Genomic DNA, 113,657 nt, shown 5'->3' on the forward strand with positions numbered 1-113,657 from the left:
GGTCCGTGGCCGCGAAAGGCGCACCGCGTTGCATCAGGCATACCGCGTCACGGCATTCGCGGCCGGTGACCGCTCCTACAGTGGGGGCGCGATCGAGTGTAGGAGCGGTCCGTGGCCGCGAAGGGGGTGCTGCTGTGCATCAGGCATACCGCATAACGGCTTTCGCGGCCGGTGACCGCTCCTACGGGTTGCGCAGGGGCGGTCGGTGCGCGATTAGCCTACGCGGTCCAGGCGGGTGTCGAGGTTTTCGCCGTCGCCCTTGTAGTCGTCATGCTTGACGTCGTCGAAGCCTTCTTCCGGCAGATGACCTTCCTCGGCGTAGAACTCGTACTCGCCGTCGCGATACTCGAAGATGCTTTTATCGTCGGGCGCGTCGCGCTGGCCGTAGTTGTACATGTAGGTGTCGAGGAATTCGAAGCGCTTGTCGCCGTCTTCGGTCAGCAAGCCCTGCTCGGACAGGTCGGCAAACAACCCTTGCAGGTCATCGCGGTGGTCATCCATGCGGTTGTTGTGCTTGATGTCTTCGACGATCAGGAACGGCGTCAGCGCCAGGGTAAGGGCAGCACCGGCCCACAACAGTGGCCCGGTCAACGCCCTGGCCACGTTGGAACCCACCAGCGCGGCCATCTGCGCACCCCCGCCGGCTACGTTGAAGGCCCCGGCGGCCACGGTGATCGCGCCCTGTGCGACGACCGTCTGGTCGTTGCTGTTGAGCCCGCTCTTGATCTTCAGGCCGCCCAGCACCAGATCGGCCACACCGGTGAAGGTATTGGCGCCGGCGTCCATGATCCGCAGGAATGCCGAAACCGCGCGGGTGCTGGGCGTGCTGCCATTGAGCCCGGGATTCTTGGCGAAGCCGTCGCGGAAGCCCTCGGTCAAGGTCTTCATGTTGTCTTCGGAAAGGTTGAGCTTTTCCGCCAGCTCCTTCTTGTCGTCGATCGGCGCTGCATCGACGGCTGCATTGAAGTCCTCGAACAGCTTCTTCAGATCGCCTTCCACCACACTGAACGGCCGCCCGCCACCCTGAGGCTGGTCCTTACCGAAGATCTGCGGCAGCGACTTGTCCAGGCCTAGCATCTGGTTGACCTGAGTGCCACGCACGCTGTCGACGATATTGGAACCCAGATTGACGAAGTGCTGGCCGGCGCCGAGCACACTGACCATGTCCTTGGCGATGGCTAGCCGCTCTTCCGGGGTATCGGCCAGGCTGCCGCCCTTGCCGACCAGCTGATAGATACCCGAGGCCAGCGAGATCAGTCCGCCGGCCGATCCCAGCACGCCGTTGCCGTTGAGCTCGCTCAGGGTGCGCAGCATGCTGCCATGGGCGCCTTCGCCGAGGGTCTTGTAGACGTCCTTGCCCATGACCTTCTCGATATCGGTCTGGGTCACCGTGCCGTTCTGGCTGAACGTGGCACCCAGTTCCTTCAAGGCACTGGCGAAGGTTTTGGCGGTTTGCTTGTTGCCGAGAAATTCCTGGACGAAACGTTCGGTTTCCACGGTACGTCGAGGGATGTCCACGCCGCCTTTCTTCAAGGCCGTCAGCAGCGTCTTGATCGTATCCTGGGTGGCCAGCGCCGTGTTCTGGTCGTTGATTCCCGACGGATCGGCCAGCAGCTTGTCCAGGTCCATGGTGGTCGCGTCGATCATCATGTGCTGGGAAAACTGGGCGGCCTTTTCTGGATCGAAGGCGGCCAGGGCGGCGTAGGTCTTGCTGATGTCGGCTTCGGCCAGGCCTTCCTTGCCGCTGTTCTTCAGGTCGGCGATGTAGCGCGAGTAGTCTTCGGAGAACGCCATGCTTTCAAGCTTTTCACGCACCGCGGTCTTGTCCGGCAGGGCGTCGAGGGACTTGGCCTGCTGCGCCTGGAAATCCTTCTGCACGCTTTCGGCGCCGAACAGTTCGGCCGTGCGTTCGTCGACCTTGACTCGGTCGATGATCGACGACAGATCGTCGCCGCTGACCTTGGCGGTACTCTGGCCCATGGACATGTCCAGCACCACCATGTCCAGCCCGCCGTCACTGGCGGCCTGCGCGCGCAACGCCGTGTAGAGTTTGGCGCGGTCGTCATCCTTGCCGATGCTGCCGTCCTCCACGCCGGTTTTCCATTGCGCGATCAGGTTCTGCCAGGTCTGCTCACTGACGGTGAGCTTGCGGTTCGCATCGTTGGGGTCGACCGTGCCGGTCTCCAGATTGCCCACATCCAGTTCGCTCATGGCCGGCAGGTCGGCTTCCTTGCGCGCATCGTCTATCTTGCCGTCGTCGTTGCGGCGGCCTTCATCCACGGCCACGAAGCGTTCATACAGCTGCGGATTGCTCTCCTTGGAAACGATGACCTTGCGACTGCCGCCGTCGGCATCGAACACCTCGGCGCGAACCAGGCCCGGACCGACCTCGTCCTTGACCCCGATGGTCGCGCCGTCGATGTCGGCGTCGGTGAACGGGTTGTCCTTGACCTGCTGGTAACCTTCGTCTTCGCTGGTCTTGATACCGTCCAGGGTCTTGCCCATGTCGTCCAGGGTATCGAACGCCTCTGGAGTCAACTCGCGGGTAACCACCACCACGCTGTCGTCATTCTTGTACACCATCAGCACGTCCGGGTTGCTGGGGTCACGTTCGATGGTGCGTACCTGATCCAGGCTCGGCGCCTCTTCAGTGCGCAGCACGCTGGCGTCGTGCAGTTTTTCCTGCAGCTCGATCATCTCCCGGGTTGCGGGGTTCTCGATGGGCAGGGGCTTGGGCTGCTGCTGGGCGATGCTCTTGGCGATCGCGATCAAGGCATCGAAGGTCAGCTCGGGACTGGTTTGCGGTGCGACCGGATCGGTCGACGTGGCAGGCTGAAGGGTATCGGTCATCGGCTTGCTTCCTTGTGAGGTGAATGAGCGCGGCGCGACAGCGAGACAGCCGCCGAATGTCCACCGTACAGCCCGAGTGTTTAACTTTTGGGTCACCGCCTAGATCAACCGTGCACCGACCAGGATGTCGGCCACTTCCTGGAACGTGGCATCCGGTACCGCGTCGCCGGCCGCGCGCACGGCAATGCGACGCGCCAGCAGCGCGTTCACGGCATGGGCGATGCCCAGCGCGCGTGCCTGTTCCAGCATCGCCGCCGATTCCTGCCCATCGGCCCTGCTGACGATCACCGGCACCGGTGTCTCGCCGCGGATGTAGCGCAGGCCCACCGCCCATTGGCCCGCTTCGCCGATCACCAGCGTGGCGTTGTGCAGCCCGCGCTTGGTGGCCAGCGCATGCATCTGCTTGCGCTGGCGCTGGCGTGCCTGGCGGATCAGTGGGTCGCCGTCGCTGTCCTTGGTCTCGCGCTTGCGGTCGCTCTTGGTCATGCGCATCTCCCGGCCGAACAGCCACCGTTGCATGAGCACGTCCAGCCCGCCCACCAACAAAAAGGCGATGATCAGGGTGGCCAGCAGCGGCTGGAACATCTGCAAAAACGAGGCCCGTACGCATTCGGCGCCGCAGCCGGAGGACTGCATCAGGCTCTGCATGCCGGCGCGATATACCAGGACGAAGGCGACGGTCAACGCGCCGAGCTTGAACAGCCCCTTGAGCAACTCGATGAGGCTGCGCAGCGAAAAAATGCGCTTGAACCCCGCGACCGGGCTGATGCGCTCGAACTCGGGCTTGATCGGGTCGGCGCTGAACACCGGGCCGCCCATGGTCACCAGGTTGCTCAGCACCACGGTCACCACCGTCACCGCCAGCAGCGGCAGGGTGACGCTCAGCAGCAGGTCCACCGCAGTGCTCTGCACCCGTGGCCAGAGGCTGGCGAACGGTTCGCTCCAGACCTGGGCAACCAGCTCGACGAAGGCCATGCAACGTTGCTGCAGGCCTTCGGCGACGCTGATCAGGTACAGGCTGCAGGTCAGGATGACCATGGCGGTAACCATGTCCTGGCTCTTTGGCAGTTGGCCTTTGTTGCGCGCATCGCGCAGCTTCTTCTGCGAGGCGGGCAGTGACTTCTCTTCGCTGGGTTGCTCGCTCACGGCGCACCTGTCTGCAGGCCGGCCTGCACCGTCGACTCGACCACGTCGAACCAGCCGCGCATCGCGCCCAGCTGGCTGAGCATGTAGGGAATCATGAAGCTGACATAGACGACCATCAGGAACGAAAACAGCAGGTTCTTCACCGACAGTGACAGGTCGAACACGTGCAACTGCGGCGCCATACGGGCCAGGTAGGCCAGCAGCAGGTCGGCGGTGAGAATGGCGATCACCACCGGGGCGATCATCAGCACGCCGGTCTGCATGACCTTGTCCAGCACGCCCACGATCTCCATGACACTGTTCTCGCCCAGTGCCGGCGCCGCCGCCAGTGCCGGCCACAACTGGTAGCTGCGGTACAGCCCGTCGAGCATCAGGGTGAACCCGCCGGACATGAAGAACAGCGTGATCAAAGTGATGCTCAGCAGGGTCGAGGTGACGCTCGATTCGCCCGAGCTCAGCGGATCGAGCAGCTGCGCCATGGTCGAGCCACGTTGCAGGTCGATCAGCTCGCCAGCGACTTCGGCGGCCCAGAACGGGATACCGAAGATCAACCCGATGACCACGCCGATCACCATTTCCTTGATCAGCAGCGCCATCAACATCAGGGTCGACGGTGCCTGCTCGCCTGCCAGGGCGATGAAGATGTCCGGGGCGATCGGAATCGACACCACCACCGCGACCGCGCTGCGGATCATGCCGGTCAGGCCCAGCCGATTGAACGCCGGGGTGATGATGATCATGCCCAGGGCGCGGGCCACGGCCATGCCGAAGGCGCTGAGCAGGGGGTAGGCGAGGTCGAAGAAACCTGTCAGTTGCTCACCGAGCATGGGCCACCGTCAACGTGTCCACGCGGGAAAGTTGTCGAGCATCTGCCCGGCCAGGTTGACCACCTGGCTCGCCAGCAGTGGACCGAGCACCAGCAGCACCAGCATGACCGCGACCAGCTTGATCGCCTGCGGCAGGGTCTGGTCCTGGATCTGGGTCAGCGCCTGCACCAGGCCAACGCCGAAGCCGACCACGATGGCCACCAGCAAGGCTGGCGCCGACAGCAGCAATACGGTCATCAGCGCGTCTTTCATCACTGTCAGGAAGATGTCCTGGCCCATGACTGCTACCTCGCGAGGGGGGGGTGGTCGACGTTCATGCGCCGTAGCTCATGATCAGTCCGTGCATAAGGCGCGACCAACCGCTGACGGCCACGAACAGAAAGATCTTCAACGGGATCGAGATCAGCGTCGGCGATACCATCATCATGCCCATCGCCATGAGGATGTTGGAGACGATCAGGTCGATCACCAGGAACGGGATGTAGAGCAGAAAGCCGATCTCGAAGGCACGGGTCAGCTCGGAGCTGACGAACGCCGGGATCAATACCACCAGATCGTCTTCGCGAAGATCGGCGCGGGCTTCCTCCGACCAGATGCTCTCGGTCGCCTGCAGAAAGAACGCGCGCTCATCCGGATTGGCGTAGCGCGACAGGTGCGCCTGCAACGGTGCGCGCAGCACGTCGCCGGCTTCGCGAATGCCGTCCACGCTCTGCAGGCTGATGGGCTGGGCTTCGAGGCGGTGGAGCATTTCCCCCACCAGCGGCGTGGTGATGTAGACGGTGAGAATCAGCGCGATGCCGTACAGCACCAGGTTGGGCGGCGTCTGCTGCACGCCCAAAGCGTTGCGGATGAGAAACAGCACCACGGAGATCTTCAGGAAGCCGGTCATGGTGACCACCACCAACGGCACCAGGCCGATGGTGGAGACCACGATGATGATTTCGATCAGGTTGGGTTGCAGCTCATTCATGGGCTGCACGGCTCGTCAAGCGCACCCCCAGGCCTTCGCCCAGGGTGACCAGTTCGCCTTGGCCGAAGGCTTTGCCATTGGCATGCAGCATGACCTGCTGACCCTCTCGGTCCGGCAGGGGCAACACGCTGCCGCAGACCAGTGCGCCAAGGGTCTGCACCGTCACCTCGAGGTGCCCGACTTCGCAGACCAGGGTGACGGGCAAATGCGCTGCAAGGTGATCGGGGGATTGCGCCATGGTGGATTCTCCTGAGGAAGGCGAAAGGAACGGAAAGGAAGCCGGCGACGGTGAATCGTCCAGGCGCAGGCCGCCGAGGATGAGCGTGGCAAACGCGTGCAGGCGCTCGGCGATACTTACCAGCACGCCTTCGCAAGGTCGATCGAGCATGACCACATCGCCCGGCGCCAGGCTGTGCAGTTCGTCCAGGGACAGCCGCTGCCAGCCGCAGGCGACCGACACCCGCAGGGGTAGCCAGCCAGGGTGCTCCGGCACGCGTGGTACCTGGGTATCGAGCAGGGCCAACAGACGTTGAGCGGCGCCCAGGTCGAGCGCCAGACCCAAGGTGGCGTGCCACGCTCCTTGGCTGACGGCCAATCCCAGGCGCACCGGCAACGTATTCTCCGCGGTCGGTTCAGGAACGCACTGCAGGGGCTGGGTGGTCAGTTTTTCCAAGGCTTCGACGAGGTCGAGCAGCAGGTACTCGAGCAGCAGGCAACGCTGTTCCGGGGAGGCCTGTTGCAGGCTGGTGCTCGTTTCGGTGCCAAACGCACTGTCCAGCAAGCCCATGGGCAGGTACAGAACGCCCGCGTCCTGGCCGAGGCTGAAGGCGACGTCGAGGCGGTCGTCGAGCGCCTCGGGCCAGGCGCGCACGGCCAGTTGGCAGGCGTGACCGCCCAGCGCGAACTCGATGACGGCGCGCGGGTGCAACCATTGATTGATCAGTTCCCAGGCAGTGGCATCGACCCGGGGGAAATGCGCAAGCACCTGTTGTGGCAACACCGGCGCTGGCGACGCCTGCGCGGGGCGGATCGGGCGGACGTCACCCATGGGGCACGCGGCCGGGCCGATCTTCTGCTTCCGCTTCGGCGTGCCCCTGCGCGCGCAGGCGGACCTGGCGGACTTCCTGTGCCAGCAGTTGGGCCATGGCCTCACACTGTCGCTGGTGCTGTTGACGCTGCTGCCGCAGGGTTTCCAGGTGAGCGTGCGCCTGGGTCCGTTGCTCGCTGAGGGCTTGCAGCTGCTGTGCGAACTGCCGATCCAGGTGAACCCGCTCGGATGCCTGCTGCTGGTAGCGCTGGACCTGCCAATGATCGACGACTTCACCCAGCAGCGCCGCGCCGTTGCGTGCGTCGCGGCGGGCCAAGGCTTCGCTGTGCAGGCAGTGCGCCTGGGTCAGGGTTTCTATCCGCTGCTCCAACTCGTCGCGGCTGCGCGCCTGGCGGGCGGCAGCCATCCGTGCCTTGCGTTCGCGCAACTCGCGCAGTCGCAGCAGCGCCTGCAGGCGCTCGGCGCCGGTCACTCGAGCAACTCGAGCAGCGCACGCACGGTTTGTTCATAGTCGCTGCAACTGTCGGCCTGCTGGCACAGGAATCGCTCGATAGCCCCCTGCCGCGCGATGGCCGCATCGGTCTGCGGATCGCTGCCAGCGCTGTACTCGCCCACCTGCAACAACAGCTGGACATCGGCGTACAGCGCCATGGACTGACGAATCTGCGCCGCGCTCTGGCGTTGCAGCGGCCGCACCACGGCGTCCATCAGGCGGCTGCGACTGCGCAGTATGTCGATGGCCGGGAAGTGGTTCTTCTGCGCCAGGGCGGCGCTGAGCACGATGTGCCCGTCCAGGATCGAGGTGACTTCTTCGGCCACCGGATCCTGGCTGCCGTCGCCTTCGGTAAGGACCGTGTACAGGCCGGTGATGCTGCCGCGCGCGGCCGGTCCCGCGCGCTCCAGCAGGCGCGGCAGGGCGGCGAACAACGAAGGTGGAAAGCCACGCCGGGTCGGCGGTTCGCCCGCTGCCAGGCCGACCTCGCGCTGCGCGCGGGCGAAGCGCGTGATGCTGTCCATCAACAGCAGCACATGCAGGCCCTGGTCGCGAAAGTATTCGGCGATGCTGGTTGCCACGTGGGCCGCCTGGACCCGCTCCATGGCTGGACGGTCGGAGGTAGCGACCACGGCGACGGTGCGTGCGCGGGCCTGCGCGCCGAGCTGGACGTCGAGCAATTCGCGTACTTCACGTCCACGTTCGCCGATCAATCCCAGCACGATGACGTCGGCGGCGGTGCCGCGCACGATGCTGGTCAGCAGCGACGACTTGCCCACCCCCGGCTCGCCGAATATGCCCACCCGCTGGCCACGGGCGACAGTCAGCAGGCCGTCTATGGCGCGGATGCCCAGGGCCAGCGGCTGCTCGATCAGGCTGCGCGAGAACGCCGCCGGCGGCTCGCCATGCACCGGGTAGTGACGTGCCGGCCCCGGCGCCCGAGGCGGCGCCGGGCCGTCGAGAAAGTGGCCCAGCGGGTCGATGACCCGTCCCAGCAGATGCTCACCCACGCTGACCTTCAGGGGCGCGCCGGTGGGAATCACCTCGCAGCGGGTGGACATGCCTTGCAGCTCGCCGATCGGCGTGAGCAAGGCTTCGTCGCCTTCGAAACCGATGACCTGGGCCGCGACCAGACGCTGGTCGAGGGGATCGCGCAGGTAACACAGCTCACCGATGCGGGCCATTGGCAGGCTGGCGTAGACCATGATTCCGCGAATCCGCCGCACCTTGCCGCGCATCGGTCTTGGTATGGCAGTCGTGGCCCGCGCGAGCAATTCTGGCAGCACGTTGTCGAGTACCGCGCTCACCGGGCAGATCCGCTGCTGGCAGGGGCGGCTGGCAGACCCAGGGCGAAGCGCAGGCCGCGCAACTGCTCGTCGACGTCCAGGTCGACCAGCGCGGCCGGGCTCGACAGCGTGGCCTGCCGCGGCCCCAGGCTGGCATCGCCCTGAACCTGAATCTGCACCTGCACCACGCCGAGCAGCCCGTCCAGCAAACTCGTGACCGGCGCCAATTGAGCCGGCGGCACGCGCAGGGTCAGTTGCTGCTGGTCGCGGAAGTCGTGCAGGGCGCGCTGGCACAACTGCGCGATCAGGGGCGCGGCGTCGAGGTCGTCGAGTACCTGGCGAACCAATGTCAGGCTCAGCTCGGCCAGCTGCACCTGCACCGAGGCCAGATAGCGCTCCACGCCTGCAGCGGTCTCGACCAGCTGTCGACCCGCCGCCGCCTGGCCCTCGGCAAGTCCTTCGGCGCGGGCGGCAGTGCGCAGGTCCTGGGCCTGCCGCTCGGCCAGCTCGAGCAGGTGTCGGGCCTGCTCGCGGGCGTTCTGCAAATACCGTTGGCCGTCGATCCAGTGCGCAGCTTCGTCGGCGCGCACGATGCGCCTGCCAGGGGTTGGCAATGGGCTGGCTTCACTCATGCATGGCCCCCTGGGTCGGCGGATCGCTGCGCACTACCCGCCGCACGATCATTGGCCCGTACTGTTCGATGCGCGGAGTAATCGGCGTGGCGGCGGCCGGGTCATCGATTTTCAATCGGTACCAGGCGGCCAGTGCGCGAGGTTGTTCGGCCAGCCAGGCGTTGACGCAGGCCTGGCCATCTCGTTCGACCACAGCGTCCAGTTCCTCGAGAGAAGCCGGCAGCTCGTGGCTGGCCAGCGGGCAAGCCAAGGCATGTTCGGCCAGGGCCAATTCGAACAGCGCATCACCGAAGTGCTCGCGCAGCGCACGTACTGCCGGTGCGCGAATTTCCCGAACCAGCGCCTCGGCCCAGAACACCACCCCGCAGCGACGCGCCAGTTGCCTGAGTTGCGCGCTGTCCAGGGTGGCCACCGGGACATCCTCGGCCGCCGGGGCGTGCAGCGCCTCGAGGGGTTGCAAGGCAAAGCGTCGCTCCAGCATGCGCGTCAGCCGCTCGCGCAGGCGTGGTTGGGCCAGCATCGCGTCCAGGGTGGCGGCGGGCAGGTCGAGGTTGTCGAAGCAGGCCTGCAGACGTGCCCGGTGCACGTTGTGCAGGGGGCGGGCGGTAAAGGTTTGCCAGCGGCGTTCATGCTCGGCTGCGGCGATCGTGCGTTCCGCTGCGTTCATGTGGCGTCCACCAAGGCGTAGCTGCGCGGCTGACGTGCTTGCCACAGCACATAACCCAGCACCCCAGCCAGCGCCACGATGGCCAGCAACATCACGCCGAACAGGGTTGCAGCGCGGGTCTGGCTGCTGTCCAGCACCCAGATACCCATGACCGAGGAAAACGCGGGTGCCTGGCGTGCGCGCTCGCGGGCGGCGGCCTGCACGGGAATGACCGAGACGCCGTCGTAGCCCAACCCGGAAATGCCATTGGCGACCAACGTCTTGATCTGCGGTATCAGTGCATTGATGTCCAGCCCGGCTTCGTAGCGTACGAACACCGAGGCCGAAGAGGGGGTGATGTTGCGCTTGAGCAGGTCGTTGTCCGGCAGCACCACGTGGACTCGGGCCGAGACCACGCCGTCGACCTGCGATACGGTGTGCGCCAGTTCCTCGCTCAACGCGTAGATCAGCTGGGCGCGTTCCTGGGTAGGCGACGAAACCAGACCGTTGCTCTTGAACACCTCGCCCATGCTGGCGAAGGTCTGCTCCGGCAGGCCGGCCTGTTCCAGGATCGCCATGGCTTCGGCAAAGCGCTCCTGCGCCACGTTGACGGTCAAGCGCCCGTCCTTCTGCACCACGCGGTCGGCGGGGATGCCTTCGTGCAACAGCGCAGCGACCATGGTGTTGGCCTCGCGCTCGCTGAGATTGGTGTACAGCTGGGTCTTGCAGCCCTGCATCAGGCAGGCGAGCAGGACGATGGCCAGCAGGCGGCGTGTCGTGCGCTGCAGTATCGGGAGAGGCATAAGGTTCATCATTGACCCTTGAGCAAAGTGTTGGCGGCGCCGGACACCTGGGTGGCACCGCGCACCACCATCTGCGTCTCGATGGAGTGATCGAACATCAGGCTCAACGATTCCACGACTTTTTGCAGTTGCGGGTCGGCAGCGGCCTGCGCCGGGGTCGGGTGACCGGCCGCCGCAGGGTCGCTCTGTCTGGCGCCGAGGTCGGCGGCGCGCTCGGCGAAGCGCTGTGTGCGATTAAAGAAGCCGTCGAGGTTGTCCAGAACACCGGCCCCCAACTGCGCGGGGCTGGTGCCGGTGGGTGCGACGGCGGGTTGCCGGGCCATGTGCTCGAAAAGGTTCTGCGATACCTGGCCGGTGCCCACTGCATCGGCGATGGGTGGCTGTGCCGGTACGGCGGTGGCGGCAATGGGCAGCATGGTCAGGCTCCTGTTCGACGATGGGAAGGTTCAGCGCGACGCAATCACTCGTCGGACATCGCTTCATTCAGCATTTCGTTGGCCTTGGGCATGATGATCATCTGGCCGGCCACGGTGACCGCGCCGCTGACCAACTGATCGGTGAACTCGGCGTCGCTCAGTTCCGTGGAGCTGTCCAGCGCGGCGTTGAATTGCGCTTCGCCGTCCGTGCCGGCAGAGGGATCGAGGTTCGGATCGATAGCGTTTGTAGCCATGGTCGTTCTCCTTGCATGTGAGCCCGAAGGCGGGGTGAACTCAGTTGAGGCCCGAGACCACCTGGGTCTCGGCGCCGCCACGAAAGATCCGCACACTGCCGGCCGCAGGTTGGGTAGCGGCCGTGCGGCGCAGGGGCGGTCGCAGGGCGGCGAGTTGCCCGTCGATCAGGCTCAGGTAGCCTGGCGAGCCGGCCGCGCGCACCGTGCGCGCGTTGGCATCGACGCTCAGCCGGGCGCGCGGGCCTCCGGCAAGCAGCGGGGCCAGCGCGTCCTGAACCGCAGCGGCCGATAGCGTGCCGGTGTCGAAGGTGCGCGCCGCAGTGTCGTTGGCGCTGTCGACGAACAGCGTGCTGCCATCGAAGTACCAGCCAAGCCCGTTGGCGGTGCTCAACGCGGCGAGAAAATCGGCGGCGCTGTCGCCACGCACCTTGCCGCGAACCTTGCCCTTGACGGCGTCGGCGATGACCACCGCGATACCGAGGTTGCTGCCCATCTCCTGCAGCACGCCCCGTACATCCTGGTCGATGATGAGGTACGGATAGGGTTGCGCAGCCCAGGCCGGCGCAGCATCGGTTGTGGCCCAGGCGCTGGGCCCGGCCAGCATGCCCAGGATCACCAATACGCTGAGCAGCCCCGGCGTGCCGGGCGAGCGCTGGCTGGATCTGGCAATGATGTCTGGGCCGTGCTGGCTCATGCGCTGTGCGTTCCTGCCGATTGATTGAACGGGCCGAGTGTAGCCGCGCGCACTTTGCGTTTTTGTGACGGTCGGCAAACGCGCCACGCACTGCAAGCCTTGCACCCCATGCAAGTGCGTGTTGTCACCGGACTGTCATCTGGGTAGGGTTCACTCAGCCCTTTGTCAGCATTCAGGGGGAGGGGTGTAGTGGGTTTTTCAAGACCTGGAAAGTCTCTGCCGATCACGGTACTGGCGGCGGCCTGCGTGCTGTTGGGCGGCTGCGCCACGCAGGCACCGCCCAGCGATGACGGCGCGCGATTGATGCAACTGGCGGCCGAGGTCGATCGTCGCGGCGATCCTTCTTCGGCAGTGGCGCTCTATGAGCGTGCCGCCGTACTGTCCCAGGAGGCGCCCGAGGTCATGTTGCAGTTGGGTGAAGCGCGTTTGGCCAGCGGCGATCCTCAAGGCGCGGCGCGGGCTTTTCGTGGCGTGCTGGTCAACCAGAGCAAGGAGCCGCGGGCGCTGCTGGGCCTGGGCACCGCGTTGCTGCAGAGCGGCGAAGTCAGTCGCGCCAGTGACACCCTGGCGCAGGCAGCACCGCTGATCGGCACGGCCACTGCCTACAATCGCCTGGGTACTGCCGCGATGCTCGCGGGCCGGCAGGCGCAGGGCATCGCCGCGCTGCGCCAGGCCCATGAGCTGGACCCGCAGAACCTGGATATCAGTACCAACCTGGCCTTGGCTCATGCGCTTGGCAGTCAGCCGAACGAGGCCGTCGAGCGCATGGCACAGGTGGTCCGCTCGCCACTGGCACGTCCCAGTCACCTGCGTCAGCAACTGCTGGTGCTGACTTTGGCCGGCCAGGAGCAGCGCATTGCTGCCGAACTGCCCGACCTGAGCGAAAGCGAGCGGATGGCGTTGATCGGCAAGGCACGGGCCATCAAGGTGCTGCAGGATCCGGCCGACCGCGCTCGCGCCCTCGGCATTCTCGCGCGCCAGGCGCGCTGAATCTCAGGGCGCCGGCGCGGCCAGACGTTCACGCTCCAACTCGCGCCTGCGCTCCAGATCAGCCGTTTCCCCAAGCAGGTACTGTTGCGCAGCGCGACCCACGGGCGCCGCCAGGGTCGGTCCCATGGCTTGCCCCTGGTGCAGGTCGCGGATGTCTTGCACCATGCGCTGCAGGTTCACGGCATTGGCACAGCCCAGCGGCAAGCGCGCGCGGCCTGCGATGTTATCGGCACCCGTGCACGCTGCCGGCACGGTGCGCGCAGCGCCCGTCGACGGATCGTCGCGCAGCTGCAAGTAATCCACGGAGTCGTCCGCGGTGTCCAGTTCGGTGGCGCACCCGCCAAGCATCAGCAGGGACGCGACACAGGCCAATGTTCTGCAGCAGGCCATCCATCGACGATGAGTCCACGCAGGTTTACGCCCCACAGGTTCAGTCCACATAGAAGCCGAACTCCGTGTGGGCGGTGAGCGCAACGTTGCCTCCCGCCAGCCGCCAGGCCGGGTTGTCGCTGGCAGGGTCAAGCGGTATGGCCAGGCTGCGATCGGCCACCGGCTCGACGATGTAGGGGGTGATCAGGATGACCAGTTCGGTTTCACTGCGCTGGAAGCGTTTGGACCTGAACAGATTGCCCAGCACCGGCACGTCGCCCAGCAGCGGCAGCTTGTCGATGTCCTGCGAACTGCTGCGCTGGAACAGCCCGGCAATGGCGAAGGTCTGCCCGCTGCCGACTTCGACCCGAGTGTCGGCCCGGCGGACCTGGAAGCTGGGGACGCTGAACCCGCTGATCTGTACCTGGCTGGTGGTCGACAGGCTGCTGACTTCCGGCCGGACCTGCAGGCCGATGCGTTTGTTGGGCAGCAAGGTCGGGGTGAACTCCAAGGAAACGCCGAACGACTTGTAGTCGATGCCGATCAACTGGTTGCCGACCGGGACGGGCACGGGAATCTCACCACCGGCCAGGAAGCTGGCGGTCTGCCCGCTCAGCGCGGTGATGTTCGGTTCCGCGAGGATTTCCAGGAAGCCGTTGCTCTGCAAGGCGTCGAGCAGTACATCGACGCTGGCGCTGCTGGAGTTGAACCCGGCCGACAACAGGTTGGTAGCGCCGGCCACTGCCGAACTGGCCAGCGGGCCGCCAGTGATCAGGCCGAAGGAAAACGAGCCGCTGTTGATCAGGGCATTCCAGTTGACCCCGTAGCGCAGCAACTGCTCGCGGGAGACCTCGGCAAAGCGCACACGGATATTGACCTGGGGCGAGCCGTTATAGGTCGCGGCGTTGATCGGCGGCACGCCCGCCGCTGCGCTGCTGACCAGCAAGGCGTTGAGTTCGATGGCGCTGTCGATGTCGGCCACCGCACCGTCGGCCAGCAAGCGCTTGCCCTGGCTGCGCACCTGCACCTGATTGTCCGGGTTGTGCTGCTGCAGCGCTGTGCCGATCGGCGGGCGGACGCTCACGCCCACGCTACCCTGTGAGGCTTGCTGGGCGTCCAGGGCAATCAGGTTGGTCTGGCCGTCCGTCTTGCCGAACACATAGGCTACGCCGGGCGAAACGATGCGAATGTCGGCTATTGCGTTGTCGGCGATGAATACCGATTCCACGGGCGCGGCAAAGCGCAGGATGCGGCCTTCACCCACGCTCAATTGCACCGTTTCACTGGGCGCCGGATCGAAGTTCATCCCCTGTGCCGGCCCGGCCAGCGCAAGCGCCAGCCATGCGCCGGCGCACGGCACTCGGCGCAGCAGACCACGCAGCCGGCGGGTGGGCATCGACAGCTGGTTCATGCCAGGACTCCTGCATCGGGAGCAGCAAGCGCAGCCGCAGGGCTGCCGGGCAGGGCGATGGAGCGCAATGTATGCAAGGTGAATTCTCGGGTCAGGTCTTGATAGGACAGCACGGGGATTTCCAGGTCGTGGCGCACCAGCCACTGGCGCAGATAGCGGCGCAGATCGGCCGACACCATCAACACCACTTGAAAGTCGTCGTCCGTGCGGTTGAACGCTTGACGCAATTGCTCCAGCAGCGCCTGGCCGAGCGCTTCCGGCAGGCCGACGCTGCGGCTTGCTTCGGTGCGCCGCAGCGCCTGGCGAATCGCGTCCTCGGCAGGTCGGGCGAGGACGAAGGCGGCGATGACCCGGTGCTCGTCGGCGTAGCGATGACAGATCTGACGTGCCAGCGCGCCGCGGGCGTGTTCGCTCAGTACATGCAGTTCGAGATCGCGCGGGCCCCATTCCACCAAGGCCTCGAGCAGGCCACGCAGGTTGCGCAAGGCGATACCCTCGTCGAGCAGGCGGCGCAGGATGTCCGCCAGACGCTGGAGCGAAGTGTGCCGCAGGGCTTCGCGCACCAGCTCCGGATAGTCGGCTTCGATGCGGTCGAGCAGGCGGCGGGTTTCCTGGATGCCCATGAAGTCCGCAGCGTAGCGCGTCAACACGGTCTGCAGGTGCGCCCCCAGCGCCTGTTCCAGCCCATGAAAGCCGATGCCGGCCTGTTCCAGCGCCTCGCGGTGAACCTGGTCGACCCACAGCGTGTCACTGCGACCCACCAAGGCCATGGCGGACTGCGGCTCCACGTCGAGCAACTGCACGTGCAGCGGATCGTCGCGCACCCACAGGTGGGCGGCAGGCAACGGACCGGCGCTGATCGGAATGCCTTCGAGCAGGACCGCGAACTGATCGGCGGCCATACCGGGATCGATCCGCGTTCCCACCTCGGGCAGCTCGATGCCCAGTTGCTGCATCACCGCCTGGCGCGCGTCCTCGGCATGCTCGCGCAGTTCGTCCGCAGTAAGGTGCAGGGCCAGGGTCTGGCCGACCCGCAGCATGATGCGCCGCTCGGGCTCCACCGGCTCCGGCAAGCGCTCCACCGAAGCGGTTGCACCGGCTGCACCTGACTGATCGATTGCCGTGGCGGGCACGCTCTGGGTCAGGGCATAGCGCGCCTGGCGCCGGTGCAAGGCCCAAGCGGCGGCACCCAGAATCGCCGAGATGAACACGAAGACCAACGCAGGGAAACCGGGAATGAACGCCACTGCCAGCAGGATAACGGCGGTCAGGGTCAACGCGCGTTGGTTAGAGCCCAGCTGGCCGATGATCTCGCTGCCCAGGTCCTGGTCGTCATCGCTGGCAACGCGGGTCACCACGATGCCGGCGGCGACCGCGATCAGCAGTGCCGGGATCTGCGCGATCAAACCATCGCCGACGGTCAACAGCGAATAGGTATGGCTGGCTTCGCTGAACGAAAGCCCGCGTTTGGCCATGCCGATGGCCATGCCGCCGAGCAGATTGACGAACAGGATCACCAGGCTGGCGATTGCGTCACCCTTGACGAACTTCATGGCCCCGTCCATGGCCCCGTACAGCTGACTCTCGCGCTCCAGCAGGGAGCGCCGCTGCTTGGCCTGCGCCGGCTCTATATCGCCGTTGCGCAGATCATTGTCGATGCTCATCTGCTTGCCGGGCATGGCGTCCAGGGTGAAGCGTGCGGCCACCTCGGCGACCCGCTCGGCGCCCTTGGTGATCACCAGAAACTGGGCCACGGTAATGATCAGGAACACCACCAGGCCGATCACCACCTCTCCGGCAATCACGAACTCGCCAAAGGCCGCGACGATCTCGCCGGCGTCGCCCTGCAACAGGATCAAGCGCGTTGTGGTGATCGACAGCGACAGGCGCAACAGGGTGCTGAGCAAGATGATCGGCGGCAAGGCGGAAAAATCCACCGAACGCGAAACGTAGAACGCCACTACCAGCACCAGCAGGCTGAAGGCGATGTTCACCGCAATCAGCGCGTCGACCATGATCGTCGGCAACGGAATGATCATCATCACCACGGCCAGCATCATGAAGGCGGCAATGACCACGTCACTGCGCTGCGATGCCAACAGCGCCAGGCGGTTGAGTGGGGCGAGGTTCATGGGTTCGAAGTCCTTGGCGGGGCAGGCCCCAGCAGGTGACGGGAAAAACACTCGCGTGCGCCGGCATGATCGCCGCTGACCCAAAGGGCGCGGCTGCGCAGCAGCGCATGGCACGGGTGCTCGCCTTCCAGGCCGATCAGGTAGTCGAGCGCATTGAGCGCCCGGCGTCCGTCACCCGATTGAGTGAACAAGGCGATCAGGCTGCGCAGGATATGGATGTCGTCCGGGCAGATGCGATAGGCCATCAACAGGTAGGTCAGGCCACGTCGCTCCTGGCCGCTGCGTGCATACGACTGCCCGCGGCTGTGCAGCCACTGGGCGCAGTCACGCGGCGACGGCGCCGCTGGGATCATGTCCATCTCGCCTGGCAGTTCGCGGTCAGCCGTCATGGTCAGCGCCGGCTTCCAGGTGAGCCTCGGTGTCGCGCTGCAGTTGCATCTCTTCGTGCAGCAACGCCAGCGCCACCGCTTCGGTTTCCGCATCAGCGCCCAAGTGCGGCACGATGACATCGATCAGGTGCTGGAGAATCTGCGCGGTGCGGTGCGGGCTGAATATCGTCGGGTCCTGAACCTGAACCTGAGTCAGCTGCTCGAGCCGTCCGCGCAGCGACTTGCCGATATCGGCACGCCGGTTGCGAATGGCTTTCTCGAAGGCCTCGCGGGTAGCCGTCGCGGCACTGGCGGCGGCTGGTTGCACCGGCTCGCTGCGCAGGCTGCCGGCCGTGGGCTCGGGCCCTTTGCGCGCCTCGACTTTCATGCCGCTGGCTCCCGCCTGGCCCGCAGATTCATAGGGTCAACTCGAATTCCTTGCCCTGGCGGGCAAGAATCAGCCGATCGTGTTCGATACGCTGCAGAACCCAGCCATCGGCCAGCGCCGCACCGGGGTAGAGGCGTTCGCCGCGCTCGCCTAGCACATAGGGTTGCGGGCCCAGCCAGACCGCCTGGAAATGCACCCGCGGCGGCACCAGCGGCGGTGCTGGCAGCACGTCGTTGCGCAGCACCGGCGCATTGCCCCAGGTCCGGTCATACCAACTCTGTACCTCGATCCAGCGGGTGCGCTGATCACTGTCGACCAGGCCACTGACCCGCAGCGTGTTGCCCTGGGTGTCGATGGATAACGGTTGCAGGCCGGCTTGATCCAGACGCTCGCGCAGCGCAGCCAGTGCCTGAGGCTGTGCGCTGGCGATTGCAGGCCGGGCTTCGGCAGTCGGCGCAGCGCCGTCGATGGCCAGCGCTGGGGCTGCTTCGGTCCATGGCCGCCACAGGTAGCCGACAACGATCAGCAGGCACGCCATGGCGAGCAGCGCCCAGCGAGCGGTTGCTGCCGAGCGCGGTGGTTCGCTGCCGGGTGGATGCGAGAGGCGCAGGGCGGTGTGGCCAACGCTCAGTTGCACCGGCAGGCTGCAGCGGTAGCCGTGGCCCTGGGCAACGCGCACCTCGCCCACCATGACATCGCCGCCGGTGGCCTCGATCGCCAGGAAGCGCCGGTGTACGTGCACGGTGAGATGGGTTGCATGGATCTGGGGGTCGCGCAGGACGATGTCGCAGTCTTCATGGGCGCCGATGCGACAGACACTGCTTTCGAGCGCAACGACCGCACCGGCATGGGGGCCGCTCAGCACGTTGAGCTCGGGAAGAAGGGGGTGGGCAGTCAGTGGCAGGGAGCGGTGTGCAGCAATCACAGGCATTCATCACTCGGCGTCGACAAGAACGGGCGGGTGGCGCAGCACGCCACCCGCCAGCGAATCAGTTCTGCGGACGCTGCTTGGCGGCGTCGAGCTCGGACTTCTTCTCGGTGGTGATCTCAGTCACCTTGGCCGATTTCTCGATGGCCGAGTCGAAGGCAGCGGTCATTTTCTCGATCGCTGCGTCGGCGCTGCTGGTGCTTGCTGCTGGGGTAGTGGTGCTCATGGTGTCTCTCCTTGTTGAGGGGATTAATGTCTGATTCGCTGCTACTGCACAGATGCAGACGGCATGTCACCACAGCCACCTTGAGGTGAGTCCCGGTGGCTGCAGGGGTACCCTACAGGCAAGGCGGTTAAGGAATTGTGTCAGCGGCGAAATGCGCAGCGCTCAGTTGTAGCCGCCATACGGTGGTTGTCGGATAATGACGCGCAGCCCCGCCAGCTTGGTCGGGGGATCGCCACTGAGGATTGTCTGATGGTAAAAGCGCGCCCGCGTCCGGCGGTAAATGGAGTCGCTTCGGCCGATCGGGTGCTCACGGTGCTTTCCGCGTTCGCCATCGGCGACACGGCGCTGAGTCTGGTCGAGTTGGTGAACCGTACCGGGCTGATCAAAAGCACCATCATGCGGCTGATGGTTTCGCTGGAAGACCATGGCTACATCACCCGCATGGCCGACGGACGCTATCAGCTCGCCAGCGAAGTCATGCGGCTGAACGCGGTGTATCAAGAGGCGCTGGACCTGGAGCGCCACGTGATGCCCCGGCTGCACCTGTTGGCTGAACAAACCGGCGAGACCGCCTCGTTCTACGTGCGCCACGGCGCCTACCGAATGTGCCAGTTCCGGGTGAACTCGGCGCATCGGCTCAGGCTCAACCTGCAGCCCGGCGACATGCGCCCGATGGACGAAGCGGCGGGGGCACAGGCATTGCGCGTGCCGGTCCAGATCGGCACGTCGCTGGACAAACCCTATTTCTCCAAGGGCGCTACCGACCCACACGCCGCGTCGATTGCCTTGCCGGTGTATGGCGCGCAGCGCGAGCTGATGGGCGCGCTGGTGATCTCCGGACCTGCTAGCCGCCTGACCGAAGAAGCGGCTGAAAGCCACTGGGCGCTGCTGTTCGACACCGCGCGCGACCTCATGCGCAGCCTGGGTTTCAAGCCGGCGGACGAGCAGGCAGCCAGCGCTGAGCCAACCGCCGCCCAATAGCGTTCCCCGCAAGGCCGCCCTTCATCGGCAGCGCCCGACGACGATCAATGGCCCAGCAGGTGGCGGTTGACCACGCAGCGTGGGTCCAGCTGCGCACCGTTCCAGACGGCCAGAATCTGCTGCAGCGCCACCAGGCCCACCCGGTCGCGTGCTTCGCTGGTGTTGGCGCCGACGTGGGGCGTGGCGACCAGCGTCGGCAGGTCCCATAGCGCGCTGTCCGCAGGCGGCGGCTCGGGGCTGAACGTGTCCAGCCCGGCACCGGCGATCCGCCCTTGTTTCAATGCCTCCACCAACGCCTGGGTATCCACCAGCTCGCCGCGCGCGGTGTTGATCAGCACGCTGCCTGGGCGCATGCGCGCCAGTTGCGCCGCACCGATCAGGTGGTGGTTGCTGTCGGTAAGCGGGCAATGAAGGCTGATCACATCGCTGTCGGCCAACAGCTGGTCGAGGTTTTCTTCGCGCTCGACATGGGTCCGCTGCGGCAGCTCGCGCAGGTAGGGGTCGTAGACCTTGACGCGCATCCGTAGCGGCGCCACCAGGTCCATCAGGATGCTGCCGATAGCGCCCAGGCCGATCAGCCCCAGGGTTTTGCCGAACAATTCGATGCCGTTGGCCGATGACTTGTCCCAATGGCCGGCGCGCAGGCGTGCGTCCAGCCGGGCGGTCTGCCGCGCGACGCTGAACATCAGGGCAAATGCATGTTCGGCCACCGACTGCGCGTTGGCCCCTGCGGCAATGGTGACGGGAATGCCTCGCTCGGCAGCCGCCTGGATGTCGATGGTGTTATAGCCCACGCCGTGCTTGGCGATGATTTTAAGCGAGTGCGCAGCGTCGATCATTGCCCGAGTCAGTTGGCCCTGGCGGACGATGATTGCGTCGGGTTGTTCGCTCGCGATGGTCGCCAGCAGCTCGGTCTCGGGCAGATAGGGCGTGGTGGCGATGATCCTGAGGCCCTCGGCGGCGGCCAGGCGCATGGCCTCAGGGGCAAGTTCGGGACCGGTCAGCAAGACGGTGCGGGGCATCGTGAATACCTTGTTTTTATGTGTGAGTGGTTCCAGCCGGGACGCGGTGTGCGACCTGGTCTCGACGGGCACTCGAATCTATCATAATGAAACGACGTTGCGATAATTCTGAAAATAAAGTCTTGCTCCTCCGCAGGATAGATTGAATTGGGTGTTGATTTGGCATTTATGAAATGCAATTCTAAAAAACGCCACCTATCCATGACATCGAATAACACCAAGCAGAGGTATGTCACATGAGCATCGGTTTTCAGGTTGTGCAACGTTCACGCCGCGTGAGCCCGCAATGGGTCGAGCGCTTCCGTGAGCTTCCCGTGGCCAACGTCAGTGATTCGATGAATCGCATGACCGCCGCTGGCGCCCGCCTGCGGCCCATGCACCGTCAAGGCGTGCTGGCCGGACCGGCGCTGACGGTCAAGGCGCGGCCTGGCGATAACCTGATGCTGCACTACGCACTGGACATCGCCGAGCCGGGCGACGTGATCGTGGTCGACGCCGGTGGCGACCTGACCAATGCGCTGATCGGCGAAATGATGGTCGCCTACGCCATCAAGCGCGGCGTGGCGGGGATCGTCATCAATGGCGCCATTCGTGATGCCGCCAACATCGCCTCAGGCGACTTTCCACTATTCGCCGCCGGAGTGTCCCACCGCGGGCCGTACAAGGATGGCCCCGGTGAGGTCAACGTTCCGATCGCCATCGACGGCATGGTGGTGGAGCCCGGCGATCTGGTGATCGGCGATGAGGACGGCTTGCTGTGTGTGCCCTTCGAGCATGTCGAGCAGGTGTACGCGCGGGCGGCTGCCAAGTACGCCGCCGAGCACAAGCAGATGGAGCAGATCGCGCAGGGCAGCAATGACCGCACGTGGGTGATCGCGGCGCTCAAGGCCAAGGGTTGCGTGCTGCCGGGTCAGGCATGATGCATGCGTTCACCTGCGTGAAGCACTGGCTGTCCGCCAGTCATTAATCGCTTTTAAAATGGCGTTCTATTCTGCTAGATTCGAAACCCTGCCTACGTGCATCATCCGAAAAAGCTGACAGATACGCCCCGAACACGCTTGTTGCCTCACATAAAAACAACTGAGGAACACTTCATGAATCACTGCAAATCCGTTTTGTCCGCAACGCTCGTGGGTTTGGCCCTGAGCTCGTTCAGTGCTCACGCGGCCTGGCCGGAAGACCGTCCAATCGAATTTCTCGTGGCCTATGCGCCCGGTGGCAGCACCGACGTGATGGCGCGCACCATGCAGCCGTACCTGGAAAAACGTCTCGGGGCGAAAGTCGTCATCGTCAATCGGCCCGGTGCCGCTGGCGAAATCGCCTACACCGCATTGAGCAAGGCACGGCCCGATGGCTACACCTTCGCGTTCATCAACACCCCCGGTTTTCTCAGCACCCGAGTGCAGCGCAAGGTGGGCTATGCGGCCGACTCCATTCGCCCGGTGGCACGTATCGTCGACGACCCCACCGTGCTCGCCGTGCCCAACGATTCGCCCTACAAAACCCTCAACGATTTCATCCAGGCTGCCAAGGCTGCACCCGGCAAGCTGTCGGTAGGTACCTCCGGCGTGGGCACCGACGATCACCTGATGATGGTGCAACTGGACCAGCTCGCAGGCATCGAGCTGACCCACGTTCCCTTCGGTGGCGCATCGGAGTCCAGCACCGCCTTGATGGGCGGACACATCAGCGCGGCCGGCCAGAACATCAGCGAGCTGAGCGATGACACCAAGTACCGCGTGCTGGCGCAGTTTTCCGCCGAACGCATGCCCCAGGAACCCGACCTGCCCACGGCCAGGGAGCAGGGCGTCGACCTGGTGATGACCTCGGAACGCGGCATTGCCGCGCCTGCCAAAGTCCCGGTGGAGATCGCCGCGCGCATGTCCGTGGCCGTCAAGGAGGTGCTTGAGGATCCGGCCTTTCTCAAGCAGGCCAAGGACTTGTCGTTGCCGATCGCCTACCTGTCCGGTGAGGACTGGGCGGCCCAGATGCCTGCGCAGACGGAGCGTTTCCAGCAGCTCTGGAGCGCGTCGCCATGGGTGAAATGAGCTTGACCGCACGGGGCAACCGCCCCGATCTGCTGGCCAGCGCGATCTTCATCGGCCTCGGCGGGCTGGTGCTGTGGTCCACGCGCGACCTGCCGGCCGGCAGCGCTGCCATGATGGGGCCCGGGTTCATGCCGCTGATGATCGGCTCGCTGATCATCATCCTCGGCTTGGTCGTGGGGCTCATGGGATTGTTCAAACAGGTGGAGTCGATCGACCCGGTCAAGCTGCGACCGCTGTTGATCCTGCTGGCAGCGGTGGGCGGGTTCGCCCTGGCCGCCGAGCTGGCCGGGTTCGTCATCGCCGCGGCAGGGTTGATCATCTTCGGCAGCATGGCCGACAAAGCGTGGCGGGTCCGCGAGGTGCTCATCTCCAGTACCGTGCTGACCCTGTTCGGGCTGCTCGTATTCATCTACGGACTCGACGTCCAAATGCCGGTGGGGCCCTTCTGATGGACATGTTCGACGCGCTGTACCTAGGCTTTTCCGAAGCGTTGAGCCCGACCAACCTGGCGTTCTGCCTGATCGGTGCGCTGCTCGGTACCTTGATCGGCGTCCTGCCGGGCATCGGCCCGACGGCGACCGTGGCGATCCTGCTGCCGATCACCTACTTCCTGCCGCCGCTGGCCGCGCTGATCATGCTGGCAGGGATTTTCTACGGCGCTCAATACGGGGGATCGACCACAGCCATTCTGGTCAACTTGCCGGGTGAAGCCTCGGCGGTCGTCACGGCGCTGGACGGCCATGCCATGGCCAAGCAGGGAAGGGCTGGCGCGGCACTGGCCACCGCAGCGCTGGCGTCGTTCTTCGCCGGGACCGTGGCGACCGTGGCCCTGGCCGTTGCAGGGCCGCTGCTGTCGAAGTTCGCGCTGTCGTTCGGCCCTGCCGAATATGTAGCGTTGACCGTGTTCGGGTTATTGGCTGCGACCATCCTGGCCAGCGGCTCGGTGATCAAGGCCGTCGGCATGGTCTGCATCGGCCTGCTGCTGGGCATGATCGGCATCGACGTGAGCAGCGGTTCGACCCGGCTGACGTTCGGCAGCACCGACCTGTACGACGGTATCGATTTCGTGGTTATCGCGGTCGGCCTGTTCGGCATCGCCGAGATCGCAGTCAACCTGGAGTCCGGCGAGGCCAAGACCTCACTGGCCGGCAAGATCACGCGCCTGTGGCCCACCCGTGAGGATTTCCGCCGGGCCTGGCCGGCCACGTTGCGGGGCACGGCGCTGGGGACGTTTCTCGGTGTACTGCCGGGCGGCGGTGCAACGTTGAGCGCCTTCAGTGCCTATTCCCTGGAAAAGAAGATGTCGAAGACCCCGGAGAAGTTCGGCACAGGCCTGGTCGAAGGGGTGGCTGCACCGGAAGCCGCCAACAACGCCGGCGCGCAGTCTTCGTTCATTCCGCTGCTGACCCTGGGCATTCCGTCCAACTCGATCATGGCAATGATGCTCGGGGCCATGATGATCCACGGCATTACCCCCGGCCCGTCGGTCATCACCAACCAACCGGCACTGTTCTGGGGGCTGATCGCCAGCATGTGGATCGGCAACGTCATGCTGTTGGTCATCAACCTGCCATTGATCGGCCTTTGGGTGCGTTTGCTGCGGGTACCGTACCGTCTGTTGTTTCCGGCCATCCTGCTGTTCTGCTGCGTCGGCGTGTACAGCGTGAACAACCGAGGTTTCGACGTGGCCCTGGTGATCATCTTCGGCCTGCTGGGATATCTGTTTCGCAAGGCCAAGTGCGAGCCCGGGCCGCTGTTGCTCGGCTTCGTACTGGGGCCGCTGCTGGAGACCAACCTGCGCCGCGCGCTGTTGATCTCTCAGGGTGACCCCGTCGTGTTGATCGAGCGCCCCATCAGTGCCGTGCTCTTCGCCGCGTCCGCCATTCTGCTGGTGATGATGGTGCTGCCAGCGTTTCGCAAGAAGCGCGAAGAGGCCTTTCAGGACGAAGAGGTCTGAAGGGCTGAGTGGCCGCCGAGCGTCGATCGAGCGCGCTTCAGCCGTTGAGATGGCGGCAGATGTGCTCGACGACGCAGGCCTCGACAGCGCCTTCGCTGGTGTCCTGGGCGAAAGCTGCATAACTGGCGCAGACGTCACCCAGGCAGCCTCGGTACACCGCGACGACGCTGCCGGGCCCGCAGCCGGTATGCCCTGCCAACACCACACCGCCTTCCACCGGACCGCGCATCAGCCCCAATGCATAGCCCGGTGCCCTCCAGGGTCTGCCGGCAATCGGGCCGCCCAGGGTGTGCGTTTCCTGCATCGCCTGCAGCAAGTCGCCAGGCAGCAGGTGTTCGCTGAACAGACGGTCAAGCAGCAGTACGGCCTGTGACAGCGGGCCGATCAGCAAGCCGTGATACACCCAACCTGGGTCGTACGTGGCGAGGCCGGTGCAGGCTTGCTGCAGATCGGCGCGATCGATGGCGAAACGCACGTTGGCGATGCCCAATGGCAACAGCACGCGCGCGTGCAGTGCATCGGCCAGCGGCAGGTCGGTGGTGCGTTCGATCAGCCTGGCCACCAGCAGGTAGCCGACGTTGGAATAACGCCAGCCCGCGCCAGGGCTGTAGCGAAGCCGATCGGCCTGCAAGCGCTGCAGCATCTCTTGCGCCGACCAGGCCGGCTCACGGTTGGCGACGGCGGTATGGTATTCGGCCAGCTCGGCATAGTCCGCCAATCCCGCCTCATGCCGCAGCAGGTGGCGCAACGTGTAGTCGTGGCCCGTCAACGGCTCGTCCAGGTCCAGCCTCCCGTCACGGACCAGGGTCAGTGCGGTGGCGGCAAGCACCGTTTTGGTGAAGCTCCACCACGGCAGCATCGGCTCGGGGTGCTCTGCCAGCAGCAAGGGCTGGCCGTTGAGGACTGCGGAAATCAGCATGCTGGGCTCTTGGGCGAATGAGTGGGCGGATGCACGCTTCGCGACTGGCGCATTGTGTTCGCCCGTCCCATGGTAGACCAGACCCGAGCGCACTGTGCCTGAACTGTCTGGTCATCTGCGAGCATGTCGTGGAAATCGTGTGGAGTTTTCGAGCGACTTAGCTTTGCGGCGGCAGCTTCGCTATCACCTTGATCTCGAAATCGAATCCATACAACCAGGTAACGCCCACGCAGGTGATGTTGGGGAAGGGGGCTTGTCCCCAGTATTCGGGCACCACTTCCCAGATGGTCTCGAACCTGGACTGCGGATCGACGATGAACACCGTGACGTCCACCACGTCATCGAATGTGCAGTCGGCTGCCAGCAGCACGGCGTTGAGATTTTTGAATGCCAGGCGCACCTGGTCCCGCAAGTCGGGCTCGGCCGAGCCATCCTCGCGGCTGCCGACCTGGCCAGACACGAACAGCAGGCCATTGCTGCGAACGGCGGGGGAGTAGCGGTTGCGCTCGTAGAGCGCCTGGCGACCGGCTGGGAAAACGACGTCACGCTGAGTCATGGGATTGCCTCCTGGAGCGGGTCGGGTGACCCGTCATCTATGGTGCAGCCACAGTAGAGGCTTGCCAGGGCTGCATAAACGAGCAAGTCTGGCCAGAACTGTTTGGATTTCCCAAACAATGGCCAGTCAGAATGAGGTGCTGATGGACCGTTTCGATGCCATGCAGGCCTTCGCGCGGGTGGTGGAGACGGGCAGCTTCACCCGGGCGGCGCAGACCTTGCACATGAGCAAGACCACGGTGACCCAACTGGTGCAGCAGCTCGAAGCGCGCCTGCGGGTGAAGCTGCTGAACCGCACCACGCGCAGGGTCAACGTCACCGCCGACGGTGCCGTCTACTACGAGCGGGCGATACGCCTGCTGGCCGATCTGGACGATGCCGAAACCGGCCTTTCCAGCGCCGCGATCGCGCCGCGCGGCAGGCTGCGGGTAGACGTACCGAGCCCGTTCGCCAGCCATGTGCTGATGCCGGCCATGCCCGACTTTCATCGGCGCTATCCGGATATCCAGATCGACATGGGCGTCAGCGACCGCATGGTCGATATCATCGGCGAGAACGTCGACTGCGTCGTGCGCGGCGGTGAGCTCACCGATCAATCGCTGATGGCGCGTCGCCTGGGTGATCTGCAACTGGGGGTCTATGCCTCACCTGGTTATTTGCACCGGCTCGGCACGCCGCAACATCCCAGCGAACTCGACGCCACGCAGCACCGTGTGATCGGTTTCCTCTGGGCGCGCACGGGCAGGGCGCTGGCCTACACCCTGCACCGTGCCGCCGAGAGCATCACGGTGCGCGGCCAGCCGGTGCTTTCGGTCGACGACGGCAATGCCTACCTGGCTGCCGGTCTGGCCGGAATGGGGGTGTTGTGGCTACCGGGGTACATGGCCAGGGCGCCACTGGCCCGCGGCGAGCTCGTTCCGCTGTTCCAGGACTGGCAGCTCGATACCATGCCGATGTACATCGCCTATCCGCCCAACCGACACATCAGTTTGAAGTTGCGGGTGTTCATCGATTGGGTGGTGGAGTTGTTGCCATTCGAGGGGCCTGCACAGGGGCGCTGACCTGGCGCGCTCAGCCGATGATCACCGTACCCAACGCGATCACCGTACACGCCAGCACCTTGCGCACGGTCAGGCTTTCACCGAGGAAAAAATAACCGATCAACGCGGCAAACAGCACGCTGGTTTCACGCAGTGCCGAGACCATGCCCATGGGAGCATCGGTCATGGCATAAATGACGATACCGTAGGCCAGCAGCGAGACCAGCCCGCCGGCTGCAGCAGTCGCCATTCCAGGCCGCCAGGCGAACAGGCTGCGCGCGCCACGACGTGCGATGTACACCGCTGGCATCAGCACACCCCACAGTGCACACATCCAGACGGTATAGGCCATGGGCGCGCCAGACAGGCGCGCGCCGATGCCATCGGTGACGCTGTAGGCCGCGATGAAGGCGCCTGTGCCCAAGGCGTAGGGCAGGCTAGGCACAGCGAGTTTGCCCTTGCTGAACGCCAGTAGGATGATCCCGCCCGAGACCAGAAAAATGCCCAACAGGGCACTGGCCTGGATCTGTTCCCCGGCGAACAGGGCTGCGCCAAGGGTGATCAGAATCGGCGACGAGCCGCGTGCTACCGGATAGGTCTGGCCAAGATCGCCCGCCCGGTAGCTGCGCACCAGGAACAGGTTGTAGCCAACGTGCAGCACACCCGACAGCACCGCATACGGCCAACTCGCCTGGGCTGGCGCGACCATGAACAAAGCCAGGGTGATGCAGGTGACCGCCACGGCCAGGCACATGACGGTCATGGACCACAGGCGGTCTTGGCCGCCGCGCAACAGCGCGTTCCAGCCGGCATGCAGCAGGGCGGCAAACAATACGAGGGAGATGATGGAGATAGGCATGCGCCATGTTAGGCCGCCCATCAGTGGATGTAACAGAGAAGTCTGCTCATTGCGTCATGAGCAAAACCTCATGGGACATCACGATCGTAGGCCAGTTGTGCTTGCGTTGACTGTTCGCTCAACCACTTCCGGAATGAAACTACGTGGGGTTGGGTTTCGATACCTTTCGGGCAGACGAAGTAGTACGCCACTGGCGAGGGGAATGGCACCTCGAAGAGCCTGACGAGGCTGCCATCGGCGATCTGTGACTCGACGTGGCCGCTGCGAACCAGAGCAATGCCTTGTCCCAGCAGGGCAGCGTCAACGGTCATGTTGGTGTCGGCGAACCGGACATTTTCCTTGAGCGTGGAAATGCTCAGGCCGACGTGCTGGAACCACACTTCCCACCGTGGTACCAGATCGTTTCCGTCACGGGTCAGCAGCGGGTAGCGCAGCAGCTCGCCAGGGTGCTGCGGCAGCCCGAAGCGCGCGAGCAAGGCAGGGCTGGCGACGGGGAAGATATGTTCACGGAACAGAAACTCGGAATAAAGGCCGGGGTAGTTACCGGTGCCCAGGCGGATCGCAACGTCAGGGTCGGTGCCGGAGAACTTGATTGCCGTATCGGTGGTGTCCAGCGTCACCAATATGTCCGGGTGCTGCTGGGCCAGACTCGGCAATCGCGGCAGCAGCCACTTCAGTGCGTAAGAGTAGGTGGTACTGACCTTGAGCCGAACTCTTCCCTTATGCTCCCTCAGTTCGGCGAGCATCGCCTCCAGGTCCGCGAAAAAACCACGGACGATGGGCGCCAGAGCCGCTCCGGCGGGTGTCAGGGTGAGCGACTTGCCCCGTTCGAACAGCTTCAACCCCCACAGATCCTCCAAGTGCCTGAGCTGATGGCTGACGGCGCTTTGGGTTACATGCAGTTCTTCGGAGGCCGAGGTGAAGGTGGCATGCCGCGTTGCCACTTCGAAGGCGCGCAGGCTGGCGGTTGGTGGCAGGTCTTTCATGGCAGGCTCATGGCTGATGAACAAGCGGGCAATATGAGTGAATACTCATGATAGGTGTCTGGCGGACGCGCATCAATCCACAGTCAGAGACTGTTGGACAGGGATGCCGCGAGCGAAACCGTTGGTAACAGACAGTACGACGGGCCGTCCTCAAGCCTGGTTACAGCCTTTGTTGGCATCGTCTGCGTATCGGGCATCATCACGCAATTTGGTCGCGGTTCACCAAGAAGATGGACCCGCAGTTGGACAAAGAGCGTAACCTGCCTCTGATTCCCGTCTCGTTGCCCACGGGGTGGGCCGAGATACAGAGCGTGAAACCTGACCCGAGATCGCCACCATGCCGCCAAGACGCTTCGACGCTCACGACATGGACTTCGATCTGGGCCCAGACGATGCCGCCAACTGGTCCGAGGTGATGCTCGAACACCACGGGCTCTACTGCCGGCTCGACGAAGCCCGCTCGAAAGGTTCGACATCGAGAAGTTGGACCTTGGGCCACATCGGTCTGACCCAGGCCGACCTGGCGTGCGTCGTGCTGGCGCCGGTGGGCGAGGAGCGCTCCTCGTGGCAGGGCGATTGGCTGTACTTGAAGCTGATGACGCAAGGGCATGTCGACATCGAGGAAGCCGGGCAGCAGCACCGATTCGATGCCGGGAGCATGTTTTTCATCGATCCCGAACGGTCTTTTCAAGAGTCTTTCACTGAACGCGCCCAGATGACGGTGCTGCGTATTCCCAAGAGCAATCTGCGCGAACGCGGGCTCAGGCATTCCCTGCCCAGGCCGGTGATTACCGATTCGAGCTCGGCCGACACGCGCGCCGCCCGCGCCCTCATTCACTGCATCGCACAGCAACAAGTAGCGCCCAGTCCTGTGATTCGCGATCTGATGGGTCGACAACTGCTGGAGTTGATCGACGCGTTATTGGGTGCTCCGGGGGACAAGGCTACTTCGCGCAGTGCGGAAGTCGTACTGCTGCGGGCCCGCCGCTACATCCACACAAGCCTGGCGCACACCGGGCTGGACACTTCGGCGATCGCCGCCGCCGCGCACGTATCGGTCAAGCACCTGCAACACGTGTTCAGAAGCCAGGGCACTACCGTCATGGGCCATGTCTGGCACGTTCGGCTGCAACAAGCGCAGCGCCTGCTGAGCGCCAGACAGACGCTCACCCCCAGCGCTCAGGAAGTCGCCTGGCAATGCGGATTCGCGACCGCCGCCCATTTCAGCCGGGCCTATCGCGCCGAATTCGGCATTTGCCCCTCGCAGGTCCGAGCCAGTACTCGCTGAACGCCTTCTCTTTGAGCCCACTCTTCAAGTGCAATCGGAAAGCGCCTTCCAGGCAAGCAGCAAGCGCCGCCCGGGTAACAGGTCGGGGTTCTTCACGCCCTAGAATCGGTCGTGTCTTCGCAGACAGATTGTTTCCCCGGCGGCTATGTCAGCGCCCTTGGTCGTACACCTGCACCTCCTTGCAATGGCTGGCAATGTCGTTCGTTGTCACCCGCTTGAGGGGTGTTCAAAGGCACCTACATGAACAGCTATACAAGCGCTATGCACACCGCAGACTTCTCGCGTCGTGTCGAACACAATCAACGTCAGTTGAAGGCCAGGCTGGCTGAGACCTATGACTACATCGTCTGTGGCTCGGGTACGTCCGGATCGGTGGTTGCCCGCCGCCTGGCGGAGAACCTCGACGTCAGAGTATTGCTGATCGAGGCCGGTGGCACGGACGAGGTGCCCAGTGTCACCGATGCCAGCCAGTGGTTCGTCAACCTGGGCGGCGAACGCGATTGGCAGTTTCAGGCACAACCGAACCCCCATCTCCATCATCGAGCCATTCCCCTGTCCATGGGCAAGGTGCTCGGCGGGGGTGCATCGATCAACGTCATGGTCTGGTCGCGCGGTCACAGCAGCGACTGGGACTATTTTGCCAGGGAGGCTGACGATCCAGCCTGGAACTACGCTTCGGCTCTGGCAACCTTTCGACGTATCGAAGACTGGCAAGGCGCACCGGATCCGCTGCGGCGCGGCACGGGAGGGCCGGTTTTCGTCCAGCCTGCGCCAGACCCCAATCCGGTTGCACCGGCCATGCTGCGCGCCGCCGTATCGCTTGGCCTGCCGGTCTACGACGATCAGAACGGCGCCATGATGGAGGGGCCCGGAGGCGCCGCGTTGGCCAATCTTTGCCTGGACGACGGCCGTCGCCGTTCGATCTTTCGCAGCTATGTGTACCCCTTGATGGCTCAGCCCAACCTGACCGTGCTGACTCATACTCATGTGCTGCGGGTGTTGCTGGACGGTAAGCGGGCGGTGGGGGTGGAGGTGCTTCACGAGGGCAAAGTCATCAGGTTGGGGGCTCGACATGAGGTCGTGCTGTCTCTGGGCGCCATCAATACACCCAAGGTCCTGATGCTCTCCGGAATCGGCGACACGCGGCAGTTGAACGCGCAGGGTATCGATGTGGTTCAGGACCTTCCAGGTGTCGGTCAGAACTATCAGGACCACATCATGGTTTCCGGGTGCATCTGGGAGTATGAGCGACCGCAGCCACCGCGCAACAACGCCGGCGAGTCGACGTTCTTCTGGAAAAGCGATCCATCCCTGGATGTCCCCGACATCCAGACTTTTCTCGCGCAAATCCCCATAGCCACGCCCGAGGCCCAGGCCATGTTCCAGCCACCTGCGGCTGCGTGGTCGCTGCTACCTGGGCTGGTGCGGCCCAAAAGCCGGGGCGCGATCACCCTGGCGAATGCCAATCCCATGGATGCGCCGCTCATCGACAGTGGCGCGCTGTCGGATCCCGAAGACTTGCAGGCCCTGGTGAGGGCAGTCGAGTTTTGTCGCGAGCTCGGCAACAGTTCGGCAATGGCACCGTTTGTACGGCGCGAAGTCATGCCGGGGGCCATGAGCCGCAAGGCGTTGGAGTCGTTCGTGCGCAATACGGCCTCGACCGTGTGGCATCAGTCCTGTACGGCCAAGATGGGCAGGGATGCCATGTCCGTAGTGGATTCGCAGTTGCGGGTCTACGGCATCAGCGGCCTGAGGGTGGCAGACGCCTCGATCATGCCGCGAGTGACCACCGGGAACACCATGGCGCCTTGCGTGATCATCGGAGAACGCTTGGGCAGTTTGCTGACCCAGACCGTGGAAGCCGAGCGCGAAACGACAAACGCCCGACCCACGGGTCGAGCGTTTGCCGTTCAAAGGGAGAGAGCCGTCGATTGACGGCCCGTTCGGCCTAGCCGAGGCAGCACTTCAGTCAGGCGAGTGATTCAGACGGTAACGTGCAGGCGAACCTCGATATTGCCGCGCGTGGCATTGGAGTACGGGCACACCTGGTGGGCAGCTTCGACCAGCGCCTGGGCATCGGCCTGTTCCAGGCCCGGCAGGTTGATGTTCAGGTCGATGTCCAGGCCGAACCCGCCGGGAATCTGGCCGATGCCCACCTGGGCAGTGATCGAGGTGTCGGCCGGGATGCTGCGTTTGTTCTGGCCGGCGACGAATTTCAGTGCACCGATGAAGCAGGCCGAATAGCCGGCAGCGAACAGTTGCTCGGGGTTGGTGGCTTCACCACCGGCGCCGCCCAGTTCTTTCGGCGTGGCCAGCGCCACGTCGAGAATCTTGTCGCTGGAAACGGCACGGCCATCACGGCCACCGGTGGCAGTTGCGGTTGCGGTGTAGAGAACGTTCATGGCTTTTTCCCATCGATGGCTGGAGGAGGTGCCGTCAGCCATGCATTCGCAAACTGACTGGCTGGGCTTAATCTATCGCGCTAATATTTAGTGCGCAAGATGTATTTCGTCATAAATGTAGTTTGTGTTGTGACGCTGGTTGCCAGGTGCCATGCCTGAAACTCGGCATGTCGCCGTTCAGTCGGATTTCCGTTCGCCAGGCTCGTCAGCGATACCGCCGCACTCACGGCCAATGCTCGCATTCAGGCTATCCCACAGCGCCATTATCTGATCGACCGCGGTGTCCAGCCTGGCAGCCGGCACACCGTCGCGCGCCAGGGTCGACAAGCCAAGCATGAAACTGTCGAACGTGGTGGCGAGCACCTCGGGGATCACCGTCTTCGTTAGTTCGCCAGTGCTGACGGCTCGCTCGACACACGCCACCAGACCGGCCCGGTTTACGTTTCTCGTACGCGCCAATGGCTCGGATATCGCCTTGCTTTCCTCGGAACATGCGCTCATGAGGCCCAGCGCGACCAGGCACCCTCTGGGGTGACCGGGCTCGCATTGCATTTTCGCCGAGCGGCGCAGAGTGAGCTCGATCGCCTTGCGCGGCGGGAGGGTCGTATCGAACAGGCTTTCGGTGACTCGACCATGGGTGTCGAGATAACGCTCGATCACCTCATGGAACAGCGCCTGCTTGGAGCCAAAAGCGGCGTAGAAACTGGGCGCACTGATGCCGCCCCCGATTCTGGCCTTGAGCTGGCTCAGCGAGGTGGCGTCGTAGCCATGCTCCCAGAACAGATGCATCGCTTGGGTGATTGCGGCATCACGGTCGAATGTACGCGGACGTCCCATCTGTGCCATGTCGAGTCTCCTTCTGCAAGACTTAGATACTAACCGATACATAAGTCGTTGACCACTGCACGCTATCGCCTTACATTTATACCGACCAGTATATAAATCGAAAGGGACAGGCATGACCACACATGAGCGACACAGCGAAAAGCTTCCGCTTGGCGCATTGCTGGCTTTGGCGATGACCGGTTTCATCTGCATCGTCACCGAGACATTGCCGGCCGGATTGCTGCCGCAGATCAGCAGCGGCCTGGACGTCTCGCCATCACTGGCAGGGCAGATGGTCACCGTCTATGCATTGGGTTCGCTGCTGGCGGCCATTCCGCTGACCATCGCCACCCAAAGCTGGCGACGCAGAACGGTGCTGTTGATGACGATCGTAGGGTTTCTGTTGTTCAACTCCATCACTGCATGGTCTTCCAACTATGAGCTGACCCTGGTGGCCAGATTTTTCGCGGGCGTCTCCGCGGGGCTGGCCTGGAGTTTGATCGCTGGCTACGCTCGACGCATGGTGGTACCGCGACTGCAGGGCCGTGCGCTGGCGGTGGCGATGATCGGAACGCCGATTGCCTTGTCGCTGGGCGTGCCACTGGGGACCTGGCTGGGCGGTTTCATGGGTTGGCGTATGGCCTTCGGATTGATGTCTGGAATGACCTTGGTATTGATCGTCTGGGTGCTGATTAAAGTGCCCGACTACCCGGGGCATTCATCCTCGCAGCGGATGGCGTTGCGCGAGGTCTTTTCCACACCGGGCGTGCGCCCGGTGCTGGGGGTGGTGTTCACCTGGATGCTGGCGCACAACATCCTCTATACCTATGTCGCACCTTTCGTTTCCAAGGCCGGGCTGGCGAATGACGTGGATCTGGTCTTGCTGTCCTTTGGTGTGGCAGCGCTGGTGGGCATCTGGGCCACGGGACGGCTGGTCGAAGATCATCTACGAAGAACAGTCCTGGTCAGTTTGGCCACCTTTGCGGCGGTCGCGGTCTTTCTCGGCGTGTTCTCGGCGTCGGCATTGGCCATCTATGTCGGCGTTGCGATCTGGGGGCTGACGTTCGGTGGTGCCGCGACGCTGTTGCAAACAGCGCTGGCCGACTCGGCAGGCAGAGGCGCTGACGTCGCGCTGTCGATGAATGTCGTGGTGTGGAACAGTGCGATAGCGGGCGGCGGGTTACTGGGTGGCGTGTTGCTGGGCCACTGGGGCGTGAGTTGCTTTCCCTGGGTGTTGCTGGTGCTGGTATTGATCAGTCTGGGCATCGCCGCGCAGGCTCGGGTGCATGGCTTCGTTGGAGGAACCAGGGCGTCTGGCCAGACGGTCAGTGGTCACTGATGCACGGGCTGGGCGAGCAGGGGGCGCCGCGCCTGGAACGCCCCCGTGACTCGGCCCTTCGAGCTCAGGGCTTCAAGGCAGCGCTGACGGACGGTGCAATCGGTGTCGTGGGGCGTCCCAACAGTTGGCTCAACTGCCGGCTGCCGTCGTACAGATCGCCCTTGGCAGCTGCTGCATCCGAGTCAGCCAGCATTGCCGCCAATTCATCGGGTAACCCAATGCTGACGAGGGTCTCTTTGTACTGCGCCTGCGGCAAGTCGTTATAGGCAACCGCCTTACCCGATTGCTGCGCCACTTCTGCGGCCAACTCAGTCAAGGTGTAGCTGTCGTCGCCGGCCAGTTCGTAGATCTTGCCGGCCTGGCCGTCTTGGGTCAGCACACTCGCGGCGGCCTCGGCGTAGTCCGCCCGAGCCGCCGAGGAGATTCGACCTTGCTTTGCGCTGCCCAGGATCGCGCCATGCTCGACAGCCGATGCGACGCTGGCGGTGTAGTTCTCGTTGTACCAGCCATTTCGCAAAAGCACATGGCTCAAACCGGATTCGGCCAGTGCCTGTTCAGTATCGCGATGCTCCGCTGCCAATCCCAATGTCGATGTGTCTGCGTGCAGCAAGCTGGTGTAGGCCAACAATGCCACGCCTTCTGCCTGCGCGGCGGCGATAACGGCGCGGTGTTGTGCACGGCGCTGTCCCACCTCGCTGGAGGAGATCAGCAACAGGCGGTCAACACCTTTCAACGCGCTGGTCAGGGTTTCAGGCTTGTTGTAATCCGCCGCTCGGATCTCGATGCCTTTGGCGCGCAGATCGGCTGCCTTTGCCGGGTCACGCACCAGCGCGATCAGCTCGGCGGGATTGACGGTTTTCAGCAGCGAGTCGAGGACCAGGCGGCCCAGTTGGCCATTTGCACCGGTAATAGCAATCATGGAAGCACCTTCGTTCGGGTTAGAGAGCGACCGATGCTAGAATAGAAGCTTACGAAAAGTAAGTACGTACATAAAGGTAAGTGCAATGGTTGATCTCGAATCCGCTTCTCACCGCTTCTCCGAGAAAGTCCGCCGCGGCGAAGTGCTGCAGGCCGATTGTCCGTCTCGGGAAATCCTCCAGCACATGACCAGTCGATGGGGCGTTCTGGTGATGGTGGTCTTGCTGGAAGGTACGCATCGATTCAGCGAACTGCGGCGCAAGATCGGCGGCGTCAGCGAAAAGATGCTCGCCCATACGCTGCAACGGCTGGAAGGGGATGGACTGGTGCTGCGCGTGGCCCGGCCAGTGGTGCCACCGTATGTCGAGTACAGCCTGACACCACTGGGGGCGGCGGCGGCTGCGAAACTGGAGATCGTCGTTGATTGGATCGAGGACAACCTGTCTGCAATCCTGGCATTCAGAAGGGCGCACGAACCGGGTGATGAAGGCCAGGCATGACTTCGGGCAGGCCCTATGAGCCCTGGGTGTCGACCTCAAGCTCGGTCAGCAAGCCTGACATCGCCTCCCTGAGTCGTTCTTCATTGCGCCGGTAGTAGGTCCACTTGCCAACCTTGCTGGCCTCGACGAACCCTTGGTCGAGCAAGGCCTTGAGGCAGATCGAGGTGGCCGGCTGCGAGAGGCCGGCCTTGTCCTGAATCAGGCTGGCACAGACGCCATGCACACTGAAATCGTACAGCTGGCTGTAGCCTTCGAACGAGCGATGCGGGTCCTTGAGCCAGGTCAGAACGGCCCGTCGCGTAGGGCTGGATAGAACCTTGAGTGCCTCGTTCAATGCCGTCATTTCGCTGCCTGACCCTTTTGACCGGCGGGAGTGATCCCGCCGAGGAGTGGCTATTTTAGGGCGTCGCGAAGGGATAGTCGACGTAACCCGTCTCACCACCGCCGTAAAGCGTGGCGTAGTCGACGGGATTGAGCGGCAGGCCCTGTTCGAATCGCTTCGGCAGATCGGGGTTGGCGATGAACGTGCGACCGAAACCAAACAGGTCGCCATGGCCGTCGGCAAGCACGCGCTCGGCCTTTTCCTGAGTGTAGCAACCCGAGTACATGATCGGCCGGGTGAACGTCTCGCGCAGCGCCTTGCGAAACGACTCGGGCAGTTCCGGGGCGTTGTCCCAGTCGGCCTCGGCAATGGACAGGTAACCGATACCCAGCTCATTCAACATGGCCGCTGCCTGGATGTAGGTAGCCTGCGGGTCGCTTTCTACCAGGCCCAGGTAGACGCGTTCCTCAGCGGTTGTCTCGAACAGCGGCGCAAAACGTACGCCGACACGCTCGCTGCCGAACACCGAGATCACCGCTTCGGTCACCTCGCGCAAGAAGCGCAGGCGATTGTCCAGCGAACCTCCGTATTCGTCGGTGCGAAGGTTGGTGTGTTCCGAGATGAACTGATTGAGCAGATAGCCATTGGCTGAATGCAGTTCGACGCCGTCGAACCCCGCTTCCCTGGCGTTGACTGCCGCGACGCGATACAACTCGACCAGCGCCTGGACCTCCGCAGTTTCCAGGGCCCTGGGCATGCTCGGATCGGCCAGCGCACCGGCGTCAGGACCGGTTTCGATGAAGACCTTCACGGCCGTTGCGCGAATGGCGGAGGGGGCGACGGGGGGCTGGTTGTCAGGTTGCAGGCTGTCATGAGACACGCGCCCGACATGCCAGAGCTGACAGAAAATCACTCCGCCTTGTTCATGGACGGCGCGGGTGACCTGCTGCCAGCCAGCGATCTGTTCCTGGCTGTAGATGCCTGGCGTCCAGGCATAGCCCTGGCCACGCGGCTCTATCTGGGTGCCCTCGGTGATCATGAACCCGGCGCTGGCGCGTTGCCGGTAATAGTCGCTCATCAAGGCATTGGGCACGTCCCCGGGCTGGGTACTTCTGGACCGCGTGAGCGGGGGCAGGGCAATCCGGTTCTTGAGGGTCAGGCCACCGAGTGTGAGGGAGGTGAACAGGCTGGAGTCGATCATTTCAGTTCCGTAGGACAACGAGAGTAACTTCACATTAACACATTCGAATGCGTTTATGTGATGCGTATCGATATCCATGAGAAGCACGCGCTAGCTCGCCTTGGATGCAACCCCAGGCACCTGCGCGCGCGTGACCAGCGCGATACCGACACACACCAGCACCAGGGCTGCCAGGTTCTTCCATTCGAAAATGCTCTCGCCGAGGAACATCGCCGACAGCCCGGCCCCGAACACCGGCACCAGGAACGCGAACACACTGACCCTGCCGACGGGGTTGTATTTGAGGAGCAGGCTCCACAGCGTGAACGCCACCGCTGACAGCAGGGCCAGATAGATGAGTAGCAGGGTCGACGTGGCTGTCATGTGACCCAGGGTTCCGCCGGTCGCGTACCCGCCCACAAGCAATGCCAGGCCACCAACGGCCAGCTGCCAACCCGTCATCACCATCGCATCCATGCGGTGGGAGACATATTTGCCATAGATGGACGCCGCCGACAGCACGAAAGCGGCGATCACGATGAAGCCCTCGCCGTGCACGGACGGCAAGGCATCGAGCGGACCCGCGCCGGCGTTCACCGTCAATACACCGGCAAATCCGAGCAGGCAGCCCACGCTCTTGCGCATGGACAGTTTGTCGTTGTGGTAGACGAAGTGCGCCAGCAGCACGCTGAAGAAGGTGGTGGTGGCATTCAGAATCGACGCGCGGACGCCCGTGGTGTAGGCCAGGCCAATGTAGAAAAACACGTATTGCAGCCCCGTTTGCACCAGACCCAGCAGGGCCACCTGGCCAAATGTGCGTGGGCTCAGGCGCAGGACAGGTTTGCCCATCATGACCGCCAGCAGCAACAGGCACAGGCCGGCCAGGAGGAAACGATAACCTGCGAAAATCAGCTTGGACGGCACGTCGTTCGGGGCAATCTGCAGCAGCTCGTAGCCGTTCTTGATCGCCGGGTAAGAGCTGCCCCAAAGGGCGCAACACAGGGTAGCCAAAAGCAATACGGTTCTGGGGTCGGAAAGAAACTGCGACACGGGACGCGTGGCGGATGCGTTCATGGGTGGCTCGTCAAAGGGTAGAAAGAAGGGCGTCGCCGCACATGCCTGTCTGTGCGGCTGGTTAGAGTTTGGCTACTGGGGAGCCTGTAGCGAGACCAGCCCGGTTGCTACGAGGTGAAAGTCGTTCCACGCGTGTTCACGAACAGCGAGTAGATCGAATGACTGCTGGCCATGAACAGTCGGTTGCCTTCCCGTCCGCCAAAGCACAGGTTTGCGCAGCGTTCTGGCAGCGAAATGTGTCCGATCGCCTTGCCTTGGGGGTTGAACACGCGCACGCCGTCCAGTTTTTCCAGGTCGGCCTTGGGATCGCCATTGCCGCCCCAGCCGCACCACAGGTTGCCTTCTTCATCACATTCGATTCCGTCGATGGCGGCGTAGTCGAGCCCCTCGATATGCTTGCGGCGCTCGCCAAGGGTGCCGTCGTCCTTGACCGCAATGGCCCAGACCAGGCGGTTGGGTTTGGCCCGGCCTTCGACGACGTACAGGGTTTTTTCATCGGGGGAGAAGCACAGGCCGTTGGGGCCATCGAGGTTGTCGATGACCCGAGTGACCTTGCCACTGTCGCCGTCGATGCGGTAAACGCCATGGGGTTGAACCGGCGTGACCTTGTGGCCTTCGTAGTTGTTGTGGGTCTGAAAAGGCGGGTCGGTGAACCAGATCGAGCCGTCGCTTCTACAGACGATATCGTTGGGCGAGTTGAAGGGCTTGCCATCGTAGCTGTCGGCCAGCACGGTGAGCGTTCCGTTGTATTCGGTGCGCGTGACCCGGCGACCCTCGGCAGTGGTGGTCGACCCTTCGCAGACCAGCAAACGCCCTTGGCGATCGCGGCACATGCCATTGGAAAAGTTGGCGTGCTCGCGGTACACGGAGAAGCCCTCGGTGACTTCGTCCCAGCGCATGATGCGATTATTGGGAATGTCACTGACCAGCAAGTAGCGGCCATCGCCCACCCAGACCGGGCCTTCTGCCCACCGCATGCCGGTGGCGAGCTTTTCCACGCTGGCGTTGAACACATGCAACGCCATGAAGCTATCGTCGAGGGCGTGAACCAACGGGTCGGGGTAGCGCGAGCTCAGTGGTTCGGCGGCATCCGACAGTTGGGGCAGGGCGGCGGCGCCCATTGTCGCCAGCGAGGCAGAGACGGCGAGGGACTTATGCAGGAAGCTGCGGCGGGTGTTGCCTTGAGCAGTGCGTTCAGGCAAGGCGGACAAGGTCGAGTCCATGTAGCGATCTCCGTGATCTTGTTTTTTTTTGGAGATGCAGTAATACCGCGTGATAAGACATCGTACAAGTACGGATGGACTATGCCGGTAGTGCGCCGGTGCAGCCTCGCCTCATATCCGATGTTGAGCGAGCGAGAAATCCACGAATACCCGCACCCTGCAGCATCAATCCACCCGATACCGCAACGCCTCGACCAGCAACGCAAACGCCGGCGACGCTTGCCTGCGGCTTGGGTAATACAAGTGGTACCCCGGGTGCCAGGGGCACCAGTCTTCGAGTACGACCTGCAGTTGCCCGCTGGCAATGTAGGGCGCAGCCATGTCGTCTGGAATGAAGCTCAAGCCGAACCCGTCCAGGGCGGCGTCGAGCAGTTGGTACGCGCCGTTGTAGATGACCTGTCCAGACACCCGCACGTTGAGGGTTTCATCGTCCTTTTCGAACTCCCACGCATACAGTCCGCCGTGAGTGGGCAGGCGCAGGTTGTTGCACAGATGGTTGGGCAGGCAGCGCGGTGTGACCGGGCGCTCGCGTCCGGCGAAGTAGGCCGGTGAACCCACCACGAGCATGCGCATGTCGGGACCGATGCGCGTGGCGATCATGCCATCGGCGACGGCCTCGCCCAGTCTCACGCCGGCGTCGAAGCCCTGGGCCGCGATGTCGACGAAGGTGTAGTCGCAACACACTTCTATCGAAATGTCGGGGTACTTGGGCAGGAAGGTTTTCAGCACCGGGCGCAAAACCAGTTCCAGAGCATGGTCCACGGCGTTGATGCGGATGTTACCGGCGGGACGGTCGCGCAGTTCGCTGAGTGCCGCCAGCGCAACTTCGATATCGGCGAAACTGGGGCCAACCGTGCTGATCAATCGCTGGCCAGCCTCGGTGGGGGATACGCTGCGGGTCGTGCGCGTCAGCAGTCGCAAGCCCAGGCGCGCTTCCAGGGCTCGCACCGTGTGGCTGAGCGCAGACTGCGAAACGCCAAGCTTGCCGGCGGCCTTGGTAAAGCTGCGCTCCTTGGCAACCGCGAGGAAGGCAAGAAGATCGTTGGCATTGTCGCGAAGCATTCATGAGTCCAGTTCATTTATCCATGCTGATTATAGTGGCTAATCAGACGGACATCTAACGGGTAGATTGGAGTTCTTCGGCAAAGCACAGGAAGATTCTTGGTGAAATCACTCGCAGCCGCCGCGCTCTCATTGTCCTTGTTAACGTTTGAAAGCAAAGGAGCCCAGCCCATGAATGGCACTCACTCCCTCAATGTCACCGTAACGCCCGCAGGCTCGCAGCCGTCCGCGGTCGGGCCCGCCGAGTACTTTACCGGCAAGGTTCGGGTCGATGCCCCATTCAAAGGCACCGACGGCGCTCGCATCGGCGGCGCCACGGTCACTTTCGAGCCCGGCGCGCGTACCGCCTGGCACACCCACCCGCTGGGCCAGACGCTGATCGTGACCGCAGGTGCCGGCTACGTGCAGCAGGAGGGCCAGGGCCGCCAGCTGATTCGCCCCGGTGATACCGTGTGGATTCCTCCCCAGGTGAAACACTGGCACGGCGCACGGCCCGATACTGGCATGAGCCATATCGCCATTGCCGAGGCACTGGACGGCAAGGTGGTGGATTGGCTGGAGCAGGTCAGCGATGCGGAGTACGGCCAGGCCCAGTGAGGCCAATGTCCAGCGTGCATTGGCAACAATCGCCCGTGCACCGAACGGCTGCTGACTGCAAACCCGACTTGCTATAAAATCGATGCCAAAGTGCCATGCCGTTCGACGCTCAGTCGACCACCGGACAGCGGCACGTCTTTGCTCTGACAGGGCACATCGATAGCAAAGGCGGGGAGCCTTGGTATGCCGCTCAGTCGCCAGGAGTTGGGGAGAAGTTTCGCGCGCCGTATCTACGGGCCGCGCTCGATAGGGTGCCTGCTCAGTGCGCTCTTCATCGGTGCAGTGTTGCTGGATCAGCCCGGCACGCCCACGTGGGTATGGGCAGCGATGTTGGCCAACCTCGTGGCCTGGCCAACCGGTGCGTACCTGCTCGCACGCAATGCCTCGGATCCCTTCGCTGCCGAACAGCGCAACCTCATGCTGGACGCCCTGTTCGCCGGCGGCTGGGCAGGGCTGATGGCGTTCAACCTGCTGCCGTCGGTGCTGCTGCTTGCCATGGTCGCCATGAACGCGATGGCCGCAGGCGGTTGGCGCCTGTTACGGGCCAGCGTTGCGCTGCAGGTTGTGGGTGTGCTTACGGCGCTGAGCCTGAATAGGTTCGAGTTGTCGATGGCGACCACGGCGCTGCAGCAACTGGCCTGTCTGCCGATGCTGATCATCTACCCGCTGATCGTGGCCCGCGCCAGCTACGGCGTTTCGGTGCAACTGGCAGTGCACAAGAAGGCCTTCAAACTCATCAGTAAACTGGACGGCATGACCCGCCTGCTCCATCACGCTTCGTGGAGGGAAAAGCTGGACGAAATCTTTCCTCGCTGCAGGAGGGGTGAGGTGACGGCGATGCTGGCCTTGATAGACATCGACAACTTCAAGCGCATCAACGATGAGCACGGTCATCTGGTGGGCGATGCCATCATCGGCCGCCTGGCCAACCTGCTGCGTTCAGGGCTGGGGACGTCTGCCGTGCCGGGACGCTACGGCGGCGACGAGTTCTGTTTGCTGCTGTTCGATGTCAGCGTCGCGGAAGCGACCCGGCAGTTGGACGACATTCGCCAACGATTCGCCTACTGGGCTGACCTGACCGTGCCCGTAGAAGTGACCCTGAGCATTGGCCTGGTGCCTTACTCCCATGAATATGCCAGCGAACGTGATTGGATAAAGGCCACGGACGAAGCACTGTACCGGGCCAAGCGCAGTGGCAAGAATCGGCTTTGTGTGCAGCCGTGGCCGGCCAGCGTTGAGGGCTGATGGCTGCAGCGGGGTCGTACCTACTCGGCCCCCACCGCAAACTCGGGAAGCACATACTCCTGCAGTTCCGCAATCACCTCCAGCGCCGGGCGCCGTGTTGGCTTGAGGTTCAAGGCAACATGGTTGACGCCGGCATCGCGTTGGCGCGCGAAGAAGGCCTTGAGGGCATGACGGCCGCCGCGCAGCACTCGACCGGTCTGCAACGGTGCGTTGGCATCGGTATCCAGGTCGAACATCGCGCCATAGCCGAACGGTACGAAACCACGCGACGCGGTCACTTCACGCCAGTGCGGCACCACCTCCGACATACGCTGGGCATCGCCATGCCAGATCCAGGCGTCGACGTGTTCGCCCAGCCACTCCAGGCTCTGGCCGGCACGGCCAATGGCGATGATGGGGATGCGTGACGCCGCAGGCTTGGGCACCAGGTCGATGTCGCCGCGCAGATGGCCGAAGTGTTCGGTTTTCAAACGCGGGAAGGATACCGAGGTCAGGGTCTTGATCAAGGCCACCGCTTCGCGATAGCGCTCCACGCGCGTGGCGAAGTCGACCCCGAAGGCGGGGTACTCGGTGGGCCGGTCACCGGACGCCATGCCGGCCAGAAAACGGCCGCCCAACAGTTGGTCGGCGGTGGTGATCTGCTTGGCGGTGATGACCGGCTCGCGCAGGGGCGTAACGAACCCGGCCGTGCCGATTGCGATCCGTTTAGTGAGCGCGGCCAGCCAGCCGGCGTACACCAGTGGGTCGAGCACCTGGCCGGTGTCGCCGAACGACGGGTCGTAGAAGGGTACATCGCGCAGCCACAAGGCTGCAGCGTCACTGCGATCCAGGCTTTGCACGATCTCGGCCTGGTCCGACAGGCCTGGAAAGGGGCTGTCGGGGTAGCCACTGGCCGGGGAAATGAAACCAATGGTCAATTGACCCTGTTGGAAGGTGCGGCTGAACGCGTCGTGGCCAGCCAGATCGTGTAGAGGTTTTTCCGGATTCATAGTGCCTGCCCAAGATCCAAGAGATACCACCAGTTTAACGCCGGGGTAGATGCCTTTTTCGGACCTTTCGGATCGACTGTGATGAATAACTTTCCCCAATCTACGGTGGAAATCGACCCAGGATGCAATGATGCCAAAAGGACATTACCCAGCCTGAAAAGTTCAAAACCTTTACAGAAATAAAAATATGTACAACTTTTTGTAAAGTTATTGGGGTTTCTACCGATAGGGACGTTTGACCGCGGAATGATTGCGGTCAGCCTCATGGGCCACGCAGAGCTCAGGCGTCCGAGAAATGGACCGTTCTCACCCCAAGACCCATTACGAACCGTCCCATTTCGGGCTGTGAGAATCTCATGAACATCCTTGCTCCTGCCGTAGCACTGGCCAACCGATTACGCTTTCCGACGAAGTTTGCGGTACTGGCAATCATCGTCCTGATTCCCCTGGCGCTGCTGGGCACCCGTTTCATCGTTCAAATCAACGAAAGCCTTGCCGTCATCCGTTCGGAGCAGGCAGGCCAGCGTTACCTGCTGGACGTCACGCCCATCCTGCGCTTGTCCATGATGCAGCGCGCCCTGAGCAATCGCCTGCTCAGCGGTGATTCGACTGCGCAAGCCGATGTACTGGCCAACCAGGCGAAGCTGGAGGACGCATTCTCGAAACTGGCCGCCACTGACCGCCAGTTCAACGAGCCGCTGGAAACCGGTGACCGCGTCCAGGATCTGCACGCAGCAGCCACGCGGTTGATGGCGCAGGCCAAGCCGGGCGCCGACCAGAGCGGCGTGTTCGACGCGTGGAACGACCAACTCACCGAGACGTTGAATTTTGTCTACTACGTGTCGGCCACGTCGGGGATGGTGCTGGATGAGGATTACGCATCGCTGTTCATGATCGACCAGAGCACCTTGCGCCTGCCCCGCCAGATCAACATCGTCGGGCAACTGCGTGGGCTCGCCAGCGGCCTGCGTGAAGGGCAGGTGTTGAGCCCGGCTACGCGCGGCGTGATCAAGTCGATGCTCAAGAACGAACTGCTGATCCACAAGGAACTGCAGCAAAGCCTGGCCTTGCTGCGTCGCCGTGAGCCCGCGCTCGCCGATCGGATCCAGGCACCGATCAACAGCGCTTTCGCAAGCCTCGAGGGCTTCCGTGCGGACCTCGACGCGGTGACGTCCTCGACCAGCGATACACTGGGCAACGTGCAGAACGTACCCGCCAAGGGCAATGCAGTGGTGGCTGAGTTGTACAAGGCCCAGGACACCCTGCAGGTGGAGTTGCTGAATCGGCTGGAACACCGTGTCGAGGAGAAGAATGCTCAACGCCAGTTCATCATTGGCATGTTCGCGCTCGTCGGCCTGCTGCTGGTGTACGTGTTCTGCGGCATCTACAGCGCCATGCGGCGTACCATTCAGGATGTGCTGTTGGCCACCCAGCTCATTGCCCAGGGCGACCTGAGCACGCGCGTCCAGGTCCGCGGCAAGGATGAAATGGCCGACGTAGGCAACAGCCTGAATCATATGGTGCAGGCCTTCAGTGGTTCTCTGGCTCAGGTCGAGCGCAGCTCGCAGTCGGTGTCTGACGCCGCCACGCGCATGGGTGTGTCCATCGACCGCGCCAAACGCTCGATGAACACCCAGCAAAGCGAAACCGAGCAGGTGGCCACGGCCATCAACGAAATGACCACCAGCGTTGCCGACGTCGCGCAGAACACCGAAGGTGCCGCCCACGCGGCCGAACAGGCCAGCCAGTCTTCCCATGCCGGGCTGGCGCAGATGCACGAAACCAAGGTCACCATCGAGGCCCTGGCCGACGAAGTGGAGCGCAGCGCGCAGAAGGTCTCGGCGCTTGCCCAGCACAGCCAGCAGATCGGTGGGGTCATCGAAGTGATCCGCAACATTGCCGACCAGACCAACCTGCTGGCCTTGAACGCCGCCATCGAAGCCGCCCGTGCGGGTGAGCAGGGCCGCGGCTTCGCGGTGGTCGCCGACGAGGTGCGGACCCTGGCATCGCGTACGCAAAACTCCACCGAAGAGATCCGCCGGATCATCCAGGAATTGCAATTGGCCACCGCGGCTGCCGTCGAGCAAATGAAGGCTGGCAAGCAGCGCGCGCAGGAATGCCTGCAGTCCGCGGATGCGGCCTCGACCAGCCTGGATGCCATCAGCGATGGCGTCGAGCAGATCGTCGGCATGAACACCCAGATCGCCAGCGCGGCCGTCCAGCAGCATGCCGTGTCGGAGGACATCAACCGCAACGTGACCGAGATTCGCAATGGCAGCCTGGCGTTGATGGAAGGTATCGAAGACAACGCCGTGACCGCAGAAGAGCTCTCGTTGCTGGCGACGGAGCTGCGCACCGTGGTGGCGCGGTTCAAGCTATAGGAAGGCGCGCCGGGGAGCGCCGATCAGTGCCCAGGGGCAGATCGGCGCGCTGTGGTCTATCAGCGCTGACGGTCGCAGTGCTACAGGGATGCAGCCAGCTTGGTGGCTGCATCCAGGGCGGCGTTGAAACTGGCCTCGGCCGTTGCGGCATCGCCCAGCGTCGCTTCCGACTCCACCGTGTCGATGGCTGGAATCCCCACCATGCGTGCCCAGGTTCTGAGGAATGCAACCTGATGGTCGTAATCCTCGGTGGGATAGTCCTCGCCCAGCACCACCCCGCGGGTGGCTAGCACCACCACCTTCTTGCCCTTGAGCAGACCGCACATGCCCTGTTCGTCGAAATCGAACAGCACGCCGCGTTGCGACACCGAGTCGATCAGGTGCTTGAGACGGTAGGGCACGCCGAAATTCCACATGGGCACACTGAAAACGATCACATCCGCACGATGGAAGCGCTCGCCCAAGGCGTGGATCTGCTTCCACACCGCCGCCTGCTCGGGAGTCATTTCCACGCCTTCGAGGTCGGCGTACTTGGCATTCAACGCAGGACCGTCGAAAGGCAGCAGATCGGTGGTCCACACATCCAGCACGTCGACGGTGGCGTCAGGCTGATGCGAAGCGACGGTTTCGAGGTAGCGTGCGGCCAGTTTCAGCGAGGCGGAACGCTCGCCACGCGGAGAGCTGGCAATGTGAAGAATATGCATACTGGGGTTTCCTTTGTGGCGCAGCTGCGCGGGGTTTCGATTTAGTCCTGTGCGCGAGCGCCGATGTTCAATTCTGCAACGCGTACCGTCGGCAATGCTCCAGGTACCCTTGCTCATGACTGCCCACCAGATGAACCACGCTGGACCATAGCCAGGACGGCGCGTCCAGCGTGTTCGAACGATTCGTCTGCAACTCGCGCATCCAGTCGGCCCTGGTCGAAAGGTCCATCTGCCGTGCGTGAGCGGCGCCCACGACCCTGGCCAGGTAACTCGCCGCGCGCATGGCTTCGGTTTCGCTCAACTGGTCGAGCTCAAGCTTCATGTCTTGGGGCAGCAGTTCACGAATGAAGAAGCCATGGTCGAGCATCCGCGTGGCCAGCATCCGATTGCCTAGGCCCGGAGACAGATGCCGGGCGCCTTCGACCACGCGCCGGCCGTTATCGCGCGGCATGCCTGCGCGCACCGTGCGCGGTGCTGCGGCAGCGACCGCTTCCTTGACGTCCAGGAGACACAGTTCCTGGTCATCGTCGTCGCCCACGCCGAGCAGCACGGCATAGCGCTTGAGGCCCAGGGAGCTGCAACCCTTGACCCAATAAGCCGAATCCAGCAACTCGACACTGTCACTCCCCGAGCGGCCCTTGAGGGACGTGACCAGGGCATGGATCTCGTCGGTGGCGCACAAGGTCTTGATGGCGCTGCGCTCGGTTTTGGAGAGCGCCCAGAAATGCTTGCCCAACGGAATCGTCGGACGCATGTCTTCGATGCGTTCCTGCGCCAGATGCTTCCACGTACGCTGCACAGCGCTGCGCATGCCAGCCTTGACCTGCGCGGGACGCTGCGGCTGTTCTTCCTGGTTGTTCTCGAAGGCTTGCTCGTAGCCCACCATCATCTCTTCGAGCATGCGCGCGGTGGCCACGCCGGGCAGGTCCGAGCCGCGAGCGGCGGTCGCCAGCGACAAGCCGAGCCGGACCAGGTCGTGGACAGGGTTGCCGATCACCGTCTGGTCCAGGTCGCGGATATGGATGTCGATGCGACCCTTCAAATCGCCGGTCGGCCCGAGGTTGCCGGCGTGACAGTCGCCACAGATCCACACCGGCGGCCCACTGGGCAAGCGCCGACCGGACTGGGACTGCAGCCATTCATAGAATTGCACGGTGCTGCCGCGCACATAGGCATGCGCGGATCGGGCCATCTTCAAATTGCGCAGTTGCTCGAGGGGTTCCAGGCGTGCGGCAGGACGGGGCGTTTTCATGGAATAGTCTTTGGGGGAAAGACTATGGAGTGGTTATCCGAGGTGCATGTTTCAAAATGTTTCTAGTTTTTTCTCCGGGCAAAACACGACGAGAGGAGCATATGGCTTTGGCAGGCGCTGAACTGTTCGATGCCGGCAGGTAGCGGGCCACCGGCGCAGATGGGTGCAGGGTTCATCCAATACACGTGGGCTTGGGTTCCTCGATGAATACATCTGGCTTGGTATGGAAGCGCTGTGCTAGCGCATAGGCCATCTTGTGGCTGATGGGGCGCGTCCCGGCCAGCACCTTGGACACCACATGCTTATCGCCAATTTCGGGCAAATCCGAACCGGTAAGCCCCAGCATCTCCATGAAGTCACGCAACAGCTGCACGGCAGTGCTGGTGGGTTTCAAATGGGCGTTGATGGCCTCGAATTGCTGCGAATCACGCTCGTAATCAAGAAGCGCATCTTCGAGCTCGACCAGTACCTGCTCTTCATACTTGTTCAGGGTATGGCCATCAGTCAGCTCGTCGAGCAGCGCAGACGCACGCGCGTATTCGGCGGGGCTATGGATGCCGCCAACGAACGACTCACGTAGCTGCTCAACCAATACTTGAAGGCTTTCCAAGGCAGCACGGATGCTTTGAGGATCTTGAAGTACGGTGGTCATGGTTTCGCCCCCTGGTTGTTTCTGGCATACCAGTCATTTGCAGCGTCATATTCAGCATGGGTATAGATGTGTTTGACGTACAGCTTTTGTCGCTTGTAATTGACGCCTGCGATCAATCTCAATTTGTTGCCGCCGATATCGATCACAACCCACCCCACCTGTGCCCGGGGCTTGAATAGATCCAACCGGCTCCCAAACAGGTCTGCCAGATCGTTGTAACAGCTGGGTTCCAATGCACACAGAATTCGATAGCAGGCTTTGAGGGCAGTGGCGCAGGTAGGGTGCCTACGGCATGCGTCGTCAAATCGATCCTTCTTCAGAACATCCATATGTTTTCCTGGCGTTTATCGTCATGATACGCCAGTTGTCATTTTTGGCAACCTCAAGCCGGCCGTAGCAGTGATGTGCAAGCTAGGGCCCCAAGCATTTGCATGTCAGCCATCAATTCTATGACGAGCCAAGTCGGAACTGCTCTCAACGCGGCCCGGACCGTGGCCGCTTTTGCCCAGCACTGTTCGCTTCGGGAACTGCACAACTGCCGTTCCTGCAGCGGGCACTGCCGTCCGGGTGGGGCAGCCAGGCCAGATGCGGACGCCAGCGGCAGAACAGGCGATAGCCAACGTTCAACAGCGGTCTTGCCCAGCGCCAGGACAACGGCGCGGCCCAGACGCCGAGGCCCGCGGCGCGCCAGCTCCAGAGGGTCGCGTCCAGGCCGGTGACCCATGTTCCATCGCTGAACCGGGCATGAAGCAACGACTCCATGTGCGCGTGGGTGAAGCCCAAGGATTGAGCGTCGAACGCCGGATCGCTGATATCGGTGAAATGCAGGCGTGCGGGCAAGGCACGCGCCCTCAGAACCTTGATTTCGTGGGCGCAGAGGGGGCAGTCACCGTCGAAGTAGAGGGTCAGCGGCCACTTTATGCTGTCATGCATCGATGAGTGTCCTGGGTGGGTGTGCGAATGAAATGTCTGAAATCGAGCGAGGTGTGCTTGATTGGAATAGACACCCGGTTGTCCCTTTCACTCGTTTTTTTTCGTTAGCGCGCAGATTGTTTCGCGCAAAAGCGCGTTCGATCAGCGCCCAAGCGCCTTGCCCCACCCCTGATCCTTTGCGTGGCGCCAATCGCGGTCTTCCTTGCTGTCGATGCCGACATGCCGTTGGAAGTCAGCGATGGCGCTGGCTTGGCATTGCCGGAAGCCGTCGTCCCAGCCGGTGGCGTATTGACGATCCGAAAGGTACACAGGCACGTTCTTGCGAAAATCGCCCAAGGCTTGCGCGGCGTGCCGACCACTGCCGCAGCCGTCCTCGAAGCCGCTGGCGAAGGGGGCAGGGTAGCCCTCGGCCAATAGCCGCTCCCGGGTCGTTTGGCAGGCGCTCAACACTACTGCCGATAAGGCTAGGCTCAGCAGCATCCCAGTTCGTCTACCAGGTCTCCACAGGGCGTTCATCGCCGGTACCCGTCGGGCACCAGGGCCGCAGCCGGCACAGGTGAAGGCTGTGTCGAGGGGCGGTAGAGAATCCAGCGATAACACAGCACGCAAATGACCCAATCGATCAGCAGCGTCCAGATGTTGTGCGAAAGGAAGTGCGCACCTTGCGCCATTCGCCCCAGCGAAAAGACCGATCCCAGTGTCAGCGCAACCGCCAGTGCGATTCGCGCAGTGCGTGGGCGACGATCGCGCCAGAAAAAGAACAAGGCGAGCAGTGAGAAGCCGCTCGACGCATGGCCGCCGGGCCAGCACAGACCAGGCTTTTCCGTTGCGGCGCGGGGGCTGAGCAACGGTGTATAGGTTTCCTGGCCGCCGAACTCTTTCAGGCTCCAGGGGCAATGCACGGCTGTGAGCACCTTGAGCGGCGTCACCACCGACGTAGTCAGCGCCATCGCCAGCACCACATACCCCAGTGGTCGACGCCATTGGCGCAGGCGCGTGGCCCACAGACTTGCCACGAAACCTGCAAGTGCAAGTACGGCAAAGGCGATCACCGCCTGCTTGGCGCGATCATGCAGAATGTTTTCCAGCCAGTAGCTCTGGCGTCCGATGAAGCCAACCCCCGGCACGTAGAAGATCTGCGCCAGGGCGAAGTCGAGGGCGGGCGGATACAGCCACAGCATCGTTGCCATCAGCACGAGCGGAATGCCCAGCGCCAATCGAAAGTCAAAATGCCGGGACGCAGCAACAGGTAATGCGATAGCCATGACAGGCTCCGATCCAATGATGAAGAACAGGTGAAAGTTACGTGGGGAAGTAACGACGACGGCCTGCCATCAATGATCCATTGGCCGCTTGCGTTACGAGCGACGATAAGTTTGCGCCGTTCAGAACGAAGTGAACGAACTGTGAAAAATACGTGGAAAGTAGTGCTCGCCTCGGCTCAAGGAAGCGATCGCATTGCTGTGTTCCAGCGCATGCCTCGAAACGGACTCGCAACGAGCTTTTCCTCGCGAATCTTTCACGAAAATTTGAATTATCCGCGTCTAGAGTCCGCGCCATCGACAACCGTAGCACGGCGCACGGCTCGCTTCTTTGCCCGACGGCAGACTCCCATGTTCAAACTCAAACCTGTACGCCCGGAAACCGCGACGGTGCTTGCCAGTGTATTTCTGCTGGTGGTGTTCAATGTGCCCCTCTGGCAGCATCTGGCTGCAATTACCGGGGAGGGTGGCGCTGGAACACAACTTGCTCTTGCGTTTGCCATCATGCTGTTGGGCGTGTTCAATATCGTCCTGACGATAGTGGCGTTTCCAATCATATTCAAACCGGTATTGACGGTGCTGTTTCTTACCAGTGCTAGTGTCACCTACTTCATGAGTCACTACGGTGTGCTCATGGACGTTGGCATGCTTCGCAATCTGGTGGAAACCAATATCACCGAAGTACAAGGCTTGTTGTCTCCGATGCTCTGGATCTATGTTTTGCTGTTGGGCGTATTGCCGTCGGTGCTGTTGTGGAAAACGCCCATCGCCTACCGCAAAGTGCATCGCCAGTTGGTCAGCAAGGCACTGGTCGGCGCGGGCTCTGCGGCGGTCATTGCCGTGGTCGCGCTGGTGGACTATCAGGGGCTGTCGTCACTGTTGCGCAATCATCACGAGTTGCGCCTGATGGTGGTGCCGAGCAATTACATCGGTGCCTCGATCGCCTATGCACGCGAACAAGTGTCCACGGCACGACAGCCATTCCGGGCCATCGGCGAAGACGCCGTGCGAGCCGTCAACGTGGCCAGCAATGCGCCCAAGTCACTGACGGTACTGGTGGTAGGGGAAAGTGCGCGCGCCGAGAACTTCGGCATCCTGGGTTACGAGCGCGAGACCACGCCGCAACTTGCCCAGGAACAAGGGCTGGTGGCCTTTACCGACATGCACTCCTGCGGCACCGAAACGGCTGTCTCTGTGCCATGCATGTTCTCCAACATGGGCCGCAAGCAGTACAAGGCGGACATCGCGAAAAACCAGGAAGGCCTGCTGGACGTGCTCAAACGCGCGGGGCTGGATGTGGTGTGGTGGGACAACCAGTCTGGCTGCAAGGGGACGTGCGACCGGGTCACTTTGCTGGACGTCAGCCATGACAGAGATCCCGCATTGTGCGCGGACAACGAGTGCGGGGATGAAATTCTGCTGCAAGGTCTGCAGGCCTTCATTGACCATTTGAGCAAAGATACCGTTCTGGTATTGCACCAGATGGGCAGCCACGGGCCCGAATATTTCAAGCGTTACCCCAAGGCGTTCGAGAAATTCACGCCGGTGTGCAAAAGCAATGCGCTGGATGCGTGCAGCAGAGAGAGTATCGTCAACGGCTATGACAACACCTTGCTGTACACCGATCACGTGCTGGCTCGGCTCATCGATGTACTGCGCAGCAACCAGGATCATCTGGCCACCGCAATGATCTATCTGTCGGATCATGGCGAGTCGCTGGGCGAGTACAACCTGTTCCTGCATGGCACGCCTTACATGCTTGCCCCCGATCAGCAGAAACACGTGCCGCTGCTGGTATGGCTTTCCGAAAGTTATCAGCGCGCGCTCACGGTCGACAGCCGCTGCCTGCAGCAGACGCGTCATGAACCGCTGAGCCAGGACAATCTGTTTCACTCGGTGCTAGGCTTGCTGCATGTGCAGACCCGTGTCTACGACACCGGGTTGGATATGTTCGCCAGTTGCAGGGGGATCAACGGGCATGCGGCTGACGCGGCGAAACAACTGGCGGCCGGCCGCTGAGCGGGTGACCTTTTCCGTTGTTCCGCCTGACATCACAAAGAGGGTTCCATGCGCATACTGGTTATCGAAGATCACGCCGATATCCTCGCCAACATCTCCGAGTATTTCACGCTCAAGGGCTGTGAAGTTACCGGGGCGCTGGATGGCGTCACTGGGCTGCACCTGGCGATGACCGGCAACTTCGACGCCATCATTCTGGATGTGATGCTGCCCGGCATGGACGGCAATCGGGTCTGCCACAAGCTGCGCTCGGTCTCCAGGCAGAACACGCCCATCCTGATGCTCACTGCCCGTGACGAATTGGAAGACCGCTTGACCGGCTTCAGCGTCGGTGCCGACGACTACATCATCAAGCCCTTCGCGTTGTCCGAACTGTTCGCTCGCGTGGAGACGGTGAGTCGACGATCGACAGGCGTTCGGAAGAACGTGCTCCAGGTCCATGACCTGACCTTCGACCTGGATTCGCTGGAGGTGAAGCGGGCGGGCAAGCTGCTCAAACTCAACCCCACCACCCTCGTGCTGCTGGAGTTGCTGATGCGCAAAAGCCCCGCGATAGTGAAGCGTCGCGAGTTCGAACTGGCGCTATGGGGCCAGGAAACGCACGACTCCGACAGCCTGCGAACGGGCATCTACATGTTGCGCAGAACCATTGACAAAACCTTCGATGTACCCCTGCTGCATACCGTGCACAGCATGGGCTACAAGCTTCAGGCGCCGTCCGGTGGCGAGGCGTCGATCGACCGGTACTGACCCCGGCCCAGGCCTCGCGGCTCCAGGCTCAGGCGAGTTCTAGCGCCTTCAGCATCTGCACCAGGCGCTCTTTGGACTGCCGGTCGAGCCCCTTGAGGGGAAGAGGCAGGCAATTGGCTGCTGCCTGGCCCATGATCTCGGCTGCGGCAGCGATGACCCGGACACTGCCATATTCACGGAACATTGCCCACAGCGGTTCAAGCCCTGCCGACAGTTCGACGGCGCGGCCCGAGTGTGCACCCTTCGTTGCCTCGATGAGCGCCAGCGCAGTTCGCGGAAACAGTCCGCCCAGCACGGAGTACCACAGCTCGCACCCTGCATTGAGGCCAGTCACTGCAAAGGCATCGCCACTGATGCCTATACTGACGTGGGCAGGGATGCTCGCCCGCAGGCGCGCCACCCGGGCCGAGGCTTGCGCTGGATCCAGGTTCATGCCGGGGATCTTGATCGAGGCGACATTCGGCAGAGCTGCAATGCGCCCGTGCAGCTCGTCCGTGAACTCGAAGTGCGTGGTGCCGGGGTTGTCGTAGACCACCAACGGCACCGAAACGTGGTGGGCGAGGGTTTCGTAGAACTCGAATACTTCATCGGCACCAAGCTTCTGGTAACTCACCGGTGGCAGCAACAGCGCGCAGGCCCCAGCGGCCTGCGCATCCTCCGCCAGCAGCAGCACATCTCGCGTGGCGACCGAGCCGATCCCGACGATAACGGGCACCTCACCGGCCACGCTGACGGCAAGCTGCGTCGCGAGGCGTCGTTCTTCCCGGTTCAGGTATGCGTAGCTTCCCGTCGAGCCGAGAACGCCGATGGAATCGACCTTTGCCGACGACAGGTTTTCAATCAACCCGGCGAAGGCCGTTTCGTCGACGACACCGTCACGCAGCGGGGTCAAAGGGAATGCGCTCAAACCTGTGAACATGAAAGAACTCCTCATTTTCGGACGAAATACGCAGGTTTGCATCGGCGACCGGCGTTGCTATAGGGTACCTGAGTACATTGCCAGCGACGCAACAGAGTGGGGCCCCTTTATGTCGTTCGATATTCACCATCTGCTTCTGGTGTTCGTCACCTACATTGTCGGCGCAGCGAGCCCGGGGCCCAGCAACATGCGAATCATGAGCGTCGCGATGCACCAAGGCAGACGCCCGGCGTTGGTGCTGGCGGCAGGCGTCATCAGTGGTTCGTTCTTCTGGGGTTCCATGGCTGCTACGGGTGTCTCGGCAGTGCTCGTGCAATACGCCGGCGCGCTGTTCATTCTGAAGATGGCAGGCGGCGCCTATCTGCTTTTTCTGGCCAGCAAGGCCTGCCGTTCCGCGCTCACGTCCAATCAACGCTTTGCCGATGAGTTGGCATCTTCACCGAAGGCATCCTGGCCGAGTCTGTATCGTCGGGGCTTACTGATGCACCTTACCAATCCGAAAGCCCTCCTGAGCTGGATCGCTACGATGACCCTGGGCTTGGGCCCAGGCGCGACGAGCTCGACCGTGGCGATCATCCTGGCGGGTTGCGCCGTACTTAGCGTGACCATTTTTGGCGGTTATGCACTGGTCTTCTCTACGGCCCCAATGGTGCGTGCCTATGGAAAGGCGCGCCGTTGGATCGAGGGCACCTTGGCGATGGTCTTTGCCGCAGCCGGCTTGAAACTCCTGTTCGCCAGGCCCTGATCCGCTGCAGGCCCTGATCGCGCTCGTTTCGCTATCGTCGTGAGCCATATCCGATAGGCGCCGACCTGCCCCATGCTCAAGATTCCTGCCGGCGGGCCGATGATGGTTGTCATCAACCCCCGATCGCAATGGAATCCTGCATGATCATCCGACGCCTCAATCTCGCCCCTCGGGCGATCGCTTTCTTCTCGGCCGTAGTCGCGGTCGTGATCCTTCTGGGCAGTATCTCCATCGTTCAGATGAACAAGCTCTACCAGGCCGAGCAGGACGTGGAAACCAACTGGATGCTCGGCATTCGCGATGCGGGTCAGATGAACAGCGGACTGCTCAGGTTGCGGCTCGAAAGCATGCGCGGTGCCACCACCACCGATGCCGCGCTTCGTGAACAGACGATTGCTGCGTTTCCGGGCTATCGCCGTACTTTTCAGGAAACCATCAAGCACTACGAAAGCACCGTTGCGAGCGACGATGACCGTAAACTTTACGAATCCATACGCTCCGATGCGGCAACGTATGACCAACTGCTGGGTCAGCTGGAACCTATGCTGCGTGCTGCCGACACCACTGCGGCAACTGCCTTGATCAACACGGCCATTCGTCCGTTGACCAATACCCTCGAAGGCAAGGTCAACCAGCTCATGGCGCTGAACGACCGCGGTGCCACGGATGCCGGCGATGCGGCGCTGGCGACGTTCGAGTCGGGACGCAACTGGGTCATCGGGCTGATGGCTGCGGCCGTGCTGGCTACCATCCTGCTCGCTGCGCTATTGATCCGCAGCATCACCCAGCCGATCAAGGAGGCCGTGCAGATCGCCCAGCGCATCGCGCGCAAGGACCTGACCGAAACGATCGTCGTGGTCGGGCAGGACGAGGCCGCCAGCATGCTCACCGCGTTGGCCCAGATGCAGGCCAACCTGCGCCAGACCATCGCGCACATTTCCGACAGTTCCAGCCAGTTGGCTGCCGCCTCGGAAGAGATGAGCGCCGTGACCGAGGAATCCAGCCGCGGTCTGGCGCGCCAGAACGACGAGGTCAATCAGGCTGCCAGCGCCGTCACCCAGATGAGCTCGGCCGTCGATGAGGTGGCACGCAATGCGGCAGAGGCCGCCGACGCGTCGGCAACCACCCAGTCCCTGGCCAGGGATGGGCTGGGCAAGGTCGAGCAGACCCTCACCGCCATTCAGGCACTGGCCACCAACGTGGGCAGCACCAGCACCCAGGTCAAGCAGCTGTCGTCACGGGCGCGGGAGATCAATACGGTGGTCGAGGTGATTCGCGCCATCGCCGAACAGACCAACCTGCTGGCATTGAACGCGGCCATCGAAGCGGCCCGCGCCGGAGAGCAGGGTCGAGGCTTCGCCGTGGTGGCGGATGAAGTGCGCGCCCTCGCTCACCGTACGCAGCAGTCGACCCAGGAAATCGAAAAGATGATCGGCTCCATGCAGACCGATTCGGTGCAGGCCGTGCAAGCCATGGAGCAGAGTCAGCAGATGGCCAGCGATTCGTCGGCCGTGGCGCAGCACGCCAGCGCATCGCTCAGTCAGATATCGGCATCGATCAACCTCATCAGCGAACGCAATACCGTAATCGCCACTGCAGCCGAGGAGCAGGCACAGGTGGCGCGGGAAATCGACCGCAACATCACCAGCATTCGCGACCTTTCGATCCAGAGCGCAGCCGGCGCCACGCAAACGGCCACTGCCAGCGGAGAAGTGTCGCGGCTGGCGGTCGGGCTGACCGCATTGGTCGGGGCGTTCGCGATCTGACCATGGCCGAGTGGGAGCCGCGCAACCGTAGCGTCAGCGATTGTTGCGCAGAATCGAGAAGTTCAGCGCCGCGGCCACGCAGAGCCAGGCCAGGTAGGGGAACAGAATCAGCCCGGTGATGACGTCCAGGCGCATTGCCAGGGCAACCATGGCGGCGGTCACCAGCCACAAGACCACGATGATCACCATCCCGGCGAGCAGGCGATGGGCGCCGAAGAATACCGGCGTCCACAGGGTATTCAGGGCGATCTGCGCGGCCCACAGCGCCAGTACCGTCTCGCTGCCCGGCAGTTGGGTCAGCCGATAGCCCGCCCACGCCAGCAGCAGGTAGATGACCGTCCAGGCCACGGGAAACGCCCAGTTGGGCGGGGTGAAACGCGGCTTGACCAGCGAGGCGTACCATTCGCCGGGCTTGAAGATGACACCGGTGCTGGCTGCGGCGGCGCAGGCCAGCAGAAAGATGAAGAAAACCATGATGAGTCCTTGTGCAAGGGCAGGGGGGCGCTGCAATAGCGAGATGTGCTATCAAGCTGACGCCTGAACCACGGAAAAGTTTGCGCGAGCGTGCAGCGCGTTCAGCCTTCCTCCCGCTGTCCTGCCGGGCCAACCGCAGCGCTCAGGTGACCAATGGGACGCAGCGGCACGAATCGAACCCCAGCTGAAATTGTGCAAGGCAGCCCTGATCATTGTGGTAGGTTTCGATGATTCCCTGCTGCCAAGCTGTCCAATCGACCCTGCGTTTCAGTCCGGAGAATCACCATGTCCCAGAGCAACGTTTCCAAGGTGCCGCGTCAGACCTTGACCGAACAAGTCCTGCAGGCCAAGGCCACGCACAATCTGACCTGGGCGGCGCTGTCCGAGGGGACCGGCCTGAGTACGGTGTATGTGACGGCCGCGCTGCTGGGCCAACACCCGCTGCCGCAGGCGGTTGCCGAAGTGGTGGCCGAGCGTCTGGGCCTCGACGCGCAAGCGGTCGTTCAGTTGCAGACCATACCGTTGCGCGGCAACGCCGAAGACGTGTCCAACGACCCGACCATCTATCGCTTTCACGAAATGGTCCAGGTCTACGGCACTACCTTGAAGGCTCTGGTGCATGAGCAATTCGGCGACGGCATCATCAGTGCGATCAACTTCAAACTCGACATCAAGAAAGTCGAAGATCCCGAAGGCGGATCGCGTGCTGTGATCACCCTGGACGGCAAGTTCCTGCCCTACAAGCCTTTCTAGGATCCTCGCCATGAACCAGGAAAACCGCCCACCGTTGCCACCTTTCACCGTCGAAACCGCCATTCGGAAAGTGCGTGGTGCCGAAGATGGCTGGAACACCCGGGACGCCGCCAGAGTGGCGCTGGCCTATACCCACGACACCTACTGGCGCAACCGCAGCGAGTTCATCGAAGGTCGAGCCCAGGCCCAGGCGTTTCTCGAGCGCAAGTGGCGCAAGGAGTTGGACTACCGCCTGATCAAGGAGCTGTGGGCCTTCGCCGACAACCGCATTGCCGTGCGTTACGCCTACGAGTGGCATGACGATTCGGGCAACTGGTTTCGCTCCTACGGCAACGAGAACTGGGAGTTCGCCGCCAACGGACTCATGCACCGGCGCTTCGCCTGCATCAACGACCTGCCGATTGCCGAGTCCGAACGCAAGTACCACTGGCCCTTGGGGCGGCGCCCCGACGATCACCCAGGGTTGAGTGATCTGGGGCTTTGAGGGCGCGCTGACGGCCATCGTCAGCGCAAGTGCTCAGGCCAGTTTGCCGCGCGACACGCCCGTTTGTTCCGAGGCCGCCACGCGTGCGGCGGCTTCGGCATCGACCGTGCGCAACGACTTGCCACGGGTTTCACGGGTCAGGCTGACGGCGACGATGGAGATTACCGCAGCCCCGACCAGGTACCAGGCGATGGGCGTGGAGCTGTTGTATTTGTTCAGCAGAGTGATTGCGATCAACGGCGCCAGCGAGCCGGCGAAGATCGGCGCCACCTGATAACACAGCGACAGCGCTGTGTAGCGCACATGGGTCGGGAACATCTCGGCCATGAGTGCCGAGTAGGGCGCATAGGTCATGGATTCGATGGCCAGGCCCAGAGTGATGGCCGCCATGATCAGCCAGTTGTTGCCGGTGTCCATCATCGGGAAGCCGACGAAACCCCAGAACGCCGTCAGTACCGCGCCGGTCAGGTACACCGGTTTGCGGCCGACCAGGTCGGAGAGGTAGCCCATCAGCGGAATCATGAAGAAGTGCAGGAAGTGCGCGCCGAACATCAGCAGCAGAATCTGCGAGGTGTCCTTGTGAACCACCAGCTTGAGGTAGGTGATGGAAAAGGTCACCACCGTGTAATACAGAATGTTCTCGGCAAACCGCGCGCCGATTCCCACCAACACTGAACGCCAGTGATGGCGCAGTACTTCGACCACACCCAGCTGTTCGGATTGAATCGATGCCTGGCGCGCCTGGGCTTCCTTGAAGATAGGCGCATCGTCGACGCTGCTGCGGATCCAGTAGCCGATCAGCACCACAATGGCCGACAGCCAGAACGCCACGCGCCAGCCCCAGGCCAGGAACTGCTCCTCGGAAAGCCCGGTGGACAGCCCCAGCAAGGCGACGGTAGCGATCAGGTTGCCCGCCGGCACGCCTGCTTGTGGCCAGCTGGCCCAGAAGCCGCGACGGTTGTCTGGGCAGTGCTCGGACACCAGCAGGATGGCACCGCCCCATTCGCCGCCGAACGCGAAGCCCTGGATCAGCCGCAGCAGCACCAGCAGCACCGGGGCCGCGTAGCCGATGGTGGCGAAACCTGGCAGGCAGCCCATCAGGAAGGTGGTGATGCCCACCACTACCAGGCTCAGTTGCAGCAGGCGCTTGCGGCCGAACTTGTCGCCGTAGTGGCCGAACACCAACCCGCCCAGGGGGCGGGCCAGAAAGCCCACTGCGTAGAGCGCGAAGGCAGCAATGATGCCGTCGATGGGGCTATCGGTCTGGCGAAAGAACAGCTGGCCGAACACCAGCGCGGAGGCCGTTCCGTACAGGAAGAATTCGTACCATTCGGCGACGGTTCCGGCCATGGCGGCCGCCACGACGCGTTTGAGTCCCGCTGGGGTGGTCGCGTTGGAAGAAGTGGACATGATCAGGCTTCCTGGAGTGGCAATGACAGGTACCCGGGCCTGGCGGATGCGCCTGGCCCGGTCGTGATTCAAAGACCGACGTCGGGCAGGGTGGGGCGGTTGGCCAGGGCCTTGGCCATGATGCGTTCGACGAACAGACGGTCTTCATCCGGCAGGGCCAGGCGCGGTGGGCGAGTGAGGGCGCTGCCGCGGCCCATGATCGCTTCGCACAGCTTGATGCACTGCACCAGGTCCGCCCGGGCGTCCAGGTGGAGGATCGGCATCAGCCACCGGTAGATTTCCATGGCTTCGGCAAAGCGTCCGGCCTTGGCCAGGCGGAAGATGGTTTCGCCTTCCTGTGGGAAAACGTTGGACATGCCCGACACCCAGCCTTCGGCGCCCACTGCGATGCTTTCCAGGACGACGTCGTCGAGGCCGGCGAACAGCACGAAGCGGTCGCCCACTTCGTTGCGCACGTCGATGAAACGCCGGGTATCGCCGGAGGAGTCCTTGAAGCACACCACGTTGTCGCAGTCGGCCAGGGAAATGAGGATCTCGGCGGTGACATCGTTCTTGTAGATGGGCGGGTTGTTGTAGACCATCAACGGCACGTCGGCGTGCTTGGCCACGTAACGGAAGTGCTCGGCGGTCTCGAAAGGCTTGGAGCCGTAGACCAGTGCCGGCATCAGCATGACGCCGTCCACGCCGGCCTTGCGTACGGCATTGGCGGTTTTCGCGGCAGCGACACTGGTGAATTCCGCCACCCCGCAGATGACCGGCACGCGCCCACCGGAGGCGTCGACGGCCACTTCGGTGACAGCGATCTTCTCTTCGGCGGTCAACGAGGTGTTTTCACCTACCGAGCCGCAGACCACCAGGCCTGACACGCCGTCGCGAATCACATTGGAAATCACCTGATGAGTCTTTTCCAGGTTGATGGAAAAGTCATCGTTGAATTGAGTGGTAACAGCCGGGAATACGCCACTCCAGTTGATGCGCTTGCTCATTCGATTTGCTCCGCTGATTAATGGTATTTCGTATACGCTTTGAGTCGTACATTGTTTGAAAAGGGTGATGCGGTTCCAGCCATGTTGTCGCGAGTAAGCGATGTGCCCGCTCGTGTATCGGTAGCGCCTATTTGACCGACTTCAGGAACGCGGCCGTTTCCGGCTGCAAGGGGTTGCCGATGACCTGGTCCGGGCTGCCGATCTCATGCACCAGGCCGTTGCGGAAAAACGCCACGCGATCGGACACATCGCGGGCGAAACGAATCTCGTGGGTCACCAGCACCATGGTCATGCCGTCTTCGGCGAGCATGCGCATGGTGTCGAGCACTTCGCCCACGAGTTGCGGATCGAGCGCCGAGGTGGCTTCGTCGAACAGCATGTAGTCCGGTGACATGGCCAGCGCTCGGGCAATCGCCATGCGCTGCTGCTGGCCGCCCGAGAGCTTGCCGGGAAAGGTATTGAATTTGTCGCTCAGGCCGACATGGGTCAACTGCTGCACGGCCAGCGCCTCGGCCTGCTCCTTGCTCTTGCCCAGTACCTTGCGTGGCGCCAGCATGACGTTTTCCAGCACGGTGAGGTGGGGAAAGGCATTCCATTGCTGGAACACGATGCCGATTCGCTGGCGCAGCTGGTTGAGGTTTGTGCTGCTGCCGTGGACCTCGACCCCGTCGACTCGAATGCTGCCCTTCTGGATCGGCTCCAGGCCATTGATGCACATCAGCAAGGTGGATTTTCCCGAACCCGAGCCGCCGATGATCGACACCACCTCGCCCTTGCTCACCGTCAGGCTGACGCCCTTGATGACCTCCAGTTCGCCGAAGGATTTGTGTACGTTGTCGATCTCAATCATTTTCCTGCCACCTTCTTTCCAGACGAGCGCCCAGGCGAGCGACCACCAGGCTCATGACGTAGTAGATGAGCCCGGCGATGCACAGCACCAGCAGCGGCTCCTGTATGCGCGTGACGATGGTCTGCGACGCGCGCAGCAGTTCGACGATACCGATCCACATCACCAGCGCGGTGTCCTTCATGACGCCAAGCACCAGGTTGAGCCAGCCGGGGAAGGCGACCCGGGTGGCCATCGGCAGGACGATGTAGCGCAGGTCTTGCCAATAGCTCAGGCCGAGCGAGCGGCTGGCCCGGCGCACCGATGGCGACACGGCAAGCACCCCGCTGCGGACGATCTCGGTGAAGTACGCCGCCGCGTAGACGCCCAGCACGATGCAGCCGACGCTGAACGCGCTGATGTTCAATCCGACGATGCTCTTGAGCGAATTGAGCAGTACGAACTGGATCAGCAACGGCACGCTGCGGAACACGTCCAGCACCCACGCCAGCGGCAGGCTGGCGCGCGGTGCGAGGGCCCGCAGCAGGCCGCACAGCAAGCCGCCGAAGGAGCCCGCCAGGATTGCCCAGAATGTCAGTTGCAGGGTGACCCAGGCGCCATCGAGCATGTACAGGAGGTCTGTCGCGGTGAGGCTGGTGGAAAACATGCGCCGCTCCTCAGTAGCGAAACAGACGCCAGCTCAACAGCCGGGCGAGGCCGACGATCAGCTTGGCGATCAGGTAATAGAGCACCGCGGCCATCGCGAAATATTCGAAGGTGCGGAAGGTCTTCACGTTGTAGTCCTGGGTGACGCCGGTGAGGTCGTCGTTGAGCCCGACCACCACACCCAGGGACGTCATCAGCACCGCCCAGACCATCTGGTTGCTCAGCGGGTAGAACACCACGCGCAACAGTTGCGGAACGATGATCATGCGGTAGGCCTGGAAGGCACTCATGCCCAGCGAGCGCGCGGCGCGCATCTGGGTGTCCGGCACCGCCTTGAGACCGCCGCGGAAATTTTCCGCCAGGTAGCCGGCGTTGTTGAAGGTGATGCCGGCCAGCAGTGCCAGCCAGGAGCTGACGTGCAGGCCCAGCGAGCCGAGGCCGAAGTACAGGATGTAGATCTGGAACAGCGACGGGGTGTTGCGCGCAATCGACACCCAGCCGTCGCCGATGCCGCGCAGCGCCCGGCCGCGGAACGTCCGTTCGGAGCCTGCACGCATCACGGTCAGAAGCAGGGCAATGAGCACGCCGAAAATCATCGACAGCGCCGCGGTTTCGAACGTCACCCACGCGCCTTGCAGCATGTCGGGCAGGGCGCGCCACGCAGCCCGCCATTGGAAGGTGTAGTCAAACATGCTCCGCGCCCTCCGCTGCACAGGTGGCCAGCCAGGCGGGCGGTCGAGCGCTGGTGGCGCCGCTGCACGCGCTGTCGACACAGGTGCCGAGGCTGGCGAAATGAACGCTGCGCCCGACCAGGCCGGGCGCGTAGTGGGCGTACTTGCCCGAGTTGGTCATCAGGCTGCGCACACCCACGGGAATGACCGGTTCGCCCAGCATGCACCAACAGGTGTCGGTGATCAGCGTGGCGCCGAAGGCCTCGAGCACGGCCACATGACCCGCCGCCCGTGCCTGTTCCAGCACCGCTCGGCCACAGGTGATGGCCAGTACCACGTCCGGGTGCCTGCGCAGGCCGCGGCAGAGCTCGGCCAGGCGGGCGAATTCGGTCAGGGAGAAGTGCGGGTTGCCCAGGGACACCAACCTTACCTGCGTGTCCCGGGCGCTGTTGAGTTCCATCCAGCTGGCGTACAGGTCTTGCAGGGAAATCGAGACGCGCGGCAGCGTCTCCGGCGAGTCACTCGAGTGCGCCGGGTTCAGGGCTTCCGGAGTGACGCCGGCGATATGAAACATGGGTGCAGCGCTGGTGGTGGCGAACGCGGCGCCGAATGCCTTGAGGTCGTCCAGGCTGGGCCTGAGGTGCTGCAGGCCGCTGATCAATGGAATGCGGCTGCCGCACCGGGTCCCGACGTGATAGCCGAGCAGCGGGTAGAAGCTGTCATCCAGTTCTTTCAACGCGGGTACGTCGATCAGCAGTTGGGCCCGACGTTGCTCCTGGAGATGGCAGCCGATCAGGGGCGCGCGGCCAGTCAATGCAATGCAGATGTCCAGGTAGTCCGGGTATTTGAGCGTGCGCGCACCGAGCACGCTGTTGGCGTATACCACCGCGTTGGACTCGGCCCACACCACTTGCTCGCCGAGCGCCGGTGCAGTGTCGAGCAGATAGGGCGCGCAGGTGAAACTTGCGCGCGCACCCATGGCCGTGTACGCGTCGCCCAACGCGCTGGCAGGCTCGCCGAGGGCCGGATCGATGCCCAGTGCTCGCCAGCGCCGCTGGTCCACCGAGATGGCGTTCAGGGTAGTGGGCACCCGCACCCGTGCGCCCCATTGCACCAGTTGTTCGGCAAACCGCAGGCTGGCAGGGCCGGTGTAGATGCAGCCGTCGATGTGCGCCTGAGTGATATCGACCAGTTCCCGCGCGCCCTGTAGACGGGCCATGCGCAGGACGATCTGCATCGCCACCTGCGCCGCCTTGCCGTGGCTGCCTGCGAGCAACTCATGGTCCCGGCTGTCGAGTGCAAAGCCGTCATCGAACGGCTCCGGCTGGCCGACGCCTGGCTGCGGCTGCCAGTCGTCCGCCGGCGTCTGGCTGTAGAGACCGAGCGTTGCCCCATCCAACCGAGCCCATGCCACGCCGCGCAGCGTATCGAAGGCTTCCTGGCCGATACACAGCACCGGCAGCGAGCGGGCGAAGAAGTGCTGTGCCACCAGCACGCCCAAGCTGAGGATTTCATCGGCTTCGGCCAGTACCAGCGCTGCCGGCGCGTGGCCGTTGCTGATCAGTTCCATCATGACGCTGCTGCCCGTGCAGGACCCGCGACTGCCGGGAATCGCCAGGACCCGGCCCGCCACCCGCTGACCACTGAGCGGGTGATGACGGTCGATCACCTCGCCACTGCTGGGGTCGACCCCGCCCCAGAAACTCAGGCCAGTGTCGGCAAACAACAGGGCGCCTTGTGCGCTGCCGTCCATCAGGCTGCGTCCACCGACGCTGCGTGGCATGGTCGTCACCTCAGTAGTAGACGTTGGGTACGGTGAGGTTGGCGGGCGCAATGTCGGTGCCGACCCATTTGACGAACAACTCGTTGTAGCGACCGCTGCGCACCTGCTGGTTGACGAACAGGTTGAGGTAGTTGAGCAGACCGTATTCGGTGCGCTTGGCGCCCAGGGAAACGTAGTCGATCACGTAGGGCGCATTGCCGGCGACCTTGAGGTTCTTGTATTTGCCGGATTTCAGAGTGGCGGCGGCCACGGTATTGGTGACCACGGTGGCCTGGATATGGCCTTGGGCGACGGCCAGAATGGTGTCGTTCTGCGACTGATACGCGCGGAAGCTGCCGCTGCCCCAGCCCTTCACGTCCTTTTCCAGCGCGATGGCCTCGTAGGTGCCGCTGGTGTTGCCCACTGCCTTGCCCTTGAGGTCGTCGAAGCTGTTGACGCCGGTGTCGTCGCGGGTCAGCACGACCATCTGGAAGGCGAAGTAGGGCACGCTGAGGCCGACGGTCTTGGCCCGTTCCAGGGTGTCGGAGGTGGAGGCCACGATTACGTCGGCACGGCCCGAGATGAGTGCCGGAATCCGGTCTGGAAACGGCGTCTCGATGACTTCGGCATCGACGCCCAACACCTTCGCCAGGTCGTTGCAGTAGTCGACGTCGAACCCCGCAGGCTTGTTGGCGCTGTCGCGCATGCCCATGGGCGGGAAGTCCAGGGTCACCGCACAGCGCAGCTTGCCGGAACCAATGATGTCGTCCAGCTTGTCGGCCTGGGCGGTCGCCATGAAAGTAGTACTGAGCACAGCGGTTAGGGCTACGGCGAAGGCGGGAGTTTTCATGGAGGCCTCGGAGTTGGGTGGGCACTGGAACTGTCATTGAGAATTTCGTATACGATATTTCAAATGCAACAGACGTGCCTGTTTTCGTTCGTGCTCGCGCTGTCGTCGTAAGCCCCTGAATCAGGGCGTATTCATCATGGATCGGCGATGGTGGAAGAGTCGGGTATGACGCCGTGGGGTGTTACATAAGGGAGCACCGCCCCAATGATTGCCCGCTAACGGAACATCAGCGATGGCTTTCGCGGTACAGGCTTGGCGAAAGGTGCGTCAGCGCGCGGAACTGCCGGCTGAACGCACTGTGGTCGGTGTAGCCACAGCGCAGGGCGACATCGGTGATGGGCAGGTCTTCGTCGCGCAGCAGGCGTGAGGCCTCCTCGAGGCGCGCCTTGTGAATCAGCTGGCGCGGGGTCAGGTGGAAGATCCGCTTGCAGTGACGCTCCAGTTGCGCAACCGACAGCCCGGCAATGGCGGTCAGCTCCGCGAGGCTGATCGGACGATGAAAATGGGTGCGGATGTGCGCATCGACCGCCGCCAGTTTCGCGAAGGCCGGGTGGCTCGACTGAGGCAACTGCAGGTCGCGGGAAATGCCGGCCAGGCCGATGATCCGACCCTGTTCATCGTGCAAGGCGATCTTGTGGGTCAGGCACCACACGGGCTGGTTGCCATAATAGAGGTGCAGCTCCAGCTGATTGGCCAATTCGCGGCCGCTGCCAAGGACCTTGCGGTCCTGTTCGGTGTACAGCGTGCCAAAGCGTGCCGGGAACACTTGCTCGGCGGTCAAGCCCAGCAGCTGCTGACTGGTCTTGAAGCCGCAACGCTTGGCCAGGGTGGCATTGACGAAGGCATAGCGGGCGGCGTCGTCCTTGATGAAAAACACCACGTCGGCCAAGGCGTCGAGCAAGGGGGCCAGGGGTTGCAGGCTGCCCAGCAGGTTCGGTAGTTGGCACGGGCTGGCGCTGAGGAATGCGGCGAGCATGGGGTCGAGGTCCGGAAGTGACTCCTGCAGGATAGTGCTGCCGGGCTGCTGCGCAAAGCCCGGACACTGTGTTTAGCAGGGCGGGGTTCAGGCGGGCGGGTGGCCGTCGAGGCGCAGCAGGGTCTCGATCCGTGCCGGGCTGAAGGGCGGTCGCGGTGCCGAGGGTTGCCAGCCGAACAGGTGCGCGGTGGCGGCGCCGCATACCCGCCCCTGGCAAGCGCCCATGCCGCAGCGGGTGGCGAGTTTGGCCTCGCGCCAATCGCAATGGGCGGCAAGCGCTGCAAACGGCACGTCTTCGCAGCGGCAGACCAGGGTGTCCGGCGCGCACAGGGCAGCGAGCGCAGGATCGAGGGCAAATGCCCGGTTCAGCACGGCGGCGAAGCCTTGCCAACGGGCCCGCTGCGGCCAAAGCCGCTGCGCCGCCGCCTGGTCGCCAGCGGCGGCGTGTCCGGCGATGCTGCCTTCCACCGAGGCCAGCTCGCTGCCGCCGAAGCCGGTGCATTCGCCTGCGGCAAAATGGTCCGCCAGGCTGCTCGCCTGCCAGGCATCGACGGCGATGGCCCGGTCCTGCAGCGCACAGCCCAAGGCCTCGCCCAGCTGCGTGTTGGGCACCAGGCCGAAGCCGCAGGCCAGCCGGTCACAGGGCAGTTCCCTGATTCGGCCCTGTTGCATCAGTCGTACGCCTTCCAGGCGGTCGTCACCCAGAGCGGCCAGCACATGGCTGCCGGTGCGATAGGCGGGCGAAAACAGTTGCAACGACTGCAGCCATTTATGGGGCCAGCGTGGCAGCTGCGTGGCAAATCCTGCCACGGCGCGAGTGCTGGCCTGCTCGGCGATGCGCAGGATCCGTGCGCCGTTCTTCGTTGCACTGTGCGCGCTGGCCAGCAGCAGCGGGCCGCTGCCGGCAACCACCACGCGTTCGCCCGCAACGGGCAGGCCGCCCTTGATCAACGCTTGCAGGCCACCGGCACCGGTCACGCCAGGCAGCGTCCAGCCGGGGAAGGGCAGCAGCAACTCGCGGGCACCGGTGCACAGAATCAGCTTTGCATAGCCGATGATCCAGCCGCGCTGGTCGCTCTCCACCAGTAACTGATGGGGCGCCGGCCGGGCGATCACTCGAGTGGAACCTTGGATCTGCACGTTGGCACACGCCTGCAGGCGCTCGCGCAGCCGTGTGGCCTGGGTGGGCAGCGAGGCCTGCGGGCCATCACGCCAGATCTGCCCGCCGGGCAACGGATTGTCGTCCAGCAACACGATGCGCAGGCCGCTGGGTACCGCTGCCAGCGCCGCATGGATGCCGGCCGGCCCGGCACCGATGATGAGAATATCGACGTGCTCGATCATGGCAGGCTCCGTACCTGCATGCCGTCGCGGCAGGACGTCTGGCACGCCAGGCGCCGCGCGCCGTCGATGGTCACACGGCATTCCTGGCAGATACCCATGCCGCACAGCGGCGCGCGCCGTTGGCCGCTGACCGAGGTGCGCGTGCAGCCATCACCGGCCATCGCCAGTGCCGCAGCGACGCTGGTGCCGACCGCCACCTGCAGCGTGCGTCCATCGACCGTCAACTCAAGCATGGCTGGACCCTCCAAGAAAACGTTGCGGCAGGTAGGGCGTTGCCGCCAGCGGCAGTGATTCGTCGAACAGTTGCGCCACCAGCAAATCGGCGGTCGCCGGCGCAGTGGTCACCCCCAGGCCTTCATGACCCACCGCCAGCCACAGGCCCGGACGCTGGGGATGCTCGCCCACCAGGGGCAAGCCATCCGGGCTGGCGGCGCGAAAACCGGTCCAGGCACGAATCACATTCAGCGTGTTCAGCGCAGGCACGTACTCTGCCGCGCGCCGGAGCATCTTGGCGAGCATCCAGCCTTCGACGTCGGGATCCGTGGTGTTGAATTGCCGCGAGGCGCCGATGAACAGTTGTCCGGTCGGGCGCGGCTGGATGTTGCAGGCCGTGGACGGCCCACTGGCGTTGTGGGCGCTGGTGACATAGCCCAGTTCCACCAGCGTGTGAGTGATCTGCGCGGGGTAGCGGTCGGTGATCGCCAGATGGCCTTTCTTGGCCTGGATCGGCAGCTCGGGGCACAGCTCGGTGGCCTGGATGCCGTTGGCCAACAGCACCATGCCAGCACTGAGCCATTGGCCGTCGGCCAGACGCACACGGTTGCCGTCTACCTCGGTGACCTTAGCGCGTTGCTGGCGGATCAACGGATGGTCGAGCATCCACTGGGCGGCCGCCGGCGCATACACAATGCCGTCCCCCTTGATCAACAGACCACCCTCCAGCCCTTCGCGAAGCAACGGTTCGCGCTCGCGCAGGGCGTTGCCAGCGAGGATTTCGCAGGCCTCGCCATGCTCGCGCAACACCTCGAACTTGTGCTCGGCAGCGGCCATTTCCTCATCGTTGGCGGCCAGCCACAGGGTGCCGTTGCTGCGGTAGGCGCAACCGTTGGGCAACGACCCGGCGATGTCGCGCCAGCGCTGCAGCGAATATTGGCTCAAGGCCAGTTCCGCCGCGTTGTCGTCGAGCACCAGCAGGTGGCCCATGCCGGCGGCCGTGGCACCCGGCGTGCCGGCGTCCAGCACCCGTACGCTCAGCCCGCGCTTGGCCAGGGCCTGGGCGCAGGCAGCGCCGACGATGCCTGCGCCGATGACGATGGCGTCGGCCACGGCCGTGGGGTTCACAAGCGGATACCCCAGGCGAAGGGATCGTCGGCCTGCAGGATCAGTGTGGCTTCGGCGCTGATGTAGGCCCGGCCGCGAATGGTCGGCACAACGGGCCCGTCGCTGCCGTGTTCCATGGCTTCATATGAACCCTCGAACTCGCTGCCGATGACGCTGGCCTGACGCCAGATCTGCCCGGGCTGCAGTTTGCCGTCGGCGGCCAGGCACGCCAGCTTGGCGCTGGTCCCGGTTCCGCAAGGCGAGCGATCGTAGGCTTTGCCGGGGCACAGCACGAAGTTGCGGCTGTCGGCCCGTTGGTCTTCGGCGAACAACTCGATGTGGTCGATCAGCCCGCCGTCCTCGCCGCGTATGCCTTGGTCCTCCAGCGCTTGCTGCACGGCGACGGTGTAGGCCGTCAGGGCGTCGAGGTTGTCGCCGCTGACCGCCAGGCCATGCTCGGCGACCAGGAAAAACCAGTTGCCGCCCCAGGCGATGTCGCCGGTGACCGAACCGATGCCCGGCACCTGCAGGGCGACGTCCTTGCGGTAACGATAGGCCGGCACATTGCGCACGCTCACCGAACCGTCCTCGTGCAGCGTGGCCTGGACGGTGCCGACCGGCGTCTCGACGGCGTGCACGCCCGGCCCGATTCGGCCCAGGTGGGCCAGCGAGGCGATCAAGCCGATGGTGCCGTGGCCGCACATGCCCAGGTAGCCGGTGTTGTTGAAGAAAATCACCCCGGCGCAGGCGTTCGGGTCTACCGGCGTGCACAGCAGTGCGCCTACCAGCACATCGCTGCCCCGCGGCTCCAGTACACAGGCGGCGCGCCAGGCATCATGCCGCTCGGCGAGCAATTGCTTGCGCTCGGCCATGCTGCCGGTGCCCAGCTCGGGAAAACCGTCGATCACCAGGCGGGTGGGTTCACCACCGGTGTGCGAGTCGATCACTTGGATGCGGGTCATGGGGCCACTCGTCGGGTCGGTAAAGTGACCCTGAGAATGGCGCAGATAGCCCTTTGCGGCTTGAGCTATTTAGCCCGTGACAATGACGAATTCGGCACAGTGCCAGGGTTCAGCGGGCGCTTGGCAGATGCTCGAACAGGGTCTGGCAGACGCCGGCGATGTGTTCGTCGAGCAGGCGCACGGCCAGCTCCGCGTTGCGCTCGCGGCAGGCCTGGAGAATCTCCCGGTGCTCGTGATCGGCGCGATCTTTGCCGGCCGACAGGCTCATCTGCATGCGCAGGTAACGCTCCAGCTTGTCGTTGACCGAACGAATCATCCCCACCAGGAACGGCCGTTGCGCGGGCTCGTAGAGGCAGGCGTGCAGCGCCCAATTCAGCTCGGCCCAGCGGCCCACGTCGGTTTCACCGATGAACTCGCGGCAGATGCTCTCGGCGCGGGTAAAAGTGGCCTCGGTCATGTTCGGAATGGCCAGGCGCAGCACCTTGTCTTCGAGCAGCATGCGCACTTCGAACATCTGCGCCAGCTCCGACTCCGACAGGCGCGTGACCATCGCCCCGCGATTGCGCTGGAACATGACCAGACCCTCGGCTTCGAGACGCTTGAGCGCTTCGCGAACGGGGATCTTGCTGACATTGAACTGGCGGGCGATGTCGTCCTGACGGATCGGTTCGTCCTCGGCAAAATGCCCGGCAACGATCGCGTCGCGAAGGTGCCGGGTGATGATCTCCGAGGTCGAGGGAGAATTGCCGAGGTCCGGCGCGTTGAGTTTGGTCTGGGCCACGATGCTGGGTCATTCGAGGGATTGAGTGCATATGGTATACAGTTTTGCGGCGGGCTGAAGCGGCTTTGATCTGGCTAAGGCATCAGGCGCTGCCGCTGATGACGCCGTCGCAGCTTCATCAGCACTCCTGCCAGCAGCGCGCCGCAACCCAGCGCTACCGCTTCCACGCTTGCGCGCTGCCAGTCGCCGGCGGCAGCGTAGCGCCACAGGTTCTGCCCCGTGGTCCAGTGATTGAGCAGCGGCAGGCACAGGCACAGCAGCGCCCCCAAGCCGAGCTGTTCGGCCCATGCGCGGTTGCGCGGCCGACACAATGCGTGCAGCAGGGTCGCCAGCCAGATCAGCAGGAAACAGCGTATTTCCCAGTTGGCCCGATCCTGCATCTGCAGTGGCAGCAGCCGGTTGGCATAGAAGTAGGCACAGCACGCCACGCCAATGCCCGCACTGCACGCCACGTTGAGCGCTTCGACACAGTGATAGAAGCGTTGGGTCGCAGCACCGAATTCGTGCTGCCCCTTGATCCGCCGCTTGATCGAGAACAGCAGCGTGCCGGCGACCATCATCAGCGTGCCCAGCAGGCCGCTGGCGAAGTACACCCATCTCAATGCCCAACTGCCGAAATCGGCAAAATGCAGGGAACGCATCACGCCTTCGATGCGTGCGCCCATGGACACGCTGTCCGGGTCAGGCAGCCTGACTTGCAGCACGTCGCCACTGGCCGCGTCGAACAGCACGCTGGCCTGGGGCGTGAACAGATGGGACGACGGCTGGCCGGGGTCGGCACGACCGATGACGCGTACGCTGGCGCTCGCGCTACCGGGCTTGTCCACCAACAGCATCTGCGCTGGCTGCCCGGTCAGTCCGCGGGACTGTTCAAGCAGTTGCTCCCACGCAGGAGCCCGGGTGTCGAGCGGCGCAGTGTTGCGCACAGCCGGAGCCTGTGGCGCCAGGTCGGCGCTGAAGCGTGCATGGGCACCGTCATTCGAGCCGTACAAGGCGTGCACCGGCCACGGCATGTAGCTGCTGGCGAAGATGCACAGGCCTGTGTAGGCGATCATCAACTGGAACGGCAACGTCAGCACGGCCGCGGCGTTGTGTGCATCGAGCCAGGCACGCGGCCCGCGGCCTGGTCGGAAGGTGAAGAAGTCGGCGAAGATGCGTCGGTGAATCACGACCCCCGATACCAGTGCAACCAGAAAACCGACGGTCAGCGCGCCGACGATCCAGAAGCCCAGCACCGGCAGTTGCAGCATGTAGTGGAACGACATGAAATGCCGGCCGCCTTCGGTCTTGCGCAGTGCTTGCGACATCACCGGTGTACCACTCGCAGGGTCGAGAGCGATCTGCCGGGTGCCGCTTGCGTCGCGCCACAGCAGGTGCACGGCCTCGCCCGCATAGGTCGGCAGCTGCACCCGCCACAGCCGCGCACCGGCGCCGTGTGTATCCAGGTAGCGCTGCGCTTGCCAGGCAGCAGAACTTTGATCCAGCGGCTCCCCGGCGTCGAGCGGGGCGATCGGCTGCGCCTCCATCCAGCGGGTGATGGGTTCGCGGAACACGCTCAACGAGCCGGTCAGGAAGATCACGCACAGCAGCCAGCCGCAGACCAGGCCGCACCAGGTGTGCAGCCAGCCCAGGGAGCGGCGCAGGGAGCCGTTCAGCGCACTGATCCCGAGGTCGACGCGATCAGAAATCGCCTCGCAGGGTCAGCATGTAGCTGCGCGGCTCGCCGAACACGTTCGAGCGGTCGACCGCTACCGCAGTGGTGTAGTAACGCTTGTCGAACAGGTTCTCGGCGTTGAGTTGCACCTTCCAGTGCTCGTCCAGCTTCCAGGCCACGCGCGCATCCCAGATCGCATAACCCTGGCTGCCAAAGTCCAGCCCGGTGGTCGACGAGGCCTTGTAGTAGGACTGCGCCGACACGCCACCTCCGACTGTCAGCCGGTCCCAGGCACCGGGCGGGTTGTAGCTGGTCTGCAGGCGCAGCATGTGCTTGGGCGTCTCGTAGGCCACCTCGACGTCTTCGGTGTTGTTGCGCAGCAGGTTGAAGGTGTAGCCACCGAACACCTGCCAGCCTGGCAGGATCTCGCCGCTGGCTTCCAGGTCGACGCCCTTGCTGCGCTTGATGGTGCCGTTGACGTAGCAGGTGCCCTCGGAGTCGTTGCTGGTGCAGTTGGTATTGGCCAGGTCGACCAGAGCGACGTTGGTCTGCTTGATGTAGAACAGCGCCATCGACAGGTTCAGGCGGTCATCGAACAGCGCGCCCTTGATGCCGGTTTCGTAGTTGTCGCCTTCGGAGGGTGCAAGCGGCGTACCGCTGGTATCGACGTAGTTGCCTTGGGCGTTGAAGATTTCCGCATAGCTGGCATACCACGCCCAGTCGTCGCTGATGTCGTAGATCACACCAGCGTAGGGGGTGACCTTGCGTGTCACCTTGGACTCGTAGGGCAGGGCGGCGCCGCGCTTGATGTCGTAGGTGTAGTCGTACCAGCTGGTGCGACCACCCAGGACCAGGCTCAGCGGTTCGCTCAGGCGCAGCCGTGAGTTGGCGTACAGGCCCGCGCGCTCCTCGGTCATGTCGATATCGGTGCTCCATGCCGGCCTGGCAGGCTTGGCGATGGCATGGTGGTCGACATTGAAAATGTTCAGTGGCCGGTTGCCCAGGCTGGCGGTGGCCTGCTGGGTGTTGGCCTCCTGGCGCGACCAGGTGCCGCCCACGGTGACGTCATGGGTCAGGCCGAAGGCATCGAAATTGCCGCTGACATGGCTGTCCACCCCGGTGCTGGTGACCTTGTCCTGGCGAAACAGTGCGGCCTGAAACACCGAACCGGTATTGGTCACCGGGCTGATGGTGCGTCGCGCATAGGCAATCTGTTGATCGAAGCTGCCTTCGGAAACGGTCACCGAGGTGGTGCTCGACCAGCGTTCGTTGAAGCGGTGCTCGATTTCCGCGAACGCTTCGCTCATCTCGCTCTGGTGACGGTTCCAATCCTGCACCAGCGAAGTGGAGCGGGAGATGTCCAGGGCGTTGCCGTTGCTGTAGCGCGGCAGGCCGTAGATCGAATAGCCGTTGATGACGTTTTCCTGGTGGCGCAGGCTCAGGCTCACGGTGGTGTCCGGGTCGATATCGGCTTCGACGATGCCATACACCAGCGGCGTGCGGGTGTTGCGTTCATCGAGGTAGGAACCGTTGTCTTCGTAGGCCGTGACCAGTCGGCCGCGCACGCTGCCGGTTTCGTTGAGCTTGCCGCTGGCGTCCAGGTCCATGCGGTAGCGGTCCCAGGAACCGGCGCTGGCCTGTACCGTCAGTCGCGGTTCGGCGGTCGGCCGCTTGCGCACCAGGTTCACCGCGCCGCCGGGCTCGCCTGCGCCCACCAGCAGGCCCGCCGCGCCGCGCAGCACTTCGACCCGGTCGTAGATGGCAGTGTCGGGCTTCATCCACCCGGTGATCTGATAGCCCTGGCCAGGCACACCGTCCACCAGAAAGCTTTCCGCCAGCAGCGAGAAACCGCGGGAGGTGTACACATGCCCGCCGAAGTTTCGGTACTGGAACGTGATGCCCGGGGTTTGTTCCAGCACCTTGTCCAGACTGGTGAGCTTCTTGTCGTCCATCAGCTGCCGGGTCACCACGCTGACGGTCTGCGGGGTGTCCTTGAGGCTCAGGTTGAGTTTCGCGGCGGTGCTGCTGCTACCAGTGGTATACGAGCCCGTGCCGTCGGTGCTGCTGCCCAGATCGTTCATGGCATTGACGGTGGTGGCGCCCAGAGCCATGGCGGGATCGTCGCGCGCGGGCAGCTTCTGCAGCACCAGGGTGCGTGCATCGAGCATCTGCCAGCCGAAGCCGCTGCCGCGCAGCAGCGTCTGCAGGGCCTGGTCGAGGGTGTATCGGCCTTTCAGGGCCGGTGCGCGCAGGTTGGCCACATCCGAGGAGTTGAAGATCAGGCGCACGTTGGCCTGGTCTGCCAGTCGGGTCAGCGCCTGATCCAGCGACTGCTCTGCCGATTGCAGGTTCAGGACGGTGGTCGCTTCTGCCCCCTGTGCCGAAGGCGCAAGCAGTGGCAGGCCCGCCGTCATGGCCAGCATCAATGCCAGGCTCAGGGTGCGACCGGTAGCGGGAGTGAACGAAGGAAAACGTGCCTGCATCTGAAAACGTCCGTAAGCCAATGGAGGCGTAATGCCCGAGAATCTTGCTTCTCACTCCAACGACGAACGAGGTGACCCGACCTTGCCATCCAGATTGAAAATATTTTCATTATCATCTGCCAATCTGATGATAGCCGTTCTCAAGTGGGATAGGATGCGCGCCTCGATCGCCTGGGCCGTGCGCATGTCCGTGTCACCCAACTCCAACCCTTTGCTGATGGTCTTTCAGGAGCACTATGCCGACCTGTTGGCCTTTCTGGCGCGGCGCTTGGGGAATGTGGAAAAGGCTGCCGACGTGGCGCAGGACACCTACGTGCGCCTGGCTGGCCTGGCCGACACGGCGCAGATCCTCGAACCCCGCGCTTTCGTCTTCCGCGTGGCCGGCAATCTGGCCATCGACCGCCTGCGCCAGGAACGGCGCTATTGCGCGCTGCAGGTCGATGAGCCCGACGAGGAACCCTGTGATCCCATGGCCTCGCCGGAACGCTCCTTTCTTGCCGCCGAAGCCATCGAGCAACTCGACAAGGCCCTGCAGCGCCTGCCCAGCAATGCCCGTCTGGCGTTGCTGCTCAGTCGCCTCGAAGGCCTTACCCACGCAGAGATCGCCACACGCCTCGGGGTGTCGGAAAGCTCGGTAGGCAAGTACATGGTGCACGCCATGCGTCATTGTCGCGATTGGCTTCGTCAGTCGGAGTGCCCTTAGAATGCACGGTACTGACGTCTATGCGGCAACGACCGCGAGCCCATTATCATGACCGAGCCCACCCATCCGAGTGCTTCTGCCGTCGACCTGGAGGACCAGGCCATCGAGCAGTGGGTGCACCTGACATCGGGCCGAGCCAGCGAGGCGGATCGCAGCGCCTTTGCCCGCTGGCGCGGACAGAGCGCGGACCACGAGGCAGCGGCACGCCTGGCCGAGCGGATCTGGCAGGCACTTCCCCAGACTTGCGTCGCGCAGCGCTTCGTTGTGCCCGCCAGGGTCACGCGCAGGCCGCTGCGCTGGGCGGCGCTGGCAGCCGGGGTGGGCGCCCTGGCCCTGACCGGGTTGAGCGAGCCGGCCAAGGTGTATTTCGCCGACTATGCCACGGCGGTCGGCGAGCTACGGGCGCTGACCCTCGAAGATGGCAGCCAGGTGTGGTTGAACAGCGGCTCGGCTTTATCGGTTCGCTATTCCTCGTCGCGGCGCGAGATCAGCCTGATCAAGGGTGAAGCGCTGTTCCAGGTGAGCAAGGACGCCTCGCGTCCTTTCGTGGTGCAGGCGTCGGGCGGCAGCGTACAGGCCGTGGGCACCCGCTTCGATGTCGATCGGCAGGGTGAACAGGTGCGTGTCGGGGTGACGGAGGGTGAAGTGAAGGTTTCGTCTGGTGGGGCGGTGGTTCCCCTGAAGGCCGCCCAGCGTCTTGAATACGTTGCGGGAACGGCGCCGTCGCCCACCGGCGCTCTGGACCTGGGCAGCGCGTCGGCCTGGCAGCGCGGCAAGTTGATCTTCAACCGCCAGCCGTTGGCCGAGGTGTTCGCGGACATTGAACGCTATCTGCCTGGCTCGCTGGTGATCGCAGGCAGCCTGCCGACCACGGCAGTGAGTGGCGTGTTCAACCTCGACGACATTTCCGGCATGCTCGACATGCTCGCCCGCACCCAGCCGGTGAGGATCTATCGAATGCCCTGGTTGACCGTAGTGGTGGTGAATCAGACGCGCGCATGAGCCTGGCATAAAGCCTTGGCCGTCGAGGCAAGTGAGGTTTGGCGGGGGAACAGGGCTATCGAGGGGTGGGACGCTAGGGCGCAAGGCCCTAGCAGACAACGGATATCACTTTTTCTTCTTCGCAGGCTTTTCTGCTTTTTCGACCTTGTCAGACTTCTTGGCCTTTTCAGGCTTGCTGTCGGCTTTCTTGGCAGTTTTCATCGGCTCGGCGTCTTTCTTCTTGTCTTTCTTGTCCTTGTCGGAGGACTTCGAAAGCGCTGAGGCTGCGGCGGATTTCTTTTCCGGTGACGACTTTTTGTCCTTCATTTCCTTGCTGGCTTTCGAAGCATCGCTTTTGGTTTTCTTCTCGTCTTTAGCCACGTTGACCACCTCTGGGGAAAGTGCCGATATTGACACAGTGCCTGTGGGAATATTCACAAGCTGATCATTAGGCGAACGGCTGGAAAAGCAGTTCAACTTTTTTTGCGAAGCGCGCTGCTGCGCCGACGACCTGCCGGCAGCGGTCGGCGCAGTCGGGCTCAGGCGGGTTGAGCCACCACGTTGTTGCTGACATTGCGGCCCAACACCAACACCGTGGCGAACCCTGCGCCAACCAGTGCCGTGGCCAGGCTCAACAGCACCGAGCTGCCCAACCGATCGACGATCTGCCCGCCGAAGAACGACCCCAGGGCAATGATCACCTGAAACAGCGCAACGAACAGGGGCATGCCGCGCTCCACATCCTTGGGCGCGACCACGAACATCCAGATGCTGGCGCAGGCCGGGAAAGCCCCGAAAGCGAAGCCCCACAGGGCTATCAGCATGGCGGCCCCGGTGATACCAGTGGCGAAATGGGGGAACAGTGCGGTGCTGGTGCCGATCATCAGGGCCACCAGCAACAACGTATTGCGCACGCTGCGATTGGCGGCGAAGCCGGCGAATACATTGCCCAGCACGCCGGCCATGCCGTAGAGCAGCAACAGCGAGCCGATGGTGGACCCATCGAAGCCGGCACTCTGCTTGAAGAACGGTGCCACGTAGGTGTACGCGGCGAAGTGCGCCAGGCCGATCAGCAATACGGCGATCAAGCCAACCCGCGCCTGTGCATTGGTGAACAGGGCAGGCAGGTCCCTGACCCGAATGGCCCGGTCCGGGTACAGCGGCGGCAGCAGGAAGATCTGCGCCAGCAGTACCGGCACGCCCACCAGCGCGGTGACCAGGAAGGTCATGCGCCAGCCCATCAGGCCACTGAGCCAGGTGCCTACGGGCACGCCCAGTACCGTGGCCAGGGTCACGCCCATCATGATGATCGACGTTGCCTTGGCCACGCCGACGCCCTTGGGCGCCAGTCGACCGCTCAAGGCGATGGCCGTGGCCCAGAAGCCGCCGATGCTGACGCCCAGCAACACGCGGCCGATCAGCAGGACGTTGAAATCGCTGGCGAAGGCCACGATGGTGTTGGCGATGATCATGATCAGCGTCAGGCCGGTCAGCAGGTAGCGACGGTCCATCGCACCGATGCCCACCGACAGCAAGGGCGCAGCAAGCGCTGCCATGATCCCTGGCAGGGTGACCATCAGGCCGGCGCGACCGGCACTGATGCCCAGGTCGCTGGCAACATCGTTGAGCACACCCACGGGCAGGAATTCGCTGGTCACCAGAGCGAAGGCGCCGACGGCGACCGAGAGGATCGCCAGCCACTGTTGCTTGACGCTTTGCGGGGTACGTTCGGAAAGGCCGGGGGCGGCCGAGTGAGGGGTGGGCATGGGCATCGGTTCCAAAGGGGCGTAGCGCCTGCGGGCAGGCGTGAAGAGCGGGGGAATTGGCGGCGATTATAGGGGAGGGTTGCCGCAGCCTGGGAGGCGCGGCGCTTGATAGTGATCATCAGTGAGATCAATGCGCCGCTCCCCCTTGTGGGAGCGGGTCTCTGCCCGCGAAGGGCGCGCCGCGGTCGGCCAGATGCACCGCAGCGCCTTTTCGCGGACACGGACCGCTCCTACGATGGGTTGGTGTATTTCTTCCCCCGTAGGAGCGGTCATCGACCGCGAAGGGCGCACTGCGGTCTGCCTGATTCACCGCAGCGCCTTTTCGCGGCCACGGACCGCTCCTACGATGGGTTGGTGTATTTCTTCCCCTGTAGGAGCGGTCATCGACCGCGAAGGGCGCACTGCGGTCTGCCTGATTCACCGCAGCGTCCTTTTCGCGGCCACGGACCGCTCCTACGATGGGTTGGCGTATTTCTCCCCCCGTAGGAGCGGTCATCGGCCGCGAAGGGCGCACTGCGGTCTGCCTGATTCACCGCAGCGTCCTTTTCGCGGCCACGGACCGCTCCTACGATGGGTTGGCGTATTTCTCCCCCCGTAGGAGCGGTCACCGGCCGCGAAGGGCGCACTGCGGTCTGCCTGATTCACCGCAGCGTCCTTTTCGCGGCCACGGACCGCTCCTACGATGGGTTGGCGTATTTCTCCCCCCGTAGGAGCGGTCATCGGCCGCGAAGGGTGCACTGCGGTCTGCCTGATTCACCGCAGCGTCCTTTTCGCGGGCAGAGCCCGCTCAGGGGATTGGGTGGGCAGACGGCTAGCGGCCCTCCCAGCGCCGGAACAATGCACTGGCGTTGACGCCGCCGAAGCCGAAGCCGTTGGACAGGGCGTAGGTCATCGCTGTCTTGCGTGCAGTCGGACCGACCAGATCGAGCCCGGCTGCCGCTTCGTCCGGCGTGTGCAGGTTCAGCGTCGGCGGTGCAATTTGATCGCGCAAGGCCAACACGGTAAAGATGGCCTCGATCCCACCAGCGGCGCCCAGCAGGTGGCCGGTGGCCGACTTGGTCGAGGTGATGGCAAGGCCGGCCCGAGTGCCGAACAAGGCGCGAATGGCCGCCAGCTCACCCTTGTCGCCGACTGGCGTGGACGTCGCGTGGGCATTGATGTGCTGCACATCCTGGGCGTCGATGCCGCCCTGGCGCAGGGCCTGTTCCATGGCTCGGCGGGCTCCGCTGCCATCTTCCGGGCCGGCCGTCAGGTGGTAGGCGTCGGCACTGGTGCCATACCCAACCAGTTCCGCCAGCGGCGTTGCGCCTCGGGCCAACGCGTGTTCGAGCGATTCGATCACCAGCAGGCCCGCACCCTCGGACATCACGAACCCGTCGCGATCCTGGTCGAACGGCCGCGATGCCTCGCTCGGCCGGTCGTTGAAACCCGTGGACAGCGCACGCGCGGCGGCGAAACAGCCCAGGGTGACGCGGTCGATGGCCGCCTCGGTTCCGCCACAGATGGCAATGTCGGCTTCACCGCTGCGGATCAGCCGTGCGGCATCGCCGATCGCCTGGACGCCCGCGGCGCACGCGGTGACCGGAGCACCCAGGGGGCCTTTGAATCCATTGCTGATGGACACGTGCCCGGCCGCCATGTTGGCCAGGAACGATGGCGCCGTGAACGGTGACAACCGTCGCGGTCCGCGCTCGTCGGTCGTGCGCACGGCCCCGGCGAGCGCGCCGAAGCCGCCGACGCCCGAGCCGATGACGGTTGCCGTGCGCTGCTGCTGGGCTTCGCTGGTGGGGTGCCATCTGGCCTGGGACAGCGCCTCATGCGCGGCGACCAGGGCGAACTCGATGAAGCGGTCCATCTTCTTGCGCTCCTTGGCCGGTATCAGCGCCTGCGCATCGTAGCCTGCCACCGGGTCGGCCTCCAGCGTGGGAACCTGCCCGGCCACGGCGACCCCGGTACCTTCACCGATGTGCGCAGGCAAAGGGCTGATGCCCGACGCACCCGCCAACAGCCGCCGCCAGACCTCGTAGACGCCGCATCCCAGCGGCGTCACCAGCCCGGTACCGGTGACGACGATACGTTTCTGACCCTGTCGATTGTTCATGGGTGTTTCTCCAAGCCTGTCATTGAATGACGTGTTGAACGGGTATCCGGACGAATGCGGAACCAGATGGAATACATCGCGGGGAGGAATATCAGGGTCATCACCGTCCCGCCGAACGTGCCCCCTATGAGGGTGTAGGCCAAGGTGCCCCAGAACACCGAATGGGTCAGTGGAATGAACGCCAGGATCGCCGCCAGCGCCGTCAGCAGCACCGGCCGGGCGCGCTGCACGGTGGCTTCGACCACGGCGTGGAAGGGCTCCAGGCCGTTCTTCTCATTGAGGTCGATCTGCCCGATCAGAATCAGCGTGTTGCGCATCAGAATGCCAGACAGCGCGATCAGCCCGACCAGGGCATTGATGCCGAACGGCTGGTTGAACAGCAGCAGTGTAGGCACCACGCCGATCAGCCCCAATGGGGCGGTGAGGAACACCATGGTCATGGCTGACATCGAGCGGGTCTGCAGGATGATGATCAGCAGGGTGATGGCGATCATGATCGGAAACAGCGGCGCCAGTGCCGCGGTGGCCTTTGCCGATTCTTCGATGGAGCCTGCCTGTTCGATGCGGTAGCCGTCGGGAAGCGTGGCGATGATCGGTTGCAGGGCTTTCGTCAGTTGGCTGGAGACATCCGGCGGCTGCAGGTGCTCGGCGATGTCGCCGCGTACGGTCAGGGTAGGCACCCGATCGCGGCGGCGCAGAAGCGGATCTTCCATGCGGACCTCGACAGCGCCTATCTGCGACAGCGGGATGCGCTGGCCATTGCCGCCGACGAGGGTGAAGCCGCCGATTTTCGCCGGGTCGAGGCGGATCTCCCCAGCAGCCCGGCCCACCACCTGCACCGAACGAATGTCCTCGCGCACGGCGGTGATCGGTACTCCGGACAACAGGAACTGCAGCTGCTCGGCAACCGCAGCGGAACTCAGGTCCATAGCCTGCAGGCGATCCTGGTCCAGAACGAAATGCAGGGAGGGCACCCGCGGTCCCCAGTCGAGGTTGACGGTGCGCATCATCGTGCTGCCCTGCATGACCGTCTGCACCCTGCCGGCGATTTCACGCAGCACTTGCGGATCCGGCCCCATGACGCGGTAGGCCACCGGGTAGGGAGAGTAGGGCCCGAACACCAACTGGGTCACCCGCACCCGCGCTTCGGGGGCCAGACCCCGAGCCACGGCCTCGCGGATCTTCAGCTTGAGGGCCTCGCGCGCCGCCTGGCTGTCGGCCAGCACGACGATCTTGGCGAACGAAGGGTCCGGCAGTTCGGGCGCCATCGCCAGATAGAACCGCGGCGGGCCCTGGCCGATGTAGGCAGTCACGACCTTTGCCGCGTCCTGCTGGCGCAGCCAGGCCTCGATCTTGGCGGTGGCTGCGCTGGTCTGCTCGATGGCCGTGCCATAGGGCATCTGCACTTCGATCAGTACTTCCGGCCGATCCGAGGTGGGGAAGAACTGCTTCTTGACCTGTGCCATGCCCACGATCGCCAGGGCGAAAGACAGGAGCACCAAGCCTGCCACCGGCCATTTCCAGCGAATGACCTGATTCAGAAACCGGCGAAAACGGTTGTAGTGAGGGGTGTCGTAGATCGCCCCATGACCGCCTTCGACGGCCTTGATCGCCGGCAGCAGCTTCACCCCTAGATAGGGGGTGAACACCACTGCCACTACCCAGGATGCGATCAGCGCGATGCCGACGATCCAGAACATGTTGCTGGTGTACTCGCCGGCCGTGGACTGGGCGAAGCCGTTGGGCATGAAGCCGACGGCGGTCACCAGGGTGCCGGCCAGCATGGGCGCCGCGGTGTGGCTCCAGGCATAGGCCGACGCCTTGATGCGGTCGTAGCCTTCCTCCATTTTCACCACCATCATCTCGATGGCGATGATTGCGTCGTCCACCAGCAGCCCCAGTGCCAGGATCAGCGAGCCCAGGGTGATGCGGTCGAAATGCTTGCCGGTGGCTTCCATGACCACGAACACGATCGCCAGGGTCAGCGGCACCGCCGCCGCAACCACCACGCCGACGCGCCAGCCCATGCTCACGAAGCACACCACCATGACCACCAGCAGCGCGACGAAGAACTTGATCATGAACTCGTTCACTGCCGAGCCGATGTTCACCGACTGATCGGTGACCTGCGCGAAGGTCATGCCCAGTGGCATCCCGGAGCTGATCCGCGCCGTCTCGCCGGCCAGCGCCTTGCCCAGCTCCAGACCGTTCCAGCCATCACGCATGACCACGCCGAGAAGCAGCGCCGGTTCACCCTGATGGCGCACCATGAACGTGGCCGGGTCTTCGTAGCCACGCGCAACCGTGGCCACATCGCCCAGCTTGAGCGTGCGCTGGCCGGCGACGACAGGCGTGTCGCGAATGGCGTCCAACGTGCCGAAGGCACCGTCGAGTCGTACCACGACTTGAGGGCCTTTGGTGTCTATGGCGCCTGCGGCGGTCAGCCTGTTCTGTCCGTTCAGGCTGGCGAAGATGTCCTGCGGCGAAACGCCCAGCGTCGCCAGGCGCTCATGGGAAAAGGACACGAAGATCCGCTCGGACTGCTCGCCAATGATATTGACCTTCTTCACCCCGGGTACGTGCAGCAGGCGCTGACGCAGTGATTCGGCTTCACGCACCAGCAGGCGTTGCGGCTCGCCTTGCGCCTTGAGCGCGAACAGGGCGAAGGTGACGTCGGCGAACTCATCGTTGACCATGGGGCCGACCACCCCGGCCGGCAGGCTACTGGCCGCATCGCTGAGCTTTTTGCGTGCCTGGTAGAACTCGTCCTCGACCTGAGCAGGCGGCGTCTTGTCCTGCAGAAACAGGAGGGTGAAGGCCAGGCCCGGTCGGGTGTAGGTTTCGCTGCGCTCGTACCATTTCAACTCCTGCAGACGCTTCTCCAGAGGCTCGGCCACCAGGTCCTGCATCTGCTGCGCGGTCGCGCCGGGCCAGGCCGTGATCACGGTCATCTGCTTTACCGTGAACGGCGGATCCTCGGCGCGGCCCAGCTTGAAGAACGACAGGGTGCCGACGATGGCGATCAGGAAAATCAGGAACAGCGTCACCGACCGCTCGCGCACGGCGAGGGCGGACAGGTTGAACCGACTGCCGCTCATGGCTGAGACCCGGCCGGGACGCGCAGGTCCTGCGGCGCCAGCAGCACTTCCTCGCCCTCATGAAGCAGGTGCGGGCCCAGGGCAACCAACCGCTCACCTGGAAGCACGCCGCGCACCGTGGCGGTGTCATCTCCCAGGCCGACGACCTGGATTGCCCGCCATGCGATCACCGCCGGCGTGCCCGCGACGATCCACACACCTGGCCCGTTGCCTGGGTCGTGAATGGCAGCCATGGGCACGCTCAGGGCGTCGGCTAGCGAAGGCGTCGGGGCAATGGCAAGGGTCACGGTCGAGCCCAGGGGGGCATTGGCCTGTTCGCCGGTCAGCACATAGCGCGCTTCGAAGGTGCGGGTGAGCGGGTCGGCAGCGTCGGCCAGCTGTCGCAGCGTGGCGCTGACGCTGTTGCCGGAACTGCCGAACAGCCTGGCCTGGGCGGTGCTGCCCGGCGCCGGCCGCAGGGTTTCGGGCAGTTGCACGACCGCTTCGCGCAGGCCTGCCTTGGCCAGCTTCACCACAGGTTGTCCGGCGCTCACGACCTGGCCTGGTTCGGCCAGGGTGGCCACGACCACACCGTCGGAATCCGCGGTCAGGGTAGCGTAGCTGGCTTCGTTGCGGCCCACGGCTGCCTGCGCCTGCAGTGCTACCAGATCGGCTCGGGCAGTGTCGGCCGCTGACTTGAAGCGGTCGTAGTTGGCAGCGGAAATGGCGCCGCTGGCAACCAGCTGGCGATTGCGCCGCTCATCGTTCGCAGTCTGCGTGGCCAGCGCCTGGGCAGCGGCCACGGCTTGCTCGCGGGCGTTGGACTGCAGTGCCAGGTCGGCGGGGTCGAGTCGCATCAACCGCTGTCCGCGGCTGACCGACTGGCCAGCATCGACGAAACGCTCCACGACCTTGCCCCCCACTCGAAAGCCCAGGTCGCTTTGCACGCGCGCTGCCACCACACCGGTAAACGCGCGGTCGACATCCGTTGCATGGCCGGCCTCGATCACCCTCACCAAAGGTGGCTGCGTGCGCGGGTCGACAGTGCTGGGCTGGCCGTCGCAGGCGGTCAGAAGCACAGGCAGCAGGCAAATGCCGAGCACTGGAGCGCGAAGCCGAGACATGGGATTCCTTACGCAAGCGGGTAGAAGGAATCCGATTCTGATACTAGTGACCAAATCAGTCAATGGTCACATACCAGGGTGCCAGGCTCCTCAGTATCAAGGCGGGCAGTTGCGCGGCGGCGAGCGAGGCGCTCTCGAGGTTGTATTGCAGCTGCACTGGACTGATGTAGGGCCGCATCACCAGAAAGACCCCATGGCTCGCCTCGTCCAAAGGTGTCTGGTGTTCGAACTCGCCGGTTTCTCTGCCTTCGCGCAGGATCTGCTCGATCAGCCCATGCAGGCGTTGGCCGTGTGCCGCCGCCGATGGCCAGTTGTCCCGCGCCGCGACAGCGGCGATGTCGTAGAGCTTGCGATCATGGAAAAACAGCTCGCTGCCGGCTTCCACCACGGCCTTGAACAGACGCGTCAGCTTGTCGGACGGGCTGCTGGCTGCGCCCATGGCCTGGTCGACCACGGCCATGATCATGGCCAGCCGGCTGGCGCAGATCATTTCGCCGATGGCCTGCTTGGATTCGAAGAACTTGTAGATGTAGGCCTTGGAAAAGCCGATGGCCTTGGCAAGGTCCGATACCGTGGTCTTGTCATAGCCGTAATGGCCGAAGTGGGCCATGGCGGCCTCGACGATCTGATCGCGAACGCTGTGATCGGATGGGCCCCGTGAGGGGAAAGCGGGGGGCTGGCGGGTCATGACGTTGGTAGGGCTCGGTAGACGGGGATCTACAGAGAGTGACTGTAACCGCGTCTGGTCACAAGTTCATTTGCGCTGCGTCGAGCCTGCGAACGGGCGCTCCCACCCAACGAGCCGAGCCCTCGTAGAAGCGGCCGGTGGCCGCGAAAGGGCCCTGGGCCGGCACGTTGACCTGCGCCCAGGGAAGCGAGTGCCGACGGGCCGGCCTGGTTCTAGAAGTCTACGCTGGCCGACAGCTCATAAGTGCGCGGAGCGCCCAGCCCCAGGCTCTGGGTGAGCGGCATCCCCCAGTAATCCTTGTCGGTCAGGTTGCGCACGTTGGCACGCAAGGTCACGGGTTTGTTGGAGACGTGCGTGGTGTAACGCGCACCGGCATCGAAGAGGGTGTAGCCGGGGACGGACAGGCTGTTGTCGGCGTTGATGTATTGCTCGGAAACCGCCGTGGCATTGGCGGTCAGCGTCAGGCCTTCAAGCAGGGGGGTGTCCCATTCCATGCCGAGCTTGCCCTGCAGTTTGGGATAACCGGTGGCCTTCTTGCCGTCCGTGGCGCCACCGGCGCTCTTGGTCACTTCCGGGTCGACGTAGGCGACACCGCCCATCAGCCGCACATCCATCATCGGCGAGCCGAAGAAACCCCACTCCACGCCGCGGTTGCGCTGTTCACCGCCGAACGAATAGATATTGGTGGCCGGGTCGGTGTAGGCATTCGGGCGCTTGATCTCGAACATCGCCAGGGTGTGGGTGAAAGTGCCCAGGTCGAGCTTGAGGCCGACTTCCTTCTGCTTGGACTTGAACGGCGCGAACACATCACCGGCGTTGGCGGCGCTCGCGGGCGCCGAGGCGCCCTTGCTCAGGCCCTCGATGTAGTTGGCATACAGCGACAGGTTGTCGGTGAGCTTGAACAGGATGGCGCCTGCAGGGGAGGTGGCATGGGTATCGTAATTGGGTCGGTTGCGCGCGCCGGTGACGACGCTGAACGTATCGGTGACCACTTCCTGACGGCGTACACCCGCAGTGACCTGCAGACGATTGTCGAACATCGACAGGGTGTCGGCTATGCCGTAGCTCTTCAGGTCGTTTTCGGTGTGCGAAACCGGCGGCCAGGACTCGGGCGATTTTGCTCCCCAGACAGGGTGGTAGATGTTGGTAGTCACGATTGAATTGGGGACTGCACGAAGACCGAAGTTTTTTTCCTTGTCACTGTATTGGGTAGCGTTCACCGACCACTGGTGATTGATGCCGAACGTATCGAAATGACCACGCAGGCCGACCTCGGCCGAGGTTTTCTCGATTTCGGTTTTCAGCAGCCCCATGGTCGTTCTGAAATCACCCGCCGCATTGATCACGGCCGAGGATATGGCTCCGCTGTATTGGTAATGGGTTTTGCTGGTGCCCACCGCACCGTAGGCCATCACTGCGTCGCTGAGGTCGTACTCGCCGCGCAGGATGACGCCTTTGTCCTTGGTTTCGACGTAGGCCCAGTCAGGGTTGAGCAGCGTTCCCGCTTTCGGCGGCTTGGGAATGCCGACGCCGGCAGCCAGGCCAATGCCGCGGTTCTGACCGTTGACACGATCGTCGGCGTCGAAGAGGTCGACGGACAGCCGGGCGCGCTCGCCGTGCCAGTCCAGCGCCAGCGACGACAGCACGTTGCGCGACGACTGGTCATCGGTGGCGGTGTCGCCGTCACGGTAGACACCGTTGAAGCGCACACCGAATTGGTTGCCCTCGCCGAAGCGTCGACCGATGTCCAGATGCCCACCGAACTGCGCATCCGATTGGTAGGTGCCGGTCAGACGCGTCAGCGGGGTATCGCCAGCGCGTTTTGGAATCAAGTTGACGATGCCGCCCACCGAGCCGCCGGGTGGCATGCCATTGAGCAGCGCCGAGGGGCCCTTGAGCACTTCGATACGCTCGTACATTTCCGGCGATGCCCGGTAGAAAGGCGCCATGCCGTAGAGGCCGTCGACGGTCATGTCGCTGACGCTCACGCCGAAACCGCGGATCGAATAGTTCTCGCCGTAGGTGCCCTTGATACCATTGTTGAACACCGACGGGTCGGTGGCGGCGATCACGTCGGTGATGTCCTTGGCCTGCCTGTCCCGAATGTATTTGTCGGTGTAGCTGATGGTGCTGAAGGGCGTCTCCATGATGTCTTTGTTGCCGAGCAGGCCGACCCGCCCACCGGTTGCCACTTGTCCGCCGGCGTACTCGGGCATCAGGGTGCCGAGCGTGTCCTGGGTGCCTTCGATAGTGGTCTCGGACAGCACCAGGCTGCCTTTGTCGGGCGCTGTGCGAGCTTTTTCAGCCTGCTCCTGCGTCTCGCCGAGGGCGCCCATCGCAACGCCGCTCAGGCCGAACAGCAAAGCCATGTGCACGGCGGTGCAGGTACGGCTCAGGGCGAATGTCGGTGCTGCCGGTGCTGGATTCGCGGGTCGCGGGTGACGGTGTGGCAACATGCTGGATTCCTTTCGGTTCGGTAATGAGTGAAGGCTCACTAGGGTTCCGAAACAAAACGAAATGTCCTCAATGGAAAAGATTAACATTCGATAATAATTCTCGTCGCCGTGACCGACCGTTGCCTCGCGGCCACATTTGCCGCTTCGGATCAGTGTGCGTAGCCCTCCATCACCTCATCAGCCATGCGTGAAAGACACGTCACGCTGGCGGTGCACAGGTACCAGGTGCGGGCGTCGACGAAGATCACCCGGCCCTGGGTCCATGCCTTGGTCTTGCGCAGCAGGGGGTTGTCCAGGCTGTCCAGGTTCAGCGCCGGGCGTCGTTCCATGACGGCGGTGCGGTCGATGACATAGAGGATGTCCGGGTCGGCCTGCTGAATGAACTCGTTGGAGATCGGCTGGCCGTGCAGCCCGGCTTCGATGTCGCTGCTGGCGGGCTTCACGCCCAAAGTGTCGAAAATGAAGCCGTAGCGCGATTTCACGCCGTATGAGGTGAAGGCGCCATTGTTGTGCAGCACGATCAGCGCTTTCTCGGGACGCCCCTCGGTGACCTTGCGCGTCTGCTCGACCTTGGCATCCATCAGCGCGACCTTTTCCTCGGCCAATGCCGGTTTGTTCAGGATGCGGCCAAGCAGGGTCAGGTGACGCTTTGCCGTTTCGATGAAATTGCCCTGTTTGTTGGTCAGGTCGATGTCGTCGTAGACCGTCGGTGCGATCTGGCTGAGCTCGTCATAGCTGCGCGCCTGCAACGGCGAGATCAGGATCAGGTCGGGCTTGAGCGCGTGCAGGCGCTCGAGGTTGGGTTCGATGGTGGTACCGACATCGGCGATGTTCGGATCATCGCGGTACTTGAGCAGAAAGTCGGCGACGTAGTCCTTGGCGATGCCCACTACCGGCGCGCCGAGTTGGTCGAGGCTGTCCAGTTCGCTCATGTCGAAGGCCACGACACGTTGCGGCAGCTTGTCGATAGTGGTCGTACCCAGGGCATGCTTCACGGTGATCGGCGTGTAGGCGGTGGTGGCAGGCGCGGCTTGCACGGCAGCGGGTGGGGTGACCCCGGCCGTGGGTTGGTCGCAGCCGTAGAGCGTGCTGATGGCCAATGCCAGCAGGCCACCGGCGACCTTGTGGTGTGGGGTGTTCATATCGGTTGCCTTGATGTCGAGGGGTTGAAATAGTTGCAGACGAACCCGCGTTCGCTGCGCAGGATTTCGAAATCCAGTTCGTAGAGATCGCGCAGGCATGCTTCGTTGACCACCTGCGCGACCGGGCCCTGGCTGTGCACGGTGCCGTTCTTCATGGCAACGATGTGGTCGGAATAATTGGCGGCAAAATTGATGTCGTGCACGACCAGGATTACCGTGCGCCCCTGTTCGTCGCACAGCCTGCGCAGGGCGCCCATGATCATTACGGCGTGTTTCATGTCGAGGTTGTTGAGCGGCTCGTCCAGCAGCAGATAGTCGGTCTGCTGGGCGATGGTCATGGCCAGGAACGCCAGCTGCCGTTGTCCACCGCTCAGTTCGTCGATGTAGCAGCTGCGCAGTGCCTGCAGGGACAGAAAACCGATGGCCTGGTCGATTGCCGCGTGGTCGGCGTCGGTGAGGTTGCCCTGGCTGTAGGGGAAGCGACCGAAGGCGACCAGTTCTTCGACCGTCAGGCGCAGGCTGAATGATTGGGTCTGGCGCAGGGTAGCGACTTGCCTTGCGTAATCGCGCACGGCAATGCGGGCGCTGTCGCGGCCGTTCAGGGTCAAGGTGCCCTGCGACGGCTTCTGCAGGCGGGCAATGAGCATCAGCAGGGTAGTCTTGCCGGCGCCGTTGGGACCTATCAACGAGGTCACCTTGCCGGACGGAAACCGCACGCTGACGTCGTTCAGCACCGGGGTGCTGCCGTAGGATTTGTGCACGTGGCTGAGGGCGATCATGGGCTGCCTCGGGTGCGGATCATCAGCGTGAGGAAGTACACGCCACACACCAGGTTGATGAGAATGCTGACGGAGGTGTTGTAGTTGAACAGCTGCTCGACCAGGTACTGGGCAACGATGAACACGCCGATGGCGACACCGCAGGCGGTCGGCAGGGTGGCGTGGTGGCGCGCGGTGCGGGCCAGGGCGTAGCTGATGTTGGCGACGATCACCCCCATGAAGGCGGTGGGGCCGACCAGGCTGGTGGACACGGCCACCAGCACGGCGATCAGCGCCAGTTGCAGGCGCACGCTGGGCGCGTAGTCGACGCCCAGCGAGACGGCCTGGTCGCGGCCCAGCGCCAGTACATCGAGTACCGGCAAGGTACGGTGCACCAGCAGGCATGCGCCGACGACCAGCACGCCGCCGTAGATTACCTGGTCCAGCCGGGCCCGGTTGAACGAGGCATAGCTGAAGCCCTGCAGGATCGAGAACTCGCCTGGACTGATCTTCAACTGGATGAACTGGGTGAAGGTAGCCATCACCATGCTCAACACCAGCCCCAGCAGCAACAGCAGGTAGACGTTGCCGCGCCCATCGCGGAACAGCCAATGGTGGGTCAGCCACGAATAGCCGAGCATCAGCACGATCGACAGCAGCGCGTTGCCGCCCCGGCCGAGCAGTACCAGGCTGTGTGTGCCCAGGCAGAGGATCAACAGGGCCTGGAACAGCAGGTAGATGGACTCGTAACCCATGACCGCTGGAGTCAGGATGCGGTTGCCGACGATCGTCTGGAACATCACCGAGGAGTAGCCGATGCAGACACCGGCGATGACCATGGCGGCCAGACGAATCAGGCGTCGCGGGATCACGTAGGCGAAATCCATTCCCGAGCCCAGCAGCACGAAAGCCACGGCCAACGTCAGTACCGAGAGCCAGAGTCCGTAGCGGGTCGTGTTCGGGCTCATGTGTACTTTCTCAGGAGCACGATCAGGAACACCACGCCGCCGATGCTGCCTGCGGTCAAGCCGATCGGCACCTCGAAGGGGTAGATCAGCAGGCGCCCGATGATGTCGCAGACCAGCAGCAGCGCCGCCCCGCACAGCGCCACGATAGGCAGCGTGCGCTGCAGGTTTTCGCCGCGGTAGAGCGCCACCAGGTTGGGCACCACCAGGCCCACGAAAGGTATCGCCCCCACGGTGATCACCGTCGCCGATACGCACACGGCCACCAGCATCAGGCCCACGGCGGCGTTGGCGGCGTAATTCACCCCCAGGCTGCTGGCCATGCCTTCGCCCATGCCCAGAATGGTGAAGCGCTGGGCGAACAGGTAGGTGAGCAGCACGATCGGCAGGATCAGATAGATGATTTCGTAGTTGCCCTGCACGATCTTGGAGAAGTCGCCGAGCATCCAGCCCTGCATGCTCTGCAGAAGGTTGTGGCGATAGGCATGGAATTCGGCCATCGCGTTGAGCACGCTGCCGTACATCAGGCCGACCACGGGTACCAGCACCACGCTCTTGAACTGGATGCGGCGAATGATCGCCACGAAGAGCACGCTGGCAAGAAAGCAGAAGCCCAGGGCGAACAGCATTCTGACCGTACTGCTCGAGGCCGGAGCGACGGTCAGCGCGACCAGGATTCCCAGCTTGGCTGCATCGAGGCCGCCGCAGGTGGCCGGTTCGACGAAGCGGTTGCGCACGATCTGCTGCAGGATCACCCCGCACATGGCCAGCCCGGCACCGGTCAACACCAGTGCCACCAGGCGCGGCAGACGGCTGGCGGTCAGGGTCAGCCAGGCATCGCCGGAGAAATTCCACAGCTCGCTCCAGGACACCTCCTTGACCCCCAGCGTCAAGGACAGCCCGCACAGCAGCAGGAATGCAACCGGCCAGCTCGCCGCCCTCACGTAGCGTCCTCGTCCGCCGCTGCCGCGGCCAGCCGCCAACCCTTGGCGGCGCGTCGCTGCGCCAGGAAGCGCGCGTAGGGCCCGGCCTGGCGGCTGAGCTGGGCATGGCTGCCCCGTTCGGCGATGCGCCCACTCTCCAGCACCACGATCTGGTCGGCCATTTCCACCGTCGACAGCTGGTGCGCGATCACCACCAGCGTGCGCTTGCCGCGCAACCGGGCCAGGGTTCGCGCGATGGCTGCCTGGTTTTCGGCATCGAGGGCCGAGGTGGCTTCGTCGATCAGCAGGATCGGCGCATCCTTGAGCAGTGCCCGGGCAATCGCGATGCGCTGGCGCTCGCCGCCGGAAAGCCGTGCGCCGCCTTCGCCGACCTGGGTGTCGAGCCCGTGCGGCAAACGTGCGACGATCTCCAGCACGCCGGCCTGCTCGGCAGCCTGCAGGATCTGCTCGCGACTGGCATCGGCCCTGCCGACGCCGATGTTGGCGGCGATGCTGCCCTGGAACAGGTAGGCGTCCTGGAATATCTGACTGGTCTGCGCCGCCAGCCAGGCGCTGGACAGCTGCCGAACGTCCACACCGCCGATCTGTACGCTGCCCTGGCCAACGTCGAAGAAGCGCGCGATCAATCGCACCAGAGTGGTCTTGCCCGATCCTGAGGCGCCGACCACGGCGGTCATGCTTCCCGCCGCGATGTGCAGGTTGATCCCCTGCAGGATCGGCGCCTGGTCGGCGGTGTAGCCGAAGCTCACGTCGTCGAACGCCACGCTGTTGTCGGCAGGCTCCGCCGCTGTCTGCGGCATCGGCAGCGGCTGCACGGCGAACAGCTCATCGACCACGGCCAGTTGTCCGCGCGCGCCGCGCAACACTTCGCTGTAGCTGGCGACCTCCAGCAGCGGGTCGATGAACCGACTGGCCAGCACCAGCGCCACCACCAGCGCTGCCATCGAAGCGGGTGTCGCGCTGCCGGCAGACGAGTGCAACGCCCACCCGGCAGCTGCCAGCAGTGCTGCGAAGCTGGCCTGGACGGCCCAGCTGTTGAGTACCACCGACATGGCCGAGACGTGAATCAGGCGCCGGGCCGACTGCTGCTGGCCGGCAATCGCCTGCTGCACAAACCGTGCGCCACCGTCTTCGCCGTTGAATGCGCGCAGGACCGACTGGGCCTGGGCGAACTCCACCATGCGCCGACTGGCTCGGGCGCTGCTGGCATGGAATCGGGCGTCGCTGCGTTGCCCCATCCGGGCCGTCAGGGTGAACACGGCAAGCAACAGCGGCAGGGTCACCGAGGCGATCAGGGCCATCTGCAGATTCAACCAGAACAGCCCGGCCACTACTGCCAGCGGGGTGATGACGCTGGTGATCAGGGGCGTCAGGACGTGGGCGGGCAGTTGTGCCAAGGCCATCATGCCCTGGGTCGAGACATGGCTCAGACGAGCGGTGTTGTCTGGGTCGAACCAGCCGACCGGCAGTCGCGCGACGTGCTCGCTCAAGCGATGGCGGCCGGTTTGCAGCACGGCCATGCCGAAGCGTACGCCGGCTTTCTCGACCACCCGACGCAGCGCCCAGCACAACCCTGCGCCGACCAGCATCGGGACCAGCCCGCGCGTGGCGGCCGTGATGTCGTGGCCCAGCAACCCGGTGAGCACGGGTATCACGGCGACGATGGTCAGCCCGTTGAGCAGCCCGTACAGCAGGGTCAGCCCCAGGTAGCGATAGAGCACGTCGGCGTCGTTGCCCAGCAGCCGCAGGAAAGTGTTCAGCATGGGCCGTGCTCCGCAAGCTCGGTGTTCGGGTAGTCGCCCGCTTGCCACAGCCGGGCGTACCGGCCGCCAGTGGCGAGCAATTGCGCGTGGGTGCCTTGCTCCTGAATGCTGCCGTGGTCGATCAGGATGATGTGGTCGGCGTGCATCACCGTATCCAGACGGTGGGCGATCACCAGCACGGTGCGGCCCTGGGCGAAGCGTGAAAGGGCCTGCTGGATGTGCACCTCGTTCTCGGCGTCGGCGGCGGCGGTGGCTTCGTCGAGGACCAGCACGGCCGGGTCGAGCAGCATGGCGCGGGCAATGCTGACTCGCTGCAGTTCGCCTCCGGACAGTTGCGCGTCTTCGCCCACCACCGAATCGTAGCCACGGGGCAGGGCGATGATCCGCTCGTGCACGTTGGCCAGGCGCGCTGCCTGCTCGATCTCGTCGAGGCTGGCCGAGGCGCGGCCCAGGGCGATGTTGTCGCGCAGGCTGGCGTGGATCAGGCGCACGTCCTGCAGTACGAAGCCGATATGCCGATACAACTGCGTGCTGTCGATCTGGCGCAGGTCGACGCCACCCAGGGTGATGCGCCCGGTATCCGGGTCGAAGAAGCGCAACAACAGGCGCGCCAGGGTCGACTTGCCAGCGCCGGACGGCCCCACCACGGCCGTGACCGTGCCGGGCCTGAGGGTTAGATCGATGTTGCTCAACGCCGGCGTTTCGCCGTCGTAGCTGTAGCTCAGGTTCTGCACCTGCAGTTCGGTTCGTGCCGGCAGGTCGATGGCTGCAGCCGTTGGCCTGGCCAGTTCCGGGGTGGCCAGCAATTGCTGAATGCGCAGGGCCGCGCCCGTTGCGTTGTGCAGGTCATGGGTGATGTAGCTGAGCAGCAGCAAGGGCGCGCACAGGCTGGGCGCCACCAGGACGAAGGGCAGCAGGTCGATGGCTTCGATCCAGCCCAGCCAGGTGAACAGCGTGCCGAACGCCAGCACGATGCCGAGCACCACCACCGGGGTGATCAGCGCATGGGCATTGGCCATGGCACTGACCAGGGGGCGGGCGAAATCCTCGAACGCCAGCGCGAAGCCGTCCACGGCCTCACGGTAGTTGGCCTGGGCCTTGCCCTCGATACCGAAGGACTTGACCACGGTGATGCCGTTGACGAATTCGACCACGGCGTTGTTGATGCGCGCCATCCCGGCGCCGAACGCCTGCATGTTGGCGCTGCTTGCCTGGGTCGCCCTGGAAACGAACAGGAAAAACAGCGGAAAGGGCAGCAGCGAGATGACTGCCATGCGCCAGTCCGTGGCGAACAGGTACACCGTGGCGAACGACACCGCCCCCAGCGAGCGACCGACCGTGGTGTAGAAATGCGCGGTCAGGCTGTGCAGGGTATCGACGTCATCCTGCATCGCCTGCTTGATCTCGCCCGAGGCCCGCGCGGTGAACCAGCCCAACGGCACCTTGCCCAGCCTGCGGGTAATGGCCAGGCGCAGGTGTGAGGTGATCTGGTTGTCGAGCAGATGAGCGAGCATTTCGCCCAGCGAGACCAGGATCATGCCCAGCATCAGGCAGGCCAGGCTGCCGGCGATGACGGGCCACACGTGCGCAGTCGACTCCAGCGCCCAGACATCGCCGTCGGCAGGGTCCAGCGCCAGGCCGGCGAGGTAGGCGATTGCGGCCAGTGGCAGCAAGGTCAGGGCGGTACCCAGGCCGGCGAAGATGGCCGCCACGATCAAACGGCCACGAATGGGCCTGAGCAGCTGGGATATCGCGCCTTCGGCGACAGGGGGGTCGGTAGCGGGTGCGGCGCTCATTGAATCTCCGTAAAGAGGGCAGGGCCCTCGGCAAGGTGTGCAGGCTCGGCACAGGTCGTGGATGCACGGTGCTTACCGTGTATTACGAGCGACGGCGAATATTCCTCAATGGCTGCAGCGATCGCTGGCGAAGGGCTGGCAGGCGCGCATGGCGCTGGCGATGTACTTCTCCACGGACGACACCGACACATTGATCTGACTGGCGATTTCGCGATGGCCCATTCCGCTCAGGCGATGCAGGAGCAGGGCCTGGCGGGCCTTGGCCGGCTGCTGGTTGATGACGGCGTCGACCTGGGTCAGTGCTTCGAACGCCAGGGCGCGACTCTCTTCCGATGGCCCCAGTGGCACGTCCTGGTGCCTCAGGCGTTCCAGGTGCCCGGCTTCCAGGCTGCGACGACGGTAGAGGTCGATGAGCATGCCCTTGGCGATCTGCGTGAGGTAGCAGCGACAGTGCTCGGGCGCTGGCACGGCGCCCTTGCGGATGAGGTTGAGGTAGATGTCGTGCGCCAGGTCCGCGGCGTCCGTCGAGTTGCCCAGCTTGCGTCGCAAAAGGCCGCTGAGCCAGCCGTGATGATCTTTGTAGAGCCGCTCCACTTGTTGTCTGAGCGCGAACGATCCGTTGTCCACGATGCCTTTCCCCACCCCATGTCGACGCTGCGATTTTGACGAATGCTAATAAGTATGATTATCATTTGCACGATACGGTGTTTGTTTCGCGAGTGCAAACGCACCGCTCTTCCTCGCCGTCCTGCCGCGTTCATGCATCGGCCGCGGCCTTGTTTTTCCTGCCAACCAAGGTGCTTATTTCCATGATGGAAACCCGTCCTGACAACGTATTGCAGACGCCGCTTACGCCCCATGAAGAGCAGGCGTGGCTGCTCCAGCAGCAGTATCCCGAGCAGATCCGCAAGCATTTCTGCGCCTGGTCGCTGGGCTGCGCATTCGATACCCAGCGCCTGGAGTCCGCCCTGAGGGCGGTCATCGATGCACTGCCGGCGCTCAATGCCCGTTATCTGTTCGACGATGAAGGCGAGTTGCGCAAGGTCACGGCCGAGGATTGGCAAGCCTGTGTCGCCGTGCTGCACGTCGATACTCAGGCGCAGGCAGGCGACCTGCTGCTGGCCCGTCAGGCGTCGCCCTGGGACGCCGAAACCCAGGCGCCGCTCGCTGCCCTGGTGATCCAGACCGGGCAGGGCGTGATCCTCGGGTTCGTGCTGCATGAGGTGCTGGACCAGACCTGTCGCGAAGACGACCTGTATCGACTGGTCCTGGATGCCTACGACGGTCGTCCCGTGGGCGTGCCGCACCTGCCGTGGCTGATGCGCCAGGCCACCGACAGCCCACCGCTGGCTTCGCCATCGGCCGACCCCCAGGTGTCGAACGATGCCGACGCCATGGCCGCGCTGATCCTCGGCGAGTTCCGCAACACGCTGGCGGAGCCGGGCATGACGCTGGAAGACGACTTCTTCGAATTTGGTGGCCATTCCCTGCTGGCGACGCGAATCATCGGCAAACTTGCAGACAGCCACGGCGTGGAGGTGGACTTCAACGACTTCTTCAGCGCGTCCACGGCGGGCGCGCTGGCACAACGGGCACGTCGCCGCGAACAGCGTGCATTGGCCGCTGCAGTGGCCTCGTCGACACCTGTGCGAACCGCCCCTTTCGCACCGGCGCAGGCGTCGCTCGGGCGTGCGTACGCCGCCTTCGATTTCGGCACGATCTTCAACCTGCCGTTCGCCGTGGCGTTTCGCGAACCGGTCGACGAGGCCGTTTTCGAGCAGGCCTTCCACGATCTGGTCGAGCGCCATGCCAGCCTGCGCACGACCTTTCATTTCGATGAAGGCGAACCCTACCAGCGGCAGGTACCCCTCGAGCGCTTGAGCCAGTACCGCTGGTTCTGGTCCAGTCAGCACAGCGAGGGTGCCAGCCTGGCCAGCGAAGCGGGGCATGTTTTCGACCTGTCCCGCGAGCTGCCGATGCGCGTGCGCTTCCTGCGTGACGGGCAACAGGCGGGGCAAACGCTTTCGCTACTCGTCCACCACATGGCCATCGACGAGTGGTCGCTCAACGTGCTGATGCAGGACCTGAGCCAGGCCTACGCCGCGCGCGCCGCCGACCGGGTGCCGGTCTGGCACGAGCCGGCGCCGGCCTTTCACGAGTACGCCACGCACGCTCGAATTGCCGGCATCGACCCACGGCACCTGGCCTACTGGACCGACATGCTGGGCGATGCCACGCGCGGCCTGCAGTTGCCTGACCAAGCCGGTGCGGCCGGCGCGCGTGCGAGCGAATCCGGCATCCAGGCACAATGGTTCGAGATCACCCCGAGCCAGGCGCTGACCGATGGCCTGCAGCGGTTTGCCAGGCACAACAGTGCTTCCCTGTTCGGCGTGCTGTACACCGCCATTGCCTTGGCCTTGCACAAGGTCGGCGGCCTCGAGGAACTGGTGATCGGTACCTCGGCTTCCGGACGCACCGATCCGGCCTACTACAACACGGTCGGCTACTTCACCACCATGGTCGCCCATCGCGTGCGCTTCGATGCGCAGCAGGCACTGGGGTCTATGGTCGAGACAGTCAGCAGCCTGATCAATGATTCCATGGCCTACGCCGACGTGCCGCTGGAGCAGATCCAGCAGGCATTGGGAATGACGCCTGCGGACGGCCTGCTGTTCGACGTCTACATTCAGATCCACGCCAACAACGCCTTGAATGGCGCGCTGCGTGGGGCCGACGGCGAAGCGATCCGCTATCGGCAGGTCGACCCGGAAAAGAGCCAGTCGATGTTCGGCATGCAGTTCGAAATCATGGAAAACATGTTTGAGGGCCAGCGCTCGTTGCGACTGGTCGTCACCTATCAGACTGCCCGCTACAGCGCCATGCAGATGGACCGTGTCAGCCGCGCAATCGAGCAGGTGTTGACCGCGTTCACTGACAGGGAAGGAGCAAAAGCATCAGTGGGGCAGTTGAGCGTCTAGCGCCGTCCCCTGTAGGAGCGGTCATCGGCCGCGAAGGGTTCACCGCGGTGTATCAGGCTAACCGCGGTGTCCTTTTCGCGGCCACGGACCGCTCCTACGGATGTTGTGCGATTCCCTGTGGGAGCGGTCACCGGCCGCGAAGGGTTCACTCCGGTGTGTCAGGCGGACCGCGGTGTCCTTTTCGCGGCCACTGACCGTTCCTACGGATGTAGTGCGATTCCCTGTGGGAGCGGTCATCGGCCGCGAAGGGTTCACCGCGGTGTGTCAGGCTGACCGCGGTGTCCTTTTCGGGGCCACGGACCGCTCCTACGGATGTAGCGCGACTCACTGTAGGAGCGGTCATCGGCCGCGAAGGGTTCACTGCGGTGTGTCAGGCTGACCGCGGTGTCCTTTTCGCGGCCACGGACCGCTCCTACGGAGGGGTGCGATGGCGCGGTTCAGTCCTGATGCATGCCGTAGCGCTGGAAAGACGAGCGTTTCGGCAGTCGGTAGCGGGCGCGCCCCAGCAGTTGGTTGACGATGGTGGCGTTGCGCGTCGGGGCGATGCCCAGGTCGGGTGAGCCGACGCCGTGCTGAAAGATTTCCGCGTTCTGGATGAAGATCTTGCCGACGCCGTCGTCACGGCGGCGCGCGGTGAAATCCGCCTGCACCACGCAGTCACCATAGCTGTCGGTGTCCAGCAGTGTGTCCTTGAGCCGTTCGAACCACTGCGGCCAGGTGTGCCGGTAGCCCGTCGCCGCAACGATAGCGTCCGCTTCGAGGGTGCCGGTCTGGTCCAGTTCACGGTGCCGGTAGGCGATACGCAGTGCGCCGTGAACATCCTCCACACGCTGCACATCGCAGTTCGACAGCAAGGTCAGCCCTGGGTCACGCCCGCCGATGGAGCGCTCGTAGATCAGGTCGTACAAGGCGCCGATGGTCGAAAAACTGATGCCCTTGTACAGCAGCCCTTGCCCGGCAACGACTTCGCGCCGTCGCTCGGGCGCCAGACTATGGAAGTAGTCCATATAGGCAGGGGTGAAGCATTCCTGGCCCAGCTTTGAGTATTCCATCGGATGAAAGCCCGGCGAGCGCGTGATCCAGCGGATCGAGGCGCCTGCCGCGACCCGCGCCGGCGTCAGTTCGCTGAACAGTGCCAGTACACATTCCGCTGCGCTTTGCCCGGAACCGATGACGGTAACCTGCCGGCACTCGGCCAGCTCCGCCTGGCGTTTGCCGAATTGCGCCGAGTGCATGATCGGCGCAGTGCTCCTGACCTGTGCCCACTGGGGCAGCAGGGGCTGGGTGCCGATGCCTACGGCCAGGTGTCGGCTGCGGTAATGACGCTTGAACCCCGAGATCGACTGGCTCTGGATCAGGAAGCGCTGGGTGTCGGCGTCATGGGTCACCTCGCAGACTTCCTCGTCGAAACGGCAGGCACCCAGGCGCTGCGCTGCCCAGCGGCAGTAGTGGTCGTATTCCAGCCGAGGTACCTGGAAGTTGTCGTAGTAATAGAACGCGTGCAGCCGATCGTGGTGATGCAGGTAATTGAGGTAGCTCAACGGGTGGGTTGGATCGGCCATGGTCACCAGGTCCGCAAGAAAGGGCACCTGCAAGGTGGTGCCGGGAAGGAGCAGGCCCTCGTGCCAGCGAAACTCGCTCTTGCGTTCCAGGAACAGATGACTCACCTCGGGGTGGCCATCGAGCAGCGCGGCCAGGCCCAGATTGAACGGGCCGATGCCTATGCCCGCAATGTCTATCGTCGTTACATCCGTCATCCCGTCTCTCCATGAGCATTGTCGGGTGGGCGCGACGCCGTTGCAGGGCGCCGCATTCGATTCAGTCGGTCAGCGTGGCTGCGCTCCTGGCGAGCAGGCGCTGCACGTCGTGGGCGTTACGGCACTGCAGCAGTTGGCCGGGCGACAACGTCACTGCGAAACGCTCGCGTAGCCCGGCCGCAATGGCTTTCAGGTGCTGTGGTCGCAAGCCCAGGCTAATGAAGTGGGTGGTAACGTCGTCGGCATGCTGCGCCGGGCGGCCCAACACGCTCAGGTAGACCTGCAGCACGGACAGCGCCAGCGTGTCGGCAGCCGGCGACGACTCGGTGGCCGGTACGGCGAGCAGCGCGCGTGCCTGCCGGCGGTCGACCTTGCCGTTCTGCGACAGCGGCAGCTGGTTGACGGCCAGCAGGCGCGTTGGCAGGTGCGAAGGCTGCAGGTGTTCGCGGGCGTAATTGCGCACTTGGACGACGCTGACTGGCGGCATGCCGGCAGCGCTCACATACAGCACGCCGAGGTTGGTTTCGCCCTGGCTGGAGTCCTGGTAATCCACTACCAGCACCTGGCACAGCGCAGGATGGTTGCTCAGGACCTTCTCGACATCGGGCAGCGAGACGCGCACGCCGCGCACTTTCACATAGCCGTTGACCCGGCTGTCGAAGATCAGCGTGCCATCACTGCGGTAGCGTCCGCGGTCACCGCTGCGGAAGGCCCTGATCGGTTGTCCCTGTTCATCGCCGACCGTGATGAAATCGGTCTGCGCGTATTCGCCGCCTTCCAGATAACCGAGCGCCAGGTTCACGCCCGCGGTATGGATACGCCCCACAACGCCCGGCGGGCAATGCCGGCCGTGGTCATCGAGCAGCAGATAACGGTTGCCCGGCAACGGCTCGCCGTAGGGAATCAGCGTGCGGTCGTCGTTGCCGATCTCGTGCCAGATGCTCCAGATGGTGGTTTCGGTGGGCCCGCCCAGGGAGATCAGGCGGGCGTGCGGCAGGCATTCGCGCAACTGGGCGATCACCACCGGCTTGATGTAGTCGCCACCCTGGGCGATCAGGCGCAGGCTGCGCAGGTCATGCTCGCCGCGACCGGCCAGGAGCATTTCCACGATCGCTGGTACCGAACACCAGAGGCTGACCCGATGCTCGGCGATCAACTGGTTCCAACGCACCGCGTCCTTGTCCTCGCTCACCGCCGGCAGCACCAGCGTGGCTCCGGCGCTGAGGCTGCCGAAGACGTCGAACAGCGACATGTCGTGGTGCAGCGGCGTCACTGACATGAGCACGTCGTTCTGGCTGACTTGCCACCGCGCCAGCGTGCTGCCGATGACGTTGGCGGTCGCGCGGTTGTTCAGCACCACGCATTTGGGTTGGCCCGTGGTCCCCGAGGTGTACAGATAATAGGCGGGCGCTTCACTCAGGGAAAAATCGGGCAACGACACGGGGAAGGGCGCGTGCTTGGCGAGCAGCTCGGCCATGATGGCCATCGGCTGTTCGATGGGTTCGAGATCGGCCAGCACGACCAGATCAGGTTGGCAGTTGTCCAGCAGGTAGCGGCGGCGTTGCTCGGGTGCTTGAGCATCGATGGGCACCCAGATCACACCCGTCAGCGCGCAGGCCAGAGTCAGCATCGTGTGCTCCGGGCTGCGCGGCAGACAGATCGCGACCACGTGACCGCGCGTGAGGCCTCGGGCCTGCAAGGCGGCGATCACCCGTGCCACGCCGTCGCCCAGTTCGGCGTAGCTCAGCCGCCGGGATCCGCAGATGAGTGCAGTGCGGGTGTTGTCGGCATCGAAAACCTGCTCGGCGATGTGGGCCAGGAAAGGTGTCTGGCAGGCATCGCGCTCGGGGCTGTTGCGGCGATAGTGGGCGGTGTCGAGCAGCGGCGCCGTTTCCAGGGTGAAGCTGTCGTGGGCGGCGATCTGGCTGACGGCGTCGTCCAGCATGCGCAGAATGTCGCTGACTTGCGCCGAATCCATCACCTCGTGCGCATAGTCGATATCGACCCGCAGCGAGCCTTGGGCGTCGGTCGACAGGCGAATGTCCATGGCCACCTGCGGCGTCTGGGTCAGCCCGCCGTGCAGGCCCATGGCGCTGTCGGCTGGCGTCACCGGCCACGACAGGCCGCTGGTGATCACCACCGGCAACACCGGCCCCGGACCGTGGCGCTCGAACAGCAAACGAGTCAGGTCGACACCGGAATACGCCAGGCGCTGCAGTCCCTCCAGCACATCCACCTGCAGCGCCTTGGCACGTTCGGTGAACGGTCGCCGATCGGCAATCCAGTTGATGGCGATAAAGCTCGAGTGGTTGGCCAGGTCGGCGCTGCGGGTTGGCGCGACCGGCAGGGCGACGCACAGATCGCCCTCGTCGAGCCAGTGCGAGAGCACTTCCAGAACCACCGCCATCAGTGCGGAATTCTTGAACAGGCGCTGTTGTGCGGCCCGTCGGCTCAGCGCTGCAAAGCGCGATTGGGGCACCCGCAGACTCTGCCGTTGGTAGCGAGACGGACCAGCCTGGGCAAGCGGTCGTTTCCACGGCAGGCAGGGCGGCCCGCTGACCGCCGCAAGCTTCTCGCGCCAGTAGGCCATGTCTGCCTTGCGTTGCTCGTTCGCGGCCGGTGCTGGCAGCGGGGCCGCTGCTGCCGAGGGCTGCTCGGGCGTGCCGGTGAACAACTCCACCAGCAACGCTGCGATGGAGTGGCCGTCCACAATCAGGGCGTCCATGCGCACGAACACGACGTGCTGGTCCTGCGCCAGTTCGAACAGCGTGACGTTCCACGGCGCCGCGTGCAGGCCGAACACGGCATGTGCGTAAGCTTCGCGGCGCTCTTCCACCTCGCGCAGGCCATCGCTCAGGGGCAAGTGGCGCAGGTCGATTTCATCCAGATGGGGCTCGGCCACATCGCTGACGTACTGCACGCAGCGCTGGGCATCGATGTGGGTACGCAGGCTCGGGTGGCGCCGGACCATGTCGGCCAGGCGGGCACGCAGCACGGCTGTGTCGATGTGCCCGCGGTATTCGCGAAATTCTTGCATGGCCACGCCGCCCAGCGGCATGTGCGCGCCGCGCCCCAGCAGGTAGGCCTGCTGCAAAGCGTTCAACGGGCGTCGGGCCGGCGGCGACGACAGGGGTTGATCCAGGCGGGTCGGATCGGCGGCAACCGCTTGCACCCGCGCGACGAAGCGCTCGAACAGAGGGGACACCCAGGCCAGCGGCAGGGCATCGACACGGATGTCCCAGTTGATCGAAAGCCCTTGGTCGATGTGAGCGACCTGAACGTCCAGGGCCACCTGCGGACCTTGGGAGATCACCCAGTTCATCGGGCCGAACGCCCGCCGCACACGTTCGGAGAACAGCTCGCCCTTGCTGCGCTCCAACGCAGCGGTGAAGACCACCGGCGCCAGTTGCGCCGAGCCCGTATGCCGCGACAGGTCGCGCATCAGGTCGACGCCGGAATAGGCGCAGTGCTCCAGGGCCTGGATCAGGCTGTCACCCAGCTGTCGGCACAGAGTCGCGGGACTGCTGGCGTCGGCCATCTCCACGTCGACGATCAGCACGTTGGCGAATTCGCCGATGATGCCCTGCACCTGGGGCTGCACCGGCGCGCGCCAGAAGCTGGGGACATTGAGGCGAAAGCGTGGATCGCCGGTGCGCTCGCCCAGCACCGACGCGAACAGCCCCAGCATCAGGCTGGACAGGGTCAGTCGGCGCTCCCGCGCCAGCTTCTGCAGGGCCTGGTAGTGCCCGGCGTCGAGCCAGGTATGCAGGCGCTGGCTGTGCGGCTGCGCTGCGCTTGATTCGAGCAGGGGCAGGGTTGGGGCGGGCGCGATGTGGTCCAGGCGCTGGCGCCACCAGTGGCGATCGCGGTCGCGGGCAGCCTTCACCGCAGGGTCTGCCCGCAAGGTGTCCAGCCACTGGAAAAACGTCGGCGGCGTCGAAGCCGGCTGCTCGGGTGCTTCGTAACCGACGGCCAGGTCTTCCATCAGCGTGGGAAAACTGGACGGGTCGATGGCGATCATGTCGCTGTCGACGTGCAGGCGGAAGCGATTCTCGGGCAGCAGGCTGACGCCCACGCGCAGCCCGCCGACGTCTACCAGATCCAGCTGCTGATGGGTCCAGGCTTCGCGTTTGCGCTGTAGCGCCTGTTGCAATTGCACGGCCGGCAGATCGCTCAAGTCGTCGACTTCAAGCGCCGGCCCGCGCGCCGTTGGCGGGGTGTGTTGCAAGCCCTCGGGGCTGACCCGCAGGCGCAGCATGGGGTGACGGCTACAGGCATCTTGCAGCGCCGAGCGCAGGCGTTCGAGGTCGATTCCAGCGCCATCGAACTCGGCGTACAGGTGAGCTGACACGCTCCCCAAGGCCGCATGAGCAGTACGCCCGATCCAGCAGGCGGCTTGCATCGAAGTTAACTCTCGCATGGCTCACTCGTCTCACATGATTGACAACGTTCCGTTTATGTCGTCACCATTAGAAACAATAATCATTCACATTCGCAATTAAAACTTACATTCCAGGGCAGGGAGGCGACACCTCAGATGAGATCAGCCATCGTCAGGGCGACTGCGCCGCAAGACGTGCAACACGTTGTGCAAGATGACAATTTTTCGTTCATGTCGGGTCAGCGCGAGTTGCGTGCCCGCGGGCTGGCACAGCGCATCGAGACTCCGGCGGTGGGCGGGCAGGACGCGCAGGGTCGCTTCCAGCAAGCCATCCAGCGCGCTTTCGAGCAGGCGCGAAAGGCCGGGCAGGCCGTGCCGATGGTGGTCGGTGCGATTCCCTTCGACCCGTCCGAAGCGTCGTGCCTCTACGTTCCGGAGCAGGCGCAGTGGCACGACTTGGAGCCGGGCGGGGCGGGTACGCCGAGCCCCATGCCGTCGTTGCTGGAGCAGCGCAACCTGCCCGACCAGCACGCGTTCATGCGCTCGGTCGAGCACGCCGTGGCCAACTTCGGCTACAGCGACGTGCGCAAGGCGGTGCTGTCGGTGCAGCGCGAACTGGTGTTCAGCCAGGCCATCGACGTGAATGCCCTGGCCCATAACCTGCGGGTGCAGAACCCGAGCGGTTATCACTTTCGCGTGCCCATGGCCGACGGCGCCACCCTGCTGGGCGTGAGCCCCGAGTTGCTGGTGCGCAAGCACGGCGCCTCGTTCGTTTCCAATCCGCTGGCCGGTTCGGCCAAGCGACTGACCGATGCCGACGCCGATCGACGCAATGCCCAGTGGTTGTCCGAATCGGACAAGGACCACTACGAGCATGGCTTCGTCACCGCAGACATCGCCGCGCGGGTCAGCGAGCTGTGCACCCGGCTGGACGTACCGCCGCGGCCTTCGCTGATCAGCACCCCGACCCTCTGGCACCTGTCGACGCGCATCGAAGGCACCCTTGCCGACCCCTCGGTGTCGGCCCTGCAACTGGCCTGTCGCCTGCATCCCACGCCTGCCGTGTGCGGTTTCCCCACCGAATTGGCGCGGCGTCTGATTCGTTTCGTCGAACCCACCGAGCGCGGCCTGTTCACCGGAATGGTCGGCTGGTGCGACGCCCAGGGCAACGGCGAATGGGTCGTGACCATTCGCTGCGGCACGGTTTCAGGCCCGCGGGTCAGGCTGTTCGCCGGCGCCGGCATCGTCGAAGCCTCGCAACCGGCGGCGGAATGGGCCGAGGTCCAGACCAAGCTGCGCACCATGCTCCAGGCGTGCGGACTGCACGCGTGATTTCCCCTTCCTCATGACGAGTGAAACCATGACTATCGAATTCACCCGCTGGCCACAGGACCGTGCCCAGGCCTACCGCGACCTCGGCTACTGGCTCGACCGGCCACTGACGCGGATCCTCGAAGAGCGCTGCAAGGCACAACCCGACGCACCGGCAATCATCTGTGGCGAGCGCAGCTTCACCTACGCCGAGCTTGACCGCCTTTCGTCCAACCTGGCCTCGCGCCTGGCTGCGCGCGGCCTGGGCCGCGGCGATGCGGCGCTGGTCCAGCTGCCCAACATTGCCGAGTTCTACATTGTATTGTTTGCCTTGTTCAAGGCCGGCATCGTGCCGCTCAACGCGTTGTTCAGCCACCGCAAGCTGGAGCTGGGGGCGTACGTCAAGCAGCTGTCGCCGCAATTGTTGATCGCCTCGCGCGAGCACGAAGTGTTTCGCGATGACAGCTATGAAAGCCTGTTCGAACAAGCGACGGCCCAGCCTCGGGTCGCTCTGTTTCTGGGCGATTCGCGTAACCAGCACAGCCTCGCCCAATGGCTCGAGACGCCGGCCACCGAGCAGGTCGCCTACGCGCCCACAGCCGCCGATGAAGTGGCCCTGTTCCAGTTGTCCGGGGGCAGCACCGGCACGCCCAAATTGATCCCGCGTACCCACAACGACTACCACTACAACGCGCGCGCCTGCGCCGAAGTCTGCTCCCTTACGACACAGACACGCTTTCTGTGTGCCCTGCCGGCCGCGCACAATTTCCTGCTCAGCTCGCCAGGCGCGCTGGGCGTGTTTCACGCCGGTGGCTGCGTGATCATGGCCGACAACCCCGAGCCGCTGGCGTGCTTCGCCCTCATCCAGCGGCATGCGGTCAATACCGTGGCTCTGGTACCCAGTGCCGTGGCCCTGTGGCTGCAGGCCGCGCCTCAGCACCGCCCGCAGCTGCAGTCGCTGCACCACCTGCAGGTGGGCGGCGCGGTGTTCGCCGACTCGTTGGCGCGCCAGGTGCCGACGGTGCTGGGCTGCCAGTTGCAGCAGGTGTTCGGCATGGCCGAAGGGTTGATCAACTACACCCGGCTGGACGACAGCGACGAGCAGGTGTTCACCACCCAGGGGCGTCCGGTCAGCCTCGGCGATGAAATCCGGATCGTCGACGAGCAGGGCGCCGAGGTGCCCACCGGCGAGACGGGAATGCTCGCCACCCGAGGCCCGTATACCTTCTGCGGCTATTACAACAGCCCGGAGCAGAACGCCCAGGCGTTCGACGAACAGGGCTATTACTATTCCGGCGACCTGGTGCAGCGCCTGCCCAGCGGTGATCTGCGCGTGGTCGGCCGTATCAAGGATCAGGTCAATCGTGGTGGCGAGAAGATCGCTTCCGAAGAGATCGAAAACCTCATCGTGCTGCACCCGGACGTGACCCATGCCGGGCTGGTGGCAATGCCGGACCAGGCCCTGGGCGAGAAGAGCTGCGCGTTCGTGGTCAGCCGCGATCCGACGCTCAAGGCGCCCGCGCTGCGCCGTCACCTGCTGGCGCTGGGCATCGCCGAATACAAGTTGCCCGATCGCATTCGGATGATCCCGAGCATGCCGTTGACGGCCGTGGGCAAGATCGACAAGAAGCGGCTGCGCCAGCTGCTGGCGGTGGAAGACAACCGCAGCTGGCTGCAGACACGTCTGCTGCAACTGATCGAGGACGGTGACGCCCTCGACCCTCAGGAGAATCTGATTTTCTACGGGCTGGATTCCCTCCAGGTGATGCGCCTGGCGGCCGAGCTCAAGGAGCGCGGCGTGGCCGTGAGCTTCGAGGAACTGGCCACCGAACCGACCCTGGCCAACTGGTGGGCACTGGTCGAGAGCCGTCAGAAAGCTGCCTGATTCAAACGGCGAGCCGTGCCGGCGCAGTGCGGCTCGCCTGGTCATTCCAGAAAGGATCCACGATGACATTGTCTACTGCCGACACCGCTCGACTCGATGATTTCTGGCGACACTGCCTGGAGCATCAATTCTTCAATATTGGCTACCCGGAAAATGCCGATTTCGACTACAGCACGCTGGAGCGCTTCCTGCGCTTTTCCATCAACAATTGCGGCGACTGGGGCGAACACAGCAACTACGTGCTCAACTCCTTCGACTTCGAAAAAGACGTCATGGCGTACTTCGCCGACCTGTTCGACATTCGCCGCGAGGACAGCTGGGGCTATGTCACCAACGGCGGCACCGAGGGCAACATGTTCGGTTGCTACCTGGCACGGGAGCTGTTTCCCGATGGCACCTTGTACTATTCGCGGGACACCCACTATTCGGTGGCCAAGATCGTCAAGCTGCTGCGCATCAAATGCCGCGCCGTGGACGCGCTGCCCAATGGTGAGATCGACTATGACGACTTGCTGGCGAAGATCGCAGCGGACGGGGAAAGGCACCCGATCATCTTCGCCAACATCGGCACGACCATGCGCGGCGCCGTCGACGATATCGCCATCATCCAGGCGCGTCTGCAACAGGCCGGTATTGCGCGGCGCGACTACTACCTGCACGCCGATGCCGCGCTGAGCGGGATGATTCTGCCGTTCGTGGATACGCCGCAGCCGTTCACCTTTGCCGCTGGTATCGATTCGATCTGCGTATCCGGGCACAAGATGATCGGCTCGCCGATTCCCTGCGGCATCGTCGTGGCCAAACGCAGGAACGTCGAGCGCATCTCGGTGGAGGTGGACTACATTTCGGCGAGCGACAAGACCATCAGCGGTTCGCGCAACGGCCACACGCCGATGATCATGTGGGCGGCGCTGCGCACCCATTCGCCAGCCCAGTGGCGCCGCCGGGTCGCGCACAGCCTGAAGAGCGCCCAATACGCGGTCAATCGGTTGCGTGCCGGCGGAATCGACGCGTGGCGCAACCCGAACTCCATCACTGTGGTGTTTCCCTGCCCCTCGCCGGGCATTGCCCGCAAGTACGGCCTGGCCACCTCGGGTGATACCGCGCACCTGATCACCACGCCGCATCACCGCGACACCCGGGTCATCGATGCGCTGATCGACGAGGTGATCGCCGAGGCGCGTCCGGAGGCCTGGCGCGCCACCTTGCAGCGAAGCTGGCACGCGAACACCCAACTGCCGCCACGCAGCACGTCCTGGGGCGGCGGAGCCAGGCTCGACGGGCGGTGATGACCGGCTCATGGCGTGACACGTTGCCCATTCCACCTGAAGAACGAGGGAGACCATCTTGAATCAGCCACCCACACCCCAGGACTGTGCCAACCTGGAAGACATCCGTTGCGGCATCGACTGGCACGACCGGCAGATCTTCGACGCCCTGGTGCAGCGTTTGCAGTACGTCAAGGCCGCAGCGCAATTCAAACCCAGCGAGCAATCGATCCCGGCACCCGAGCGAGTTGCTGCCATGCTCGAACAGCGCCTGGAATGGGCCGCTTTGGCAAGCTTCGACCCGGCGTTCACCGAGGCACTGTTCGAACGGATCATCCACTGGAACATCCAGCAGCAGATCGCCCACTGGCGCACGACCCGAGCGCCCAACGCCTGATCCACTGCGGCGCCCTCTTCGCGGGCAGAGCCCGCTCCCACAGGGGATTAGCGCATCCTTTCCCCTGTGGGAGCGGGCTCTGCCCGCGAAGGGCGCACTGCGGTCCGCCTGATGTTCTACGGCAGCACGATGTATTCGTTGCGCTGTTGAATGCCTTGGTGGGGCCCCTCGACCAGGTGCACGTAACGACCGCCGACCTGGTCGATCGGCACGCAATCGTCCACGTCCAAGACGGCGTCGGTGTGAGGCTGGCGCCAGTGTTCGAGGCACTGGCGACGGGCGCAGCTCTTGGCATCGCGCGCCGTGTGCGCCACCACCAGCAGGTAGTGGTGTGCTTCGCCGAACGACTGCGCCTCGTAGCCACCAAGATTGATCACATACAGCCGCGGCATGCCGGCGCCAGGCGCCAGCGGGCTGAACTCGACCTTCCACTGTTCGACCCCGTCCACCGCCATCCAGGCATCGACGTGCAAACCTTTCTGACTGCCGAACCAGTCTGCCCTCAGCTGCGGGTAAGTCGCTTCGAGCGAATCGGCAACGGCGCAGGCGATATCGTGCACTTCGATGCGCGCCTTGGGGTGCTTGCCGCCAAGCAGAACGACGTAGAGCATGGGTCGGGGTCCTCGAGTGGGGTGCTGGTACGACAGCATCCTGCCACTCATTGCTCAACGCCGTCTCGCTGAATGGGGCAGTCGGCACCGCCCCCTCAACGAACGTTCTTGTCGAGGAATTCGCGGATCACCGGAATAATCTCCCGGCCATGGGTTTCCAGGGCGAAGTGGCCGGTGTCGTAGAAGCGAATGTCCGCCTGGGGCAAGTCGCGCTTCCAGGCCTGGGCGCCGGCTGGAAGGAAGAACGGGTCATGCTCGCCCCACACGGCCAGCAGGGGCGGCTGGTACTGGCGGAAGTAGTCCTGAAAGGTGGGGTACATCGCCACGTTGGAGGCGTAATCCAGCACCAGGTCCAGCTGGATGTCGGCATTGCCGGGCCGCGAGATCTGCAGGCCTTCCAGGGTGTAGCCGTCCGGCGAAACCGCGCTTGGGTCGCTGACCCCTTCCAGGTACTGCCATTTGATCGAAGCCGGTGTCGGAAAATCCCGCAAGGCATCGCGGTGCTCTTGGGTAGGCTCGCGCCAGTAGGTCTGGATGGGTGCCCAACCAGCGCCCAAACCTTCCTCATAGGCGTTGCCGTTCTGCGAGATGATCGCACTCACGCGCTCGGGGTGCGCCACGGCCAGGCGCCAACCCACTGGAGCACCGTAGTCGTGGACCATCAACGCGTAGCGGTCCAGCTCGAGCTGTTCGGTGAACTGGCCGATGGTCTGCGCCAGTTGGCTGAAGGTATAGGCGTAGTCGCCCCGGGCGGGCGCTTCGGTGAAGCCGAATGCAGGCAGATCCGGCGCGATCACATGGTAGCGGTCGGCCAGTTGCGGAATCAGGTCGCGAAACATGAACGAAGAGGCGGCAAAGCCATGCAGCAGCAACACCGTGGGCGCGCCCGGATCACCGGCTTCTCGGTAGAACACGTTGACATCGCCGACCTGCTCGTAACGGTAGTGCACCGTGCGGTCGGCATGGGCGTTCGGCGCGGCGCTGGTCAGCAGCGAAGCGGCAAGCGCGGCTGCGGATTTCGAAATGGTCATGACGGCTCCTGATGTAACCCTTGATTGGTGTGTTTGAAGGTTACGGAGCATTCTGGTAACCTGTCAAACTAATTTTATGGGTTACAGGACGTCATGAATCTTACCGCCATCGCTCCTGACACGTTGTTCGTGGCCGACAACCTGGCTCTGGATTTCATCAATACCCAATACGGCGTGGGCGATCAGCAGCACGATTGCCTGCGCGACGACGAGGACGTACTGAAGTGGCTCGACGCTGCTGGCCTGCCTGCGCGGCATGACCAGGCGGACACTGCTCGCGGACTATTGACCCAGGCCCTTGCGCTGCGCGCGTGTGCCAAAGGACTGGTGAACGCCGCGATGACCGGGGAAGAAGCCGACCCTGAAGTGGTCAACCAGATTCTCGAGGCCGGGCGCCCTGTCAGCGGCTTGCAGTGGAATGGCGCGGCACCGGCGTTTCGCATCGCGGTGCAGCCCAGGGATGCTGGTTCGGCAAGCCTGCTGTGGCCGGTGGCCGACGCTCTGGCCAGACTGGTCACGGGGGACACATTCGAGTTCGTTCGGCAATGCGAAGCCCATGACTGCGTGCTGTTCTTTCACGACCTGAGCAAGTCGCATCGACGCCGCTGGTGCAGCATGGCGACCTGTGGCAATCGCATGAAAGTGGCGGCGTTTAGGTCCAGGAAGAAGCCCGAATAGACTTGTTTCAGCCGCTTCCCGGCGCCGGGAAATGCAGCGCAAAGCGGATGCGTCCGGGCTGGGGTTGGGTCACGCTGGCCTCACCGGCGTGCAGTTGCATGATCGCCGCGACAATGGCCAGTCCCAAGCCATTGGAGTCCGAATTATGCTGGCGCGAAGCGTCGCCTCGGTAGAAACGATCGAACAGGCTGGCCAGCGCCGAAGGCTCCAGGGCAGGGCCCTGATTCTCTACCACGATCACGCATTGCCCCTCTGCCGACTCGACGCTGATCAGGGCATCGCTGTGCGGGTCGGCGTAGCGGATCGCGTTGGCCACCAGGTTGCTCAACGCCCGTCGCAATAGCAGCGGGTCGGCGTGCAGGGTGGCGTCACCGGAAATCAGCAGGCGGATCTTGCGTTCTTCGGCGAGCCCTTCGAAATACTCGGTGACTCGCTCCAGTTCATCGTGCACCTGCAGCGGCTGGCGCTGTACCACCGCCTGGGCGTCGTCGGCGCGCGCCAGGAACAGGATGCTTTCGACGATCCGGGAAATACGTTCCAGCTCCTCCAGATTCGACGCCAGCAGTGCCTGGTATTCGTCCGCACTGCGGCCTTGGCGCAGGGCGACCTGGCAGTGCCCCATCAACGAGCCCACCGGGGTGCGGATCTCGTGGGCGAGGTCTGCGGAAAATTGGTTCAGCCGCTGGTAGCCCTCGGCCAGGCGATCGAGCATGGCATTGTAGGCTTCGCTCAACTGCTGCAGTTCGACCGGCGTGTTGTCGCTGCTCATGCGGCTGTGCAGGCGTGCCGGGGAGATGTCGGTGGCGTGCGCCGCCATCTCGCGCAGCGGCCGCAAGCCGCGGCGCAGCAGCACGAAGCCGAGCAAGGCGGTGAGCAGGAACGCCATGCCCACGGCCAGGTAGATCCGCTGGCGGAACTCGCCGAGCATGACCATCTCCTTGACCATGATGTGCGCCGCCGTCAGTTGCACCTCGCGCCCACCGGAGGTGGTCAATACGCTCGCCGCCCGCAGGGGTATGCCCGAGGGTGCCATTCCTGTGCGCAGGTCGGCGCTGCCGGGAATCGCATCGTGGGCGACCGCAGGCACGGAGGGCAGGGTCGCG

Annotated in this window: 106 protein-coding genes and 1 pseudogene (1 of these 107 running past the window's edge); 29 read left to right on the forward strand and 78 right to left on the reverse strand. The window is 63.9% G+C overall.

From position 1 onward, the window contains the following. Window positions 1-213: 213 nt before the first annotated feature. The 14 genes from IFT44_RS00005 to IFT44_RS00070 form a co-directional block, all read right to left on the reverse strand. Complete coding sequence (locus tag IFT44_RS00005; protein ID WP_192175189.1) at window positions 214-2,850, reverse strand: hypothetical protein; 2,637 nt, start codon at window positions 2,848-2,850, stop codon at window positions 214-216. A 99-nt stretch (window positions 2,851-2,949) separates the two neighbouring features. Further along, window positions 2,950-3,996 (reverse strand): EscU/YscU/HrcU family type III secretion system export apparatus switch protein, encoded by a 1,047-nt coding sequence (locus IFT44_RS00010; protein ID WP_192175190.1) that lies wholly within the window; start codon window positions 3,994-3,996, stop codon window positions 2,950-2,952. Then, complete coding sequence (sctT, locus tag IFT44_RS00015; RefSeq protein ID WP_185793648.1) at window positions 3,993-4,823, reverse strand: type III secretion system export apparatus subunit SctT; 831 nt, start codon at window positions 4,821-4,823, stop codon at window positions 3,993-3,995. Before sctT ends, IFT44_RS00010 begins: the two co-directional genes overlap by 4 nt. A 9-nt stretch (window positions 4,824-4,832) precedes the next feature. Continuing rightward, window positions 4,833-5,102 carry an EscS/YscS/HrcS family type III secretion system export apparatus protein gene (locus tag IFT44_RS00020; protein ID WP_122741901.1) on the reverse strand — a complete coding sequence of 90 codons (270 nt, stop codon included), beginning with the start codon at window positions 5,100-5,102 and terminating at the stop codon, window positions 4,833-4,835. Window positions 5,103-5,136: 34 nt separating this feature from the next. Then, entirely contained in the window at window positions 5,137-5,793 is a 657-nt protein-coding gene (sctR, locus tag IFT44_RS00025; RefSeq protein ID WP_122796795.1) for a type III secretion system export apparatus subunit SctR, read from the reverse strand. Next, window positions 5,786-6,841 (reverse strand): type III secretion system cytoplasmic ring protein SctQ, encoded by a 1,056-nt coding sequence (gene sctQ / locus IFT44_RS00030; RefSeq protein ID WP_192175191.1) that lies wholly within the window; start codon window positions 6,839-6,841, stop codon window positions 5,786-5,788. Before sctQ ends, sctR begins: the two co-directional genes overlap by 8 nt. After that, a complete protein-coding gene (locus tag IFT44_RS00035; RefSeq protein ID WP_192175192.1) occupies window positions 6,834-7,313 on the reverse strand; it encodes a hypothetical protein in 480 nt (159 codons plus the stop codon). Before IFT44_RS00035 ends, sctQ begins: the two co-directional genes overlap by 8 nt. Beyond that, entirely contained in the window at window positions 7,310-8,641 is a 1,332-nt protein-coding gene (locus IFT44_RS00040; RefSeq protein ID WP_446730928.1) for a FliI/YscN family ATPase, read from the reverse strand. Before IFT44_RS00040 ends, IFT44_RS00035 begins: the two co-directional genes overlap by 4 nt. Next, the gene (locus IFT44_RS00045) at window positions 8,638-9,252 is read right to left on the reverse strand and encodes a FliH/SctL family protein (protein WP_192175193.1); all 615 of its coding nucleotides are present in this window, start codon (window positions 9,250-9,252) and stop codon (window positions 8,638-8,640) included. Before IFT44_RS00045 ends, IFT44_RS00040 begins: the two co-directional genes overlap by 4 nt. After that, window positions 9,245-9,919 carry a type III secretion protein gene (locus IFT44_RS00050; RefSeq protein WP_192175194.1) on the reverse strand — a complete coding sequence of 225 codons (675 nt, stop codon included), beginning with the start codon at window positions 9,917-9,919 and terminating at the stop codon, window positions 9,245-9,247. The genes IFT44_RS00045 and IFT44_RS00050 overlap by 8 nt, the downstream gene beginning before the upstream one ends. Beyond that, window positions 9,916-10,701: a type III secretion system inner membrane ring lipoprotein SctJ gene (gene sctJ / locus IFT44_RS00055; protein ID WP_192103554.1), complete on the reverse strand. Its 786-nt coding sequence runs from the start codon at window positions 10,699-10,701 to the stop codon at window positions 9,916-9,918. Before sctJ ends, IFT44_RS00050 begins: the two co-directional genes overlap by 4 nt. Window positions 10,702-10,709: 8 nt before the next feature. Continuing rightward, window positions 10,710-11,117 carry a hypothetical protein gene (locus IFT44_RS00060; RefSeq protein WP_244652059.1) on the reverse strand — a complete coding sequence of 136 codons (408 nt, stop codon included), beginning with the start codon at window positions 11,115-11,117 and terminating at the stop codon, window positions 10,710-10,712. A gap of 44 nt (window positions 11,118-11,161) precedes the next feature. Then, window positions 11,162-11,371: a hypothetical protein gene (locus IFT44_RS00065; RefSeq protein WP_122796789.1), complete on the reverse strand. Its 210-nt coding sequence runs from the start codon at window positions 11,369-11,371 to the stop codon at window positions 11,162-11,164. Window positions 11,372-11,411: 40 nt separating this feature from the next. Further along, window positions 11,412-12,065, reverse strand: a complete 654-nt coding sequence (locus tag IFT44_RS00070; RefSeq protein WP_192136582.1) for a hypothetical protein — start codon at window positions 12,063-12,065, stop codon at window positions 11,412-11,414. 189 nt (window positions 12,066-12,254) lie between these two features. Between IFT44_RS00070 and IFT44_RS00075 the strand changes: the two genes are divergently transcribed. Beyond that, window positions 12,255-13,055 (forward strand): tetratricopeptide repeat protein, encoded by an 801-nt coding sequence (locus IFT44_RS00075; protein ID WP_192136583.1) that lies wholly within the window; start codon window positions 12,255-12,257, stop codon window positions 13,053-13,055. A 3-nt stretch (window positions 13,056-13,058) separates the two neighbouring features. Here IFT44_RS00075 and IFT44_RS00080 read toward each other — a convergent pair whose 3' ends face one another. From IFT44_RS00080 to IFT44_RS00110, 7 genes are all read right to left on the reverse strand, one after another. Then, the gene (locus IFT44_RS00080; protein WP_192175195.1) at window positions 13,059-13,358 is read right to left on the reverse strand and encodes a hypothetical protein; all 300 of its coding nucleotides are present in this window, start codon (window positions 13,356-13,358) and stop codon (window positions 13,059-13,061) included. Window positions 13,359-13,485: 127 nt separating this feature from the next. Then, on the reverse strand, window positions 13,486-14,730 hold the full coding sequence (locus IFT44_RS00085) for a type II and III secretion system protein family protein (protein ID WP_192175488.1): 1,245 nt from the start codon (window positions 14,728-14,730) through the stop codon (window positions 13,486-13,488). A 101-nt stretch (window positions 14,731-14,831) separates the two neighbouring features. Then, window positions 14,832-16,967, reverse strand: coding sequence for a type III secretion system export apparatus subunit SctV (gene sctV / locus IFT44_RS00090; RefSeq protein ID WP_192175196.1), 2,136 nt, complete (start codon window positions 16,965-16,967; stop codon window positions 14,832-14,834). Further along, entirely contained in the window at window positions 16,964-17,356 is a 393-nt protein-coding gene (locus tag IFT44_RS00095) for a tetratricopeptide repeat protein (RefSeq protein WP_244652060.1), read from the reverse strand. The genes sctV and IFT44_RS00095 overlap by 4 nt, the downstream gene beginning before the upstream one ends. Beyond that, window positions 17,346-17,723 (reverse strand): hypothetical protein, encoded by a 378-nt coding sequence (locus IFT44_RS00100; protein ID WP_192102263.1) that lies wholly within the window; start codon window positions 17,721-17,723, stop codon window positions 17,346-17,348. The genes IFT44_RS00095 and IFT44_RS00100 overlap by 11 nt, the downstream gene beginning before the upstream one ends. Before the next feature lie 28 nt (window positions 17,724-17,751). Next, a complete protein-coding gene (locus IFT44_RS00105; protein ID WP_192102262.1) occupies window positions 17,752-18,654 on the reverse strand; it encodes a SctD/MshK family protein in 903 nt (300 codons plus the stop codon). A 58-nt stretch (window positions 18,655-18,712) separates the two neighbouring features. Then, complete coding sequence (locus tag IFT44_RS00110; protein ID WP_167335519.1) at window positions 18,713-18,877, reverse strand: hypothetical protein; 165 nt, start codon at window positions 18,875-18,877, stop codon at window positions 18,713-18,715. Between the two features lie 249 nt (window positions 18,878-19,126). Between IFT44_RS00110 and IFT44_RS00115 the strand changes: the two genes are divergently transcribed. Beyond that, window positions 19,127-19,858 (forward strand): IclR family transcriptional regulator, encoded by a 732-nt coding sequence (locus IFT44_RS00115; protein WP_192175197.1) that lies wholly within the window; start codon window positions 19,127-19,129, stop codon window positions 19,856-19,858. A gap of 44 nt (window positions 19,859-19,902) precedes the next feature. Here the strand turns inward: IFT44_RS00115 and IFT44_RS00120 are convergent, their stop codons facing one another. Continuing rightward, on the reverse strand, window positions 19,903-20,880 hold the full coding sequence (locus IFT44_RS00120; RefSeq protein WP_192175198.1) for a hydroxyacid dehydrogenase: 978 nt from the start codon (window positions 20,878-20,880) through the stop codon (window positions 19,903-19,905). Between the two features lie 236 nt (window positions 20,881-21,116). On the opposite strand from IFT44_RS00120, the gene IFT44_RS00125 reads away from it, so the two are divergent. From IFT44_RS00125 to IFT44_RS00140, 4 genes are all read left to right on the forward strand, one after another. Beyond that, the gene (locus IFT44_RS00125; RefSeq protein WP_185793632.1) at window positions 21,117-21,800 is read left to right on the forward strand and encodes an RraA family protein; all 684 of its coding nucleotides are present in this window, start codon (window positions 21,117-21,119) and stop codon (window positions 21,798-21,800) included. Between the two features lie 174 nt (window positions 21,801-21,974). Beyond that, on the forward strand, window positions 21,975-22,928 hold the full coding sequence (locus IFT44_RS00130; RefSeq protein ID WP_192047365.1) for a tripartite tricarboxylate transporter substrate binding protein: 954 nt from the start codon (window positions 21,975-21,977) through the stop codon (window positions 22,926-22,928). Next, window positions 22,916-23,377: a tripartite tricarboxylate transporter TctB family protein gene (locus tag IFT44_RS00135; RefSeq protein ID WP_185793630.1), complete on the forward strand. Its 462-nt coding sequence runs from the start codon at window positions 22,916-22,918 to the stop codon at window positions 23,375-23,377. Before IFT44_RS00130 ends, IFT44_RS00135 begins: the two co-directional genes overlap by 13 nt. Next, on the forward strand, window positions 23,377-24,885 hold the full coding sequence (locus tag IFT44_RS00140; protein WP_192102259.1) for a tripartite tricarboxylate transporter permease: 1,509 nt from the start codon (window positions 23,377-23,379) through the stop codon (window positions 24,883-24,885). The genes IFT44_RS00135 and IFT44_RS00140 overlap by 1 nt, the downstream gene beginning before the upstream one ends. A gap of 37 nt (window positions 24,886-24,922) precedes the next feature. Here the strand turns inward: IFT44_RS00140 and IFT44_RS00145 are convergent, their stop codons facing one another. Further along, the gene (locus IFT44_RS00145; protein ID WP_192136588.1) at window positions 24,923-25,804 is read right to left on the reverse strand and encodes a serine hydrolase domain-containing protein; all 882 of its coding nucleotides are present in this window, start codon (window positions 25,802-25,804) and stop codon (window positions 24,923-24,925) included. Window positions 25,805-25,961: 157 nt separating this feature from the next. Beyond that, window positions 25,962-26,360 (reverse strand): RidA family protein, encoded by a 399-nt coding sequence (locus IFT44_RS00150; protein WP_192057356.1) that lies wholly within the window; start codon window positions 26,358-26,360, stop codon window positions 25,962-25,964. Window positions 26,361-26,502: 142 nt separating this feature from the next. On the opposite strand from IFT44_RS00150, the gene IFT44_RS00155 reads away from it, so the two are divergent. Then, the gene (locus tag IFT44_RS00155) at window positions 26,503-27,420 is read left to right on the forward strand and encodes a LysR family transcriptional regulator (RefSeq protein ID WP_192057768.1); all 918 of its coding nucleotides are present in this window, start codon (window positions 26,503-26,505) and stop codon (window positions 27,418-27,420) included. 10 nt (window positions 27,421-27,430) lie between these two features. Here the strand turns inward: IFT44_RS00155 and IFT44_RS00160 are convergent, their stop codons facing one another. Continuing rightward, a complete protein-coding gene (locus IFT44_RS00160) occupies window positions 27,431-28,258 on the reverse strand; it encodes an EamA family transporter (RefSeq protein WP_192175199.1) in 828 nt (275 codons plus the stop codon). A gap of 68 nt (window positions 28,259-28,326) precedes the next feature. Continuing rightward, a complete protein-coding gene (gcvA, locus tag IFT44_RS00165; RefSeq protein ID WP_192054302.1) occupies window positions 28,327-29,244 on the reverse strand; it encodes a transcriptional regulator GcvA in 918 nt (305 codons plus the stop codon). Between the two features lie 337 nt (window positions 29,245-29,581). Here gcvA and IFT44_RS00170 point away from each other — a divergent pair, with 337 nt between their 5' ends. After that, complete coding sequence (locus tag IFT44_RS00170; RefSeq protein WP_192175200.1) at window positions 29,582-30,532, forward strand: AraC family transcriptional regulator; 951 nt, start codon at window positions 29,582-29,584, stop codon at window positions 30,530-30,532. A gap of 240 nt (window positions 30,533-30,772) precedes the next feature. Further along, window positions 30,773-32,467: a GMC family oxidoreductase gene (locus IFT44_RS00175; protein WP_192175201.1), complete on the forward strand. Its 1,695-nt coding sequence runs from the start codon at window positions 30,773-30,775 to the stop codon at window positions 32,465-32,467. A 47-nt stretch (window positions 32,468-32,514) separates the two neighbouring features. Here IFT44_RS00175 and IFT44_RS00180 read toward each other — a convergent pair whose 3' ends face one another. After that, window positions 32,515-32,934 (reverse strand): organic hydroperoxide resistance protein, encoded by a 420-nt coding sequence (locus IFT44_RS00180; protein ID WP_192054306.1) that lies wholly within the window; start codon window positions 32,932-32,934, stop codon window positions 32,515-32,517. Between the two features lie 177 nt (window positions 32,935-33,111). Then, window positions 33,112-33,780, reverse strand: a complete 669-nt coding sequence (locus IFT44_RS00185) for a TetR/AcrR family transcriptional regulator (protein WP_185793615.1) — start codon at window positions 33,778-33,780, stop codon at window positions 33,112-33,114. Window positions 33,781-33,892: 112 nt separating this feature from the next. On the opposite strand from IFT44_RS00185, the gene IFT44_RS00190 reads away from it, so the two are divergent. Next, window positions 33,893-35,098: an MFS transporter gene (locus IFT44_RS00190; protein ID WP_192057350.1), complete on the forward strand. Its 1,206-nt coding sequence runs from the start codon at window positions 33,893-33,895 to the stop codon at window positions 35,096-35,098. A gap of 64 nt (window positions 35,099-35,162) precedes the next feature. On the opposite strand, the gene IFT44_RS00195 is transcribed toward IFT44_RS00190, so the two are convergent. After that, on the reverse strand, window positions 35,163-36,017 hold the full coding sequence (locus IFT44_RS00195) for an SDR family oxidoreductase (protein WP_192102251.1): 855 nt from the start codon (window positions 36,015-36,017) through the stop codon (window positions 35,163-35,165). Window positions 36,018-36,102: 85 nt separating this feature from the next. Here IFT44_RS00195 and IFT44_RS00200 point away from each other — a divergent pair, with 85 nt between their 5' ends. After that, entirely contained in the window at window positions 36,103-36,516 is a 414-nt protein-coding gene (locus IFT44_RS00200; protein WP_192102250.1) for a winged helix-turn-helix transcriptional regulator, read from the forward strand. Window positions 36,517-36,529: 13 nt separating this feature from the next. On the opposite strand, the gene IFT44_RS00205 is transcribed toward IFT44_RS00200, so the two are convergent. The 5 genes from IFT44_RS00205 to IFT44_RS00225 form a co-directional block, all read right to left on the reverse strand. Then, the gene (locus IFT44_RS00205) at window positions 36,530-36,859 is read right to left on the reverse strand and encodes an ArsR/SmtB family transcription factor (RefSeq protein WP_122478642.1); all 330 of its coding nucleotides are present in this window, start codon (window positions 36,857-36,859) and stop codon (window positions 36,530-36,532) included. Between the two features lie 55 nt (window positions 36,860-36,914). Then, window positions 36,915-38,039 (reverse strand): alkene reductase, encoded by a 1,125-nt coding sequence (locus tag IFT44_RS00210; protein WP_122478640.1) that lies wholly within the window; start codon window positions 38,037-38,039, stop codon window positions 36,915-36,917. 90 nt (window positions 38,040-38,129) lie between these two features. Beyond that, window positions 38,130-39,092, reverse strand: a complete 963-nt coding sequence (locus IFT44_RS00215) for a DMT family transporter (RefSeq protein WP_192102249.1) — start codon at window positions 39,090-39,092, stop codon at window positions 38,130-38,132. 107 nt (window positions 39,093-39,199) lie between these two features. Beyond that, window positions 39,200-40,315 carry an SMP-30/gluconolactonase/LRE family protein gene (locus tag IFT44_RS00220; RefSeq protein ID WP_192102248.1) on the reverse strand — a complete coding sequence of 372 codons (1,116 nt, stop codon included), beginning with the start codon at window positions 40,313-40,315 and terminating at the stop codon, window positions 39,200-39,202. A gap of 165 nt (window positions 40,316-40,480) precedes the next feature. Then, window positions 40,481-41,377: a LysR family transcriptional regulator gene (locus tag IFT44_RS00225; RefSeq protein ID WP_192175202.1), complete on the reverse strand. Its 897-nt coding sequence runs from the start codon at window positions 41,375-41,377 to the stop codon at window positions 40,481-40,483. Window positions 41,378-41,479: 102 nt separating this feature from the next. Between IFT44_RS00225 and IFT44_RS00230 the strand changes: the two genes are divergently transcribed. Both IFT44_RS00230 and IFT44_RS00235 read left to right on the forward strand, forming a co-directional pair. Next, window positions 41,480-41,974: a (R)-mandelonitrile lyase gene (locus IFT44_RS00230; protein ID WP_446730929.1), complete on the forward strand. Its 495-nt coding sequence runs from the start codon at window positions 41,480-41,482 to the stop codon at window positions 41,972-41,974. A 183-nt stretch (window positions 41,975-42,157) separates the two neighbouring features. After that, entirely contained in the window at window positions 42,158-43,219 is a 1,062-nt protein-coding gene (locus IFT44_RS00235; protein WP_192057342.1) for a diguanylate cyclase, read from the forward strand. A gap of 20 nt (window positions 43,220-43,239) precedes the next feature. Here IFT44_RS00235 and IFT44_RS00240 read toward each other — a convergent pair whose 3' ends face one another. Then, a complete protein-coding gene (locus IFT44_RS00240) occupies window positions 43,240-44,208 on the reverse strand; it encodes an LLM class oxidoreductase (RefSeq protein WP_192057341.1) in 969 nt (322 codons plus the stop codon). A gap of 356 nt (window positions 44,209-44,564) precedes the next feature. On the opposite strand from IFT44_RS00240, the gene IFT44_RS00245 reads away from it, so the two are divergent. After that, window positions 44,565-46,589 carry a methyl-accepting chemotaxis protein gene (locus IFT44_RS00245; protein WP_192175203.1) on the forward strand — a complete coding sequence of 675 codons (2,025 nt, stop codon included), beginning with the start codon at window positions 44,565-44,567 and terminating at the stop codon, window positions 46,587-46,589. An 80-nt stretch (window positions 46,590-46,669) separates the two neighbouring features. On the opposite strand, the gene IFT44_RS00250 is transcribed toward IFT44_RS00245, so the two are convergent. From IFT44_RS00250 to IFT44_RS00280, 7 genes are all read right to left on the reverse strand, one after another. After that, window positions 46,670-47,293, reverse strand: coding sequence for an FMN-dependent NADH-azoreductase (locus IFT44_RS00250; protein ID WP_122478628.1), 624 nt, complete (start codon window positions 47,291-47,293; stop codon window positions 46,670-46,672). 67 nt (window positions 47,294-47,360) lie between these two features. Beyond that, window positions 47,361-48,545, reverse strand: coding sequence for a DUF2252 domain-containing protein (locus IFT44_RS00255; RefSeq protein ID WP_122478626.1), 1,185 nt, complete (start codon window positions 48,543-48,545; stop codon window positions 47,361-47,363). 172 nt (window positions 48,546-48,717) lie between these two features. Beyond that, window positions 48,718-49,197 (reverse strand): helix-turn-helix domain-containing protein, encoded by a 480-nt coding sequence (locus tag IFT44_RS00260; RefSeq protein WP_192057338.1) that lies wholly within the window; start codon window positions 49,195-49,197, stop codon window positions 48,718-48,720. Continuing rightward, window positions 49,194-49,526 (reverse strand): type II toxin-antitoxin system HigB family toxin, encoded by a 333-nt coding sequence (locus IFT44_RS00265; RefSeq protein ID WP_192057337.1) that lies wholly within the window; start codon window positions 49,524-49,526, stop codon window positions 49,194-49,196. Before IFT44_RS00265 ends, IFT44_RS00260 begins: the two co-directional genes overlap by 4 nt. 145 nt (window positions 49,527-49,671) lie before the next feature. Next, entirely contained in the window at window positions 49,672-50,130 is a 459-nt protein-coding gene (locus IFT44_RS00270) for a thiol-disulfide oxidoreductase DCC family protein (protein WP_192057336.1), read from the reverse strand. Window positions 50,131-50,271: 141 nt separating this feature from the next. After that, a complete protein-coding gene (locus IFT44_RS00275) occupies window positions 50,272-50,610 on the reverse strand; it encodes a hypothetical protein (protein WP_122478620.1) in 339 nt (112 codons plus the stop codon). 32 nt (window positions 50,611-50,642) lie between these two features. Beyond that, window positions 50,643-51,395 (reverse strand): phosphatase PAP2 family protein, encoded by a 753-nt coding sequence (locus tag IFT44_RS00280; protein WP_185793599.1) that lies wholly within the window; start codon window positions 51,393-51,395, stop codon window positions 50,643-50,645. A 348-nt stretch (window positions 51,396-51,743) separates the two neighbouring features. Here IFT44_RS00280 and IFT44_RS00285 point away from each other — a divergent pair, with 348 nt between their 5' ends. Both IFT44_RS00285 and IFT44_RS00290 read left to right on the forward strand, forming a co-directional pair. Beyond that, window positions 51,744-53,411, forward strand: a complete 1,668-nt coding sequence (locus IFT44_RS00285; RefSeq protein ID WP_192175489.1) for a phosphoethanolamine transferase — start codon at window positions 51,744-51,746, stop codon at window positions 53,409-53,411. Window positions 53,412-53,459: 48 nt separating this feature from the next. Beyond that, window positions 53,460-54,161: a response regulator transcription factor gene (locus IFT44_RS00290; protein WP_192175204.1), complete on the forward strand. Its 702-nt coding sequence runs from the start codon at window positions 53,460-53,462 to the stop codon at window positions 54,159-54,161. A 28-nt stretch (window positions 54,162-54,189) separates the two neighbouring features. Here IFT44_RS00290 and IFT44_RS00295 read toward each other — a convergent pair whose 3' ends face one another. Next, window positions 54,190-55,080 (reverse strand): dihydrodipicolinate synthase family protein, encoded by an 891-nt coding sequence (locus tag IFT44_RS00295; protein WP_192175205.1) that lies wholly within the window; start codon window positions 55,078-55,080, stop codon window positions 54,190-54,192. A 109-nt stretch (window positions 55,081-55,189) separates the two neighbouring features. On the opposite strand from IFT44_RS00295, the gene IFT44_RS00300 reads away from it, so the two are divergent. From IFT44_RS00300 to IFT44_RS21295, 3 genes and pseudogenes are all read left to right on the forward strand, one after another. Then, window positions 55,190-55,825, forward strand: coding sequence for a LysE family translocator (locus IFT44_RS00300; RefSeq protein WP_192175206.1), 636 nt, complete (start codon window positions 55,190-55,192; stop codon window positions 55,823-55,825). 140 nt (window positions 55,826-55,965) lie between these two features. Then, window positions 55,966-56,736: pseudogene (locus tag IFT44_RS21290) on the forward strand (MCP four helix bundle domain-containing protein); the annotation flags it as partial. A gap of 66 nt (window positions 56,737-56,802) precedes the next feature. Continuing rightward, the gene (locus IFT44_RS21295; protein WP_446730937.1) at window positions 56,803-57,591 is read left to right on the forward strand and encodes a methyl-accepting chemotaxis protein; all 789 of its coding nucleotides are present in this window, start codon (window positions 56,803-56,805) and stop codon (window positions 57,589-57,591) included. A gap of 33 nt (window positions 57,592-57,624) precedes the next feature. Here the strand turns inward: IFT44_RS21295 and tspO are convergent, their stop codons facing one another. Next, window positions 57,625-58,065 (reverse strand): tryptophan-rich sensory protein TspO, encoded by a 441-nt coding sequence (tspO, locus tag IFT44_RS00310; RefSeq protein WP_122712873.1) that lies wholly within the window; start codon window positions 58,063-58,065, stop codon window positions 57,625-57,627. Between the two features lie 285 nt (window positions 58,066-58,350). On the opposite strand from tspO, the gene cynS reads away from it, so the two are divergent. Both cynS and IFT44_RS00320 read left to right on the forward strand, forming a co-directional pair. Beyond that, window positions 58,351-58,818: a cyanase gene (cynS, locus tag IFT44_RS00315; protein ID WP_122478607.1), complete on the forward strand. Its 468-nt coding sequence runs from the start codon at window positions 58,351-58,353 to the stop codon at window positions 58,816-58,818. Window positions 58,819-58,828: 10 nt separating this feature from the next. Next, window positions 58,829-59,302, forward strand: a complete 474-nt coding sequence (locus IFT44_RS00320) for a nuclear transport factor 2 family protein (protein WP_192175208.1) — start codon at window positions 58,829-58,831, stop codon at window positions 59,300-59,302. A 33-nt stretch (window positions 59,303-59,335) separates the two neighbouring features. Here IFT44_RS00320 and abaF read toward each other — a convergent pair whose 3' ends face one another. From abaF to IFT44_RS00395, 15 genes are all read right to left on the reverse strand, one after another. After that, window positions 59,336-60,712: a fosfomycin efflux MFS transporter AbaF gene (abaF, locus tag IFT44_RS00325; protein WP_122478604.1), complete on the reverse strand. Its 1,377-nt coding sequence runs from the start codon at window positions 60,710-60,712 to the stop codon at window positions 59,336-59,338. A gap of 68 nt (window positions 60,713-60,780) precedes the next feature. Next, window positions 60,781-61,698 (reverse strand): dihydrodipicolinate synthase family protein, encoded by a 918-nt coding sequence (locus tag IFT44_RS00330; RefSeq protein ID WP_122478602.1) that lies wholly within the window; start codon window positions 61,696-61,698, stop codon window positions 60,781-60,783. Between the two features lie 127 nt (window positions 61,699-61,825). Continuing rightward, complete coding sequence (locus tag IFT44_RS00335) at window positions 61,826-62,548, reverse strand: amino acid ABC transporter ATP-binding protein (protein ID WP_122478600.1); 723 nt, start codon at window positions 62,546-62,548, stop codon at window positions 61,826-61,828. Continuing rightward, window positions 62,541-63,191 (reverse strand): amino acid ABC transporter permease, encoded by a 651-nt coding sequence (locus tag IFT44_RS00340; RefSeq protein WP_122478598.1) that lies wholly within the window; start codon window positions 63,189-63,191, stop codon window positions 62,541-62,543. The genes IFT44_RS00335 and IFT44_RS00340 overlap by 8 nt, the downstream gene beginning before the upstream one ends. A gap of 10 nt (window positions 63,192-63,201) precedes the next feature. Then, entirely contained in the window at window positions 63,202-63,882 is a 681-nt protein-coding gene (locus tag IFT44_RS00345) for an amino acid ABC transporter permease (protein WP_122712866.1), read from the reverse strand. Then, a complete protein-coding gene (gene lhpI, locus IFT44_RS00350) occupies window positions 63,875-65,644 on the reverse strand; it encodes a cis-3-hydroxy-L-proline dehydratase (protein ID WP_192175209.1) in 1,770 nt (589 codons plus the stop codon). Before lhpI ends, IFT44_RS00345 begins: the two co-directional genes overlap by 8 nt. A gap of 10 nt (window positions 65,645-65,654) precedes the next feature. Beyond that, complete coding sequence (locus tag IFT44_RS00355; protein WP_192102228.1) at window positions 65,655-66,473, reverse strand: ABC transporter substrate-binding protein; 819 nt, start codon at window positions 66,471-66,473, stop codon at window positions 65,655-65,657. Window positions 66,474-66,699: 226 nt separating this feature from the next. Then, window positions 66,700-67,449 (reverse strand): AraC family transcriptional regulator, encoded by a 750-nt coding sequence (locus IFT44_RS00360; RefSeq protein ID WP_122478590.1) that lies wholly within the window; start codon window positions 67,447-67,449, stop codon window positions 66,700-66,702. 87 nt (window positions 67,450-67,536) lie between these two features. Continuing rightward, on the reverse strand, window positions 67,537-68,793 hold the full coding sequence (locus IFT44_RS00365; RefSeq protein WP_192175210.1) for an NAD(P)/FAD-dependent oxidoreductase: 1,257 nt from the start codon (window positions 68,791-68,793) through the stop codon (window positions 67,537-67,539). Further along, window positions 68,790-69,026, reverse strand: coding sequence for a (2Fe-2S)-binding protein (locus IFT44_RS00370; protein ID WP_192047320.1), 237 nt, complete (start codon window positions 69,024-69,026; stop codon window positions 68,790-68,792). The genes IFT44_RS00365 and IFT44_RS00370 overlap by 4 nt, the downstream gene beginning before the upstream one ends. Beyond that, the gene (locus tag IFT44_RS00375; RefSeq protein ID WP_192136616.1) at window positions 69,019-70,134 is read right to left on the reverse strand and encodes an FAD-dependent oxidoreductase; all 1,116 of its coding nucleotides are present in this window, start codon (window positions 70,132-70,134) and stop codon (window positions 69,019-69,021) included. Before IFT44_RS00375 ends, IFT44_RS00370 begins: the two co-directional genes overlap by 8 nt. Further along, complete coding sequence (locus IFT44_RS00380) at window positions 70,131-71,075, reverse strand: 4-hydroxyproline epimerase (RefSeq protein WP_192175211.1); 945 nt, start codon at window positions 71,073-71,075, stop codon at window positions 70,131-70,133. Before IFT44_RS00380 ends, IFT44_RS00375 begins: the two co-directional genes overlap by 4 nt. Before the next feature lie 109 nt (window positions 71,076-71,184). Beyond that, complete coding sequence (locus IFT44_RS00385) at window positions 71,185-71,856, reverse strand: FCD domain-containing protein (RefSeq protein ID WP_192175212.1); 672 nt, start codon at window positions 71,854-71,856, stop codon at window positions 71,185-71,187. A gap of 74 nt (window positions 71,857-71,930) precedes the next feature. Continuing rightward, the gene (locus IFT44_RS00390) at window positions 71,931-73,544 is read right to left on the reverse strand and encodes a PepSY-associated TM helix domain-containing protein (RefSeq protein ID WP_342214256.1); all 1,614 of its coding nucleotides are present in this window, start codon (window positions 73,542-73,544) and stop codon (window positions 71,931-71,933) included. Then, window positions 73,537-75,993, reverse strand: a complete 2,457-nt coding sequence (locus tag IFT44_RS00395; RefSeq protein ID WP_244652061.1) for a TonB-dependent siderophore receptor — start codon at window positions 75,991-75,993, stop codon at window positions 73,537-73,539. Before IFT44_RS00395 ends, IFT44_RS00390 begins: the two co-directional genes overlap by 8 nt. 154 nt (window positions 75,994-76,147) lie before the next feature. Between IFT44_RS00395 and IFT44_RS00400 the strand changes: the two genes are divergently transcribed. After that, window positions 76,148-76,696, forward strand: a complete 549-nt coding sequence (locus IFT44_RS00400) for a sigma-70 family RNA polymerase sigma factor (protein WP_244646842.1) — start codon at window positions 76,148-76,150, stop codon at window positions 76,694-76,696. A 48-nt stretch (window positions 76,697-76,744) separates the two neighbouring features. Continuing rightward, window positions 76,745-77,698, forward strand: coding sequence for a FecR family protein (locus tag IFT44_RS00405; RefSeq protein ID WP_192175213.1), 954 nt, complete (start codon window positions 76,745-76,747; stop codon window positions 77,696-77,698). A gap of 105 nt (window positions 77,699-77,803) precedes the next feature. On the opposite strand, the gene IFT44_RS00410 is transcribed toward IFT44_RS00405, so the two are convergent. The 14 genes from IFT44_RS00410 to IFT44_RS00475 form a co-directional block, all read right to left on the reverse strand. Continuing rightward, a complete protein-coding gene (locus IFT44_RS00410) occupies window positions 77,804-78,067 on the reverse strand; it encodes a hypothetical protein (protein WP_192175492.1) in 264 nt (87 codons plus the stop codon). A gap of 149 nt (window positions 78,068-78,216) precedes the next feature. Further along, a complete protein-coding gene (locus tag IFT44_RS00415; RefSeq protein WP_122478575.1) occupies window positions 78,217-79,443 on the reverse strand; it encodes an MFS transporter in 1,227 nt (408 codons plus the stop codon). 811 nt (window positions 79,444-80,254) lie between these two features. Beyond that, window positions 80,255-81,544 (reverse strand): beta-ketoacyl-ACP synthase II, encoded by a 1,290-nt coding sequence (gene fabF, locus IFT44_RS00420; protein ID WP_192175214.1) that lies wholly within the window; start codon window positions 81,542-81,544, stop codon window positions 80,255-80,257. Further along, on the reverse strand, window positions 81,541-84,642 hold the full coding sequence (locus tag IFT44_RS00425; protein ID WP_192175215.1) for an efflux RND transporter permease subunit: 3,102 nt from the start codon (window positions 84,640-84,642) through the stop codon (window positions 81,541-81,543). Before IFT44_RS00425 ends, fabF begins: the two co-directional genes overlap by 4 nt. After that, window positions 84,639-85,745, reverse strand: coding sequence for an efflux RND transporter periplasmic adaptor subunit (locus IFT44_RS00430; protein ID WP_192175216.1), 1,107 nt, complete (start codon window positions 85,743-85,745; stop codon window positions 84,639-84,641). The genes IFT44_RS00425 and IFT44_RS00430 overlap by 4 nt, the downstream gene beginning before the upstream one ends. Before the next feature lie 55 nt (window positions 85,746-85,800). Beyond that, the gene (locus IFT44_RS00435; protein WP_192175217.1) at window positions 85,801-86,433 is read right to left on the reverse strand and encodes a TetR/AcrR family transcriptional regulator; all 633 of its coding nucleotides are present in this window, start codon (window positions 86,431-86,433) and stop codon (window positions 85,801-85,803) included. A 212-nt stretch (window positions 86,434-86,645) separates the two neighbouring features. Then, window positions 86,646-88,889, reverse strand: a complete 2,244-nt coding sequence (locus tag IFT44_RS00440) for a TonB-dependent receptor (RefSeq protein WP_244652062.1) — start codon at window positions 88,887-88,889, stop codon at window positions 86,646-86,648. 149 nt (window positions 88,890-89,038) lie between these two features. Then, on the reverse strand, window positions 89,039-90,031 hold the full coding sequence (locus IFT44_RS00445; RefSeq protein ID WP_122478563.1) for a siderophore ABC transporter substrate-binding protein: 993 nt from the start codon (window positions 90,029-90,031) through the stop codon (window positions 89,039-89,041). Continuing rightward, a complete protein-coding gene (locus IFT44_RS00450; protein WP_192057320.1) occupies window positions 90,028-90,810 on the reverse strand; it encodes an iron ABC transporter ATP-binding protein in 783 nt (260 codons plus the stop codon). The genes IFT44_RS00445 and IFT44_RS00450 overlap by 4 nt, the downstream gene beginning before the upstream one ends. Continuing rightward, entirely contained in the window at window positions 90,807-91,757 is a 951-nt protein-coding gene (locus IFT44_RS00455) for an iron chelate uptake ABC transporter family permease subunit (protein ID WP_192175218.1), read from the reverse strand. The genes IFT44_RS00450 and IFT44_RS00455 overlap by 4 nt, the downstream gene beginning before the upstream one ends. Beyond that, entirely contained in the window at window positions 91,754-92,698 is a 945-nt protein-coding gene (locus IFT44_RS00460; protein ID WP_192175219.1) for an iron chelate uptake ABC transporter family permease subunit, read from the reverse strand. Before IFT44_RS00460 ends, IFT44_RS00455 begins: the two co-directional genes overlap by 4 nt. Further along, the gene (locus IFT44_RS00465) at window positions 92,695-94,461 is read right to left on the reverse strand and encodes an ABC transporter ATP-binding protein (RefSeq protein ID WP_192175220.1); all 1,767 of its coding nucleotides are present in this window, start codon (window positions 94,459-94,461) and stop codon (window positions 92,695-92,697) included. The genes IFT44_RS00460 and IFT44_RS00465 overlap by 4 nt, the downstream gene beginning before the upstream one ends. After that, entirely contained in the window at window positions 94,455-96,257 is a 1,803-nt protein-coding gene (locus IFT44_RS00470) for an ABC transporter ATP-binding protein (RefSeq protein WP_192175221.1), read from the reverse strand. The genes IFT44_RS00465 and IFT44_RS00470 overlap by 7 nt, the downstream gene beginning before the upstream one ends. Window positions 96,258-96,362: 105 nt before the next feature. After that, entirely contained in the window at window positions 96,363-96,884 is a 522-nt protein-coding gene (locus IFT44_RS00475; protein ID WP_122478551.1) for a sigma-70 family RNA polymerase sigma factor, read from the reverse strand. Between the two features lie 182 nt (window positions 96,885-97,066). On the opposite strand from IFT44_RS00475, the gene IFT44_RS00480 reads away from it, so the two are divergent. Beyond that, window positions 97,067-99,235 carry a condensation domain-containing protein gene (locus tag IFT44_RS00480; protein ID WP_192175222.1) on the forward strand — a complete coding sequence of 723 codons (2,169 nt, stop codon included), beginning with the start codon at window positions 97,067-97,069 and terminating at the stop codon, window positions 99,233-99,235. A 437-nt stretch (window positions 99,236-99,672) separates the two neighbouring features. On the opposite strand, the gene basC is transcribed toward IFT44_RS00480, so the two are convergent. Then, window positions 99,673-100,992 (reverse strand): putative histamine N-monooxygenase, encoded by a 1,320-nt coding sequence (gene basC / locus IFT44_RS00485; protein ID WP_192175223.1) that lies wholly within the window; start codon window positions 100,990-100,992, stop codon window positions 99,673-99,675. A gap of 61 nt (window positions 100,993-101,053) precedes the next feature. Next, a complete protein-coding gene (locus IFT44_RS00490; RefSeq protein WP_192175224.1) occupies window positions 101,054-105,412 on the reverse strand; it encodes an amino acid adenylation domain-containing protein in 4,359 nt (1,452 codons plus the stop codon). A gap of 117 nt (window positions 105,413-105,529) precedes the next feature. On the opposite strand from IFT44_RS00490, the gene IFT44_RS00495 reads away from it, so the two are divergent. From IFT44_RS00495 to IFT44_RS00510, 4 genes are all read left to right on the forward strand, one after another. Continuing rightward, a complete protein-coding gene (locus IFT44_RS00495) occupies window positions 105,530-106,705 on the forward strand; it encodes an isochorismate synthase (RefSeq protein ID WP_192054382.1) in 1,176 nt (391 codons plus the stop codon). Window positions 106,706-106,733: 28 nt separating this feature from the next. Then, entirely contained in the window at window positions 106,734-108,569 is a 1,836-nt protein-coding gene (locus IFT44_RS00500) for a (2,3-dihydroxybenzoyl)adenylate synthase (RefSeq protein ID WP_192175225.1), read from the forward strand. Window positions 108,570-108,631: 62 nt separating this feature from the next. Further along, the gene (locus IFT44_RS00505; RefSeq protein WP_192175226.1) at window positions 108,632-109,858 is read left to right on the forward strand and encodes a histidine decarboxylase; all 1,227 of its coding nucleotides are present in this window, start codon (window positions 108,632-108,634) and stop codon (window positions 109,856-109,858) included. 58 nt (window positions 109,859-109,916) lie between these two features. Continuing rightward, window positions 109,917-110,234 (forward strand): isochorismate lyase, encoded by a 318-nt coding sequence (locus tag IFT44_RS00510; protein ID WP_199861450.1) that lies wholly within the window; start codon window positions 109,917-109,919, stop codon window positions 110,232-110,234. A 116-nt stretch (window positions 110,235-110,350) separates the two neighbouring features. On the opposite strand, the gene IFT44_RS00515 is transcribed toward IFT44_RS00510, so the two are convergent. After that, window positions 110,351-110,845, reverse strand: coding sequence for a DUF1543 domain-containing protein (locus tag IFT44_RS00515; RefSeq protein WP_192054387.1), 495 nt, complete (start codon window positions 110,843-110,845; stop codon window positions 110,351-110,353). 95 nt (window positions 110,846-110,940) lie between these two features. Continuing rightward, window positions 110,941-111,876, reverse strand: coding sequence for an alpha/beta fold hydrolase (locus IFT44_RS00520; RefSeq protein ID WP_192054389.1), 936 nt, complete (start codon window positions 111,874-111,876; stop codon window positions 110,941-110,943). A 93-nt stretch (window positions 111,877-111,969) separates the two neighbouring features. Here IFT44_RS00520 and IFT44_RS00525 point away from each other — a divergent pair, with 93 nt between their 5' ends. After that, on the forward strand, window positions 111,970-112,554 hold the full coding sequence (locus IFT44_RS00525; protein ID WP_122478533.1) for a CGNR zinc finger domain-containing protein: 585 nt from the start codon (window positions 111,970-111,972) through the stop codon (window positions 112,552-112,554). Window positions 112,555-112,561: 7 nt separating this feature from the next. On the opposite strand, the gene IFT44_RS00530 is transcribed toward IFT44_RS00525, so the two are convergent. Next, window positions 112,562-113,657: the 3' portion of a heavy metal sensor histidine kinase gene (locus tag IFT44_RS00530; protein WP_192054391.1), read on the reverse strand. Its footprint extends 308 nt past the window's final position; only the last 1,096 of its 1,404 coding nucleotides appear in the window; its start codon lies off the right edge, out of view — the gene reads right to left on this strand; its stop codon occupies window positions 112,562-112,564.

The organism is Pseudomonas sp. CFBP 13710 (genome assembly GCF_014842235.1).
Lineage (GTDB): Bacteria > Pseudomonadota > Gammaproteobacteria > Pseudomonadales > Pseudomonadaceae > Aquipseudomonas > Aquipseudomonas baltica.

Bases quoted from the DNA above. Each gene is read 5' to 3' on its own strand.
- IFT44_RS00005 (WP_192175189.1), bottom strand. From the start codon at position 2,850: ATGACCGATACCCTTCAGCCTGCCACGTCGACCGATCCGGTCGCACCG.
- sctT (WP_185793648.1), bottom strand. From the start codon at position 4,823: ATGCTCGGTGAGCAACTGACAGGTTTCTTCGACCTCGCCTACCCCCTG.
- IFT44_RS00020 (WP_122741901.1), bottom strand. From the start codon at position 5,102: ATGGGCCAGGACATCTTCCTGACAGTGATGAAAGACGCGCTGATGACC.
- sctR (WP_122796795.1), bottom strand. From the start codon at position 5,793: ATGAATGAGCTGCAACCCAACCTGATCGAAATCATCATCGTGGTCTCC.
- sctQ (WP_192175191.1), bottom strand. From the start codon at position 6,841: ATGGGTGACGTCCGCCCGATCCGCCCCGCGCAGGCGTCGCCAGCGCCG.
- IFT44_RS00045 (WP_192175193.1), bottom strand. From the start codon at position 9,252: ATGAGTGAAGCCAGCCCATTGCCAACCCCTGGCAGGCGCATCGTGCGC.
- IFT44_RS00050 (WP_192175194.1), bottom strand. From the start codon at position 9,919: ATGAACGCAGCGGAACGCACGATCGCCGCAGCCGAGCATGAACGCCGC.
- sctJ (WP_192103554.1), bottom strand. From the start codon at position 10,701: ATGCCTCTCCCGATACTGCAGCGCACGACACGCCGCCTGCTGGCCATC.
- IFT44_RS00060 (WP_244652059.1), bottom strand. From the start codon at position 11,117: ATGCTGCCCATTGCCGCCACCGCCGTACCGGCACAGCCACCCATCGCC.
- IFT44_RS00065 (WP_122796789.1), bottom strand. From the start codon at position 11,371: ATGGCTACAAACGCTATCGATCCGAACCTCGATCCCTCTGCCGGCACG.
- IFT44_RS00070 (WP_192136582.1), bottom strand. From the start codon at position 12,065: ATGAGCCAGCACGGCCCAGACATCATTGCCAGATCCAGCCAGCGCTCG.
- IFT44_RS00085 (WP_192175488.1), bottom strand. From the start codon at position 14,730: ATGAACTTCGATCCGGCGCCCAGTGAAACGGTGCAATTGAGCGTGGGT.
- sctV (WP_192175196.1), bottom strand. From the start codon at position 16,967: ATGAACCTCGCCCCACTCAACCGCCTGGCGCTGTTGGCATCGCAGCGC.
- IFT44_RS00095 (WP_244652060.1), bottom strand. From the start codon at position 17,356: ATGACGGCTGACCGCGAACTGCCAGGCGAGATGGACATGATCCCAGCG.
- IFT44_RS00100 (WP_192102263.1), bottom strand. From the start codon at position 17,723: ATGAAAGTCGAGGCGCGCAAAGGGCCCGAGCCCACGGCCGGCAGCCTG.
- IFT44_RS00105 (WP_192102262.1), bottom strand. From the start codon at position 18,654: ATGCCTGTGATTGCTGCACACCGCTCCCTGCCACTGACTGCCCACCCC.
- IFT44_RS00110 (WP_167335519.1), bottom strand. From the start codon at position 18,877: ATGAGCACCACTACCCCAGCAGCAAGCACCAGCAGCGCCGACGCAGCG.
- IFT44_RS00115 (WP_192175197.1), top strand. From the start codon at position 19,127: ATGGTAAAAGCGCGCCCGCGTCCGGCGGTAAATGGAGTCGCTTCGGCC.
- IFT44_RS00120 (WP_192175198.1), bottom strand. From the start codon at position 20,880: ATGCCCCGCACCGTCTTGCTGACCGGTCCCGAACTTGCCCCTGAGGCC.
- IFT44_RS00125 (WP_185793632.1), top strand. From the start codon at position 21,117: ATGAGCATCGGTTTTCAGGTTGTGCAACGTTCACGCCGCGTGAGCCCG.
- IFT44_RS00130 (WP_192047365.1), top strand. From the start codon at position 21,975: ATGAATCACTGCAAATCCGTTTTGTCCGCAACGCTCGTGGGTTTGGCC.
- IFT44_RS00135 (WP_185793630.1), top strand. From the start codon at position 22,916: ATGGGTGAAATGAGCTTGACCGCACGGGGCAACCGCCCCGATCTGCTG.
- IFT44_RS00140 (WP_192102259.1), top strand. From the start codon at position 23,377: ATGGACATGTTCGACGCGCTGTACCTAGGCTTTTCCGAAGCGTTGAGC.
- IFT44_RS00145 (WP_192136588.1), bottom strand. From the start codon at position 25,804: ATGCTGATTTCCGCAGTCCTCAACGGCCAGCCCTTGCTGCTGGCAGAG.
- IFT44_RS00150 (WP_192057356.1), bottom strand. From the start codon at position 26,360: ATGACTCAGCGTGACGTCGTTTTCCCAGCCGGTCGCCAGGCGCTCTAC.
- IFT44_RS00155 (WP_192057768.1), top strand. From the start codon at position 26,503: ATGGACCGTTTCGATGCCATGCAGGCCTTCGCGCGGGTGGTGGAGACG.
- IFT44_RS00160 (WP_192175199.1), bottom strand. From the start codon at position 28,258: ATGCCTATCTCCATCATCTCCCTCGTATTGTTTGCCGCCCTGCTGCAT.
- gcvA (WP_192054302.1), bottom strand. From the start codon at position 29,244: ATGAAAGACCTGCCACCAACCGCCAGCCTGCGCGCCTTCGAAGTGGCA.
- IFT44_RS00170 (WP_192175200.1), top strand. From the start codon at position 29,582: ATGCCGCCAAGACGCTTCGACGCTCACGACATGGACTTCGATCTGGGC.
- IFT44_RS00175 (WP_192175201.1), top strand. From the start codon at position 30,773: ATGAACAGCTATACAAGCGCTATGCACACCGCAGACTTCTCGCGTCGT.
- IFT44_RS00180 (WP_192054306.1), bottom strand. From the start codon at position 32,934: ATGAACGTTCTCTACACCGCAACCGCAACTGCCACCGGTGGCCGTGAT.
- IFT44_RS00185 (WP_185793615.1), bottom strand. From the start codon at position 33,780: ATGGCACAGATGGGACGTCCGCGTACATTCGACCGTGATGCCGCAATC.
- IFT44_RS00190 (WP_192057350.1), top strand. From the start codon at position 33,893: ATGACCACACATGAGCGACACAGCGAAAAGCTTCCGCTTGGCGCATTG.
- IFT44_RS00195 (WP_192102251.1), bottom strand. From the start codon at position 36,017: ATGATTGCTATTACCGGTGCAAATGGCCAACTGGGCCGCCTGGTCCTC.
- IFT44_RS00200 (WP_192102250.1), top strand. From the start codon at position 36,103: ATGGTTGATCTCGAATCCGCTTCTCACCGCTTCTCCGAGAAAGTCCGC.
- IFT44_RS00205 (WP_122478642.1), bottom strand. From the start codon at position 36,859: ATGACGGCATTGAACGAGGCACTCAAGGTTCTATCCAGCCCTACGCGA.
- IFT44_RS00210 (WP_122478640.1), bottom strand. From the start codon at position 38,039: ATGATCGACTCCAGCCTGTTCACCTCCCTCACACTCGGTGGCCTGACC.
- IFT44_RS00215 (WP_192102249.1), bottom strand. From the start codon at position 39,092: ATGAACGCATCCGCCACGCGTCCCGTGTCGCAGTTTCTTTCCGACCCC.
- IFT44_RS00220 (WP_192102248.1), bottom strand. From the start codon at position 40,315: ATGGACTCGACCTTGTCCGCCTTGCCTGAACGCACTGCTCAAGGCAAC.
- IFT44_RS00225 (WP_192175202.1), bottom strand. From the start codon at position 41,377: ATGCTTCGCGACAATGCCAACGATCTTCTTGCCTTCCTCGCGGTTGCC.
- IFT44_RS00235 (WP_192057342.1), top strand. From the start codon at position 42,158: ATGCCGCTCAGTCGCCAGGAGTTGGGGAGAAGTTTCGCGCGCCGTATC.
- IFT44_RS00240 (WP_192057341.1), bottom strand. From the start codon at position 44,208: ATGAATCCGGAAAAACCTCTACACGATCTGGCTGGCCACGACGCGTTC.
- IFT44_RS00245 (WP_192175203.1), top strand. From the start codon at position 44,565: ATGAACATCCTTGCTCCTGCCGTAGCACTGGCCAACCGATTACGCTTT.
- IFT44_RS00250 (WP_122478628.1), bottom strand. From the start codon at position 47,293: ATGCATATTCTTCACATTGCCAGCTCTCCGCGTGGCGAGCGTTCCGCC.
- IFT44_RS00255 (WP_122478626.1), bottom strand. From the start codon at position 48,545: ATGAAAACGCCCCGTCCTGCCGCACGCCTGGAACCCCTCGAGCAACTG.
- IFT44_RS00260 (WP_192057338.1), bottom strand. From the start codon at position 49,197: ATGACCACCGTACTTCAAGATCCTCAAAGCATCCGTGCTGCCTTGGAA.
- IFT44_RS00265 (WP_192057337.1), bottom strand. From the start codon at position 49,526: ATGGATGTTCTGAAGAAGGATCGATTTGACGACGCATGCCGTAGGCAC.
- IFT44_RS00270 (WP_192057336.1), bottom strand. From the start codon at position 50,130: ATGCATGACAGCATAAAGTGGCCGCTGACCCTCTACTTCGACGGTGAC.
- IFT44_RS00275 (WP_122478620.1), bottom strand. From the start codon at position 50,610: ATGCTGCTGAGCCTAGCCTTATCGGCAGTAGTGTTGAGCGCCTGCCAA.
- IFT44_RS00280 (WP_185793599.1), bottom strand. From the start codon at position 51,395: ATGGCTATCGCATTACCTGTTGCTGCGTCCCGGCATTTTGACTTTCGA.
- IFT44_RS00285 (WP_192175489.1), top strand. From the start codon at position 51,744: ATGTTCAAACTCAAACCTGTACGCCCGGAAACCGCGACGGTGCTTGCC.
- IFT44_RS00290 (WP_192175204.1), top strand. From the start codon at position 53,460: ATGCGCATACTGGTTATCGAAGATCACGCCGATATCCTCGCCAACATC.
- IFT44_RS00295 (WP_192175205.1), bottom strand. From the start codon at position 55,080: ATGTTCACAGGTTTGAGCGCATTCCCTTTGACCCCGCTGCGTGACGGT.
- IFT44_RS00300 (WP_192175206.1), top strand. From the start codon at position 55,190: ATGTCGTTCGATATTCACCATCTGCTTCTGGTGTTCGTCACCTACATT.
- IFT44_RS21295 (WP_446730937.1), top strand. From the start codon at position 56,803: ATGAGCGCCGTGACCGAGGAATCCAGCCGCGGTCTGGCGCGCCAGAAC.
- tspO (WP_122712873.1), bottom strand. From the start codon at position 58,065: ATGGTTTTCTTCATCTTTCTGCTGGCCTGCGCCGCCGCAGCCAGCACC.
- cynS (WP_122478607.1), top strand. From the start codon at position 58,351: ATGTCCCAGAGCAACGTTTCCAAGGTGCCGCGTCAGACCTTGACCGAA.
- IFT44_RS00320 (WP_192175208.1), top strand. From the start codon at position 58,829: ATGAACCAGGAAAACCGCCCACCGTTGCCACCTTTCACCGTCGAAACC.
- abaF (WP_122478604.1), bottom strand. From the start codon at position 60,712: ATGTCCACTTCTTCCAACGCGACCACCCCAGCGGGACTCAAACGCGTC.
- IFT44_RS00330 (WP_122478602.1), bottom strand. From the start codon at position 61,698: ATGAGCAAGCGCATCAACTGGAGTGGCGTATTCCCGGCTGTTACCACT.
- IFT44_RS00335 (WP_122478600.1), bottom strand. From the start codon at position 62,548: ATGATTGAGATCGACAACGTACACAAATCCTTCGGCGAACTGGAGGTC.
- IFT44_RS00340 (WP_122478598.1), bottom strand. From the start codon at position 63,191: ATGTTTTCCACCAGCCTCACCGCGACAGACCTCCTGTACATGCTCGAT.
- IFT44_RS00345 (WP_122712866.1), bottom strand. From the start codon at position 63,882: ATGTTTGACTACACCTTCCAATGGCGGGCTGCGTGGCGCGCCCTGCCC.
- lhpI (WP_192175209.1), bottom strand. From the start codon at position 65,644: ATGCCACGCAGCGTCGGTGGACGCAGCCTGATGGACGGCAGCGCACAA.
- IFT44_RS00355 (WP_192102228.1), bottom strand. From the start codon at position 66,473: ATGAAAACTCCCGCCTTCGCCGTAGCCCTAACCGCTGTGCTCAGTACT.
- IFT44_RS00360 (WP_122478590.1), bottom strand. From the start codon at position 67,449: ATGCTCGCCGCATTCCTCAGCGCCAGCCCGTGCCAACTACCGAACCTG.
- IFT44_RS00365 (WP_192175210.1), bottom strand. From the start codon at position 68,793: ATGATCGAGCACGTCGATATTCTCATCATCGGTGCCGGGCCGGCCGGC.
- IFT44_RS00370 (WP_192047320.1), bottom strand. From the start codon at position 69,026: ATGCTTGAGTTGACGGTCGATGGACGCACGCTGCAGGTGGCGGTCGGC.
- IFT44_RS00380 (WP_192175211.1), bottom strand. From the start codon at position 71,075: ATGACCCGCATCCAAGTGATCGACTCGCACACCGGTGGTGAACCCACC.
- IFT44_RS00395 (WP_244652061.1), bottom strand. From the start codon at position 75,993: ATGCAGGCACGTTTTCCTTCGTTCACTCCCGCTACCGGTCGCACCCTG.
- IFT44_RS00400 (WP_244646842.1), top strand. From the start codon at position 76,148: ATGCGCGCCTCGATCGCCTGGGCCGTGCGCATGTCCGTGTCACCCAAC.
- IFT44_RS00405 (WP_192175213.1), top strand. From the start codon at position 76,745: ATGACCGAGCCCACCCATCCGAGTGCTTCTGCCGTCGACCTGGAGGAC.
- IFT44_RS00415 (WP_122478575.1), bottom strand. From the start codon at position 79,443: ATGCCCACCCCTCACTCGGCCGCCCCCGGCCTTTCCGAACGTACCCCG.
- fabF (WP_192175214.1), bottom strand. From the start codon at position 81,544: ATGAACAATCGACAGGGTCAGAAACGTATCGTCGTCACCGGTACCGGG.
- IFT44_RS00425 (WP_192175215.1), bottom strand. From the start codon at position 84,642: ATGAGCGGCAGTCGGTTCAACCTGTCCGCCCTCGCCGTGCGCGAGCGG.
- IFT44_RS00430 (WP_192175216.1), bottom strand. From the start codon at position 85,745: ATGTCTCGGCTTCGCGCTCCAGTGCTCGGCATTTGCCTGCTGCCTGTG.
- IFT44_RS00435 (WP_192175217.1), bottom strand. From the start codon at position 86,433: ATGACCCGCCAGCCCCCCGCTTTCCCCTCACGGGGCCCATCCGATCAC.
- IFT44_RS00440 (WP_244652062.1), bottom strand. From the start codon at position 88,889: ATGTTGCCACACCGTCACCCGCGACCCGCGAATCCAGCACCGGCAGCA.
- IFT44_RS00445 (WP_122478563.1), bottom strand. From the start codon at position 90,031: ATGAACACCCCACACCACAAGGTCGCCGGTGGCCTGCTGGCATTGGCC.
- IFT44_RS00450 (WP_192057320.1), bottom strand. From the start codon at position 90,810: ATGATCGCCCTCAGCCACGTGCACAAATCCTACGGCAGCACCCCGGTG.
- IFT44_RS00455 (WP_192175218.1), bottom strand. From the start codon at position 91,757: ATGAGCCCGAACACGACCCGCTACGGACTCTGGCTCTCGGTACTGACG.
- IFT44_RS00465 (WP_192175220.1), bottom strand. From the start codon at position 94,461: ATGCTGAACACTTTCCTGCGGCTGCTGGGCAACGACGCCGACGTGCTC.
- IFT44_RS00470 (WP_192175221.1), bottom strand. From the start codon at position 96,257: ATGAGCGCCGCACCCGCTACCGACCCCCCTGTCGCCGAAGGCGCGATA.
- IFT44_RS00480 (WP_192175222.1), top strand. From the start codon at position 97,067: ATGATGGAAACCCGTCCTGACAACGTATTGCAGACGCCGCTTACGCCC.
- basC (WP_192175223.1), bottom strand. From the start codon at position 100,992: ATGACGGATGTAACGACGATAGACATTGCGGGCATAGGCATCGGCCCG.
- IFT44_RS00490 (WP_192175224.1), bottom strand. From the start codon at position 105,412: ATGCGAGAGTTAACTTCGATGCAAGCCGCCTGCTGGATCGGGCGTACT.
- IFT44_RS00495 (WP_192054382.1), top strand. From the start codon at position 105,530: ATGAGATCAGCCATCGTCAGGGCGACTGCGCCGCAAGACGTGCAACAC.
- IFT44_RS00500 (WP_192175225.1), top strand. From the start codon at position 106,734: ATGACTATCGAATTCACCCGCTGGCCACAGGACCGTGCCCAGGCCTAC.
- IFT44_RS00505 (WP_192175226.1), top strand. From the start codon at position 108,632: ATGACATTGTCTACTGCCGACACCGCTCGACTCGATGATTTCTGGCGA.
- IFT44_RS00515 (WP_192054387.1), bottom strand. From the start codon at position 110,845: ATGCTCTACGTCGTTCTGCTTGGCGGCAAGCACCCCAAGGCGCGCATC.
- IFT44_RS00520 (WP_192054389.1), bottom strand. From the start codon at position 111,876: ATGACCATTTCGAAATCCGCAGCCGCGCTTGCCGCTTCGCTGCTGACC.
- IFT44_RS00525 (WP_122478533.1), top strand. From the start codon at position 111,970: ATGAATCTTACCGCCATCGCTCCTGACACGTTGTTCGTGGCCGACAAC.